This window comes from Variovorax sp. M-6 (genome assembly GCF_052114385.1).
Classification (GTDB): Bacteria; Pseudomonadota; Gammaproteobacteria; order Burkholderiales; family Burkholderiaceae_C; genus Variovorax.
The window spans coordinates 109229-221936 of record NZ_JBFREQ010000001.1; the positions used below are offsets into that span (position 1 = coordinate 109229).

Sequence of the window (112708 nt, forward strand, 5' to 3'; positions counted from 1 at the left end):
AGTTGCCCTTGAACAGCTGCTCGCTCGCGGTGAGTTCTTCCCTCAGGTGCTTGTCGGTCATGTCAGTGCGCGTGGCGGCATTTCATGCCGCAGTGCGTCGGTGCTTCAGGAGATAGCGCCAGGTGAAGCCGGGAAAGGCCAGCACGATGAACAGAGCGCCCGTGACGGCGTAGAACTCCCAGCCCTGCGACGCGATCTGGCCGACCCGGCGTTCGAACAGCAGGCCGATGCCGCCGGCCGCGAAGTAGAGCAGCACCAGTTCGGCCAGCCGGACGGCGAGCGACTTGGCGCGTGCCGGGATCGGCACCAGCCCGAACAGGCGCTCGTTGAGGAACGGCAGGTTGGCCGCCAGCAGCGCGACCCCCAGCACCATCCAGACCGACGCGCTTTGTGACACGGTCGCGCTCAGGTCGCCAGCGTGGCCACGATCGCGTTCGCGCACAGCGTCATGAGGCCACCGGGCAGGATGCCCAGAATCAGGATCAGGGCGCCGTTGAGCGTCAGCACGGTGCGCACATCGCCCGGTGCCGAGACCGTGCTGGCCGTGACCGGCGCATCGAAGTACATCACCTTGACCACGCGCAGGTAGTAGAAGGCGCCGATCAGCGACATCACGACCGCGAACACGGCCAGGCCGATGTACAGGGCCTGACCCGAAGCGATCAGCGCCTGCAGCACGGCCAGCTTGGCGTAGAAGCCGACCAGCGGCGGAATGCCGGCCAGCGAGAACATCGCGATCGCCATCACGCCGGCATAGAGCGGGCTGCGCTGGTTGAGACCGGCGAGATCGGTGATCTCCTCGCTCTCGAAACCCTCGCGCGCCAGCAGCAGGATGATGCCGAAAGCCGCCAGCGTGGTCAGCACGTAGGTCACGATGTAGAACATCGAGGCGCTGTAGGCGAACTGGGCGTTGTAGGTGTTGCCGTTGACCACGCCCGCCACCAGGCCCAGCAGCATGAAGCCCATCTGCGCGATGGTCGAGTAGGCCAGCATGCGCTTGAGATTGGTCTGCGCGATCGCGGCCAGGTTGCCGACCAGCAGCGACGCGATCGCCAGCAGCGCGAGCATCTGCTGCCAGTCGATCGCCAGCGGCAGCAGTCCCTCCACCAGCAGGCGGATGATGATCGCGAAGGCCGCCAGTTCGGGCGCGGAGCCGATCATCAGCGTGACCGCGGTCGGCGCACCCTGGTAGACGTCAGGCACCCACATGTGGAACGGCGCGGCGCCGACCTTGAACGCCAGGCCGGCGACGATGAACACCAGGCCGAACACCAGCACCTGGTGGTTCACCTTGCGGCTCGCGATCGCCTTGAACACCTCGTTGATGTCGAGCGAGCCGGTGGCGCCGTACATCATCGACAGGCCGTAGAGCAGGAAACCGCTGGCCATGGCGCCGAGCACGAAGTACTTCATGGCGGCTTCGCTCGCCACCGCGTTGTCGCGGCGCAGCGCCACCAGCGCATAGCTCGAGAGCGTCAGCAGTTCGAGGCCGAGGTAGATCAGCAGGAAGTTGCTGCCCGACATCATCACGAACATGCCCAGCAGCGCGAACAGGCTCAGCGTGAACAGCTCGCCGCCGCGCAGCATGCCGCGGTCGGCCGCATAGGGCCGGCCATAGACCAGCGTGACCATCAGGGCCAGGGTCGCGAAGCACTTGAGCCAGCTGCCCATCGGGTCGCTGACGACCATGCCGCCGAAGCCGTAGATCGTCTTGCCCTCGGCGGCGTTGAAGCCGGTCAGCACCGCGACGATCGCGAGCGTGAGCAGGGTCAGCACATAGGTGCCGGTGCGGCGCGGGCTGGTCGCGGACAGATCGACCAGCGCGATGATGCAGGCCATGATCAGCAGCACCACCTCGGGGTAGATCGTCATCCAGCTGAGTTTGTCAATCATCTTGTTCTCTTACGGCAGCTTGGAGACGGACACGTGCTGCAGCAGCCCATCCACGGAGGCATTCATCACGTCGGTGAAAGGTTTCGGATAGAGGCCCATCCACAGCACCGCGATCGCCAGCAGCGACAGCATGAGGAATTCGCGCGCATTGATGTCGCTGAGTTCCTTCACGTGGTCGTTGCCCACCGGGCCCAGGTAGACCCGCTTGTACATCCACAGCGTGTAGGCGGCGCCGAAGATCAGCGCGGTGGCTGCCCCCAGGCCGAGCCAGAAGTTGGCCTTGACCGCGCCGAGGATCACCATCCACTCGCCCACGAACCCGGCGGTGGCCGGCAGGCCGCAGTTGGCCATCGCGAACAGCAGCGCGAAAGCGGCGAACTTGGGCATGGTGTTGACCACGCCGCCGTAGTCGGCGATCTGGCGCGAATGCACGCGGTCGTAGAGCACGCCGATGCACAGGAACATCGCGCCCGAGACGAAGCCGTGGGCGATCATCTGCACGATGCCGCCGGCGACGCCGAGCTCGTTGAAGATGAAGAAGCCGAGCGTCACGAAGCCCATGTGGGCCACCGACGAATAGGCCACCAGCTTCTTCATGTCCTGCTGCACCAGCGCCACCAGGCCGACGTAGATCACCGCGATCAGCGACAGCGCGATCATGAGCCAGGCCCATTCGTGCGCGGCGTCGGGCGCGATCGGCATCGAGAAGCGCAGAAAGCCGTAGGCGCCGAGCTTCAGCATGATCGCCGCCAGCACCGCGGAGCCGCCCGTGGGGGCTTCGACGTGCACGTCGGGCAGCCACGTGTGGACCGGCCACATCGGCACCTTGACCGCAAAGGACGCGAAGAAAGCGAAGAACAGGAAGGTCTGCGCGGTGCCCGACAGCGGCAGCTTGTGCCAGCTCAGGATGTCGAAACTGCCGCCCGACTGGTTGTACAGGTAGATCAGCGCGACCAGCATCAACAGCGAGCCGAGCAGCGTGTAGATGAAGAACTTGAAAGCGGCGTAGATCTTGTTCGGTCCGCCCCAGATGCCGATGATCAGGTACATCGGGATCAGGGTGGCTTCGAAGAAGACGTAGAACAGCAGGCCGTCAAGTGCCGAAAAGGTGCCGATCATGAGACCCGACAGGATCAGGAAGGCGCCCATGTACTGGTTCACGCGCTCGGTGATCACCTCCCAGGCCGAAATCACCACGATCACGGTGATGAAGGCGGTCAGCAGCACCAGCCAGAACGAGATGCCGTCCAGGCCGATGTGGTAGCTGATATTGAAGCGATCGATCCAGGGCGACTTCTCGACGAACTGCATCGCGGCGGTGCCGTTCTGGAAACGCGACCAGAGCGGCAAGGTGACCAGGAAGCTCGCAATCGAACCGACGAGCGCCACCCAGCGCACGCCCCTCGCGTGTTCGTCCCGACCGAAGGCCAACAGCACGACGCCGAAGGCGATCGGCATCCAGATGGCAAGGCTCAACAAACCCATTTTTGTTTTTCTCCAGAGAGCCGCTTACCGCTTGAACCAGACGAAGTACGACATCAGAACGAAGATGCCGAGCAGCATCGAGAAGGCGTAGTGATAGATATAGCCCGACTGCAGCCAGCGCACCGCGCCCGCCACGCGGGCAACCAGCTTCCAGGAGCCGTTGACGATGGCACCGTCGATGATCCCCTGGTCGCCGCCCTTCCAGAGGCCGGTGCCCAGTGCGCGGGTGGCACGGGCGATGACGTTCTCGTTGAACCAGTCCATGTAGTACTTGTTCTCGAGCAGGGTGTAGATCGGGCCGAAGGCGCGCTTGATCGCGGCCGGCACGGCCGGGTTGACCAGGTACAGGTACCAGGCCACCACCACGCCGCCGAGCGCGAGCCAGAACGGCGCCGCGGTCAGGCCATGGATGGCCATCGCGACCGGGCCGTGGAAGGCCTCGGCCAGTTCCTTCATGGCGTGGTGATCTTCGCCGACGAAGATCGCGCCCTTGAAGAACTCGCCGAAGAGCATCGGCTGGATCGTCATGAAGCCGATCACGACCGACGGGATCGCCAGCGCCACCAGCGGCACCCAGACCACCCACGGCGACTCGTGCGGCTCGTGATGGTCATCGTGGCCGTGGCCGTGATCATCGTGGTGCGCGTCCGGGTTCTGGTCGAAGCGCTCCTTGCCGTGGAACACCATGAAATACATGCGGAACGAATACAGGGCGGTGACGAACACGCTCGCCAGCACCGCGAAGTAGGCGAAGCCCGAACCCCAGAGGTGGCTCTCGCGCACCGCCTCGATGATGCTGTCCTTGGAATAGAAGCCCGAGAAGAACGGCGTGCCGATCAGCGCCAGCGAACCCACCAGCGAGGTGATCCAGGTGATCGGCATGTACTTGCGCACGTTGCCCATCCAGCGCATGTCCTGGTTGTGGTGCATGCCGATGATCACGGAGCCGGCGCCGAGGAACAGCAGCGCCTTGAAGAAGGCGTGGGTCATCAGGTGGAACACGGCGACCGAGTAGGCCGAGGCGCCGAGCGCCACCGTCATGTAGCCGAGCTGGGACAGCGTGGAATAGGCCACCACGCGCTTGATGTCGTTCTGAACGACGCCCAGGAAGCCCATGAACAGCGCGGTGATGGCGCCGATCACGAGGATGAAGCTCAGCGCGGTGTCGCTGAGCTCGAACAGCGGCGACATCCGCGCCACCATGAAGATGCCGGCCGTGACCATGGTCGCGGCGTGGATCAGCGCCGAGATCGGGGTCGGGCCTTCCATCGAGTCGGGCAGCCAGACGTGCAGCGGGAACTGCGCGCTCTTGCCCATCGCGCCGATGAACAGGCAGATGCAGATCACGGTGATCAGCATCCATTCGGTGCCCGGGAAGGTGATCTTGGCCAGCGCGTCGGCCTGGGCGAAGGCATCGCCGTAGTTCAGCGTGCCGGCGTAGGCGGCGATCAGGCCGATGCCGAGGATGAAGCCGAAGTCGCCCACGCGGTTGACCACGAAGGCCTTCATGTTGGCGAAGATCGCGGTCGGCCGGTTGTACCAGAAGCCGATCAGCAGATAGGACACCAGGCCCACCGCCTCCCAGCCGAAGAACAGCTGGAGCATGTTGTTGCTCATCACGAGCATCAGCATCGAGAAGGTGAAGAGCGAGATGTAGGCGAAGAAACGGTTGTAGCCGTCGTCCTCCTGCATGTAGCCGATGGTGTAGATGTGCACCATCAGCGACACGAAGGTCACGACGCACATCATCATCGCGGTCAGGCCGTCGACCAGGAAGCCGATTTCCATCTTCAGGCCGCCGACGGTCATCCATTCGTAGATGGTGGCGTTGAAGCGCGCGCCGTCGTTCACGACGCTGTTGAGCGTCATGGCGGAGATGATGAAGGACACCAGCACGCCGAGGATGGTCAGCGAGTGCGTGACGCGGCGGCCGATGTGATTGCCGCCGAACTTCGTGCCGAACAGGCCGGCGACGACGGCGCCGACCAGCGGCGCGAGCGGAACGGCCAGGAGGGTGGATGCGGAAAGAGTAGCGCTCATGAGTAAACCTTCTTCAGCCCTTCAGCGCATTCAGTTCGTCGACGTTGATGCTCGACTTGTTGCGGAACAGCAGCACCAGCAGCGCCAGCCCGATGGCCGACTCGGCCGCCGCGACCGTCAGGATGAAGAAGACGAAGACCTGTCCGTGCATGTCGCCGAGGAAGTACGAGAAGGCGACGAAGTTCATGTTGACCGCGAGCAGCATCAGCTCCACGCACATGAGCAGCACGATCAGGTTCTTGCGATTCAGGAAGATGCCGATGACCGACAGCGCGAAGAGCATCGCGCCGAGCGARAGGAAGTGTCCGAGCGTGAGCGTCATGCCTTGGTCTCCGCAGCTGCCGCGGGTTGCTCCGCGACCGGTTCAGCCTGGCGCGTGACGGGCACCTGCACGATGCGCACGCGGTCGCGCGCCTTCACGCGGACCTGGTCGGCCGGGTTCACGTACTTGCTGTCCTTGCGCCGGCGCAGCGTCAGCGCGATGGCCGCGACGATCGCGACCAGCAGGATCACCGCGGCGATCTCCAGCGGATAGAGGTATTGGGAATAGAGCAGCTTGCCGAGCTCGAGCGTGTTCGAGGTCTCCGGGCCCTGGATCGCCGACAGCGTCTTCGGCGAGGTCAGGCGGAAGCCGCCCATCAGCACTGCGGCCATCTCGAGCGCGATCAGCGCGCCGACGCCGGCAGCCAGCGGGAAGTGCTTCCAGAAGCCCTCGCGCAGGCCTTCGACGTTGATGTCCAGCATCATGACCACGAACAGGAACAGCACCATCACCGCCCCCACGTAGACGAGCACCAGCGTGATGGCCAGGAACTCGGCGCGCAGCAGGAGCCAGATGGCCGATGCCTGGAAGAACGCCAGCACCAGGTAGAGCGCCGCATACACGGGGTTGCGCGCGGTGATGACGCGGAAAGCCGCGAACAGCAGCACCGCGGCAAACAGATAGAACAGACCGGTCTTGACGTCCATGGATCGACTTCGTTTTCTTCGAGCTTCAGGCCAGCCGCCTCAGCGGTACTTGGCGTCGGCCGCCTTGTTGGCGGCGATTTCTTTTTCGTAGCGATCGCCCACGGCGAGCAGCATGTCCTTGGTGAAATACAGGTCGCCCCGCTTCTCGCCGTGGTATTCGAAGATGTGGGTCTCGACGATCGAGTCGACCGGGCAGCTTTCTTCGCAGAAGCCGCAGAAGATGCACTTGGTCAGGTCGATGTCGTAGCGCGTGGTGCGGCGCGAGCCGTCGTCGCGCACATCGGATTCGATCGTGATCGCCAGCGCCGGGCACACGGCCTCGCAGAGCTTGCAGGCGATGCAGCGCTCTTCGCCGTTCTCGTAACGGCGCAGCGCATGCAGGCCGCGGAAGCGCGGCGACAGCGGCGTCTTCTCTTCCGGGAACTGGACGGTGATCTTGCGGCTGAAGGCGTACTTGCCGGTCAGCGCCAGGCCCTTGAACAACTCGACCAGCATGAAGCTGGACAGGAAGTCCTTGAGCGAGAACGGCGCGGACGCGGTCGTGGAGGAGCGCGCAAGCGCGCTGGCGGAGGGCGCAGTCATGGCAGTTCCAGTTATTTCCAGATGTTGAAGGGGGTCTGCATCCAGGCGCCGACCACCACCAGCCACACCAGCGTGACCGGAATGAAGATCTTCCAGCCCAGCCGCATGATCTGGTCATAGCGGAAGCGCGGGAAGGTCGAGCGGACCCAGAGGAACATCGTGACCACGCAGAAGGTCTTGAGGCCGAGCCAGATCCAGCCCGGAATGAAGGCCAGGAAGTCGAACGGGGGCAGCCAGCCGCCGAGGAACAGCACCGCGCACAGGATCGAGACCAGCCACATGTTGGCGTACTCGGCCAGGAAGAACATCGCGAAGCTCATGCCCGAGTACTCGATCATGTGGCCGGCGACGATCTCCGATTCGCCTTCGACGACGTCGAAGGGGTGGCGGTTGGTCTCGGCCAGGCCCGAGATGAAGTAGACGACGAAGATCGGCAGCAGCGAGAGCCAGTTCCACGACAGGAAACCGATGCCCATCGAGGCGAAGTGGCCCTTGCCCTGCCCCAGGACGATGTCGGTCATGTTGAGGCTGGCCGAGACCATCAGCACGACGACGAAGCAGAAGCCCATCGCGATTTCGTAGCTGACCATCTGGGCCGAGGCGCGCAGCGCGCCGAGGAAGGCGTACTTCGAGTTCGAGGCCCAGCCCGCGATGATCACGCCATAGACCTCGAGCGAGGTGATGGCCATCACGAACAGCAGGCCCGCGTTGATGTTCGCCAGCGCGACCTCGGGGCCGAACGGAATGACCGCCCAGGCGGCCAGCGCCGGCATGATGGTCATGATCGGCCCCAGCAGGAACAAGCCCTTGTTGGCGACCGTCGGCAGGATGATTTCCTTGGTCAGCAGCTTGAGCGCGTCGGCGATCGGCTGAAGAAGGCCCAGCGGGCCGATGCGGTTGGGGCCGATGCGGATCTGCGTGAAGCCGATGGCCTTGCGCTCCCACAGCGTGAGGTAGGCGACCGCGCCCATCAGCGGGATCACGACGACGATGATCTTGATCAGGGTCCAGATCACCGGCCAGAGGACACCCGTCCACCAGCCGGCGGACACCAGGCCCAGGCCGAAGCCGTGCAGCGCGTCGATCATGCCGACACCTCCTGTGCGGCCGCTGCCCGGCGGGCATCGGCGGTGAGCTGCAGCGACGGGGCGCGGCGCACGATCGAGTCGAGCTCGTAGATGCGCGCAACCACCGGAGCCGGCTGCGCCGCGTCGCTGGTGTCGATCGCTGCGCTGGTGGTGTTGAGCAGCTTGTCGGCCGTCACCTGGGCGGGCGAACCGAGGTCGGCCAGCACGTCGCCGGTCGACTCGAAGGCGAAGCCCGGGAGGCCCAGCAGGTTGGCCAGCACGCGCAGCACCTTCCAGGCCGGTCGCGCCTCGCCCTGCGGCTTGACGACGGCGTGGAAGCTCTGCACACGGCCTTCGGCGTTGACGAAAGTGCCGGGCGTTTCGGTGAAAGGCGCGATCGGCAGCAGCACGTCGCTGAATTCGAGATTCGCCTTGAACGGGCTCAGCGTGACGACCATCTGCGCATGCACGAGGCCTTCAGGCGCGCGCTCGCCGGCGGCGGAGTCGAACACCGGCTCGGTGTTGAGCAGCAGCGCGGCCTTGAGGCCGCCCGCGAGCATCTGGCCCGCGTTCAGCGCGCCCTGCCTGGGCAGCGCGCCGACCAGTTGCGCGCCCACCGTGTTGGCGGCCTCGGTGAGGTAGCCGACGCTGGCGCCGGTCTGGGCGCCGATCCAGTTGGCGAGCGCGAGCAGGCTGGTGGCGCGCGGATGGTGGGCCGCGGCGTTGCCGAGCAGGATCGCCTTGCGCTCGCCGCCGAGCAGCGAGGCGGCCAGTGTCTTCGCGGCGTCGCTGGCGGGACCGACGAGCGCCAACGGGGCGGCCGCACCCGTGCTCTCGGCGATCGCACCGGCCAGTTCCACCAGCGCATCGACCCACTGGTCGGCGGGCAGCGTGACCGCATTGGCGAGCGGAATGGCCCAGGCGTCGGCATCGGCCAACAGCTCGGGCGAGGTGATGGCGCTCAACGCGCCGCCCTTGCGCACCGACTGGCGGATGCGTTGCGCAAACAGCGGATGGTCCTTGCGCAGGTTCGAGCCGACCACCAGCACGCGCTGCAGTTGCGACAGCGAGGCGATGGAGGTACCGAGCCAGCGGATGCCTTCGGCAGCGCCGAACTCGGCATTGCGCAGGCGATAGTCGATGTTGCCGCTGCCCAGGCCGTGCGTGAGCAGCTTGGCCAGGTGCAGTTCTTCGAGCGTGCTGTGCGGACTGGCCAGCGTACCGATGCTCTGGGCGCCGTGGTCGGCCTTGATCTGCTTCAGGCCGTTGGCCACGTATTCGAGCGCGGTCTGCCAGTCGACCTGCTGCCACTGGCCGCCCTGCTTGAGCATGGGCTGCGTGAGGCGTTCGGGGCCGTTCAGCGCCTCGTACGAGAAGCGGTCGCGGTCGGCGATCCAGCACTCGTTCACGTCTTCGTTCTCGAGCGGCACCACGCGCATCACGCGGTTGTTCTTGACCTGGACGATCAGGTTGGCGCCGGTGGAGTCGTGCGGGCTGACCGACTTGCGGCGCGACAGCTCCCAGGTGCGGGCGCTGTAGCGGAAAGGCTTGCTCGTGAGCGCGCCGACCGGGCAGATGTCGATCATGTTGCCCGACAGCTCGGAGTCGACCGAGTCGCCGAGGAAGGTCTCGATCTCGGCGTGCTCGCCGCGGTGCGACATGCCGAGCTCCATCACGCCGGCCACTTCCTGGCCGAAGCGGACGCAGCGCGTGCAATGGATGCAGCGGCTCATCTCTTCCATGCTGATCAGCGGGCCGACGTCCTTGTGGAACACCACGCGCTTTTCTTCCTCGTAGCGGGAAGACGAGGCGCCGTAGCCCACGGCCAGGTCCTGCAGCTGGCATTCGCCGCCCTGGTCGCAGATCGGGCAGTCGAGCGGGTGGTTGATCAGCAGGAACTCCATCACCGACTGCTGGGCCTTGATGGCCTTGTCGCTCTTGGTGCGGACGATCATGCCCTGCGTCACGGGCGTGGCGCAGGCCGGCATCGGCTTGGGCGCCTTTTCGACGTCGACCAGGCACATGCGGCAGTTGGCCGCGATGCTGAGTTTCTTGTGATAGCAGAAGTGCGGGATGTAGGTGCCCGCCTTGTCGGCCGCATGCATGATCATGCTGCCTTCGACGATGTCGACCTTCTTGCCGTCGAGTTCGATTTCAACCATATGTTTTTCTCAGCGCCTCGTCAGGCCTTGGCCGGCGTCGGCTGGACGTCACCCGGAATCAACGCCTCGAACTCGTGGCGGAAGTGCTTGATCATGGCGCGCACCGGCATCGCGGCGGCATCGCCCAGCGCGCAGATGGTGCGGCCCTGGATGTTGTCGGCGACCGAGTTCAGCAGGTCCATGTCGGACGCCCTGCCCTTGCCATTGTGGATGCGGTCGACCACGCGCCAGAGCCAGCCCGTGCCTTCACGGCACGGCGTGCACTGGCCGCAGGATTCGTGCATGTAGAAGTACGAGAGGCGCTTGAGCGACTCGACCATCGAGCGGCTGTCGTCCATCACGATGACGGCGCCCGAGCCCAGCATCGAGCCGGCCTTGGCGATGGAGTCGTAGTCCATCGTGCATTCCATCATGATCGCGGCCGGCAGCACCGGCGACGACGATCCGCCGGGGATCACCGCCTTGAGCTGGCGCCCCTTGCGCACGCCGCCCGCGAGCTCGAGCAGCTTGGAGAACGGCGTGCCCATCGGCACTTCGTAGTTGCCGGGCAGCTCGACGTCGCCGCTGACCGAGTAGATCTTGGTGCCGCCGTTGTTCGGCTTGCCGCACTCGAGGTAGGCCACGCCGCCGTTGTTGATGATCCACGGCACCGCGGCGAAAGTTTCGGTGTTGTTGATCGTGGTCGGCTTGCCGTAGAGGCCGAAGCTGGCCGGGAACGGCGGCTTGAAGCGCGGCTGGCCCTTCTTGCCTTCGAGCGATTCGAGCAGCGCGGTTTCCTCGCCGCAGATGTAGGCGCCGAAACCGTGCGCGGCGTGCAGCTGGAAGTTGTAGCCGCTGCCCATGATGCCGTCGCCGAGGTAGCCGGCCGCACGCGCCTCCTCGAGCGCTTCCTCGAAACGATCGTAGGACTGGAAGATCTCGCCGTGGATGTAGTTGTAGCCCACGCTGATGCCCATCGCGTACGCCGCGATGGCCATGCCCTCGATCACGATGTGCGGGTTGAACTGCAGGATGTCGCGGTCCTTGCAGGTGCCCGGCTCGCCCTCGTCCGAGTTGCAGACCAGGTACTTCTGACCCGGGAACTGGCGCGGCATGAAGCTCCACTTGAGACCGGTCGGGAAACCGGCGCCGCCACGGCCGCGCAGGCCCGAGGCCTTGACTTCGGCGATCACCTGGTCGGGCGTCAGGCCCTCGCTGAGGATCTTGCGCAGCGCCTTGTAGCCGCCGCGCGCCTCGTAGTCGGCCAGGCGCCAGTTGGTGCCATTGAGGCCGGCGTAGATCTGCGGCTCGATGTGGCGGTCGTGGAAGCAGGTCTGGACCCCGGTGGCCTGGAACTGCGAGAGCACTTGCTCGGGCGACATCATTGGGCTCCCTTCGCGGTCGCGCCGCGCAAGCCGTCGATCAGCTGATCGAGCTTCTCGTTGCTCATGAAGCTGCACATGGTGCGGTCGTTGACCAGCATCACGGGCGAATCGGCGCAGGCGCCGAGGCATTCGCTCTGCTGCAGCGTGAACATGCCGTCGGGCGTGGTCTCGCCCATGCGGATGCCGAGCTTCTTCTCGAGGTGGGCCAGCGCCACGGCACCGTCGCGCAACTGGCACGGCAGGTTGGTGCAGACGTTGAGCTTGTACGCGCCCAGCGGCCGCTGGTTGTACATGTTGTAGAAGGTCGTGACCTCGTGCACCGCGATCGGCGCCATGCCGAGATAGGCGGCGATCTCGCGCTCGCGCTGTTCGCTGACGAAGCCGTCGTCCTGCTGCACGATGGCCAGGCAGGCCATCACGGCCGACTGCTTGCCCGCGGGCGGGTACTTGGCGACCTCGCGAGCGAAACGCTCCAGCGTGGCGGCCGACAGCGGCGCCTGGCTGCTGTGGGAAGAAGTGTCGGAATGCATGGGTTGGCTCATCGATCGATCTCGCCGAACACGATGTCCATGGTGCCGATCACGGCGACCGCATCGGCAATCATGTGTCCGCGCGCCATTTCGTCCAGGGCCGCCAGATGCGGGAAGCCCGGTGCGCGGATCTTCAGACGGTAGGGCTTGTTGGCGCCGTCGCTCACCAGGTAGATGCCGAACTCGCCCTTCGGGTGCTCGACGGCCGCGTAGGCCTCGCCTTCGGGCACGTGGAAGCCTTCGGTGAAGAGCTTGAAATGGTGGATCAGCTCCTCCATGTTGGCCTTCATCGATTCGCGCGCCGGCGCCGCCACCTTGTGGTTGCTGGTGATCACCGGGCCCGGGTTGGCGCGCAGCCAGGCCGAGCACTGCTGGATGATCTTGTTGGCCTGGCGCATCTCCTCGACGCGCACCAGGTAGCGGTCGTAGCAGTCGCCCGTGAGGCCGACGGGGACGTCGAATTCCATGCGGTCGTAGACGTCGTAGGGCTGCTTCTTGCGCAGGTCCCAGGCGATGCCCGAGCCGCGCAGCATCGGACCGGTGAAGCCGAGGTTCAGCGCGCGTTCGGGCGTGACCACGCCGATGCCGACCGTGCGCTGCTTCCAGATCCGGTTGTCGGTGAGCAGCGTCTCGTACTCGTCGACCATCTTCGGGAAGCGCTTGCAGAAGTCGTCGATGAAGTCGAGCAGCGAACCCTGGCGGTTCTCGTTGAGCCGCTCGATCGCCTTCGCGTTCTTGATCTTGCTGACCTTGTACTGCGGCATCGCGTCGGGCAGGTCGCGGTAGACGCCCCCCGGGCGGAAGTAGGCCGCGTGCATGCGCGCGCCCGACACCGCCTCGTACATGTCGAACAGGTCTTCACGCTCGCGGAAGCAGTAGATGAGCATGTTCATCGCACCGCAGTCGAGGCCGTGCGCGCCGAGCCACAGCAGGTGGTTCAGCAGCCGGGTGATCTCGGCGAACATGACGCGGATGTACTGCGCGCGCAGCGGCACGTCGAGACCCATGAGGCGCTCGATCGCGAGGCAGTACGCGTGCTCGTTGCTCATCATCGACACGTAGTCCAGCCGGTCCATGTAGGGCAGCGACTGGATGTACGTGCGCGATTCGGCGAGCTTTTCGGTCGCCCGGTGCAGGAGGCCGATATGCGGATCAGCGCGCTGGATGACTTCGCCGTCGAGTTCGAGCACGAGACGCAGCACACCGTGGGCCGCGGGATGCTGGGGACCGAAGTTCAGCGTGTAGTTCTTGATTTCGGCCATCAGTGCAGTCCGCCGTAGTTGTCTTCGCGGATCACTCGGGGAGTGATTTCGCGCGGCTCGATCGAGACCGGCTGGTAGATCACGCGCTTCTGCTCCGGGTCGTAGCGCATCTCGACATGACCCGACACCGGGAAGTCCTTGCGGAACGGATGGCCGATGAAGCCGTAGTCGGTCAGGATGCGGCGCAAGTCGTCATGGCCCTCGAACACGATGCCGTAGAGGTCGAAGGCTTCGCGCTCGAACCAGCCGGCGCCATTCCAGATGCCGGTCAGCGAATCGATGACGGGCAGATCCTCGTTGGGCACGAACACCTTGAGGCGTACGCGCTGATTCAGACTGACGGACAGCAGGTGGGTGACGACGCAGAAACGCTCGCCCTGCCACTCGCCTTCGCGATAGTCGGAATAGTCCAGGCCGCAGAGGTCGATCAACTGCTCGAAGCGGCAGCCGGGGGCATCACGCAGCAGGGTCGCGGCTTCGAGGTAGTCGGCGGCAGCCACCACCACCGTCACCTCGCCCAGCGCGAGCGTGATGCTCTTGGCCTTGGGTCCGAGGGATTCGGTGATCTGGGTCTGCAGCGCCTCGGGAGAAATGGCAAAGTCGGTCATGTCTCTCGCTCTTCAGGCGCGCGCGATCGTGTGGGTGCGGCGGATCTTCTGCTGGAGCTGGATGATTCCGTACAGAAGCGCCTCGGCGGTCGGCGGGCAGCCCGGCACATAGACGTCGACCGGCACGATGCGGTCGCAGCCGCGCACGACCGAATAGCTGTAGTGGTAGTAGCCGCCGCCGTTGGCGCACGAGCCCATCGAGAGCACCCAGCGCGGCTCGGGCATCTGGTCGTAGACCTTGCGCAGCGCCGGCGCCATCTTGTTGCACAGCGTGCCGGCCACGATCATCAGATCGGACTGGCGCGGACTCGGGCGGAACAGCATGCCGAAGCGGTCGATGTCGTAGCGGGCAGCGCCCGCATGCATCATCTCCACGGCACAGCAGGCCAGACCGAAGGTCATGGGCCACAGTGATCCGGTCTTGGCCCAGTTCACCACCGAGTCGTAGGTGGTGGTGACGAAGCCTTCCTTCATGACGCCTTCAATGGCCATTTTGCGGATTCCTTGTCATTCCCAATCGAGCGCGCCCTTTTTCCACTCGTAGACGAAGCCCACGACGAGGATGGCCAGGAAGATCATCATGGCCCAGAAGCCGACGGCACCGATCTCCTTGAGCGCGATGGCCCAGGGAAAGAGAAAAGCGATTTCGAGATCGAAAAGAATGAAGAGGATCGCGACCAGGTAGTACCGGACGTCGAACTTCATGCGCGCGTCTTCGAAGGCTTCGAAGCCGCATTCGTAGGGGGAATTCTTGGCCGCGTCGGGCCGGTTGGGGCCGAGGATGTAACCCAGAACCTGTGGAGCGACGCCGACACCGACACCGACCAGGATGAACAGCAGGACGGGGAGGTAGGAATCGAGGTTCATCAGGGGGTTCTATCACCGCTTGACACCGGCAGGAAGTGTCATTCCTGCCGGTGAGATTTGGTGCGGTCGGCGAGACTCGAACTCGCACAGCTTTCGCCACTACCCCCTCAAGATAGCGTGTCTACCAATTTCACCACGACCGCGGTTTTTTGCTGCCCGGATGGCATGAGGAACCTCGTAAGGTTTTGGCTTTCCGGAACAGCTTTAGAGTTTACCCTGAAAAACAGCTGATTTCACTCGACGACTGAAGAGATCGCGACTGGATTCACTTGGACGGGATCTGGCCGGCGCCTGGGGCAGGCGCAGCCGGTGCCGAAGCCGCTGCGGCGGGCGCCGCCGGCGCGCTGCCGCTCGGGATCTGCGCTGCGGAATCCGACGCCGCGGGGGCCGGTGCCGGCACGGCCGCCGGCGCACCGATCGCCGCGCGCTCCAGCAGGCTGCCGCCACCGGACGGCCGGGCGTGGCCGAAATAGGCCAGCATCAGGGTGCAGGCGAAGAACACCGCCGCCAGCACCGCCGTGGTGCGCGACAGGAAGTTCGCGCTGCCGCTGGCCCCGAACAGGCTGCCGGCACTGCCGCTGCCGAAAGCGGCGCCCATGTCGGCGCCCTTGCCGTGCTGGATCAGGATCAGCCCGATCATCGCGAGTGCGGTGAGCATCTGCACGCCCACCAGGATATTGAGGACCACGTTCATTCGTTCTAACTCCTAAGTTCTTTCTTCGGGCGCGCGTTTCAGCGGGCCGCTGCAATGATCTGCAGGAAATCCGGGGCCTTGAGGGACGCGCCGCCGATCAGGCCGCCGTCGATGTCGGCTTCGGCGAGCAACTCGGCCGCATTGGCCGCGTTCATGCTGCCGCCGTAGAGGATGCGGATGCCGGCGGCGTGTTCGCTCGCCGCGTGGTGCAGCTGGGCGCGCAGCACCGCGTGCACGGCCTGGGCCTGTGCCGGAGACGCGGTCTTGCCGGTGCCGATGGCCCAGACGGGCTCGTACGCGACCACGATCTCGCTGATGCAGTGGCCGTTGACGTGGATCACCGCGGCCAGCTGACGCTTGACGACCTCCTCGGTGTGCCCTGCCTCGCGCTCGGCCAGCGTTTCGCCGACACAGACGATCGGCGTGATGCCGTTGGCCAGCGCGGCGGCGGTCTTGGCGGCGACCAGCTCGTCGGTTTCGCCGTGGTACTGGCGCCGCTCGGAGTGCCCCACGATGGCGTAGCGCACGCCGAAGTCCTTCAGCATCGCAGCCGATTGCTCGCCCGTGAAGGCGCCCTGCGGCTGGGCCGAGAGATCCTGTGCGCCGAGCGCGACCGGCGAGCCGGCCACCAGCGACTGCACCTGCGCCAGGTACGGCGCCGGCACGCAGACCGCGATCTCGCACGCCGGGGTGCCCACGCCGGCCAGCAGGGCTTTCAGCAGCGACTCGTTGGCAGCCAGGCTGCCATTCATCTTCCAGTTGCCTGCGATCAGCTTCTTTTTGGTCGTCATGTCTGTCTAGTTCACCAGGTCAGCACGATCTTGCCGATGTGCTGGTTCGATTCCATCAGGACGTGCGCCTGCGCGGCGCCGCTGGGCTCTCCGAGCGCGGCGAAGCGGCTGTGGATGATCGGCTTGACCGCGCCGCTTTCGAGCAGCGGCCAGACCTTCTCGCGCAGCGCCTTGGCGATCGCGCCCTTGAAGGCGATCGGCCGCGGCCGCAGCGTCGAGCCGGTGACCGTGAGCCGCCGGCGCAGCACCAGGCCGGCGTTGATCTCGGCCTTGGCGCCGCCCTGCACTGCGATGATTACCAGCCGGCCGTCCTCGGCCAGGCAGTCGATCTCGCGCGCCACGTAGGCGCCGGCCACCATGTCGAGAATCACGTCGACGCCCTTGCCGCCGGTGAGACGCTTGGCCTCCTCGGCGAAATCGGTGTTCCGGTAGTTGATCGCATGGTCGGCGCCGAGCTTCAGGCAGGCCTCGCACTTGTCGTCGCTGCCCGCGGTCACGATCACGGTGGCGCCGAGCGCCTTGCCGAGCTGGATCGCGGTGACGCCGATGCCGCTCGAGCCGCCCTGGATCAGCAGGGTCTCGCCCTGCTGCAGCCGGCCGCGTTCGAACACATTGCTCCAGACGGTGAAGAAGGTCTCGGGCAAGGTGGCGGCTTCGACGTCGCTCCAGCCCTTGGGGACCGGCAGGCACTGCGCGACGGGCGCCACGCAGAGTTCGGCATAGCCGCCGCCGGCGACCAGCGCGCAAACGTGGTCGCCGAGCTTGAAGCCGGCCTCGGCCAACGCCTTGTCGTCGCCGGCGACGATCTCGCCCGCGACTTCCAGACCCGGCAGGTCCGAGGCGCCCGGAGGCACCGGATAGTTGCCGGTCCGCTGCAGCACGTCGGGCCGGTTGACGCCGCTCGCGGCAACGCGGATCAGCAGTTCGCCGGGGCCGGCGACCGGCGCCGGACGTTCCGCCACGCGCAGCACCTCGGGGGCGCCGAACGATGTGATCTCAATGGCTTTCATGGTCTCTTCCTGAATGCGGCGCGGGCCGTGCGGCGCACGCCGACCGACCCGCAAACGCGATGGCGTCGCCGCCATCGCGGCTCGTCAAGCGGAATGGTCGCCGCCGCGGCCGCTTTCCTGCAGCGGCAGTTGCTCGGCCACCTGTTCGGGCTGCTGTTCGCCGCCGCGGTCGTTGCTCTCGAAGCGGGGCGCACGTTCGGCGCGCGGCGGACGGTCGCCACGATCGCCGCGGTCCGAACGCTCGCGGCGTTCGCCGCCGCGGTCGCCGCGGTCACCACGGTCTTCACGCGGCGGACGCTCGCTGAATTCCATGCCGGCCGGACGCTCGGTCAGGGCCTTCATGGACAGCTTGACGCGGCCCTTCTCGTCGGTCTCGAGCACCTTGACCTTGACGATCTGGCCTTCGCTCAGGTAGTCGGTGACCTTCTCGACGCGCTCGTGCGCGATCTGGCTGATGTGCAGCAGGCCGTCCTTGCCGGGCAGCAGGTTGATCAGCGCGCCGAAGTCCAGGATCTTGGTGACCGGGCCTTCGTAGACCTTGCCGATCTCCACTTCCGCGGTGATCTGCTCGATGCGCTTCTTGGCGGCTTCGGCCTTTTCCGGATCGGTCGAGGCGATGGTGATGGTGCCGTCTTCGTCGATGTTGATCGTCGTGCCGGTTTCTTCCTGCAGGCCGCGGATGACCGAGCCGCCCTTGCCGATCACGTCGCGGATCTTCTCGGGGTTGATCTTGAGCGTGGTCAGGCGCGGGGCGAAGGTCGACACCTCGGCCTTGGCTTCGCCCATGGCTTCCTGCATCTTGCCGAGAATGTGCATGCGCGCTTCCTTGGCCTGGGCCAGTGCGACCTGCATGATTTCCTTGGTGATGCCCTGGATCTTGATGTCCATCTGCAGCGCGGTGATGCCGTTGGTCGTGCCGGCCACCTTGAAGTCCATGTCGCCCAGGTGATCTTCGTCGCCCAGGATGTCGGTCAGCACCGCGAAGCGGTTGTCTTCCTTGATCAGGCCCATGGCGATGCCGGCCACGTGGGCCTTCATCGGGACGCCGGCGTCCATCATCGAGAGGCAGCCGCCGCAGACCGAAGCCATCGACGAGGAGCCGTTCGACTCGGTGATTTCGGACACCACGCGGATCGTGTAGGGGAACTCTTCCTTGTTCGGCAGCACCGCGACCAGCGCGCGCTTGGCCAGGCGGCCGTGGCCGATTTCGCGGCGCTTGGTCGAGCCCATGCGGCCGACTTCGCCGGTGGCGAACGGAGGCATGTTGTAGTGGAACAGGAAGCGGTCTTCGTACTCGCCCATCAGCGCGTCGATGCGCTGCGCGTCGCGCTCGGTGCCGAGCGTGGTGATGACCAGCGCCTGCGTCTCGCCGCGGGTGAACAGGGCCGAGCCGTGGGTGCGCGGCAGCACGCCGTTGCGGATCTCGATCGGGCGCACGGTGCGCGTGTCGCGGCCGTCGATGCGGGGCTCGCCGGCCAGGATCTGGCTGCGGACGATTTTCGATTCGATCGCGAACAGCAGGTCGTTGACCTTGCCGGCGTCGAAAGGTTCGCCGCTTTCCTTCAGCGACGCCATCACGCTGGCATTGGCTTCGCGCAGGGCTTGCGTGCGAGCCTGCTTGCTGCGGATCTGGTAGACCGCGCGCAGCTTTTCCTCGGCCAGGCCCTTGACCTTGGCGACGAAGGCTTCGTCTTCGACCGGCGGCTGCCAGTCCCACACCGGCTTGCCGGCGTCGCGCACGAGTTCGTGGATCGCGTTGATCGCGATGTTGGCTTGTTCATGGCCGAACACCACGCCGCCGAGCATGATTTCTTCGCTCAGTTGCAGGGCTTCGGATTCGACCATCAGCACGGCGGCTTCGGTGCCGGCGACGACCAGGTCCATCTGCGAGTCCTTGCGCGCGGTCTGGCCGGGGTTCAGCACGTACTGGCCATTGATGTAGCCCACGCGGGCGGCACCGATCGGGCCGCTGAACGGGATGCCGGAGATCGACAGCGCGGCGCTGACGCCGATCATGGCGGCGATGTCGGCGTCGACTTCGGGGTTGAGCGACAGCGTGTGGATGACCACGTGCACTTCGTTCAGGAAGCCTTCGGGGAACAGCGGGCGGATCGGGCGGTCGATCAGGCGGCTGGTGAGCGTTTCATGCTCGCTGGGCTTGGCTTCGCGCTTGAAGAAGCTGCCGGGGATCTTGCCTGCGGCGTACGTCTTCTCGATGTAGTCGACGGTCAGCGGGAAGAAGTCCTGGCCGGGCTTGGCCGACTTCGAGGCGACCACGGTGGCCAGCACCACGGTGCCGTCGATGTCCACGGTCACGGCACCGCCGGCCTGGCGAGCGATCTCGCCGGTGGTCAGGACGACGGTCTTGTCGCCCCACTGGAAGGACTTGGTGACTTTGTTGAAGAGGCTCATGGTGTGCTCCTGTTTGGATAGCGGCTCGACCCGTGACGACCACAGGCCCCGCGGGGGCTGGAGCGCTTTTCAGAACACGATGCCATTCCAGGGAAGCTCGGGGAGAACCCCTCTGGAATGACACAGCTTCGCTCTGTTTTTGCGACTCCGAAGTAAAAAACGCCTGAGCTAGCGGACTAACCCAGGCGTTTTTGCATGCGATACGGCTTACTTGCGCAGGCCCAGCTTGGCGATCAGCGCGGTGTAGCGGTCGGCGTCCTTGGACTTCAGGTAGTCCAGCAGCTTGCGGCGGCGACTCACCATGCGAAGCAGGCCGCGGCGACCGTGGTGGTCCTTGGCGTGCGTCTTGAAGTGAGGCGTGAGCTCGTTGATGCGGGCGGTCAGCAGTGCGACTTGCACTTCCGGGCTACCGGTGTCGTTGGCGGCGCGGGCGTTGTCCTTGACGACTTCGGCCTTGATGGAGGCTGCGATCATGTGTATTTCCTTTGTTCCGGTCCCGCGATGGAACTCTCGTCGGGATGTTTGACTTGCGATAGGCGCTGGAACTGCACCCACCGTGCGCTCTGCCGAATGCAAAGCTTTGGGATTATATACCGGGCTGCGTTTGCGGGCCTATTGCGCCGCCAGCCAGCGTTTGAGGCGCTCGACGCCCTCGACCAGACGGCCGGGATCCTTCGAGGCGAAGCACCAGCGCAGCCAGCCCTGGGCTTCGGGGGCGAAGGCATTGCCGGGGGCCACGCCCAGGCCGGCCTCGACCACCAGGCGCTTGGCGACTTCGAGGGAATCGCCGAAGCCTTCGAGCTTGAAGAAGGCGTACATGCCGCCGCTCGCCGAAGCGACTTCGACGCCGGGGATGTCGGCCAGCAAGGGCACCAGCGTGTCGCGGCAGGCCTTGAGGTGGGCCACGATCTTCGGCGTGATCTCCTTGCCATGCGCCAGCGCGGCGATGCCGGCGCGCTGCGTGAACACGCTCGCGCAGGAGGTGTTGAACTCGATCAGCTTGCCCATGCCGTCCATCAGGGCCGGCGGCAACACCAGCCAGCCGAGCCGCCAGCCGGTCATCAGGAAGCTCTTGCTGAAGCTGTGGGCGACCACCAGGCGGTCGTCGGTCTTCGCCACGTCGAGAAAGCTCGGCGCGCAGCCGTTCGGGGTCGGCTCGTAGTACAGCCGCTCGTAGACCTCGTCGGCCAGGATCCAGGTGCCGGTCGCGCGGCAGTGGTCGAGGATCGCCTGCTGCTCGGCGCGCGTCAGCGTCCAGCCGGTCGGGTTGTTGGGCGCGTTGACGATCAGCAGCTTGGTCGCCGGCGTGACCGCCGCGCGCAGCGCCTCGAGGTCGAGCGTCCACTGCCCTGCCCTCGGCACCAGCGACACGCAACGCACGTGCGCGCCCAGGATCGCGGGCTGTGCCGTGAGGTTCGGCCACACCGGTGTGATCGCCACCACCTCGTCGCCGGCGTCGACCAGCGCCTGCACGGCAAGCATCAGCGCGCTGACACCCCCCGAGGTGACCGCGATGCGCGAGGCCTCGATCTTCGGGTGCAGGCCGCTCATGTACGCGGCGACGGCTTCGCGCAGCTCGGGCAGGCCCAGGTTGTGGGCGTAGAAGGTCTCGCCGCGCTGCAGCGAGTCGATGGCCGCCTGGCGGATCACTTCGGGCGTGACTTCGTCGCTCTCGCCGAACCAGAAGGCCAGCACGTCGCTGCGACCGAGGCCGGCATTGGCCACCTCTCGGATCTTGGAGGCTTCGAGGTCTTGGATCGCTTGGCGCATGGCTTGTCCTTGGGGTTCAGGGGCGCTGCATCTTGCAGCTCGAAGGCATTTCGGCACGGCTCGCGGGAATCGTCTTGATGACGCGGAAGCCATAGCCCGAGCCCTCGACGTCGAACTTGACGCCGGGCGCGCCCTGCCGGTCCATCACGCCGACCACGAGCTGCTGCTGGAACTGATGGTCCTCGGCGCGCATGTGGCCGCGCTGTCCCGCCAGCGTGACGTCGGCCTTCTCGAGGGCGCGCGCCACGGCCACCGTGTCGACGCTGCCGGCCCGCTCGATGGCCTGCGCCAGCGCCTCGATCAGCAGCTGCATGCGCATGTGGACGTAGTCGTCGGAGGCCTTCGGGAAGCGGGTGCGGAAGTCGCGGTAGAAGGCCTCGCTCTGCGGCGTCTGCACGTTCGGCAGCCAGTCGGCCACCGCCACCACGCGGCCGATGCCGGCGTCGCCGATGGCCGCCGGCGCGCCCAGGGCATTGCCGTAGAAGGTGTAGAAGCTGCCGGTGAAGCCCGCCTCGCGCGCGGCCTTCACGAGCAGCGTCAGGTCGTTGCCCCAGTTGCCGGTGATGACGCCCTGCGCGCCGCTGGCCATGATCTTGGTCGCATAGGGTGCGAAGTCCTTGACGCGGCCCATCGGGTGCAGCTCGTCGCCGACGATCTGCACGTCGGGACGCACGGCGCCGAGCTGCCGCCGCGATTCGCGCAGCACCGACTGGCCGAAGCTGTAGTCCTGGCCGATCAGGTAGACGCGCTGCAGCGACTTGTCGTCCTGCAGCACCTGCATCAGCGCCGTGACGCGCATGTCGGCGTGGGCATCGAAGCGGAAGTGCCAGAAGCTGCAGCGCTCGTTGGTCAGCACCGGGTCGACCGCCGAATAGTTGAGGAACAGCACGCGCCGGGACGGATCGCGCTCGTTGTTCTTGTCGATCGCATCGATCAGCGCCGCCGCCGTCGCCGACGAATTGCCCTGCAGCACGATGCGCGCGCCGTCGTCCATCGCGGCGCGCAGCGCGGAGAGGGCCTCTTCGTTCTGTCCCTTGCTGTCGTAGCGATCGAGCTGCAGGAAGCGATTGCCGCCCGGCAGCTTGACGCCGCCGCGCGCGTTGACCCGCTCGACCGCCCACAGCAGGTTGCGGAACACGGCCTCGCCGGTGTTGGCGAAAGGGCCGCTCATGCTTTCGATCAGGGCCAGCCGGATCGGGGGCGCCGATTGCGCCAGGGCCGCAGGGAGAACCTGCGCGCATAGCGCCAGAGCGGCCAATTTCAAGGCGCGTCGACGCCAAATAAAGTTGGAAGGCATTGTCTTGAATCCCCTGTGGCAGCGCCTAGATGCGTGGCATGCGGCACTTGTCTTGTTGAACGCCGCGCAGTGTAAGGGACACACATTCTTGTCCCGAAAGTCATCACTCAGCCCAGGAGTTTCATCATGTTTTTCGCCCCCGCAGTCCGCACCGCCCGCTTCGTTCCGCGCGCCTATGACCGCAGCCTCGAGCGCTTCGTCAATCAAGCCTTCTCGGGTGCGCAGCATTCGCTCAACATCGAGCAGGACGAGAAGACCTGGACCCTCACGCTCGACGTGCCCGGCCTGTCGCGCGACGACCTGACGATCGGCATCGAAGGCGCCGTGGTCCGCATCGAGAGCAAGGCCGAAGCCAAACGCCAGCTCAAGGCCGCCTATGAGCTGCCGCAGGACATCGACGTCGCCGCGAGCGAGGCCAAGCTCGAGAACGGGGTCCTGAGCCTCAAGCTGGGCAAGCTGGTTCCGGTCAGCAACGTCGCGCAACTTCAAATCGGCTGAGCTCCCCCCCAGGTTGGCTCACTTCGTGTAGCCGCCCACCCCCTACCGGGGGCAACACCAGCGGCCCGGCAAAGCCGGTTCCGCGGTGTTTCACCAACGGGCCTGGCTGCGCCGGCCGGTAGAAGAGAGGCAGTGATTGTTCTTCGGCCGCGCGCGGCGCGCCCGTTGGTGGGCAGTCGCGGAACCGGCTTTGCCGGGCCGCTGACTGCGCCCCCGGCAGGGGGTGGGCGCCCGGACACGAAGTGCCGGGCAACCTGGGGGCGAGCAAAAAAAGTCCTTTAGTAACTTTTTTGATGCCTGCCTGACTTGTTTCTGACTCACAATAAGTGCGAAATTCGTCACGTTCTGTGACGAATTTTTCAATGCTTTCTTCTTAATTAGCGCCCGAAATCGTCCATCTGCAGTGGCAGAAGGCGGCGGGCGCCCGATCGAAGCGCCCATGAAAACGCACTTGAAGTTTGCACAGAGCCATGCCCGGTCCGACACGCTGCTGGTGTTTCTTCCCGGGGCTTTCCTGAAGCCGGAGGAATTCGAGCGCGAAGGATTCATCAGCGCCGTCAGGGAGCGCGAACTCGCGGCCGACGCCCTGCTGGTCGATGCCGACGTCTCCTACTACTACGACCAGACCTTCATCGAGCGGCTGCAGCACGACGTGATCCAGCCCCAACGCGCGCTGGGCTATGCGTCGATCTGGCTGGTGGGCATTTCGATCGGTGGCTTCGGGGCCCTGATCCACGAGTTGGCGACGCCCGGCACGGTCGACGGCATCGTCGCCCTCGCGCCCTACCTGGGACGTCGCCCCATCGGGGCCGAGATCCACAAGGCCGGCGGCCTGCGCGCCTGGAAGGCGCCCGAAGGACCGCCGCCGGACGAGGAGGTCGACCGCAAGCTGTGGCCCTGGCTCCAGCAGTACGCGTCGCCGCGGCACGCCGAGCACCTGCCGCCGCTGTATCTCGGCTTCGGGCTCAGCGATCGCTTCGCGTCCAATCACCACCTGCTGGCCGAAGCGCTTCCGCCTGGCCGGGTGTTCACCACCGAAGGCGGCCACGACTGGCCGCAGTGGTCGCAGCTCTGGCGCAAGGTGCTCGAAGTGCTGCCGCTGCCGTCCCTGACTCAGGCCGACGCCGGGCGGCCCCCTCGGGGGGCAGCGACCACACTAAGTGAGCGCGTGTGGGGGCCCATCAAGCGGCCTGCTGCTGCCCGCTCAGCGACGCCAATGGCCATCGCGGCTTGACGTCGAAGGCATAGTGCCCGGTCGGCGCCTGCACGCCGGCCTGAAGCCGCATCGCCGCGGCCATGGCGATCATGGCGCCGTTGTCGGTGCACAGGTGCAGCTCGGGGTAGTGCACGCGCACGCCGCGCTTCGCGCAGGCCGCGTCGAGCTGCTGGCGCAGCATCCGGTTGGCGCCGACGCCGCCTGCGACCACGAAGCGGTCGAGGCCGGTCTGTTCGAGCGCGGCCAGCGATTTCTTCAGCAGCACCTCGACGATCGCGGCCTGCGTCGAGGCGGCGAGATCGGGCTTGCGGGCTTCGAGCTGGTCGCCGAGCTTCTTGGACTGCGTCAGCACCGCGGTCTTCAGTCCGGCAAAGGAAAAGTCGAGATTGCCGCTGTGCAGCAGCGGACGCGGCAGCTTGAAGGCTTCGGGGTCGCCCTGCTCCGCCAGCTTCGCGAGCCACGGGCCGCCGGGATAAGGCAGCCCCATCAGCTTGGCGCTCTTGTCGAAGGCTTCGCCGGCGGCATCGTCGATGGTCTCGCCGAGCAGCTCGTAGCGCCCCACCCCCTCGACCCGCATCAGCTGGGTGTGTCCGCCTGACACCAGCAGCGCGACGAAGGGAAACTCGGGCGGGTCGGCGCTCAGGAAAGGCGACAGCAAGTGGCCCTCGAGGTGATGGACGCCGAGCACCGGCTTGCCGAGCGCGGCGCCCAGCGCGCACGCCACGCCGGCGCCGACCAGCAAGGCCCCCGCCAGCCCCGGACCCCGCGTGTAGGCGACCACGTCGACATCGGCCAGCCGCCGGCCAGCCTCGTCGAACACCGCCTGGGTGAGCGGCAGGACGCGGCGGATGTGATCCCGGCTCGCGAGTTCGGGCACCACGCCGCCGTAGGCCTGGTGCATGGCGATCTGGCTGTGCAGCGCGTGCGCGGCCAGGCGCGGCAGCCCGCTGGCGCCGGCCTCGACCAGCGCCACGCCGGTTTCATCGCAGGAGGATTCGATTCCCAGTACATGCATGCGGCGAGTGTAGGGTTCGCACGCTTTCGGGGCATGAATGTTGCTGCATGTCCTTACGATGGCTTTGCGGCCCTGAACACTTCACGATGAAAACCGGATTGAGCTTCCTGGTCGGCGCGCTGCGTTGCGAAATCGACGCGCTGGAGCAGCTCGCGCGCACCAGCGAGCTGGTGGCGACGATCGGACGCCTGGTTCATGCGCTGCAGCGGGAGCGCGGTATCTCCAACGTCTTTCTGGCGTCGCGCGGCCAGCGCTTCGCGCTGCAGCGCGAGGCGCAGATCGCCGACTGCCTGCGGCGCGAGGAAGCCGTGCGCCTGGCCTTCGACCAGCTCGATGCCGAAGGCGGCCGGGTCGGCAACGGCGCGCGCCTCTTCAGCCGCATCGCCTGGGTGCTGCCGGGGCTGGACGCCCTGCCCGCGCTGCGACGGCGCATCGCCGCGATGGAGCTCGATGCCGGCCGTTCGACCGCGGCCTTCGTCAAGCTGGTCGCCGGCCTCATCGCAGTGGTCTTCGAGGCCGCCGACGGCGCCACCGACCCCGAGATCTCGCGCCGGCTGGTGGCGCTGTTCAATTTCATGCAGGGCAAGGAGTTCGCCGGCCAGGAGCGCGCCTGCGGCGCCGCGGCCTTCGCCTCGGGCTACAACGACAGCGCGCGCCAGCAGCAATGGCTGCACCTGATCGCGTCGCAGGAGCATTGCTTCCAGCGCTTCGCTGAATTCTCCGCACCCGGCCTGGGCGAGCTCTGGGCCTCGATCGCGGCGCCGGCGCAGCTTGCCGAACAGGAGCGCCTGCGCCGCATCGCGTGCGCCGCGCCGGCCGGCGCGTGGCTCGACACCGAGCTGAGCCAGATCTGGTTCGACTGCTGCACGCGCCGCATCGACACCATGCAGGCCGTCGAGGAGCGGTTGGCCGCCGACCTGCGGCAGCTCTGCGAACAGAAGACGGCGCAGGCTCGCGCCGAGTTGCAGGCGCACGAGGCGCTGCTGGCCAGCCTGCAGGGCCCCGGCGGCGCCGCGGCGGATTTCTTCCTCGATGCGGTGGCGACGCCGGATGCCACGGCCACGCCGGCCGCCAGTGCGCCCTACGGCAAGCAACTCGAACGCTCCATCCTCGACATGGTCCAGGAGCAGTCGCGCCGGCTGCAGGCCATGGCCGATGAGCTCGAGACCGTGCGCGCCGCGCTCAACGAGCGCAAGCTGGTCGAGCGTGCCAAGGGCGTGCTGATGGCGCACCGGCGCATCAGCGAGGAGGAGGCGCACAAGATGCTGCGTCAGACCTCGATGAACCAGGGCCGGAGGCTGGTCGAGGTCGCCGAATCGGTGCTCGCGATGGCCGAGTACCTGCCCGACGACAGGGCTTCCTGAGGGCGTCGGAGGTCCGAAATGGTGCACTGCACAAGCAGCGCGCCGCACGCAGACTGCGCTCGAGATCCGGCAGATGACAAGCCCTGATGGACCGCCGACGCTCTCCTTTTCATAGCACCGCAGGGCTGGCACGCCGCTTGCTGTCGCTCATTGCATAGACCGACGAAGGTCTTCAGGCAGGTGGCATCCAACGGCGGGTGCGGCCCACCGAACCGGACAAAGGCGTCCTTATCCCGCAGGGGCTCGACTTCGAGCAGCCCGTGCGCGGTGAGGACGCCTTTTTGTTTTTCCGAATCGACTTTTCACTTCCGGAGTTCGCCCCATGACCGATGCGCTGAAACCCAAACTGAGTCGCCGCCGTGTGCTGCAGGCCGCCGCGGCGGGCGTGGTCGGGCTCGACCCCGCGCTGCGGGCCGCCGTCTGGGCCCAGGGCTCGGACAAGCCCGAGAAGGAAGAAGTCAGGATCGGATTCATCCCGCTGACCGACTGCGCCAGCGTCGTGATGGCCTCGGTGCTCGGCATCGACAAGAAGTACGGCGTGAAGATCGTGCCGAGCAAGGAAGCCAGCTGGGCCGGCGTGCGCGACAAGCTGGTCAACGGCGAACTCGACTTCGCCCACGTGCTCTACGGCCTGGTCTACGGCGTGCACCTGGGCATCGGCGGCCCGAAGAAGGACATGGCCGTGCTGATGACGCTCAACAACAACGGCCAGGCGATCACGCTGTCGAAGAAGCTGGCCGACAAGGGCGCGGTCGACGGCGCCTCGCTGGCCAAGCTGATGGCCGGCGAGAAGGCCGAGTACACCTTCGCGCAAACCTTCCCCACCGGCACCCATGCGATGTGGCTCTACTACTGGATGGCGGCCAACGGCATCAACCCGCTGAAGGATGCCAAGGTGATCACCGTGCCGCCGCCGCAGATGGTGGCCAACATGCGGGTGGGCAACATGGACGGCTATTGCGTCGGCGAACCCTGGGGGCAGCGCGCGATCATGGACGGCATCGGCATCACGGCCATCACCACCCAGGACATCTGGAAGGACCACCCGGAGAAGGTGCTGGGCACCACCGGCGAGTTCGTCAGGAAGTACCCCAACACCGCGCGCGCCGTGACCGCCGCGATCCTCGAGGCCGGCAAGTGGATCGACGCCGGCCTGCAGAACAAGAACAAGATGGCCGAGACCATCGCCGACAAGAGCTACGTCAACACCAGCGTGGACGCGATCAACCAGCGCATCCTGGGCCGCTACACCAACGGCCTCGGCAAGAGCTGGGACGACCCCAACTACATGAAGTTCTACAACGACGGCGCGGTCAGCTTCCCGTACCTGTCGGACGGCATGTGGTTCCTCACGCAGCACAAGCGCTGGGGCCTGCTCAAGGAGCACCCGGACTACCTGCAGGTGGCGACGCAGATCAACCAGATCGACATCTACAAGCAGGCCGCCGCCGCCGCCAAGACCGCCGTGCCGAAGGAGTCGATGCGCAGCAGCAAGCTGTTCGACGGCGTCGTCTGGGACGGCAAGAACCCGAAGCAGTACGCCGATTCGTTCAAGGTCCACGCCTGAGGAGCCCGCCATGGTCAGTGCCGTCTTCCACTCCCCGCTCGACGCCCAGCCCGTGATGCCGCCGGCAGCGAAGAGCGTCGCCAGGCCGGCGGCTTCGCCACCGCCTGCCGCGGTCGAGCCCGCGCCCCGCGTGCCTCGCGATTTCCGCGCCGTCTGGCTGCGCGTGCTGCCGCCGCTGCTGGGCTTCGCGCTGCTGGTCCTGGTCTGGGAACTGGTGGCGCTCAGGAGCACCACCGGCTTCCCCTCGCCGCTCGCCACCTGGCAACAGGCGCTCACGGTCTTCAGCGATCCGTTCTACAGCAAGGGGCCGAACGACCAGGGCGTGGGCTGGAACGTGCTTTCGTCTCTGCAGCGCGTGGCGCTGGGCTTCGGGCTGGCGGCCGCGGTCGGCATCCCGGCCGGGTTCGCGATCGGGCGCTTCGAGTTCCTCTCGCGCATGTTCAATCCGCTGATCAGCCTGCTGCGCCCGGTGTCGCCGCTGGCCTGGCTGCCGATCGGGCTGCTGGTGTTCAAGGGCGCCAACCCGGCGGCCATCTGGACCATCTTCATCTGCTCGATCTGGCCGATGGTCATCAACACCGCGGTCGGCGTGCAGCGCGTGCCCAGCGACTACATGAACGTCGCCCGGGTGCTGAACCTCAGCGAGTGGAAGATCTTTACCAAGATCCTGTTCCCGGCCGTGCTGCCCTACATGCTGACCGGCGTGCGGCTGGCGGTCGGCACCGCCTGGCTGGTGATCGTCGCGGCCGAGATGCTGACCGGCGGTGTCGGCATCGGCTTCTGGGTCTGGGACGAGTGGAACAACCTCAACGTCGCCAACATCATCATCGCGATCTTCGTCATCGGCATCGTCGGCCTGGTGCTCGAGTTCGCGCTCATCAGGATCGCCACCGCGTTCACGTTCGAAGAGGTGAAGTCATGAGTCGCACGGCCGCTCCGAAGACGAACACCGCAGCGCTGCCGCGCGGAGGTTTCCAATGAATGACGATTCGAAGTACATCGAGATCCAAGGGGTCGAGCAACGCTTCAAGACCGCCAAGGGCAGCTTCCTGGCGCTGCGCGACGTCAACCTGAACGTCGCCAAGGGCGAGTTCATCACGCTGATCGGGCACTCGGGCTGCGGCAAGTCGACGCTGCTGAACCTGATCGCCGGCCTGACGGCGCCGACCCAGGGCGTGCTGCTGTGCGCCAACCGCGAGATCAAGGGCCCGGGGCCGGAGCGCGCGGTGGTGTTCCAGAACCACTCGCTGCTGCCCTGGCTCACCTGCCACGAGAACGTGTACCTGGCCGTCGAGCGCGTGTTCGCGGCGACCGAGAACAAGGCGCAGCTCAAGGCGCGGACCGAGGCGGCGCTGGCGCTGGTCGGGCTCACGCCGGCGGCACAGAAACGCCCCGGCGAGATCTCCGGCGGCATGAAGCAGCGCGTGGGCATCGCCCGGGCGCTGTCGATGGAGCCCAAAGTGCTGCTGATGGACGAGCCCTTCGGCGCCCTCGATGCGCTCACGCGCGCCAAGCTGCAGGACGAGTTGCTCGCGATCGTGCAGAAGACCCGCAGCACGGTGGTGATGGTGACGCACGACGTCGACGAAGCCGTGCTGCTGTCGGACCGCATCGTGATGCTGACCAACGGCCCTGCCGCGACCATCGGCGAGGTGCTGGCGGTCGACATTGCGCGGCCGCGCAACCGCGTGGAGCTGGCCGAGGACCCGGTCTACGTGCACGCGCGCAAGGCCGTGATCGACTTTCTCTACACGCGCCAGGCGCATGTAGAGAAGGTCGCGGCCTGAGCGGCCCCTCTCACGGCCCCTTGCACGGCCTCTCGCGCACCGGGAGTCAGGACATGATGACCTGCAGACTGTGCTCGTACGAGGCCGTGAGCTGCTCGAAGGTGTCGACCAGCGCGTCGCTCGCGCGAACCAGCGACGCGCGGCCCTCGGCACTGTCGATGCCGCGCACGCCGCGCATCAGGTGGAGCCATTCGTCGCGCGCGATCGCCAGCGCGGCACGGATCTCGGGCGAACTCAGCGGCGCGGCCTCGAGCTCCCGCAGCGCAGCTTCGAATTCGTCCATGGTCGACGCCAGCCGGTCCTGCGATCGCGCCGCCGGCAGCACCGACGCCAGCAGCGCGTCCTTGGCCAGCCGCTGCGCGCGCATGCGCTGGCGGCCGCAGAGGTTGACGATGCGCAGCGCGCGGCGCGCGCCGGAGGCTTCGAGCGCATCGGTCAGCGCTTCGGCGGCCAGGAGCAGGCCCTCGGCCCGCGCATCGATGCCGAGCAGCGCGGGCGCGGCCAGCCGCGCCGACAGCGCCGTTTCCAGGTCTTGCCAGGCGCTGCGCACCCGAGCCAGCGCCTCGGTGCCGGCCTCGCCCAGCGCCAGGGTGGCGAGATGATCCAGGTTGTGCTGCACCCGCTCGGCGGATTGCGTGCGCAGCACCCGGGCGCGCCGCGCGTCGACGCCGGCCAGCGCCTGCGCCGCCACCCGCACCAGCCGCTGCGACAGCATGCGCAGCTGGCCGGCGCGGTTGATCGCGTCGGCCCACTGCGCGGCCTCGAGCACCGAGCGCGAGACCTCGCCGAGCCGCAGGTTGGCGTGCATCGCGGCGCCGCGCAGCAGGCCGAAGGCCTCGTCCTCGCCGATGCCGCGCGCCGACATCAGCAGGCCCTTGGCGCGGTCGATCCACTTGCGCTCGTCCAGGCGGGTGCGAGAAGCATCCAGTTCGGTGCGCAGCGCGGCCTCGCGCTGCCAGCGGGCCCGGGCACGAACCAGCAGCGCGGCGAGCGACGGTGCATCGAGCCGCTCGATCGGCGCCCAGGCGTGCACGCCGAGCGCCACCAGTTGCGCGTGCACGGCGGCGTCCAGCGGCGCGCTGACGAGGCTCAGGGCGCAAGGCGGCGTGCCCGACCAGGCCTGCAGCGCCTCGAGCAGCGGTTCGGGCGCCGGCGCGGGCAGCCAGACCAGGATCTGTCGCGGCGCCAGTGCCTCGGCCTGCCGCACCAGGTCGCCGCAGGCCAGGCAGCCGACCGGCACGATGCCGCACCCGGCCAGCGCCTGCGCGAGCGCCGCGGGCAGCGCGCCATCGGCGGTTTCGGGGGGCAGGACGACAAGAAGAGGGTTCACGGCGGGTTGGGACAAGCGATGCAAAGCATAGGCCAGGCGAGCGCTCGACGCCTGGCACACCTTTTGCGTGATTCAGGGCGCGGTGTAACGAAGCACCGCTTTGGTGAAGCGGCAGGTTCCTGCCCGCAGTCCGGCAGCGCCAAGGCCGGGCACACCCGTCAGGCCGCCGGCTTTCACCGCGGCCACACCTCCCCAACCCTGTCCGACGACACGGCCCTCGCACGGCCGGGCCGCGGCATTTCGCACTGAACACGATGTCCAGCTTCAAGACCTTTCTGCATTCAGGCCACGGCCCGACGCTGTTCGCGGCCTTCCTGTACTTCTCGTTCTCGTGCTGCATCTGGGTGCTCAACGGCGCCATGGCGCCTTTCATCGGCGAGACCTTCGACCTCTCGCCGGCGCAGAAGGGGCTGATGCTGTCGGTGCCGATCATCGCGGGCGCGCTGATGCGCTTTCCGCTCGGCATCCTGTCGCAGTACATCGGCCGCAAGAACGCGACCCTGGTCGAGATGGGCCTGATCGCGGTGGCGATGCTGTTCGGCTTCTTCATGGTGAAGAGCTTCAACGACCTGCTCGCCATGGGCGTGCTGCTGGGCATCGCGGGCGCCAGTTTCGGTGTTGCGCTGTCGCTGGGTTCGGGCTGGTTCCCGCCGCAGCACAAGGGGCTCGCGATGGGCCTGGTGGGCGCCGGCAACGTCGGCACCGCGGTGTCGGTGCTGGTGGCGCCGCCGCTGGCGCAATGGCTGGGCTGGCAGAGCGTGTACGGTGTCGCGGCCGGCGCGATCCTGCTGCCGATGATCGTGATGATCGTGTTCGCCAAGGAGCCGCCCGACATCGACAGCCACGCCAGCTTCCGCGAGCACATCGCCTGCCTGTTCGAGAAGGACGGCTGGGTCTTCAGCCTGATCTACGGCGTCACCTTTGGCGGCTTCATCGGCCTCACCACCTTCCTGCCCTCCTACTACTACGACCAGTTCGGCGTGAGCAAGGTGCAGGCCGGCCAGTTGACGATGCTGGCGGCCTTCATGGGCGCCGCGGTGCGCGTGATCGGCGGCTGGATCTCCGACCGCTGGGGCGGCGTCAACACGCTGACGCTGGTGTTGGCGGTGGTGGCGGTCGGGCTGGTGCTGGTGGGCGTCTCGTCGGCGTCGCTGGTGCTCACCACGCTGCTGCTGATCGTCTGCTTCGCGGCTTTGGGCGCGGGCAACGGTGCGCTGTTCCAGCTGGTGCCGCTGCGCTGGCCGGCCAGCACCGCGGTGGCCGGCTCGATGATCGGCGAGATCGGCGCCCTCGGCGGCGGACTGGTGCCCAATGCGATGGGCCTGTCCAAGCAATACCTCGGCAGCTACACCTGGGGCTTCGTCTTCTTCGCCGTGCTGTCGCTGGTGATGCTCGGCGTGATGCGCGCGATGCAGATCCGCTGGACCCGCACCTGGGCCGAAAAGGGCGGCCGCGCCCGGGTCGTGGCGCACCCCCCGGCGGCTGCGAATGCCACGAAGTCTCCCAAGGCCCGAAACGCATGAACCGCACCATCCTGATGCCGGAGATGCCGCGGAACCGGCTTCGCCGGGCCGCTGGTATCGCCCCCGGCGAGGGGGTGGAGAGCGACACGCAGTGCGCGAGCCTGGGGGACTGCCTATTTCGGCAAGAAGAGCAGCCAGAGCACGAGCAGTGCGTTGAACAGCAGCGACACGCCCAGCCCGATCTTGAGGAGCGCAGCCGGATCGCGCCGGATCAAGGGCGTGGCGCCCGGCGCACCGATCGGGCGCGAGGCACCTCGCTCCAGCGCCAACAGCAGTTCCTCGGCAGTCTCGAAGCGCTGGCGGGGATCGCGCGCCACCGCCTTGCACACCAGGTGGTCGAGCCAGACCGGCACGTCGGGGCGGATGCGCGAGAGCGCGGCCGGGTCGCGCCGGTAGCGCGCCAGCTGGTAGGGCTCGATCTCGCCGTAGGGCAGGCGTCCCGCGAGCCACTGGTAGAGCGTGACGCCGAGCGCGAACAGGTCGCTCCCCGCATCGGCACCGGCGCCCTCCCACTGCTCCGGGTTGATGTAGCTCGGCGTGCCGGCATGCAGTTCGCGCTGCGCCGCGCCCTCGCGGCCGGACAGCGCGACACCCAGGTCCAGGATGCGCCAGCGGCCATCCTCGCCCAGGTGCAGGTTGCCCGGCTTGATATCGCGATGCACCACGCCGTGCCGGTGCAGCCGGCCCAGCGCCTTGGCGACGGCGATGGCCGCGGCGACCACCTCGGCCGCGCTGCTGCGGTGGCCGGATTTCTGCAGCTGCTCGAGCGTCCTGCCGCCGTGCCAGTCGAACACCACGTAGAGCGCGCTGGCGTCCTGGGCGCGTTCGTGCACGCGCACGAAGCCGCTGTCGGCGCGCGCGCTGACGCGCAGGCCCAGCCAGGCCTCGTGCGCCAGCATGGCGCGCTCCTGCGGGTCACTGGCGCGCGAGGGATGCAAGGTCTTGAGGGCGACCAGTTCCCGCGTGACCGGGTGGCGCGCCTGATAGAGCAGGTGCACGCCGCTATCGGCCACCCGGGCCGTGATCACGTAGCCGTCGAGCGAGTCGCCCACCTTCAATGCGGCCGGCGGCGCCAGCCGGCGGACATCGCCGAGCTCGTCGTCGAGCTGGCGCGCATCGAGGCCGATGACGCGGATCACCAGCGCGGTGGCGTTGTCGCGCGTGCCGGCCGCCAGGGCTGCGCGCACCAGCGCCTCGCTCCCCTCCAGCGCCGTGCCCTGCAGCGCGAACCGGGCCAGCTGCTGCGCCTTCAGCACGCCGTGCACGCCGTCGGAGCTCAGCACGAAGCAGTCGCCGACGCGCACGTCGCCTTGCAGGTAGTCGACCCGCACCTGGTCGTCGAGGCCGATCGCGCGCGTCAGCCGGCTGCGCAGGTCCGGGTGCTCGAAGGCGTGATCCTGGGTCAGCGCCACGGCCGGCTCGCCGCCCTCGCGCACCCGCCAGGCGCGCGTGTCGCCGACGTGCGCCAGCGTGTAGCTCTGGCCGTGCAGCACCAGCGCGGTGAGCGTGGTGAGCGCGGTGCCGCCGCCCTGCCGGCGCCTGTTGTGGTCGGCCAGCCAGGCGTTCTGGGCGCCGATCAACCGGTCCAGCGCGGCAGTCGGCTCCCAGGTGTCGGGCGTGGCGAAGTAATCGGCCAGCAGTCCCATCACCGTGGTCTGCGCAGCTTCCAGTCCACGGCCGCCGGTGGACACGCCGTCGGCGATGGCGGCGATCAGTCCACGCGCCTCTTCGCCGGGCGGCGCATGCACCGTGCCGGCGAAGTCCTCGTTGACTTCGCGCGGCCCGCGCTGGCTGTTGTAGCCGATGTCCACTTCAAAGCTCATGGCGCGATTCTCCACGCGCGCCCTGGGCACCCTGCTTGATTGAATCCAGGAAAGGTCCAGCCCCATGAAGAAGATGAAACTCGTGATGGTCGGCAACGGCATGGCCGGCGTTCGCACGCTCGAAGAGCTGCTGAAGATCGAGCCCGAGCTCTACGACATCACGGTGTTCGGCGCCGAGCCGCACCCCAACTACAACCGCATCCTGCTGTCGCCGGTGCTGGCCGGCGAGCAGACGGTCGACGAGATCGTGCTCAACAGCTGGGAGTGGTACGCCGAGAACCACATCACGCTGCACGCCGGCAAGAAGGTGGTCGAGATCGACCGCGTCAAGCGCATCGTTCGCGCCGAGGACGGCACGGAAGCGGCGTACGACCGTCTGCTGCTGTGCACCGGCTCCAACCCCTTCATGCTGCCGGTGCCCGGCCGCGACCTGAAGGGCGTGATCGCCTACCGCGACATCGCCGACACCGACTACATGATCGAGACCGCCCGCACGCACAAGCACGCGGTGGTGATCGGCGGCGGGCTGCTGGGCCTGGAGGCGGCCAACGGCCTGATGCTGCGCGGCATGACCGTGACCGTGGTGCACGTGATGCCCTGGCTGATGGAGCGCCAGCTCGACGACGTCGCGGGCAAGCTGCTGCAGAAGTCGCTGGAGGATCGCGGGCTGAAGTTCCTGATGGGCGCGCAGACGCAGGAGCTGGTCGGCGGCCCGGAAGGCCGCGTCACCGCGATCCGCTTCAAGGACGGCACCGAGGTGGCGGCCGACCTGGTCGTGATGGCGGTCGGCATCCGGCCCAACACCGAGCTGGCCGAGCGCGCCCGGCTGCATGTGAACCGCGGCATCGTGGTCAGCGACACCCTGCAGACCGTGACCGACGCGCGGATCTACTCGGTCGGCGAATGCGCGGCCCACCGCGGCATCGCCTACGGCCTGGTGGCGCCGCTGTTCGAACAGGCCAAGGTGGCGGCCAACCACCTGGCGCAGTTCGGCATCGGCCGCTACCTGGGCTCGCTGACCTCGACCAAGCTCAAGGTCACGGGCATCGACCTGTTCTCGGCCGGCGAGTTCATGGGCGGCGAAGGCACCGAGGAGATCGTGATGAGCGACCCCTTCGGCGGCGTCTACAAGAAGCTGGTGATCAAGGACGACAAGCTGGTCGGCGCCTGCCTCTACGGCGACACGGTCGACGGCAGCTGGTACTTCAAGCTCCTGCGCGACGGCCGCAGCGTGCACGACATCCGCGACAAGCTGATGTTCGGCGAATCGAACATCGGCGACACCGGCCACGAGGGCCACAGCAAGGCCGCCTCGATGCCCGACGAGGCCGAGGTCTGCGGCTGCAACGGCGTCACCAAGGGCACCATCTGCAAGGCGATCAAGGACCGCGGCCTGTTCACGCTCGAAGAGGTCAAGAAGCACACCAAGGCCAGCGCCTCGTGCGGCTCGTGCACCGGGCTGGTCGAGCAGATCCTGATGTTCACCGCCGGCGGCGACTACTCGGCGACGCCGAAGAAGAAGGCGGTGTGCGCCTGCACCGACGTCAGCCACCAGGACGTGCGCGAGGCGATCCGCAAGGAACACTACCTGACCCACGACGAGGTCTACCGCAACCTCGGCTGGCGCACGCCCGACGGCTGCGCCACCTGCCGCCCGGCGATCAACTACTACCTGATCTCGACCTGGCCCAAGGAGGCCAGGGACGATCCGCAGAGCCGCTTCATCAACGAGCGCAGCCACGCCAACATCCAGAAGGACGGCACCTATTCGGTGATCCCGCGCATGTGGGGCGGCCACACCACGCCCGACGAGCTGCGCCGCATCGCGGATGCGGCCGACAAGTACAAGATCCCGACGGTCAAGGTCACGGGCGGCCAGCGCATCGACCTCCTGGGCGTGAAGAAGGAAGACCTCGAGAACGTCTGGAAGGACATCGGCATGCCCTCCGGCTTCGCCTATGCCAAGTCGCTGCGCACCGTGAAGACCTGCGTCGGCAGCGAGTGGTGCCGCTTCGGCACCCAGGACTCGACCCAGCTGGGCAAGGACCTGGAGCGCGCGCTGTGGGCGATGTACTCGCCGCACAAGGTCAAGCTGGCGGTCTCGGGCTGCCCGCGCAACTGCGCCGAATCGGGCATCAAGGACGTCGGCGTGATCGGCGTCGACTCGGGCTGGGAGATCTATGTCGGCGGCAACGGCGGCATCAAGACCGAGGTGGCGCAGTTCCTGGTCAAGGTGAAGACCTCCGAGGAGGTGATGGAGTACGCGGGCGCCTTCCTGCAGCTGTACCGCGAGGAAGGCTGGTACCTGGAGCGCACGGTGCACTACATCGGGCGCGTCGGGCTCGACCACGTGAAGAAGAAGATCCTCGAGGACGCCGAGGGCCGCAAGACCTTGTGGGAGCGGCTGCAGTTCGCGCTCGACGGCGAGCCCGACCCGTGGTTCGAGTCGAGCCAGGCCTCGGTCGACGTCCGGCAGTTCACGCCGGTGGCGGTGGTCGACAAGCTGGCCCACACCGTTTGAAAGAAAGAGCACGACCATGAACGAATGGAAACCCATCTGCCGCGTCGACGACATCCCCGTGCTGGGTGCGCGGCGCGTGGCCCGTTCCGCGGGTGTCGACGTCGCGGTGTTCCGCAATGCCGAGAACCAGGTCTTCGCGCTGCTCGACCGCTGCCCGCACAAGGGCGGTCCGCTGAGCCAGGGCATCGTGTTCGGCACCAGCGTGGCCTGCCCGCTGCACAACTGGGCCATCGGGCTCGACGACGGCTGCGCGAAGTCGCCCGACGAAGGATGCACGCCGCGCTTCGCAGTGAAGGTGACGGACGGCGTGGTGCATCTGGACGGCGAGGAACTGGCGACCCATGCCACCGACCTCGAGCGACCGGTGGCCGGCCCGAAGCGCCCTGTCGCAGCTTGAAGGCAGCCCCATGAACGAAACACGCTCCACCTGCCCCTACTGCGATCTCGCCGCTGGCGCGGCGAATCGCTTTGCGAGCAATGAAGAACTCCGCAACAGGGGCTTGGCATCGTGAACCAGACACGCTCCACCTGCCCCTATTGCGGAGTAGGCTGCGGCGTGATCATCGAATCCGATGGCGCGCAGATCACCGGCGTGCGCGGCGACCCGGACCACCCGGCCAATTTCGGCCGGCTCTGCACCAAGGGCTCGACGCTGCACCTGACCGCGAGCGCAGCCGTCACGCGGCAGACACGGCTGCTGCAGCCGATGCGGCGGGCCGAGCGCACGGCCGCGCCCGAAGCCATCGGCTGGGAGCCGGCGCTCGACCTCGCCGCCGACAAGTTCGCGCAGGTGGTCCGCGACCATGGCCCGGACGCGGTCGGCTTCTATGTCTCGGGCCAGCTGCTGACCGAGGACTACTACGTCTTCAACAAGCTCGCCAAGGGGCTCATCGGCACCAACAACATCGACACCAACTCGCGCCTGTGCATGAGCAGCGCGGTGGCCGGCTACAAGAAGACGCTGGGCGCAGACGCACCGCCGGCCTGCTACGACGACCTCAGGTTCGCCGACTGCCTCTTCATCGTCGGCAGCAACACGGCCTGGGCACACCCGATCCTGTTCCGGCGCATCGAGGATGCGAAGGCCGCCAACCCGGCGCTCAAGATCATCGTCGCCGACCCGCGCCGCACCGACACGGCCGAGATCGCCGACCTTTTCCTGGCCATCCAGCCCGGCACCGACGTGATGCTGTTCAACGGCATGCTGCACCTGATGCTGTGGGAAGGCTGGACCGACGCCCGCTACATCGCCGAGCACACCAGCGGCTTCGACGCTCTCAAGGCCACCGTGCGCGACTGCACGCCCGATCGCGTCGCGCAGATCTGCGGCATCGGGAAGGACGACCTGCTGCAGGCCGCGCGCCTGTTCGCCACCTCGGCGGCGACGCTGAGTCTCTATTGCCAGGGGCTGAACCAGTCGTCCTCGGGCACGGCGAAGAACGCTGCGCTGATCAACCTGCACCTGGCGAGCGCGCAGATCGGCAAGCCCGGCGCGGGACCGTTCTCGCTGACCGGCCAGCCCAACGCGATGGGCGGCCGTGAAGTGGGTGGCCTGGCCAACCTGCTGTCGGCGCACCGCGACCTCGCGAACCCGCAGCACCGCGCAGAAGTCGCCGCGCTGTGGGGCGTGCCGGCCGTTCCGGCCACACCCGGCAAGACCGCGGTCGAGATGTTCCAGGCCGCCGCCGACGGCGAGATCCGCGCGCTGTGGATCGCCTGCACGAATCCCGCCCAGTCGATGCCCGACCAGGCGACCGTGCGCCGCGCGCTCCAGCGCTGCGAGTTCGTGGTGGTGCAGGAAGCCTTCTCCACCACCTCGACCTGCGACTTCGCCGACCTGCTGTTGCCGGCCACCACCTGGGGCGAGAAGGAAGGCACGGTCACCAACAGCGAGCGGCGCATCTCGCGCGTGCGCCCGGCGGTGCCGGCGCCGGGCCAGTCGCGCGGCGACTGGGCGATCGGCGTGGACTTCGCGCGCAAGCTCGAAGCACGCCTGGCGCGCCCGAACAGCCCCGGCACCCTCTTCCCCTACGCCAGCGCCGAATCGGTCTGGAACGAGCACCGCGAAAGCACCCGCGGCCGCGACCTCGACATCACCGGCATGAGCTACGCGATGCTCGAGGCCGCGCCGCAGCAGTGGCCGCTGCGGGAGGGCGAAACGACCGGCCGCGCGCGGCTCTACGAGGACGGCGTGTTCCCGACCCCCGACGGCCGCGCCCGCTTCGTCGACACGCCCTACAAGCCGGTGGCCGAAGCGCGCGAGGCGCGCTATCCCTTCTCGCTCAACACCGGCCGGCTGCGCGACCAGTGGCACGGCATGAGCCGTACCGGCACGCTGGGCCGGCTGTTCGGCCATGCGGCCGAGCCGAGCGTGCAGATGCATCCGCAGGACATGGCGCGCCGCCAGCTGGTGGAGGGCGACCTGGTGCACGTGACCTCGCGCCGCGGATCGATCGTGCTGCCGCTCGCGGCCAGTGCCGAGGTCGGCCTGTCCCAGGCCTTCATCGCGATGCACTGGGGCGGCGAGTACCTGAGCGGCAGCTCGAGCACGGGCGAGCGGCTGGCCGGCGTCAACGCGCTCACGACGCCGAGCTTCTGCCCCGACTCGAAGCAGCCCGAGCTCAAGCATGCGGCCGTCAAGATCCTGAAGGCCGAGCTGCCCTGGTCGCTGCTCGCCGCCGCCTGGCTGCCGCAGGATGCGGCGCTGGACACCGCCGGCGCGCTGCGCGGGCTGATGCGGTCCTTTCCCTTCGCGAGCTGCGTGCCCTTCGGCGCCGGCGGCGCGCTGGAAGGCGGCGCACCCGAACGCACCGGCATCCTGTTCCGCGCCGCGGCCTACGAGGCCCCGCCCGATGCGGTCCTGGCGCAGATCGAAGGCCTGCTGGCACTGGGCGGCAGCGACACCCTGCGCTACGCCGATGTCAAACGCGGCCAACGGCGCGCGGTGCGCCTGGTGCGCGACGGCGGCGACGCCCGTCTCGAAGGCTTCCTGCTCGGCGGCGACACCCGCGCCGAAACCTGGATCAAGGCGCTGCTGCAGGACCGCCTGCCGGCCCAGGCCTACGGCCGCCAGCTGCTGCGCCCCGGGGCCGCGGCACCGGCCGGCGTGGCCGCACGCGGCAAGATCATCTGCAGCTGCTTCGGCGTCACGCAGACCGCGATCGAGGCGCAGCTGGGCGCCGGGTCCGGGACCGACGACGAGCGCCTGGCGGGGCTCCAGGGGGCCTTGAAATGCGGCACCAACTGCGGCTCCTGCCTGCCCGAGCTCAAGCGCATGGTGCGCGCCACCTCCGCCGCGAGGCATAAGCCCACGGTCCAACCGGCATAAGGCATGCGGGACAATCGGGCACCCATGGGAATCAGCCACTACATCAAGGAAATCGGCCGCGGCGCGCGCGGCGCCAAGTCGCTCGACCGCGCGCAGGCCACGGACCTGTTCGGCCAGGTGCTCGACGGCAGCATCACCGACCTGGAAATGGGCGCCTTCTGCCTGGCGATGCGGATCAAGGGCGAGACGCCCGAGGAGATGGCCGGCTTCCTCGACGCCACCCATGCCCGGCTGGCGCGCTTTCCGGCCACCGGGCGGCCGCTGGTGGTGCTGCCGAGCTACAACGGCGCCCGCCGGCTGCCGGTGCTGACGCCGCTGCTGGCGCTGCTGCTGGCGCGTGAAGGGTTGCCGGTGCTGGTGCATGGCGCGGCCACCGAATCGGCCCGGGTGCTGGCGTCCAACGTGCTGGCCGCGCTCGACGTGCCGGCGCTGGCGGCGATCCGCCCGATCGCCGACGGCGAGGCGGTGTTCGCCCCCACCGAACTGCTGAGCCCCGGCCTCAAGCGCCTGCTCGACGTGCGCCGCGTGGTCGGCCTGCGCAATCCCGGCCACAGCGTGGTCAAGCTGATGCAGCCCGGCGTCGGCGACTGCGTGGTGGTCGGCAGCTACACCCATCCCGAGTACGCGCGCTCGATGGCCGCCACCTTCGAGCTGACCGGCATGACCGCCCTGCTCTCGCGCGGCCTCGAAGGCGAGAGCGCGGCCGACCCGCGCCGCACGGCGCAGGTCGACGGCTTCGTGCGCGGGCAACGCATCGCGCTGCAGGCGCAGCAGCCGGGCACCCAGGCCGAGGTGCCCGGCCTGCCCAGGGAGATCGACATCGAGACCACGGCCGGCTACACGCGACGCGTGCTGGCCGGCGAGCTGCCGGTGCCTCATGCCATCGCGCAGCAGGTTGCGCAGATCCTTCAACTGGCGCAACTGGCGCAAGAAACCGAAACCGCGGAGATCCCATGAGCCATCTTTCACTCCAAGGCAGCTGCACATTGGTCGGCGCCGGCCCCGGCGACCCCGAACTGCTGACCCTCAAGGCGGTCAAGGCGATCCAGGCCGCCACCGTGCTGCTGGTCGACGACCTGGTCAACGACGAGATCCTGGCCTATGCCCGGCCGGACGCGCGCATCGTCTACGTCGGCAAGCGCGGCGGCTGCCGCAGCACGCCGCAGGCCTTCATCGAGCGGCTCATGATCACCGCGGTGCAGGAGGGCGAGACCGTGGTGCGGTTGAAGGGTGGCGACCCCTTCATCTTCGGCCGCGGCGGCGAGGAGGTCGAGCACCTGCGCGAGGCCGGCATCGAGGTGCGGGTGGTCAACGGCATCACGGCCGGACTGGCCGCGGTCACGGCACTCGGCGTTCCGCTCACGCACCGCGACCATGCGCAGGGCGTGGTGTTCGTCACCGGCCATGCCAAGACCGGCTACGCAGCCGGCGAGCATCCGACCGACTGGCGCCAACTGGCCGCCACCGCGCGCGACGCCCGCCTCACGCTGGTGATCTACATGGGCGTCTCGGGCGTGGCCCATATCCAGGACGAACTGCTGCACGGGCTGCCGGGTGGTACGCCGGTGGCCGTGATCCAGCACGCAAGCCTGCCGCAGCAGCGCCACATCGTGACCACGCTCGCGCGGTTGCGCACGGACATCGCGAGCGCGGAAATGGCGAGCCCCTCGGTGATCGTGGTCGGCGACGTGTTGCGCGGGCTGGCCGAGGCCGGCGTCCCGTCGACACGTTTCGGCACCTGAGCGCGGCACATTGAACTCCTTCGACGTCGTCGTCATCGGCGCGGGCGCCGCCGGCCTCTTCTGCGCCAGCCTCGCGGGCCAGCGCGGCCTGAAGGTGCTGCTCGTGGACCACACCGAGCGCATCGCCGAGAAGATCCGCATCTCCGGCGGCGGCCGGGCCAACTTCACCAACCGCGACCTCGACGTGCGCGCGCCGCAGCGCCACTTCATCGGCGACAACCCCAACTTCTGCCGCTCGGCCCTGTCGCGCTACACGCCGCAGCAGTTCATCGCGTTGGTGCAGCGCCATGGCATCGCCTTCCACGAGAAGCACAAGGGCCAGCTGTTCTGCGACGGCCCCTCGCAGCAGATCATCGACATGCTGCTGGCCGAATGCGCGGCCGGCGGGGTGGCGCACTGGCAGCCCTGCAGCGTCGGCGAGATTGCCTTTTCCGACGACGGTGGCTATCGGATCGAAACCAGCCGCGGCGCGGTCCGGGCACCGCGCGTGGTGGTCGCCACCGGGGGCCTCTCGATCCCGCAGATCGGCGCCAGCGACTTCGGCTACCGGGTCGCCGCGCAGTTCGGCCTGCGGATGGTCGCGCCGCGGCCGGCGCTGGTGCCGCTGACCTTCGGCGGCGAGGCCTGGGAGCCGTATGCGGGCCTGGCCGGCCTCGCCCTGCCGGTGCAGATCGAGACCGGCAGCAAGAAGGAGCGCATGACGTTCCACGAAGACCTGCTGTTCACGCACCGCGGCCTGTCGGGGCCGGCGGTGCTGCAGATCTCGAGCTACTGGAAGCCCGGGGCGCCGCTGACCATCGATTTCGCACCCGGCACCGATGTCGCGGCCGCGCTGGGCGAGTCCAAGCAGCGCTCCCGCAAGCGGATCGGCAACGAGCTGGCGGCGCTGGTGCCCTCCCGGCTGGCGGACGCCTGGGTCGGCCAGGACGCGGCGCTGCAGCGCCCCATCAACGAAGCCGCCGACCGGGCGCTCTCGGCGCTGGCGGAGCGCATCGCGCGCTGGCAGATCACGCCCAGCGGCACCGAGGGCTACAAGAAGGCCGAGGTCACGGCCGGCGGCGTCGACACCCGCGACCTGTCGTCCCAGACCATGGAATCCAAGCAGCCCGGCCTCTATTTCATCGGCGAAGTGGTGGACGTCACGGGCTGGCTCGGCGGTTACAACTTTCAGTGGGCCTGGGCCAGCGCGCACGCCTGCGCCCAGGCACTGGCGCCGCAGACCCAAGCTGAGGCTATAATCTCGGGCTAACTTCGGCCATCCCTCAACGGCCCACCCCATTATTGAGTTGAGGAACCCCGGCCCGGGGCTTCGATCTCCCCAGGCCAAATTGAACCAACCGATTCCTAAATGACCACCATCCGCGTAAAAGAAAACGAGCCCTTCGACGTCGCACTGCGCCGTTTCAAGCGCACCATCGAAAAGCTCGGCCTGCTGACCGACCTGCGTGCCCGCGAGTTCTACGAAAAGCCGACCGCCGAGCGCAAGCGCAAGAAGGCCGCGGCCGTCAAGCGCCACTACAAGCGCGTGCGCAGCATGCAGCTCCCCAAGAAGCTGTACTAAGCACCCGCAGCGTTGGCCTCGGGCCACCGCCCGGTTCAAGCCGGATCGAGCCGCGCCAGGGAATACCTGCCGCGGCTTTTGTTTTTTCGCCCCCTCTACGAAAGCCAGCCATGAGCCTCAAGGACCAGATCACCGAAGACATGAAGACCGCGATGCGCGCCAAGGACTCCGAGCGCCTGGGCACCATCCGCCTGCTGCTCGCGGCCCTCAAGCAGAAGGAAGTCGACGAGCGGGTCGAGCTCGATGACGCGATGGTCGTTGCGATCGTCGACAAGCTGGTCAAGCAGCGCAAGGAYTCGGTCACCGCCTTCACCCAGGGCGGCCGCACCGACCTGGCCGACAAGGAAGCCGCCGAAATCAAGGTGCTCGAGGTCTATCTGCCGCAGCGCATGAGCGCCGACGAGGTCGCGGCCGAGGTCAAGGCGATCGTCGCCGAACTCGGCGCCAAGGGCCCCGGCGACATGGGCAAGGTGATGGGCGCGGTCAAGACCCGGCTGGCCGGCAAGGCCGACATGGGCCAGGTCAGTGCCGCCGTGAAGGCCGCGCTCGCGGGCGCCTGAACGTGAAGGCGCGCCCGGTCCTCAAGGCCTGCGCCTGCCTGGTCGACGGCCGGGGCCGCCTGCTGGTGTTCCGCCACCCCGAGGACCGCGGCATGCAGTTGCCCAAGGGCACGGTCGAGCCCGGCGAGGCACCCGAGGATGCGGTGCGGCGCGAACTGCTGGAGGAATCCGGCATCGCCTACGCCGGTGCACTGGAGCCGCTGGGCACCATCGACCGCTACTGCGAGGCGGGCGTCGAGGGCAACAAGCGCCGCCATCCACAGCTCTGGCATGTCTACCTGATGCGCGCCGAAGCGCCGCTGCCCGAAAGCTTCGATCACGTCGCCTCGGGCAGCCCCGAGGAAGACGGCCTGGTCTTCAGCTTCAGCTGGCTGGCGCCCGACGCCCCGCTGGACAACTTCGCCCCACCCTACGTCCGGGTCATCGACAAAGTCCGCTCCGCGTTGTCCCTCTGAACCGGCCGGCGCCAGCCTGGCCCCTTCGTGAAACACCGCGGAACCGGCTCCGCCGGGCCGCTGGTGTTGCCCCCGGCAGGGGGTGGGCGCCCGGACACGAAGTGCCGGGCAACCTGGGGGCGAGTCACCAACTCACTTCGCGCTCGGGCGTGGCGCTGATGTTGTGGATCGACAGATCCGCCCCGGCATATTCCTCTTCCTGCGACAAGCGCAACCCGAGCGTGGCCTGCAGCACGCCGTACACCGCCGCGCCCGCGACGAGCGCCCAGGCCACGCCGATCGCCACCCCGATGAGCTGCGCCCAGAGATTCACCCCGCCGATGCCACCCAGGGCCCGCGTCCCGAAAATCCCTGCCGCAATCCCGCCCCAGGTGCCGCACAGCCCGTGCAGCGGCCAGACGCCGAGCACGTCGTCGATCTTCCACTTGTTCTGCGTCAGCGTGAACATCTTGACGAAGATCGCGCCGGCCACGCCACCCACCACCAGCGCGCCGATCGGATGCATCAGGTCGGAACCCGCGCAGACGGCCACCAGACCGGCCAGCGGGCCGTTGTAGACGAAACCCGGATCGTTCTTGCCGAGCGCCAGCGCCGCCAGCGTACCGCCGACCATCGCCATCAACGAATTCACCGCCACCAGCCCCGAGATCTTGTCGATCGTCTGCGCGCTCATCACGTTGAAGCCGAACCAGCCCACGCACAACACCCAGGCGCCCAGGGCCAGGAACGGAATGCTCGACGGCGGATGGGCGCTCAGCGAACCGTCGCCGCGGTAGCGGTTGCGGCGCGCGCCCAGCAGGAGGACCGCCGGCAGCGCCAGCCAGCCGCCCATCGCATGAACCACCACCGAGCCCGCGAAATCGTGGAACTCATTGCCCGTCACCCGGGCCAGCCAGTCCTGGATGCCGAAAGCCCGATTCCAGGCGATACCCTCGTACAGCGGGTAGACGAAGCCCACGATGACCGCCGTGGCGATGAGCTGCGGCCAGAACTTGGCCCGCTCCGCGATGCCGCCCGAGATGATCGCCGGGATCGCTGCGGCGAAGGTCAGCAGGAAGAAGAAGCGCACCAGCTCGAAGCCGCTGCCGATCGCCAGCCGATCGGCGCCGACGAAGAAATGCGTGCCATAGGCAACACCGAAGCCAACGAAGAAATAGACGATGGTCGACACCGAGAAGTCGACCAGGATCTTCACCAGCGCATTGACCTGGTTCTTCTTGCGTACCGTTCCCAGTTCGAGAAAGGCGAAGCCCGCATGCATCGACAACACCAGGATGGCGCCGAGAAGAAGAAAAAGCGCGTTCGTGCCCCGAGTCAGTGCATCCATGGAGTTTGGCGTTGAGGTTTGCGTTGATGTGGTGCGCTCACGCCGGATGACCCGGCTGACGCGCCAATCGAAAGCAAATTTGGTGCCAAATCCGCTTCACTGCGGTGCCTCACGCTCCAAATCGCTGCATCCCGCACCGACATGGAAAGCGCGCTGGTTCGCGGCCGGCGCAGCCAGGCCCGCTGGTGAAACACCGCGGAACCGGCTTCGCCGGGCCGCCGGTGTTGCCCCCGGCAGGGGGTGGGCGGGCTACACGCAGTGAGCCCAACCTGGGGGCGAGCCTATGCCCCCGCGACCTTCATGCGATTGACCAGCAGCGAGCCCGTGGTCTTGGCGCCGTAGTTGTAGGCGTCGGCGCCCACGGCCTCGATCCCCAGCAGCATGTCCTTGAGGTTGCCGGCGATCGTGATCTCCTGCACCGGGAACGCGATCCGCCCCTTCTCGACCCAGAAACCGCTGGCGCCGCGCGAGTAGTCGCCGGTGACGTAGTTGACGCCCTGCCCCATCAGCTCGATCACCAGGAGGCCGGTGCCGAGCTTGGCAAGCATGGCGTCGAGGTCGTCGCCCTTCTTCGTCAGGCGCGAGGTCAAGGTGAGATTGTGCGAGCCGCCGGCGTTGCCGGTGGTCTTCATGCCCAGCTTGCGCGCCGAGTAAGTGCTGAGGAAATAGCCCTCGAGCCGCCCGGCATCGACCACCCTGCGCTTGCGGGTGACCACCCCCTCGTCGTCGAACGGCGAGCTGCCCTTGCCGCGCAGCACATGCGGGTCCTCGACCACGTCGATGTGCTTGGGCAGCACCTTCTTGCCCAGCGAGTCGAGCAGGAAAGTGCTCTTGCGGTAGAGCGCGCCGCCGCTGGTGGCCTGCACCAGGCCGCCCAGCAGCCCGGCCGCCAGCGGCGACTCAAACAGCACCGGACATTCGGTGGTCTTGATCTTGCGCGACTTGAGGCGGCTCAGCGCGCGTTCGGCCGCATAGCGCCCGACCGCCTCGGGGCTCGCGAGTTCTTCGGCCGAGCGCATCGAGCTGTACCAGGCGTCGCGCTGCATGTCGTCGCCGCGGCCGGCGATCGGCGCCACCGAGATCGAGTGGCGCGAGCTCGCATAGCCGCCGCGGAAGCCGCGCGTGTGGGCACTGAAGAAATGGCTCTGCTGCGCCGAGACGCCGGCGCCTTCGCTGTTGGTGATCCGCTTGTCGGTCGAGAGGGCGGCCGCCTCGCATTCGAGCGCCAGCCGGGCCGCCTGCTCGCTCGTGACGTCCCAGGGGTGGAACAGGTCGAGGTCGGGCTGCTCCTTGGCGATGTCAGCCTCGTCGGGCAGGCCGCTGACCGGATCCTCGGCCGTGAAGCGCGCGATGTCGTAGGCCGCCTGCACGGTCTGGGCGATCGCGGCCTCGGAGAAGTCGGAGGTGCTGGCGTTGCCGCGGCGATGACCCACGTAGACCGTGACGCCGAGCGACTTGTCGCGGTTGCGCTCGACGTTCTCGAGCTCGCCCTTGCGCACCGAGACACTCAGGCCGCAGCCCTCGGACGCCTCCGCGCCGGCATCGGTCGCCCCGAGCTTTTTGGCGTGCGCCAGGGCCGAATCGACCAGGTTTTCGAAGAAGGGACGGCTGTAGGCGAAGCCGGAATCGGCGCGCGAGGAAGATGTGGTCATGTGTTGGCTATGATACTTGCGCCCCCTGTTCCCGATGGTGCGGCCAACGATTGACTCTATGTCCCGCAAACCCAAAAAAGGCTACTTCGTCCGTGGCGAGTTCGTAGCCGAAGGCAGTGAACTCGATCTGGAGCTCAAGCGCGAGCTCAAGGGCACCGACGCAGCCAGCAAAACCGACCTCAAACGCGAAAGCGCCGAACTGCAGGCGCTGGGCGAAGCCCTGCTCGGCCTGCGCGCCGGCCTCTTCGACAAGCTCGACCTGGGCGACAAGCTCAGGGACGCGATCGAGGACGCCAAGCGCATCACCAACTTCGAGGGCAAGCGGCGCCAGATGCAGTTCATCGGCAAGCTGATGCGCGGCCTCGACGCCGAGGTCCTCGACGCGGTCCGCGCCGCCCTGGCCGAGCAGGATCGCCTGCCGGCCGAGGAAACCGCGGCGCTGCACGAGGCCGAGCGCTGGCGCGACCGGCTGATCGCCGACGACGACGCCCTCGGCGGCTGGATCGAGACCCATCCGGCGACCGATGCCCAGCAACTGCGCGCACTGGTGCGCCAGGCCCGCAAGGACATCAAGGCCGGCCCGCCGGGCGAAGCGCCGCGCCAGGGCAAGGCCTACCGCGAGGTGTTCCAGATCGTGCGCGCCCAACTGCGCGTGCATGGCACGGCCGACCTCGCCGACGAGGCCGCCGAGCAGGCGCGCGAGGACGACGCATGACGGCGTTTGATCCGGTCCGCATCGGCATCGTCTCGATCAGCGACCGCGCGTCCAGCGGCGTCTACGAGGACAAGGGCCTGCCCGCCCTGCAGGAATGGCTGCAGCGCGCGCTGCGCAATCCGATCGCCTTCGAGTCGCGCCTGATCCCCGACGAACAGGCCGGCATCAGCGCGGCGCTGATCGAGCTGGTGGACGCCGGCTGCTCGCTGGTGCTGACCACCGGCGGCACCGGCCCGGCCCCGCGCGACGTCACGCCCGAAGCCACGCTGGCCGTGGCCCACAAGGAAATGCCGGGCTTCGGCGAGCAGATGCGCCAGGTCAGCCTGCGCTTCGTGCCGACCGCGATCCTGTCGCGGCAGGTCGCGGTGATCCGCGAGCGCAGCCTGATCATCAACCTGCCGGGCCAGCCCAAGGCGATCGCCGAGACGCTCGAAGGGCTGCGCAACGCCGACGGCTCGCAGGCGGTGCCCGGCATCTTCGCCGCCGTGCCCTACTGCATCGACCTGATCGGCGGGCCGTACCTCGAAACCGACGACGCGGTCTGCAAGGCCTTCCGGCCCAAGTCCGCGATCCGAGGTCTAGTCAGTTGAGGACAGAGCAAAAACTGCTGCGCAGTTTCTTGGTCTGTCCCGCAAGACCTAGTCAGTTGAGGACAGAGCAAAAACTGCTGCGCAGTTTCTTGGTCTGTCCCGCAAGGTATCAGGATAGTGTGTAGGCCGTCTTCACGACGGTGAAGAACTCCTGCGCGTACTTGCCCTGCTCGCGCGGCCCGTAGCTCGATCCCTTGCGGCCGCCAAACGGCACGTGGTAGTCCACGCCCGCGGTCGGCAGGTTCACCATGACCATGCCGGCCTGGCTGTGGCGCTTGAAGTGGGTCGCGTACTTCAGCGAGGTCGTGGCGATGCCGGCCGACAGGCCGAACTCGGTGTCGTTGGCGGTGGCCAGCGCCTCTTCGTAGTTCTTCACCCGGATCACGCTCGCGACCGGCCCGAAGATCTCTTCCTTGTTGATGCGCATCGAGGCCACCGATTCGCTGAACAGCGCGGGCGACATGTAGAAGCCGTCGGTATCGAGCTTGAGCCGTTCGCCGCCCGCCGCCAGCGTGGCGCCTTCGCCCTTGCCGATCGCGACGTACTCCAGGTCCTGGTCGAGCTGCGAGCGCGACGAGACCGGCCCGATGTCGGTGCCTTGCGCCAGCGCATCGCCGACCTTGATCTTCGCCATCCGGGCCTTCATGGCCTCGATGAACTTCGGATAGATGCCCTCGGTCACGATCAGCCGGCTCGACGCCGTGCAGCGCTGGCCGGTGGAATAGAAGGCGCTCTGCACGCTGAGCTCGACCGCCTGGTTCAGGTCGGCATCGTCCAGCACCACCTGCGGGTTCTTGCCGCCCATCTCGAGCTGCACCTTCTTGTGATTCGTGGCGCACTGCACCGCGATGTTGCGGCCGACGCCGACCGAGCCGGTGAAGCTGATCGCATGGATGCCCGGGTGGCTCACCAGCGCATCGCCGATCACGCTGCCGCGGCCCATCACGAGGTTGAACACACCGGCCGGGATGCCCGAGCGGCTGATGATCTCGGCCAGCGCCCAGGCGCAGCCCGGCACCAGGTCGGCGGGCTTCAGGACCACGCAATTGCCGAAGGCCAGCGCCGGCGCGATCTTCCAGGCCGGAATCGCGATGGGGAAGTTCCACGGCGTGATCAGGCCGACCACGCCCACGGGCTCGCGCGTGATCTCGACGCCGATGCCGGGGCGCACCGAAGGAAGTACCTCACCCGAGAGGCGCAGGCATTCGCCGGCGAAGAACTTGAAGATCTGGCCGGCACGGGTCGCCTCGCCGATGCCTTCGGCGCGGGTCTTGCCCTCTTCGCGCGACAGCAGCGTGCCGAGTTCTTCCTTGCGTGCCAGGATCTCGTTGCCGATCTTGTCCAGCGCCTCGGAGCGCGCCTGGATGCCGCCCGTCGACCAGGCCGGGAAGGCGGCGGTGGCGGCCGCGACCGCGGCGTCGACCTGGGCGGTGTCGCCCTGCGCGTACTGGCCCAGCACGTCGCCGAGGTTGCTCGGGTTGACGTTGGCGCTGTAGCTGGCAGCCGCGCGCCATTCGCCGTTGATGAGGTTGTCGAAGTTCTGCATGGCAGGAGTCCTTGGGAATCGAGGTGGAGACAGGCAGCTTACTGCGGCCCGAGCTTCGCGATCAGCGCTTCCAGCGCCTGGTACTCGTCGGCCTTGAGCTCGGTCAGTGGCGTGCGCACCGGTCCGGCGTCGTGGCCGACGATCTTCGCGCCGGCCTTCACGATGCTGACCGCGTAGCCCTGGCCCTTGTTGCGGATCTCCAGGTAGGGCATGAAGAAGTCCTTCAGCAGGCGGTGCTGGGTCGCAGTGTCGTCCTTGGCCACCGCGGCGTAGAAATCCATCGCGGTCCTGGGGATGAAATTGAACACCGCCGATGAATACACCGGCGTGCCGAGCGCCTTGTAGGCCGCGGCATAGACCTCCGCCGTCGGCAAGCCGCCCAGATAGGCGAAGCGCTCGCCCATGCGCAGATGGATCGCGCTCATCAATTCGATGTCGCCGATGCCGTCCTTGAAGCCCACCAGGTTCGGGCAGCGCTCGGCCAGCTTCTCGAGCGTGGCGGGATAGAGCTTGCTCTGGCCGCGGTTGTAGACGATGACGCCGAACTTGACGCTCTTGCAGACCGCCTCGACATGCGCCGCCAGGCCGTCCTGGCCGGCCTCGGTGAGGTAGTGCGGCAACAGCAGCACGCCGTGCGCGCCGGCCTTCTCGGCGGCCTGGGCGCACTGGATGGCGAAGCGCGTCGGGCCGCCGGCGCCCGCGATGATCGGCACCTTGCCGCGGCAGGTGTCGACCGCGGTCTGGACGATGCCGGGGTACTCGTCACCGGTGAGCGAAAAGAACTCGCCGGTGCCGCCGGCCGCGAACAGCGCGCTCGCGCCATAGGGCGCCAGCCATTCGAGGCGCTTCTCGTAGCTCTTCTTGTCGAAGTCGCCGTTGCGGTCGAAATCGGTCAGCGGGAAGGACAGCAGGCCGGAGCCCATGATGGATTTGAGTTCTTGGGGATTCATGTGAAGAACAGAGGGGGTGGGTGGAAGTAAGCAAGGAAGGGTTGGAGGGGTCGGGACGCCCTAGTCCAGCCTGATCTGGGCGGCGGTCACGACCTTGGCCCAGCGCGCGCGTTCCTTCTCGAAGAACTGGTCCTGCTCGGTGGGCGTCATGGTCACGACCTCGGCGCCCTGGCCGGCCAGGCGCGAGCGGATGTCGGGCGAGCGGATGATCGCGATCAGCTCCTTGTTGAGGCGCTGCACCAGCGCCTCGGGCGTGCCGCGCGGTGCCAGCACGCCCTGCCAGGTGCCGGACTCGAAGCCGGGCACGCCCTGCTCCGCGATGGTCGGCACCTCGCCGATCAGCGGCATGCGCGTGCCCTTGGACACCCCCAGCACCTTGAGCTTGCCGCTCTGCACATGCGGCAGCGTCGCCAGCATGCCGTTCATCAGCACCTGGGTCTGGCCGGCCACCGTGTCCTGCACCGCCTGCACGCCGCCCTTGTAGGGCACGTATTGCCAGCGCGCGCCGCTCGCGCGTTCCAGCGCGACCCCGGCCAGGTGCGGCGCACTGCCGGTGGCGGTGACCGCGAAATTGAGGTCCGACTTCTTCGACAGCGCGATCAGTTCCTTCAGGTTGCTGGCCGGCACCGAGGGATGCACCACCAGCAGATGCGGCGAGTAGGCCAGCATGGTCACGCCGCGCAGATCCCTGGCGGGGTCGAAGGGCAGCTTGGTATAGACCGACGGGCTGATCGCCAGCGCGCCGACGTCGCACAGCAGCAGCGTGTAGCCGTCCGGCTGGGCCTTGGACACCAGGTCGGCGCCGAGGTTGCCGTTGGCGCCGGCCCGGTTCTCGACGATCACCGACTGCTTCAGCGCCTCCGACAAGGGCTGGCTGATGGAGCGCGCAATGATGTCGGACGACCCGCCGGGCGGATACGGTACGACGATGCGGATCGGCTTCGAAGGCCAGGCGTCGGCGGCTCGGGCCGCGCCGGCCGCCAGCAGGCTGCCGCCGAGAGCGCCGAGCACGAGATGGCGTCGATTCAAGGTCATGGGTGGGTCTCCGGATCGTTGAGGAATGAGCGTCGCATGGCAGCGATGTCATCAGTCATCGTACAACTAGTTCGAAGCGATGTCCAGCAATGGCCCGTTCGCCCCTCAGGCCGCCGGCGCCTGGCTGGCCGCAGCCGCCTTGTCGGCGTCGAGCCGGGCCGCCTCCTGGGCGATCCGCAGGCGTTCACGGCTGTTGGTCAGGTGGATGCGCATGGCCGCGCGCGCCGATTCGGCATCGCGCCGCGCGATCGCCGCGTAGATCTCCTCGTGCTCGCGATTCACCCGGCTCAGGTATTCGCCGCGCGGGTCGTGGTTGCGGATCGCGGTGATGCGCGTGCGCGGGATGATCGTGGTGCCGAGATGGCTCATGATGTCCGCGAAATAGGGATTGCCGGTGGCCTGCGCGATCTGCAGGTGGAAGCGGAAATCGGGCGCCACGGTATCGCCGGCCACGGTCACGTTGTGCTCGAAATCGTCGAGCGCCTGCCGCATGGCGGCGAGCTGCTCCTCGGTGCGGCGGGTCGCGGCCAGCCCTGCCGATTCGGTCTCCAGGCTGATGCGCAGCTCGAGCACCGCCAGCACGTCGACCGAGGTGGCGATGTCGGAGGCCTCGAGCCGGAACATGCCTGCCGCCCGCGGCTGGAGCACGAAGGTGCCGATGCCGTGGTGCGTTTCCACCAGCCCGCCGGCCTGCAGCTTGGAGAGCGCCTCCCGCACCACGGTGCGGCTCACGCCATAGGCCTGCATGATGGCCGACTCGGTCGGCAGCTTGTCGCCCGGGCGCAGCTGCTGGCTGCGGATCTTCTCGCCCAGGTCGTCGACCAGGCCATGCGCGAGGCCCCGCACCCGGCGGCGCGGCGTGGCGCCGAGGGCGGCGGCTTCGGTGGTTGCGGTTGACCCCGTTGACAGGTTCGACATCCGATGATGATAATCGCCTCCACGTTGTACGACAACCGATAACTTACGACTTCAGCAGAGACATCATGAGCGCCCCTTCTTCCACGCCCTCCTCCTCGCCGCAAGTCGCACGCCTGCTCCTGACCGGCGCCGCGGGCGGCCTCGGCAAGGTCCTGCGCGAGCGCCTGCGCCCGTATGCGGCGGTGCTGCGGGTGTCCGACATCGCGGCGATGGCGCCGGCCGAGGGGCCGCACGAAGAGGTCGTGCCCTGCGACCTCGCCGACAAGAAAGCGGTCGATGCGCTGGTGGCCGGCTGCGACGCGATCGTGCACCTGGGCGGCGTCTCGGTGGAGCGGCCGTTCGAGGAGATCCTCGAGGCCAACATCAAGGGCGTGTTCCACATCTACGAAGCGGCGCGCCGGCACGGCGTCAAGCGGGTGGTGTTCGCCAGCTCCAACCACGTGATCGGCTTCTACAAGCAGACCGAGCCCCTGGACGCCCATGTCGCGCGCCGGCCCGACGGCTACTACGGCCTGTCGAAGTCCTTCGGCGAGGACGTCGCCCAGTTCTACTTCGACCGCTGGGGCATCGAGACCGTGAGCATCCGCATCGGCTCCTCGTTCCCCGAGCCCCTCAACCGCCGGATGATGAGCACCTGGCTCAGCTACCGCGACCTGACCACGCTGATCGAGAAGTCGCTCTTCACGCCCGCGGTCAGGCACACGGTGGTCTACGGCATGTCGGCCAACCGCGACGTCTGGTGGGACAACGCGGCGGCCGCGCACCTGGGCTTCGTGCCGCAGGACAGCTCGGAGGTGTTCCGCGCCAAGGTCGAGGCGCAGCCGCCGGTGGCGCCCGGCGATCCGAATGCGATCTACCAGGGCGGCGCCTTCACCGCCCAAGGCCCCTTCGGAGACTGAGCACCATGGCGAGCCAGGCCGAACTCGTGGTCGACGCGCGCTGCGGCACGGGCGAGAGCCCCGTGTGGTCCATGGCCGAAGAGGCCTTGTACTGGGTCGACATTCCGGGACGGGCGCTGCACCGCTGGTCCGCCGCCGGCCACACGCAATGGACCAGCGAGGAAATGCCCGCCTGCATCGCGCCGCGCGCCGATCTGCCCGGCGCCTGGATCGCCGGGATGGAAAGCGGCCTGTTCTCGATCGCGCCGCGCGATGACGGACAACTCGCCGCCACCCGGCTCGCCGAGGTGGCGCACGCCGCGCCCGGCATGCGCTTCAACGACGGCCGCTGCGACCGCCAGGGCCGCTTCTGGGCCGGCACGATGCGGATCGACATGGCGGCCGGCGCGCGCGTCGGCCGGCTCTACCGGCATGACAAGGACAGCACCGCGCCTTCGCTGCAGCTCGAAGACCTGATCGTTCCCAACGGCCTCGCCTTCAGCCCCGACGGCCGCACGATGTACCTGTCCGACTCGCACCCGAGCGTGCAGACCGTCTGGGCCTTCGACTACGACACCGCCACCGGCACCCCCTCGCGGCGGCGCGTCTTCGTCGACATGAATCCCCTGCCCGGTCGACCCGACGGCGCAGCGGTCGATGCCGACGGCTGCTACTGGATCTGCGGCAACGACGCCGGCCTGGTGCACCGCTTCACGCCCGAAGGCCGGCTCGACCGCTCGCTCGAGCTGCCGGTGAAGAAGCCGGCGATGTGCGCCTTCGGCGGGCCGAAGCTCGACACGCTGTTCGTCACCTCGATCCGCCCGGGTGGCGACCTCGCGGACCAGCCGCTGGCCGGCGGCGTGTTCGCGCTGCGGCCCGGCACCCAGGGCATTCCGGAGCCGGCCTTCGGCGCCTGAACCCGAATATTCAAAGCATCACGACAACCACCAGCAGAGGAAGACAAATGAAGTTCAACAAGCACGCACTCATCGTCGCCATCGCGGCCTGCATGACCGCGATGGCCGCCCAGGCCACCGAGTTCCGGTCGGCCGACATCCACCCCGACGACTACCCGACCGTGACCGCGGTCAAGTTCATGAGCGACCGCCTGAAGCAGCTCTCCGGCGGCAAGGACAGCATCAAGGTGTTCAACAACAGCGCCCTGGGCAGCGAGAAGGACACGATCGAGCAGGCCAAGATCGGCGCGCTGCAGATGGTGCGCGTCAACATCGCGCCGATGAACAACATCTGCGCCGAGACGCAGGTGCCGACCATGCCCTTCCTGTTCCGCTCGGTCGACCACCTGCACAAGGTGCTCGACGGCCCGATCGGCGAGGAAATCCTCAAGTCCTGCGAGAAGCAGGGCTTCATCGGCCTGGCCTACTACGACAGCGGCGCGCGCTCGATGTTCACCGCCAAGAAGCCGGTGCGCAGCTTCGCCGACATGAAGGGGCTCAAGGTTCGCGTGCAGCAGTCCGACCTGTGGGTCTCGATGCTCGAGGCGATGGGCGCCAACGCCACGCCGATGCCGATGGGCGAGGTCTACACCGGCCTCAAGACCGGCCTGATCGACGCCGCCGAGAACAACTACCCGACCTACGAAAGCGCGCGCGCCTTCGAGGTCGCCAAGTACTACACCAAGACCGAGCACTCGATGGCCCCCGAAATGCTGCTGTTCTCCAAGCGCGCCTGGGACAAGCTCACGCCCGAGCAGCAGGGCTGGCTGCGCCAGGCCGCCAAGGAATCGGTGCCCTACATGCGCAAGCAGTGGGAAGAGCGCGAAGTGAAGTCGCTCGCGACCGTGAAGGCCGGCGGCGCCGAGATCATCGAGATCGACAAGGCCCCGTTCCAGGCCGCGATGAAGCCGGTCTACGACAAGTTCATCGTCGACGCGAGGCTCAAGGACCTCGTCAAGCGCGTGCAGGAAACCAAGTAGGTCCGGTCGTTCCCACCCTGCCCCTCTCCCGCACGCGAGAGGGGCCAAGGCAAACCATGTACACGAAACTCTGCCGCACGCTGGCTCGCGCCTGCATGTGGCTGGGCATCTTCGGCCTCGTCGCGGTGATCTGCGCCGTGAGCTGGCAGGTGTTCGGCCGCTATGTCCTCAACAACACCCCCACCTGGGCCGAGAGCCTGGCGCTGCTGCTGGTGCTCTACGTGACCATGCTCGGCGTCGCCGTCGGCGTGCGCGACGCGGGTCACATCGGCCTCGAATCCTTCCTGGTGCTGGCGCCCGACTGGCTTCGCCTGAAGATGGAGTTCCTGATCCATTTCCTGATCCTGCTGTTCGGCGCCGCGATGGCCTGGAACTGCGCCTCGCTGGCCGAGTCGGTCTGGGACTACCGGCTGCCCACGCTGTGGATCTCGGAAGGATGGAAGTACGTGCCGGCCGCCGTGTCCGGCGTCCTCATCGTGATGTTCTCGATCGAACACATCATCGCGCTCGCCAAAGGCCGCGAAGTCGAACCCGCCTGGGGCTGAGCATGACCATTCCTCTCCTGATCCTGTGCGTGAGCTTCACGCTGTTCCTGCTGCTCGGCGTGCCGGTGGCGTTCTCGATCGGCCTGTCGGCCCTGTCCACGCTGCTCTACGAAGGGCTGCCGCTCGAAGTCGGCTTCCAGCAGATGACTTCGGGCATGGGCATCTTCTCGTTCCTCGCGATCCCGTTCTTCATCTTCGCCGGCGAGCTGATGCTCTACGGCGGCATCGCCGACCGCATCGTCAACCTGGCGCGCGACCTGGTGGGCCACGTGCGCGGCGGCCTGGGCATGTCGAACGTGGTCGCCTGCACGCTGTTCGGCGGCGTCTCGGGCTCGCCCGTGGCCGACGTCTCGGCGATGGGCGCGGTGATGATCCCGATGATGAAGAAGGAGGGCTATCACGCCGACTACGCGGTCAACGTGACGACCCACGCGGCACTGGTCGGCGCCCTGATGCCGACCAGCCACAACCTGATCATCTATTCGCTCGCGGCCGGCGGCAAGGTCTCGATCGCGGCGCTGATCCTGGCGGCGCTGCTGCCGGCGGCGGTGCTCACGCTCAGCAACCTGGCGGCGGCCTACCTGGTGGCGGTGAAGCGCGGCTACCCGGCCGGCAGCTTCCCGGGCTGGCAGATCGTCGGCCGCTCGTTCGCGGCCGCCCTGCCCGGCCTGTTCATCGTCGTGCTGATCCTCGGCGGCATCCTGTCGGGCGTGTTCACCGCGACCGAGTCGGCCGCGGTGGCGGTGCTGTATGCGCTGGCGCTGACGATCTTCGTCTACCGCACGCTGAAGTGGGAGCACTTCATCAAGGCGGCCTCGAAGGCGGTGCGCACCACCGGCGTGATCCTGCTGCTGATCGGCATCTCGAGCACCTTCGGCTATCTCATCAGCCTCTACGGCGTCGCCGAGCTCACGGGGCAGATGCTGTCGGAGGTCACGAGCACGCCCTGGGTGATCTTCCTGCTGATCAACATCATCCTGTTCGTGCTGGGCACCTTCCTCGACATGGCGGCGACCATCCTGCTGTGCACGCCGATCTTCCTGCCGATCGCCCAGCACTACGGCATGAGCTCGGTGCAGTTCGGCATCGTGATGCTGATCAACTGCGCGCTGGGCCTCAATACGCCGCCGGTGGGCACGACGCAATTCGTCGGCTGCGCGATCGGCGGCGTCTCGGTGGGCACGGTGATGAAGACCATCTGGCCCTTCTACGGCGCGCTGATCTTCGCGCTCGGCGTCGTCACCTTCGTGCCAGCCTTCTCGACCTGGCTCCCCAGCCTCTTCATGGTCGTCAAGTAAAGGAGCACCGCCATGTCCGAAGCCGTCAAGCCGCCGCTCTACATCCGCATGCACGCCAACGACAACGTCGCGATCGTGGCCAACGACGGCGGGCTGGCGGCCGGCACGGTGTTCCCCTCGGGCCTGACCCTGCGCGAGAAGGTGCCGCAGGCCCACAAGGTGGCGCTGGCCGACATTCCCGAGGGCGGCGTGGTCCGGCGCTACGACGTCGCGATCGGCTATGCGCTGAAGGACATTCCGGCCGGCAGCTGGGTGCACGAGCGGCTGCTGAAGATGCCCGCTGCCCGCGAGCTCGCAGGCCTGCCGATCGCCACCGTGAAGCCGCCCGCGATGCCGCCGCTCGAGGGCTACACCTTCGAGGGCTATCGCAATCCGGACGGCTCGGTGGGCTCGCGCAACATCCTCGCCATCACCCAGACCGTGCAGTGCGTCGCCGGCGTCACCGAGTTCGCGGTGCAGCGCATCAAGGCCGAACTGCTGCCCAAGTACCCGAACGTCGACGACGTCGTGGCCCTCGAGCACAGCTATGGCTGCGGCGTCGCGATCGATGCGCCCGACGCCATCATCCCGATCCGCACGCTGCGCAACATCAGCCTGAATCCGAACTTCGGCGGCGAGGTGATGGTGGTGAGCCTGGGCTGCGAGAAGCTGCAGCCCGAGCGCCTGATGCCGCCGGGCACCATTCCGCTGATCGACGAACGCAACGTGGCCGACGTGGGAGACAGCGCCGAGGCCAAGCTCGACGTCGTCTGCCTGCAGGACGACGCCCATGTCGGCTTCATGTCGATGGTCGACTCGATCCTGCGGCAGGCCGAGGAGCACCTCGAGCGCCTCGACGCCCGCCGGCGCGAGACCGTACCGGCCAGCGAGCTGGTCGTCGGCGTGCAATGCGGCGGCAGCGATGCCTTCTCGGGCGTCACGGCCAACCCGGCGGTGGGCTTCTGCACCGACTTGCTGGTGCGCGCCGGCGCCACCGTGATGTTCTCGGAAGTCACCGAGGTGCGCGACGGCATCGACCAGCTCACCGCGCGCGCCACCACGCCCGAGGTGGCCGAGGCGATGATCCGCGAGATGGCCTGGTACGACGCCTACCTCGACAAGGGGCGCGTGGACCGCAGCGCCAACACCACGCCGGGCAACAAGAAGGGCGGCCTCTCGAACATCGTCGAAAAGGCGATGGGCTCGATCGTCAAGAGCGGCAGCGCGCCGATCTCGGGCGTGGTCGCGCCGGGCGAGAAGGCCCGGCAGAAGGGGCTGCTCTATGCCGCCACGCCGGCCAGCGATTTCATCTGCGGCACGCTGCAACTGGCCGCCGGGATCAACCTGCATGTCTTCACCACCGGCCGCGGCACGCCCTACGGCCTGGCCGAGGTGCCGGTGATCAAGGTCGCGACCCGCAGCGACCTGGCGCGCCGCTGGCACGACCTGATGGACGTCAACGCCGGGCGCATCGCGGACGGCGACGCCACCATCGAGGACGTGGGCTGGGAGCTGTTCCGCCTGATGCTCGATGTCGCCAGCGGCCGCAGGAAGACCTGGGCCGAGCAGTGGAAGCTGCACAACGCGCTGGTGCTGTTCAACCCGGCGCCGGTCACCTGAAGGCGCACGAGCGCACCCCTAGTCAACCACGGAGACAAGCATCTTGATGAAAACAACCTTCCTGCGCCGCCTGGCCGCGCTCTCGACCGCCACCGCCCTGTCGCTCGGCCTGGCGGCGCCCGCCGCGGCCGACACCGATTTCCCGAACCGCACCATCGAACTGCTGGTGCCCTACCAGCCGGGCGGCGGCACCGACGGACTGGCGCGCACCTTCGCCGACGCCAGCCGCAAGCACATGACGCAGACCATGGTGATCGTCAACCGGCCCGGCGCCGGCGGCGCGATCGGCTGGACCGAGGTCATCAACGCCAAGCCCGACGGCTACAAGCTCGCGGTGCTGACTGTGGAACTGCTCACGCTGCCGCACCTCGGCTTGGCCAAGTTCAACTACGACGACTTCCAGCCGATCGCGCAGCTCAACGCCGACCCGGCCGCGATCACGGTCAAGGCCGACGCGCCCTGGAACACGGTCGAGGAATTCCTGGCCGCCGCCAGGAAGTCCCCGGAGAGCGTGCGCGTCGGCAATTCCGGCAACGGCTCGATCTGGCACCTGGCCGCGGCCGCGCTCGAAGACAAGACCGGCGCCAGGTTCGGCCACATCCCGTTCCAGGGCGCCGCGCCCGCAGTGCTGGCGCTGCTCGGCGGCCACATCGAGGCGGTGGCGGTGAGCCCGGCCGAGGTCACGACCCACGTGCAGTCGGGCAAGCTCAGGATGCTGATGGTCATGGCCGACCAGCGCGTGAAGGGCTTCGAGAAGGTGCCGACCGCCAAGGAGCGCGGCATCGATCTCTCGATCGGCACCTGGCGCGGCCTCGGCGCGCCGAAGAACACGCCGCCCGAAGTGATGGCCAGGCTGCGCGAGATCACCGCCAAGACAGCCGCCGAGCCGATGATGCGCGAGGCCATGGACAAGCAGAACCTGGGCTACGTCTACACCGACGGCGCGGTCTTCAAGGAGACGCTGGCGCGGGACAACGCCTATTACAAGAGCCTGATCACCAAGCTCAACATCAAGCCCTGAGACCTTGCGGGACAGACCAAGCAGGAGACCACCATGCAACGCCGCACCCTGATCCACACCGCACTCGCCTCGCTGGCCGCCGGCCTGCCGGCCCTGCCCGCCCTCGCGCAGGGCCAATGGCCGACGGCCAAGCCGATCACCTACCTGGTCCCCTTCCCTGCCGGCGGCACCACCGACGTGCTGGCGCGGCTGATCAGCCAGAAGCTCGGGCCGGTGCTGGGCACCAGCGTCGTCATCGACAACAAGGGCGGCGCCGGCGGCAGCGTCGGCTCGGAGATCGCGGCGCGCGCGGCGCCCGACGGCTTCACGCTGCTGGGCGGCACCATCAGCTCGCACGCCATCAACGTCAGCCTCTATCCCAAGATCGGCTACGACCCGCTGAAGTCCTTTGCGCCGGTGACGCTGATCGGCACCAACCCGGTGGTGCTGGTGGTCAACCAGGCGAGCCCGTACAAGACGCTCAAGGACCTGCTCGAGGCCAGCCGCTCCAAGCCGGGCGGGCTGTCGTCGGCCTCGGCCGGCACCGGCACCTCGCAGCACCTGGCGCTGGAACTGCTGGCCTACAAGTCGGGCGTCAAGTTCACGCACATCCCGTACAAGGGCAGCGGCCCGGCGATCCAGGACGTCATCGGCGGCCAGGTCGACATGATGTTCGACACCACCGTGGTCGCGGGCCCGCACATCCAGAGCGGCAAGCTGCGCGCGCTGGCCGTGACCTCGGCCAGGCGCCTGGCCTCGATGCCGGAGGTGCCGACGATCGCCGAATCGGGCATCCCGGGGCTGGCGGACTTCGAAGTCGTGTCCTGGCAGGCGATCTTCGTGCCGGCCGGCACGCCGGCGCCGATCGTCGACCGCCTGCACACCGAGATCCGCAAGATCCTCGCGCAGCCCGAGATGCAGGAGAAGATGAAGGGCTTCGGCATGGAACCGGCCGACCTGAGCACGGCGCAGATCGCGGCCTTCCAGAAGGCCGAAGTGGAAAAATGGGCGCAGGTCATCAAGGCCGCCAACATCAAAGCCGAGTAGATTTCGTCCTGCGAAACGCGCGCCAGGCGGTCGATAGAATCGCCTTCCGTTTTCCTGGGAACACCTCTTGTCCGATCGCCTCCCCGTCCTGCCTCAATATCTTTTCCCCAAGCAGGCGCTGACCACTTTCGCCGGCTGGGTCGCGGGCAAGGAGCGCGGCTCGGTCACGACCTGGATCATCCGCCGCTTCGTCGCCAAGTACGGCGTCGACATGGGCGAGGCGCTCGACAGCGACATCGCGAGCTATCCCAGCTTCAATGCCTTCTTCACCCGGGCGCTCAAACCCGGAGCGCGGCCGCTGGCCCAGGCCGACCTGGTCTCGCCGGTGGACGGCGCGATCAGCCAGTTCGGCGCCATCGAGGGCGACCGGATCTTCCAGGCCAAGGGCCACCGCTATTCGACCACCGCGCTGGTGGGCGGCGACGCCGCGCTGGCCGCGCAATTCGAGCACGGCAGCTTCGCCACGCTCTACCTGAGCCCGAAGGACTACCACCGCATCCACATGCCGTGCGACGGGCGCCTGCTGCGCATGATCTATGTGCCGGGCGAGCTGTTCTCGGTCAACCCGACCACCGCGCGCGGGGTGCCCGGCCTGTTCGCGCGCAACGAGCGCGTGGTCTGCGTCTTCGAGTCGGCCCGCGGCCCCTTCGTGCTGGTGCTGGTCGGCGCGACCATCGTGGGCAGCATGGCGACGGTCTGGCACGGCGTGGTCAATCCGCCGCGCGGCGGCGAGGTGCGCGAATGGCACTACGCCGATCGTCAGATCGTGCTGGCGCAGGGCGAGGAAATGGGGCGCTTCCTGCTCGGCTCCACGGTGGTGATGCTGTTTCCGGCCCCGCCGCTGGCCTTCGCGCCGGACTGGGCGCCGGCCCGCCCGGTGCGGCTCGGCGAAGCGATGGCCAACTACCCTCGCTCAACGCCGTGATCCCACAGGCCGCAGCCTGCCTGCCGCGTCAGCTATAAAACTTGTAGCAACCTGCCTTCTGGGATATAGTCGCCGGCCGATTCCGGGTGGCCCCACACCCCCCTAAAAAAGAACACGCGGCGACCCGAGGAGATGAAGTCGATGAGCAGCAAGGAAAACGCAGCCGTCAGCCAATTGCTCGCGCTGCTGGAAGCCCGCTACGCGCTGCGCGTCCTCTGGGCCCTGCGGGACGGCCACGCGCAGACCTTCCGCCTGCTGCAGGACAGCGTCGGCAGCATCACGCCCAACACGCTGAACACCCGCATCAAGGAGCTCCGGGAGGCCGGGCTCGTGAACCACGGCAGCGAAGGCTACAGCCTGACCCTGAGCGGCCAGGACCTGCTCAAGCGCCTGTCGGACCTGCAGGCCTTCGCGGGCAGGTGGCAGCAGACCCAGGTCAAGAAGACGGCGCCTCCTCCCGCGCCGTAGCACCGGGCAGGGTCGTTAAACTGCCCGGTTTTCCACCCTTTTCCAAATCCCCAAGGAGCGCTCCATGCCCACCACTCCCTCCGGCCTGCAATACGAAGACACCACGGTCGGCGAAGGCGCCGAAGCCAAGGCCGGCCACCATGTGCATGTGCACTACACCGGCTGGCTCTTCAACGACGGCGTCCAGGGCGCCAAGTTCGATTCCAGCCGCGACCGCAACGACCCGTTCGCCTTCTCGCTGGGCGCCGGCCAGGTCATCAAGGGCTGGGACGAAGGCGTCGCCGGCATGAAGATCGGCGGCAAGCGCACCCTGATCATCCCGGCCGCCCTCGGCTATGGCGCCCGCGGCGCCGGTGGCGTGATCCCGCCCAACGCCACTCTCAAGTTCGACGTCGAGCTGCTGGACGCCCACTGAGCTGACCCTCGGCGCCGGCTTGTCCAGCGCCAATGAGGCCCCCGAATGCGCCGCTGCCGGCGCATTTTTTTGTCTTGAAAACCGCCCGCCGAGCCCCAAATGGCTGGCTATTGTTCGTTTTTCATTGATTTCCGGCGTGGCAGCCGGCATTTTGAGCATGTCAGACCCGCAAAACACCCCTCTGAACCCCGACACCCTGCAAGGTGAACCCAGCCCCGAAGAACGCGAGGCCGCCCAGGCGGCGAACGAAGCCGACGCGCTGGCTGCGGCCCAGGCCGAGATCGCCGCGCTGAAGGCCAAGAACGCCGAGCTGGCCGACCAGTTCCTGCGCGCCCAGGCCGACGTGCAGAACGCCCGCCGCCGGGCCGACGAAGAGATCACCAAGGGCCGCAAGTTCGCGATCGAGGGCTTCGCCGAGAGCCTGCTGCCCGTGCTCGACAGCCTCGAAGCCGGGCTGGCGATCCCCGAGGCGACCACCGAGCACCTGCGCGAAGGCACCGAGGCCACCCTACGCCAGCTCAAGAGCGCGCTCGAACGCAACAAGGTGATCGAGATCGCGCCGCCGGCCGGCGGCAAGTTCGACCCGCACCAGCACCAGGCGATCTCGGTGGTGCCGGTGCCGGGCCAGGAGCCCAACACGATCGCGAGCGTGCTCCAGAAGGGCTACACGATCGCCGACCGCGTGCTGCGCCCGGCCCTGGTGACCGTCAGCAGCCCGAGCTGAAAACCAACAAGAAACCCACAGGAAATCCCCGCTTCGTCCCTTGAATCGAAGCGGGTTATCCACAAGTTCACAACAACCTCATTTCAGATTCCAGGAGCAACAAACATGGCCAAAATCATCGGCATCGACCTCGGCACCACCAACTCGTGCGTGTCGATCATGGAAGGCAACACCACGCGTGTGATCGAGAACTCCGAAGGCGCCCGCACGACGCCCTCGATCGTGGCCTACCAGGAAGACGGCGAAGTGCTGGTCGGCGCCTCGGCCAAGCGTCAGGCGGTCACCAACCCGAAGAACACGATCTACGCGGTCAAGCGCCTGATCGGCCGCAAGTTCGAGGAAAAGGAAGTCCAGAAGGACATCGACCTGATGCCCTACAGCATCACCAAGGCCGACAACGGCGACGCCTGGGTGGAAGTGCGCGGCAAGAAGCTCGCGCCGCAGCAGATCAGCGCCGAAATCCTGCGCAAGATGAAGAAGACCGCCGAGGACTACCTCGGCGAGCCGGTCACCGAGGCCGTGATCACGGTGCCCGCGTACTTCAATGACAGCCAGCGCCAAGCCACCAAGGACGCCGGCCGCATCGCCGGCCTGGACGTCAAGCGCATCATCAACGAGCCGACCGCCGCTGCGCTGGCCTTCGGCCTCGACAAGCACGACAAGGCCGACCGCAAGATCGCCGTCTATGACCTCGGCGGCGGCACCTTCGACATCTCGATCATCGAGATCGCGGACGTCGACGGCGAGAAGCAGTTCGAAGTGCTGTCGACCAACGGCGACACCTTCCTGGGCGGCGAGGACTTCGACCAGCGCATCATCGACTACATCATTTCCGAGTTCAAGAAGGAACAGGGCGTCGACCTGAGCAAGGACGTGCTCGCGCTGCAGCGCCTCAAGGAAGCGGCCGAGAAGGCCAAGATCGAGCTGTCGAACGGCGCCGCCACCGACATCAACCTGCCCTACGTCACGGCCGACGCCTCGGGTCCGAAGCACCTGAACATCAAGCTCTCGCGCGCCAAGCTCGAAAGCCTGGTCGACGAGCTGATCGAACGCACCATTGCGCCTTGCCGTACCGCCATCAAGGATGCCGGCGTCAGCGTGTCCGACATCAGCGACGTGATCCTGGTCGGCGGCATGACCCGCATGCCCAAGGTGCAGGAGATGGTCAAGGAGTTCTTCGGCAAGGAGCCGCGCAAGGACGTGAACCCCGACGAGGCCGTGGCCGTCGGCGCCGCCATCCAGGGGCAGGTGCTGTCGGGCGACCGCAAGGACGTGTTGCTGCTCGACGTCACCCCGCTGTCGCTGGGCATCGAGACCATGGGTGGCGTGATGACCAAGATGATCACCAAGAACACCACGATCCCGACCAAGTTCGCGCAGACCTTCTCGACCGCCGAGGACAACCAGCCGGCCGTGACGATCAAGGTGTTCCAGGGCGAGCGTGAAGTCGCCGCCGGCAACAAGCTGCTCGGCGAATTCAACCTCGAGGGCATCCCGCCGGCCTCGCGCGGCACGCCGCAGATCGAGGTCAGTTTCGACATCGACGCCAACGGCATCCTGCACGTCGGCGCCAAGGACAAGGGCACCGGCAAGGAAAACAAGATCACCATCAAGGCCAACTCGGGCCTGTCCGAGGACGAGATCCAGAAGATGGTGAAGGACGCCGAGCTGAACGCGGCCGAGGACAAGAAAAAGGTCGAACTGGCCCAGGCCCGCAACCAGGGCGAAGCCATGGTGCACAGCGTCAAGAAGTCGCTCGGCGAGCACGGCGCCAGCCTGGACGCCGGCGAGAAGGAAAAGATCGAAGCCGCGATCAAGGACGTCGAAGAAGCCCTGAAGGGCGAGGACAAGGCCTCGATCGAGGAAAAGACCAACACGCTGATGAGCGCCAGCCAGAAGCTCGGCGAGAAGATGTACGCCGACGCCCAGGCGGCTGCAGGTGCGGCCGGCGGCCCGGGCGCTGGCCCGGAAGCTGCCAGCGCGCCGGCGGACGACAACGTCGTCGACGCCGAAGTGAAGGAAGTCAAGAAGGGCTGATCCCCTCGTCCTGACCCGAGGCTGGACCCCCTTGCGAGGCGGTCCAGCCTTTTCCGCTTCCTGACCCCGACATCCGCCACCGACCCCGACCATGGCCACCAAACGCGACTATTACGAGACCCTCGGCGTTCCCAAGAACGCGAGCGAGGAGGAAATCAAGAAGGCTTATCGCAAACTCGCGATGAAGCACCACCCCGACCGCAACCACGGTGACACCGGCAAGGAGGCCGAGGCCAAGTTCAAGGAGGTCAAGGAAGCCTACGAAATGCTGTCGGACGGCCAGAAGCGGGCCGCCTACGACCAATACGGGCATGCGGGCGTCGACCCGAACATGCGCGGCGGTCCGGGCGCGGAGGGCTTTGGCGGCTTCGCCGAGGCCTTCGGCGACATCTTCGGCGACGTCTTCGGCGGCGCCCGCGGGGGCCGCCAGGGCAGCGGCCGCCAGGTGTTCCGCGGCAGCGACCTGAGCTATGCGATGGAAGTCACGCTCGAGGAAGCAGCCGAGGGCAAGGACGCCCAGATCCGGATCCCGAGTTGGGACGACTGCGGCACCTGCAAGGGCACCGGCGCCAAGCCCGGCACCAAGCCGATCACCTGCACCACCTGCCACGGCCAGGGCGCGGTCCAGATGCGCCAGGGCTTTTTCAGCGTGCAGCAGACCTGCCCTACCTGCCACGGCTCGGGCAAGATCATTCCCGAGCCCTGCACCACCTGCCACGGCCAGGGCAAGATCAAGAACAACAAGACGCTGGAAGTGAAGATCCCCGCCGGCATCGACGACGGCATGCGCATCCGCAGCACCGGCAACGGCGAGCCCGGCACCAACGGCGGCCCTCCGGGCGATCTTTACATCGAGATCCGGCTCAAGAAGCACGAACTGTTCGAGCGCGACGGCGACGACCTGCACTGCGTGGTGCCGGTCAGCATCACGACCGCGGCGCTCGGCGGCGAGATCAACGTGCCGACGCTGAAGGGCGCGGCGGCCATCGACATCCCCGACGGCACCCAGAGCGGCAAGCAGTTCCGCCTGCGCGGCAAGGGCATCAAGGGCGTGCGTTCCAGCTACCCGGGCGACCTGTACTGCCATGTGCGGGTCGAGACGCCTGTCAAGCTCACCGAGCACCAGCGCAAGCTCATGAAGGAGCTCGACGAGTCGCTCAAGAAAGGCGGCGAAAAGCACAGTCCGACCGACAAGGGCTGGTTCGACAAGGCGAAGGAGTTTTTCAGCTGATCGCCACGTCCGTGGCGGTGGCCGGTCGTCCGGCAGCGTCGGAATCCAGGCGGCCCGCGGGCCGCTTTTTTTGTGTCCGCTGGCCTCCGCCGCTCGACCCGGTCGGCGACGGCGCCGCCTCGGGCGTTGATCCGGCACAGATCATTGAGACATATGGACAGAACCTGCGGACGACGACTGCGGACAGGACGGTCCCGTGCACGAAAGCCGGCATCCTCGTACGATGGCCTGAACGGGGAAACGGCGGGTCCGGTTTTCGCCAATTGCTGCCGCTTTCCGCTGGAACTTTTTTACGACGATGAAATTCTTATTTGAAAAGCAATTTGCTCGACGCGCTCTTTGTTCTATGCTTTGAGCAAGTTCCTGCTTGAGGGGTCATTCCAAAGCGTGCACACATCACCTGGCACCATTCCTGCGAACGATGCAACGTGTGCAGCACGGAAACCCCGGGCAGCGCCCCGCTGACTCGATGGAGGTGTCTATGGATGTCATCAGTAACTTCGCCGCTCGGTACGAGCGTACGCGCGAAGAGGTTCTGTCCCTGCAGGACTATCTCGAGATTTGCAAGCAGGAACCGATGGCCTACGCCACGGCGGCCGAGCGCATGCTCAAGGCCATCGGAGAACCCGAACTGGTCGACACGCGGAACGACCCCCGGTTGTCGCGCATCTTCGCCAACAAGGTGATCAAGATCTACCCGGCCTTCCGGGAGTTCTACGGCATGGAAGACGCCATCGAGCAGGTGGTGTCGTATTTCCGGCACGGCGCGCAGGGCCTGGAGGAAAAGAAGCAGATCCTCTACCTGCTCGGCCCGGTCGGCGGCGGCAAGAGTTCGATCGCCGAGCGACTGAAGCAGCTCATGGAGCACGTGCCCTTCTATTCGATCAAGGGTTCGCCGGTCAACGAGACCCCACTGGGCCTGTTCGACGCGGCCGAGGACGGCGAGATTCTCGAACGGGAATACGGCATCCCCCGGCGCTACCTGCAGCGCATCCTTTCGCCCTGGGCGGTGAAGCGGCTGGAGGAGTTCGGCGGCGACATCCGCAAGTTCCAGGTCGTCAAGCGCTACCCCTCCGTGCTGCGCCAGGTCGCGGTCGCCAAGACCGAGCCGGGCGACGAGAACAACCAGGACATCTCCTCGCTGGTCGGCAAGATCGACATCCGCAAGCTGGAAGACTATGCCCAGGACGACCCGGACGCCTACGCCTACTCCGGCGGCCTCTGCCTGGCGAACCAGGGCCTGCTCGAGTTCGTCGAGATGTTCAAGGCGCCGATCAAGGTGCTTCATCCGCTGCTGACCGCCACGCAGGAGGGCAACTTCAAGGGCACCGAGGGCTTCGGCGCCATCCCCTTCGACGGCATCGTGCTCGCGCACAGCAACGAGAGCGAGTGGAAGGCCTTCCGCAACAACAAGAACAACGAGGCCTTCCTCGACCGCATCTACATCGTGAAGGTGCCCTACTGCCTGCGCGTGTCCGAGGAGATCAAGATCTACGAGAAGCTGGTGCGCAACTCGTCGCTCGCGCACGCGCCCTGCGCGCCCGGCACGATGCGCATGATGGCCCAGTTCTCGGTGCTGACGCGGCTCAAGGAGCCCGAGAACTCGAGCATCTTCAGCAAGATGCAGATCTACGACGGCGACAACCTCAAGGACACCGACCCGAAGGCCAAGTCGATGCAGGAGTACCGCGACTACGCCGGCGTCGACGAAGGCATGAGCGGGGTGTCGACGCGTTTCGCGTTCAAGATCATCTCGAAGGTCTTCAACTTCGACAGCAGCGAGGTGGCCGCCAACCCGGTGCACCTGATGTACGTGCTCGAGCAGCAGATCGAGCGCGAGCAGTTCGCGCCCGAGACCGAGCAGAAGTACCTGTCCTACATCAAGGAGCTGATGGCGCCGCGCTATGCGGAGTTCATCGGCAAGGAGATCCAGACCGCCTACCTCGAGAGCTATTCGGAATACGGCCAGAACATCTTCGACCGCTACGTGACCTACGCCGACTACTGGATCCAGGACCAGGAATACCGCGACCAGGACACCGGAGAGGTGTTCGACCGCGGCTCGCTCAACGCCGAGCTCGAGAAGATCGAGAAGCCCGCGGGCATCAGCAACCCGAAGGACTTCCGCAACGAGATCGTCAACTTCGTGCTGCGCGCGCGCGCCGGCAACGCGGGCAAGAACCCGCTGTGGACCAGCTACGAGAAGCTGCGCACCGTGATCGAGAAGAAGATGTTCTCGAACACCGAGGAACTGCTGCCGGTCATCAGCTTCAATGCCAAGAGCAGCGCCGACGAGATGAAGAAGCACGAAGACTTCGTCAACCGCATGGTCCACAAGGGCTATACGGCCAAGCAGGTTCGCCTGCTGTGCGAGTGGTATTTGCGCGTTCGCAAGAGCTCATGATGAGCTGAAGGAGATCCGGCCGTGGCCATGCTGCAGCAGATCATCGACCGTCGGTTGTCGGGCAAGAACAAGTCCATTGGCAACCGCGAGCGTTTCCTGCGGCGCTATCGCGAGCAGATCGGCGAGGCCGTGCGCCGTGCGGTCAGCGGCCGCGGGATTCGCGACCTCGAACAGGGCGAGGACATCACGCTGCCCAAGCGCGACGTGTCCGAGCCCGTCTTCGGCCACGGCCAGGGCGGTGACCGCGAGTACGTACATCCGGGCAACAAGGAATACGTCAAGGGCGACCGTATCGAACGTCCGCAGGGCGGCGGCGGCTCGGGCAGCGGCTCGCAGGCCGGCGACGGCGAGGGCGGCGAGGACGACTTCGTCTTCCGCCTGACCAAGGAAGAGTTCATGCGGGTCTTCTTCGAGGACCTCGCCCTGCCCCATCTGATCCGTACCCAGCTGGCCGAAGTGCCCGAGTGGAAGAGCCACCGCGCCGGTTTCGTGAGCGACGGCAGTCCGAGCAACCTGCACGTGGTGCGCTCGATGCGCGGCGCGCTGGCCCGGCGCATCGCGCTCGGCGGCGATGAGCGGCGCGAGATCCGCGAGCTCGAGGCCCACCTGCTGCACCTGCAGCGCAACCCGCGCGCCGCGGACGCGCTGATACAGCGCGAGATCCGCGAGACCGAGACCAAGCTCGAGGAGCTGCGCGCCAAGGCCAAGCGCGTGCCTTTCCTCGACCCGATCGACCTGCGCTACCGCAACCGGGTCAAGGTGCCGATTCCGTCGGCCAAGGCCGTGATGTTCTGCCTGATGGACGTCTCGGGCTCGATGGACGAGGCGCGCAAGGACATGTCCAAGCGCTTCTTCATGCTGCTGTACATGTTCCTGACGCGGCACTACGAAAAGATCGACCTGGTCTTCATCCGCCATCACACGCAGGCCTCGGAAGTCACCGAGGAAGAGTTCTTCCACGCCACCGAAACCGGCGGCACCGTGGTCTCCAGCGCACTGACGCTGATGCTCGACATCGTGCGCGCGCGCTATCCCAGCGGCGAATGGAACATCTACGGCGCGCAGGCCAGCGACGGCGACAACTGGCATCAGGACAGCGGCCGCTGCCGCGAGCTCCTGAGCGATCACCTGCTGCCGCTGGTGCGCTACTACGCCTACGTGCAGGTGGCCGAGGCCGAGCAGAACATGTGGGAGGAATACAGCCAGCTCATCGACGCCCACAAGAACTTCGCGATGCGCAAGGTGAGCGATGCGCAGGACATCTATCCGGTGTTCCGCGACCTGTTCAAGAAAGAAAGAGGTGCGGCGTGAACGACAGGACACGGACACCCTTGCCCAGTCCCTCCGACTGGACCTTCGAGCTGATCGAGCAGTACCACACCGAGATCGCGCGGGTGGCGCGCGGCTACAAGCTCGACACCTACCCCAACCAGCTCGAGATCATCACGGCCGAGCAGATGATGGACGCCTATGCCTCGGTCGGCATGCCGGTCATCTACCGCCACTGGTCCTACGGCAAGCAGTTCATCGCCACCGAAAAGAACTACCGGCGCGGCCACATGGGCCTGGCCTACGAGATCGTGATCAACTCCGATCCCTGCATCGCCTACCTGATGGAAGAAAACACCATGGCCATGCAGGCCCTGGTGATCGCCCACGCGGCCTACGGCCACAACAGCTTCTTCAAGGGCAACTACCTGTTCAAGATGTGGACCGACGCCTCGTCCATCATCGACTACCTGGTCTACGCCCGGAACTTCATCTCCGACTGCGAGGAGCACCACGGCGTGTCGGCGGTCGAGGACCTGCTCGACTCCTGCCACGCGCTGATGAACCATGGCGTCGATCGCTACCGGAGGCCGCAGCGGCTGTCGCTGAGCCAGGAGCAGGCGCGGCGCGAGGAACGCGAGCACCACCTGCAGCAGCAGGTCAACGACCTCTGGCGCACCCTGCCGCGCAAGAGCGGCCGCAGCGCGGAAGAGGAAGAGGCGTCGAAGCGCTTTCCGTCCGAGCCGCAGGAGAACCTGCTCTACTTCATCGAGAAAAATGCACCATTGCTGGATCCCTGGCAACGCGAAGTGGTGCGCATCGTGCGCAAAATCGGGCAGTACTTCTACCCGCAGCGCCAGACGCAGGTGATGAACGAAGGCTGGGCCACGTTCTGGCACTACACCCTGCTCAACACGCTCTACGACGAAGGCCTGCTGGCCGACGGCTTCATGATGGAATGGCTGCAGTCGCACACCAACGTCGTGTTCCAGCCGCCGATCGGCCATCGCGCGTACAGCGGCATCAATCCGTATGCGCTGGGCTTCGCGATGTTCACCGACCTCCGGCGCATCTGCGAGAAGCCGACCGAGGAGGACCGGCGCTGGTTCCCCGACCTGGCGGGCTCCGACTGGGTCTCATCGCTCGACTATGCGATGCGCAATTTCAAGGACGAGAGTTTCATCGGCCAGTTCCTGTCGCCGAAGCTGATGCGCGATTTCCGCTTCTTCACCGTCCGCGACCAGGAGAGCGAGTCCGAGCTCGAGGTGTCGGCGATCCACGACGACAGCGGCTATCGGCAGGTGCGCGAATCGCTGTCCCGCCAGTACGACCTCAATCATCGCGAACCCAACATCCAGGTGTGGAGCGTGAACCTGCGCGGCGACCGCTCGTTGACGCTGCGTCACACGCAGCACAACAACCGGCCGCTGCACGACGATTCGACCGAGGTGCTCAAGCACGTGGCCCGGCTGTGGGGCTTCGACGTCCACCTCGAGAGCGTCGACAGCCAGGGGCGGATCAATCACCGCAAGGTCCCCGGACCGCAGGCGGCCTAGCGGCGCGACCGCCCCCTGGGGGTGAGCCCCATCTCGGCGCGAGCCTTCAATGCCTGCTCGCGCGCATGGCAGCCCTCCACATGGTCGTTGACCAGTCCCATCGCCTGCATGAAGGCATAGACGGTGGTCGGGCCGACGAAACTCCAGCCACGTTTTTTCAGGTCCTTGGACATCGCGACCGATTCCGGCGATGTCGTCATGGTCCTCAACGCCTCGTGCGTGATGCGCTTGGGACGCGAAGCCGGATCGGGCTCGAAGCCCCACGCATAGGCGGCCAGCGAGCCGAACTCGGCGCGCAGTTCGATGACCCGGTGGGCGTTGTTGATGGCCGACTCGATCTTGCCGCGATGGCGCACGATGCCGGCATCGGCGAGCAGCCGCTCGACGTCCTTCGGGCCGAAGCGCGCCATGCGCTCGGCATCGAACTCCGCGAAGCCGCGCCTGAAGGCCTCGCGCTTGTTGAGGATGGTGAGCCAGCTCAGGCCGGCCTGGAAGCCTTCGAGGCACAGCTTTTCGAACAGCCGACGCTCGTCGGTGACCGGGAAGCCCCATTCGCTGTCGTGGTAGGCGCGGTAGACCGGCGTCGATTCGCACCAGCGGCAGCGCCAGGCGCCATCCACGCCTTCGAACAGGCCGGCTCGCTCGGGCGTCACGCTGCGCTCACGCGCACCAGCGCCTCGATCGCGAGCGGATAGCCCTTGACGCCGAGCCCGACGATGATCCCCCGCGCGGCCGGCGAGATGTACGAGTGATGGCGGAACTCCTCGCGGGCATGCACGTTGGAGATGTGCAGCTCGATCAGCGGCACGCTGGCGCCCTTGATCGCATCGTGCAGCGCGATGGAGGTGTGGGTATAGGCCCCGGGGTTCATCACCACGCCGAGCATGCGTCCGGCCGCGACCTCGCGCCCGGCCTCGTGGATCCAGTCGATCAACTGGCCCTCGTGATTGGACTGGCGGCACTCGACTTCGACACCGAGCGCAGCCCCTGTTTCCAGGCACATGCGCTCGACGTCGGCCAGCGTCTCGTAGCCGTATTGCGCGGGCTCGCGGGTTCCGAGCAGGTTGAGATTCGGGCCGTTGAGGACAAGGACTTTCTTCATGACGTGGCGCTCCAATTGGCAGTCATCTTATAGTGCCCGGTTCCTGAACCGAATCCGCAAGACCCATGAAAACCAAAGCCGCCGTCGCCTGGAAATCCGGAGCCCCGCTGACCATCGAAACCGTCGACCTCGAGGGGCCGAAGTTCGGCGAGGTGCTGGTCGAGATCAAGGCCACGGGCATCTGCCACACCGACTACTACACGCTCTCGGGCGCCGACCCCGAAGGCATCTTCCCGGCCATCCTCGGCCACGAGGGCGCGGGCATCGTGGTGGACGTCGGCCCCGGCGTGACCACCCTCAAGAAGGGCGACCACGTCATCCCGCTCTACACGCCCGAGTGCCGCCAGTGCAAGTTCTGCCTGAGCCGCAAGACCAACCTGTGCCAGCTGATCCGCGGCACCCAGGGCAAGGGCCTGATGCCCGACGCCACCAGCCGCTTCAGCCTCGACGGCCAGCCGATCTTCCACTACATGGGCACCAGCACCTTCAGCAACTACACGGTGGCGCCCGAGATCTCGCTGGCCAAGATCCGAGAAGATGCCCCCTTCGACAAGGTCTGCTACATCGGCTGCGGCGTGACCACCGGCATCGGTGCCGTGATCTTCACGGCCAAGGTGGAAGCCGGCGCCAACGTGGTCGTCTTCGGCCTGGGCGGCATCGGCCTGAACGTGATCCAGGGCGCGAAGATGGTGGGTGCCGACAAGATCATCGGCGTCGACCTGAATCCCGAGCGCGAGGCGATGGCGCGCAAGTTCGGCATGACGCATTTCATCAACCCGAAGGACACGCCCAACGTGGTGGACGCCATCGTGCAGCTGACCGACGGCGGCGCCGACTACAGCTTCGAGTGCATCGGCAACACCCAGGTGATGCGCCAGGCGCTGGAGTGCACGCACAAGGGCTGGGGCCGCAGCATCATCATCGGCGTGGCCGAGGCGGGGGCCGAGATCAGCACGCGGCCGTTCCAGCTGGTCACCGGGCGCAAATGGGAAGGCTCGGCCTTCGGCGGCGCGCGCGGGCGCACCGACGTGCCGAAGATCGTCGACTGGTACATGGAAGGCAAGATCAACATCGACGACCTGATCACGCACACCATGCCGCTGGAGGACATCAACAAAGGCTTCGACCTGATGAAGCGCGGCGAGTCGATCCGCGGAGTCGTTCTCTACTGAGCAAAGAGCCATGATCCGCATGGAGTCGCTGCGAACGATCGAAGCCGGCGTGCTCGAGATCGCGTATTTCGAGGCCGGCCCGCCCGACGGGCCGCCCGTGCTGCTGATGCACGGCTTCCCGTACGACATCCACAGCTATGCCGAGGTCGCGCCGATGCTGGCCGAGGCGGGCTGCAGGGTCATCGTGCCGTACCTGCGCGGCTACGGCGCGACGCGCTTCCTGAACGATGCCACGCCCCGCTCGGGCGAGCAGGCGGCGCTCGGCGCCGACCTGCTTGCGCTGCTCGATGCGCTGGCGATCCCGCGTGCCGTGCTCGCGGGCTACGACTGGGGTGGGCGCGCCGCCTGCGTGGTGGCTGCGCTATGGCCCGAGCGCTGCGTCGGACTGGTCTCTTTCAACAGCTACAACATCCAGGACATCGCCAAGGCGATGCGGCCCGAGGTCGCAGAGAACGAGCACCGGCTCTGGTACCAGTACTACTTCCACAGCGAACGCGGACGCGCCGGGCTGGCAGAAGACCGGCGCGGCGTTGCGCGGCTGCTGTGGCGGCTCTGGTCGCCGACCTGGGCCTTCGACGATGCGACTTTCGAACGCAGCGCGGCCGCCTTCGACCACCCCGATTTCGTCGAGGTGGTGATCCAGTCGTACCGTCACCGCTTCGGCCTGGTGCCGGGCGATCCGGCCTATGCCGGGATCGAGGCACGGCTGGCCGCGCAACCACCGATCGGCGTGCCGTCCATCACTTTCGACGGCGCCGACGACGGCGTGCGTCCCGTGAGCGATGCGTCGGTGCATGCCCACCGCTTCACCGGCCCCCGCTCGCACCGCATCGTGCCCGGCGTCGGCCACAACATGCCGCAGGAGGCGCCGCGCGTGTTCGCCGATGCGGTGCTCGAACTCATCCCCGCATCGAAGACATGACAGACCGCCTCAAGACGCTTTCCGAACACCGCTGCTTCGGCGGCACGCAACGCTTCCTCGAACACGATTCGCGCGAGATCGGGCTGCCGATGCGCTTCTCGGTCTTCCTGCCGCCGCAGGCGGAGCGCGGGCCGGTGCCGGCCGTGCTGTACCTCGCGGGCCTGACCTGCAGCGAGGAAACCTTCATGGTCAAGGCCGGCGCGCAGCGGCTGGCGGCCGAGCTCGGCCTGGCGCTGATCGCACCCGACACCAGTCCGCGCGGGCCCGGCGCCGAGGACATCGAGGGTGCGACCGCGAGTTGGGATTTCGGCATCGGCGCCGGCTTCTACCTCGACGCCACCGAGGCGCCCTGGGCCGCGCACTGGCGCCTGGAAAGCTGGCTGATCCACGAGCTGCTGCCGCTGGTCGCGCAGGCACTGCCGGTCGACGGCGAGCGCATCGGCATCTTCGGCCATTCGATGGGCGGCCATGGCGCGCTGACGCTCGCGCTGCGTCATCCAGGCCGCTTCCAATCGCTCTCGGCGCTGGCGCCGATCTGCGCGCCGACGCAGTGCCCCTGGGGCGAGAAGGCGTTCAACGGCTACCTCGGCGCCGATCGCAGCCAGTGGCTGGCGCACGACGCCAGCGCCCTGATGCAATCGCAAACCGTGGCGCCCTTCCCCGAAGGCATCCTGGTCGACCAGGGCCTGGCCGACAAATTCCTCGCCGAACAGCTCCACCCGCATCTCTTCGAGGCCGCCTGCGCGAGCGCCGGCCAGCCGCTCACGCTGCGCCGCCACGCAGGCTACGACCACGGCTACTACTTCATCCAGAGCTTCGTCGCGGACCACCTGGCCCACCATGGCCGGAGCCTCCTGCGGGCCTGATCTCGCAATGAGCGCCGCACCCGCCTTCCTCCCGTTGCTGAGCTACGAAGTCAACAGCGCCTCGGACGCGCTGCGCCGCAGCGCCGCCCTGCGCTTTCGCAGGGAGCACGACGTGAGCCTGATGGAATGGCGAACGCTCGCGCTGATCGAGCACCTGCAGCCTGTCACCCTGCGCGCCCTGACCGACTACTCCAGCACCGACAAGGCGCAGATCAGCCGCATCGTGAGCGCGCTGGTGGAGCGCGCCATGGTCGAGCGGCGCGCGCACAGCACCGACGCCCGATCGGCCCAGCTCTCGCTCACCGCCGCGGGCCGCAAGAAGGCCAGGAGCCTGGCGCGCACTGCGCAGCTGCGCGACCGCGCCTTCCGTGACGAGCTGAGCGAGGAAGAGGCCGCCCAGCTGGTCGCCGTGCTGCGCAAGCTCAAGGCCAAGGCGCTCGCGTTGATCGAGGAAGAAGAAAAGACGCAGCCCTGAACGCAGTCCGGCAGCCCGTTCAGCCGCCTGCGTCCACGGGCCGTGGATCGTGGAAGTTGCCGGCCTCGAAGCACACCAGGTCGTCTCCGGGATCGAAGCCGACACCGACCGGATCGCCGCCTTCGGCCACCGCCTTGACCTGCTGCGCCAGCAGCCGACGCAGCAGCACGATGCCCCGATCGCTGGTGGCGAGGTTCTCGTGCGAATGCCAGGTGATGTCGCCCTGGCTCTTCTGCGCCTCGTAGTCACCCGGAAAGCGCCGGTGCTCGTCGGCACTCAGTTCGCTCCAGAGCTTGCCGCCCTGGCGTGAACGGAAACCGGTCAGCTCGCCGGGCGTGCGCACCCGCGCCACCGTGTAGATGCGGAAGTGCGTGTCGTCGATCGGCAGCACGAAGCCGAGCGACTCGACCCGCGCGTACCGGCCCACGCGCGGATTCGGCACCACGCGCCAGGTCGGCACGCAGGCCTCGGTCACGCGGCGAAAGATCGAGCCGTCGTCGAGCGTGCGCAGCGAGGTCACCTTCACGCCGCGCGGCGTGGCGTCGAAGCGGATGGTGGGCGCCCGCAGCATCGCGTCGGTGAACTGCACGCCCGAGAAGCTCCCGTGCAGCACCATCACGTGCCAGGGGTCGACCACGTTCTCGTAGTGCTGGAACCAGTTGCAGTCGACGATCACCGGGCCGCCGCCGCCGATGCTCTGGTCGTCGGCCTCGAGGAACTCGCCCGCCTCCAGGTTTTCGAAAGGCTCGAAGCGCGGCAGCACCGGTTGCCGGTCCGGCGGGCCCATGTAGGCCCACACCAGGCCGTAGCGCTCCGCCACCGGATAGGCCGGCTGCAGCATGCGGCCGACGCGAGAGCCGCCATCAGGCTCGCAGGGCTGATCCAGGCATTGCCCGCCGGGCCCGAACTTCCAGCCGTGGTAGCAGCAGCGGATGCCGTCGTCCTCGACCTTGCCGTAGAGCAGCGAAGTCCCCCGGTGCGCGCAGCGCGGATGCAGCAGGCCGACCTCGCCGTTGCCGGCTCGAAAGAGGATCAGGTCTTCGCCGAGCACCCGGATCTGGCGCGGCGTGTCCGCCGCATCGCTCGCCAGGCCGACGGGATGCCAATAGCGGCGCAGCAGTTCGCCCATGGCGGTGCCGCGCCCGGTGCGCACGAGCTCGTCGCGCACGACGGGTTCCGGCAGCTCGTAGGCGCTGCGGATCGGAATGATGCGTGGTTGGTCTTGGGGTGCGTTCATGCGCGGGATTCCTTCGTATGGATCATTCCGGCTCGACACCGGCAGCCTTCATCAGCGCCAGCCATTGCGGCGCGTCGCGCTTGTAGACCTCGGCCAGTTCCTCCGGCGTGCTCGCGATCGGATCCTGGCCCTGGTCGACCAGGCGCTGCGAGACTTCGGGCGTGCGGATCGCGGCCACGAAGGCCTTGTTCAGCCGGTCGATCACCGGCTTGGGCGTGCCGGCGGGGACGTAGACGGCCACATAGCCCGCCAGCTCGAAACCCGCGAAGCCCTGCTCGCCGAAGGTGGCCAGCTCAGGCAGTCCGCCCGAGCGGCGCGGCCCGGTCATGCCGAGGGCCTTGATGGCATTCGCCCGCACCAGCGGCCTGGCGCTGACCGGGCTGGAGAAAGTGGTGTCGAGCACGCCGCCGCGCACATCGCTGAGTGCGGCGACATCGCCCTTGTACGGCACGTGCTGCATGTCGAGGCCGTAGCGCGTGCGCAGCAGTTCGCCGAAGAGGTGCGCCGAGGAACCCTTGCCCCAGGTGCCGTAGGAGATCGGACGCTTCTGCGCCTTGGCCCATTGCGCGAACTCCTGCAGATTGTTGTAGGGCGCGCCGGCGGGCCCGGCGAACATCACGCTGCCGAGCGAGACCAGCGTGACCGGCGCGAAGCCGGCGACCGGGTCGTAAGGCAGCTTCTTGAAGGCGCCGGCATTGTTGATCGTCGTGCTGCTGGTGGTGACCAGCACGGTGTAGCCGTCGGGTGCCGCCTTGGCGGCGGCATCGGCGCCGACGATGGTCGCGGCGCCGGGCTTGGCGTCCACCACCACCGGCTGGCCGACTTCGAGCGCCACCCTGTCCGTCATCGCGCGCACCGCGACATCGATGGCGCCGCCCGGCGCGAACGGAACGATCACGCGGATCGGCTTGGCCGGAAACGGATCCTGGGCCCAGGCCGCCGGCCATGCGCCCGCCGCCATGGCCGCCGAAAGGAGGCGGATCGCATCCCTGCGCCCGCCGTCGAATGTCTCGTGCATTGCGTCTGTCTCCGTGGGGTTCTTATATTGTTGATGCTATCAACCATATACGCCGTCGTCAACGAACGACAATCGGCGGACTCAACGTCCTTTCGAATGAACGACACACTTCCCCCGCTCCCCGAACGCGAACAGATCGCCCTGCTCGAGCCTTTCGAGGGCCTGGGCCTGAGGGATATCCGCGTGGTCGCCACGGCGCAGGACGCGCAGGACGCCACGGCGGCGCTGCTGGCCAGCCGCGTGGTGGGCTTCGACACCGAGTCCAAGCCGACCTTCGCGAAGTTCGAGGTCTCGGGCGGACCGCATGTGGTCCAGTTCGCGACCCGCAACGAGGCCTGGCTGTTCCAGCTGCATCGCACCGAGTTCCACGGCGCGCTGGCCGCGTTGCTCGGCTCGGCCGATCTGGTCAAGGCCGGCTTCGGGCTCTCGACCGACCTGAGCCTGATCCGGCAGCGCTTCGGCGTCGAGCCGCAGGCCGTGCTCGACCTCGACGCCGAGTTCCGCCGCCGCGGCTACCGCAAGTCGGTCGGCGTGAAGACCGCCGTGGCGCTGGTGTTCGACCGCCGCTTCGTCAAGTCGCGCAAGGCCACGACCTCGAACTGGGCCAACCGGCAACTGACCGACGCGCAGCTGCGCTACGCGGCCAATGACGCCTATGCCGCCATCCGGGTTTTCGACGCGCTCGGGCTCCACCCCGGCGGCTGAGTCACGGCGCGCTCAGAGCCAGCCCCGCACCCGCGCCACCAGTTCGGGCATCGGCGCGGTGGCGTCCACCTCCAGCACGCCGGGTTCGCCGACCGGGGACTCCAGCGTCGCGAACTGGTTGGCGACCAGGCTGGCCGGAAACATGTGCTCGCCGGCGCGCGCCGCCACGCGACGCTCGGCCTCCTCGCGCGTCAGCGCCATGAAGACGAAGCGCAGGCCCGGAACGGCGGACCGCAGCCGCTCGCGGTAGTCGCGCTTGAGCGCCGAACAGGTCAGTACGGCGCCCTCGCGCTGCCGCGCCAGTTCATGGCCCAGCGTCGCCAGCCAGCCGGCGCGGTCGGCGTCGGTCAGCGCGATGCCGGCGCGCATCTTGCTGACACTGGCCGGCGCATGAAAATCGTCCCCTTCGATCAGCGCCAGTCCCAGTTCCCGGGCCAGCGCGGCGCCAAGACTGGACTTGCCGCAGCCTGAAACACCCATCACCACCAGCAGGACGGGCGACGCATGCGTGAAGGGAACGTAAAGCTCTTGCATCGGCTCCATTGTCTGGCCATCTCTCCTTATGATGGCGCCCTCTTCGTGAAGAAGTAACAACTCGTGTCCATGGTCCAGCTCGCTTTGCGCCGTCCGTACACCTTCATCGTGATGGCGATGCTGATCGTGCTGGCCGCGCCCTTCGTGCTGCTGCGGATGGCGACCGACATCTTCCCGGAAATCAACATTCCGGTGATCAGCATCATCTGGAACTACGGCGGCCTGCCGGCGCAGGAAATGGGCCAGCGCATCGCCGGCCAGACGGAGCGCAGCCTGACCACCACGGTGAGCGACATCGAGCACATCGAATCGCAATCGCTGGCCGGCGTGACCGTGATCAAGGTCTTCTTCCAGCCGACCGCCAACATCGAGACCGCGATCGCCCAGGTGGTGGCCTCGATGCAGACCCAGGTGCGGCAACTGCCGCCGGGCATCACGCCGCCGCTGGTGATCAAGTATTCGGCCTCCAGCATCCCGGTGATCCAGCTTGCGCTGTCGAGCCCGACCCGGCCCGAGAACGCGCTCTTCGATGCCGCCATCAACCAGCTGCGGCCGCAGCTCATCACGATCCCGGGCGTCGCGGTCCCCTTCCCCTACGGCGGCAAGAACCGGCTGATCTCGGTCGACCTCGACACCCAGGCGCTGCAGGCGCGCGGCCTGTCGCCGGTCGACGTGGTGAACGCGGTGAATGCGCAGAATCTGATCCTGCCTTCGGGCACGGCCAAGTTCGGCGCCACCGAGTACAGCGTGCGCCTGAACGGCTCGCCCGAGGCGCTGGCCGGGCTCAACGACCTGCCGGTGCGCACCGCCGCCGGCGCCACCACCTACCTGCGCGACGTCGCCAACGTGCGCGACGGCTTCTCGCCGCAAACCAACGTGGTGCGACAGGACGGGGTGCGCGGCGTGCTGCTGTCGGTGCTGAAGAACGGCGGCGCCTCGACGCTGGACATCGTCTCCAACCTGCGCGCCCTGCTGCCGGTGGCGGCCCAGGGCATGCCCGCGGACATCAAGGTCACGCCGCTGTTCGACCAGTCCGTGTTCGTCAAGGCCGCGGTGACCGGCGTGGTGGCCGAGGCGGTCATCGCGGCCGCGCTGACGGCCGCGATGGTGCTGCTGTTCCTCGGCAACTGGCGCAGCACGCTGATCATCGCGCTCACCATCCCGCTGTCGATCCTGGCCTCGATCCTGGCGCTCTACGCCTTCGGCCAGACGCTCAACCTCATGACGCTGGGCGGCCTCGCGCTCTCGGTCGGCATCCTGGTCGACCAGGCGATCGTGACGATCGAGAACATCGAGCGCCACCTGCACATGGGCACCGAACTCAACCAGGCGATCCTGATCGGCGCCGGCGAGATCGGCCCGGCCGCCTTCGTCTCGACGCTGTGCATCTGCATCGTGTTCGTGCCGATGTTCTTCCTCTCGGGCGTGGCGAAGTTCCTGTTCGTACCGCTGGCGATGGCGGTGGTGTTCGCGATGCTGGCGTCCTACCTGCTGTCGCGCACGCTGGTGCCGACGCTGGTGATGCTGCTGATGGGCGGCGTCCACGACCAGGCCGCGGCCGAGGCCCGGCCCAGTCTTCTTCAACGGGTCTACCGCGCTTTCGACCGCCGCTTCGAGCGCGTGCGGCGCGCCTACACGCTGGTGTTGTCGGCCCTGCTGGCCAGGCGCGGCCGCTTCATCGCGCTGTTCCTCGGCTTCTGCCTGCTGTCCTGCCTGCTGTACCCGGTGCTCGGGCGCGACTTCTTCCCCGGCGTGGATGCGGGCCAGATCCGCCTGCACATGCGCGCGCCCACCGGCACCCGCATCGAGGAGACCGCTCGGCTGGCCGACGAGGTCGAGGCGGCGATCCGCGAACTGGTGCCCAAGGACCAGCTCGAGACCATCCTCGACAACATCGGCGTGCCCAACAGCGGCATCAATCTGTCCTACAGCAATGCCGGCACCATCGGCACGCTCGACGGCGAAATCCTGCTGTCGCTGCGCGACGGCCACCGGCCGACCGAAGAGTTCGTCTCGCTGCTGCGGGCCGAACTGCCCAAGCGCTTCCCGGGCACCGAGTTCTTCTTCCAGCCGGCCGACATCGTCACCCAGATCCTGAACTTCGGCCTGCCGGCGGCGATCGACGTCCAGTTCAGCGGCAACGATGTCGCCGGCAACGCGGCGCGCGCGGCCGAGCTGGTGAAGTCGATCCGCAAGATCCCGGGCGCGGTCGACGCCCACGTGCACCAGCGGCTCGACGGCCCCGGGCTCAACCTGCAGATGGACCGCAGCCGGCTGCAGCAGTTCGGACTGACCGCGGCCAACGTCGGCCAGAACGTGCTGATCGCGCTGTCGGGCAGCTCGCAGACCCAGCCGGCCTTCTGGCTCAACCCGCAGAACGGCGTGGTCTACAACATCGCGGTGCAGACGCCGCAGTACGCGGTCGACTCGCTCGACGCCCTGCTCAACCTGCCGGTCGGCACGAGCGGCCCGGCCGGGGGCACGCCGCCCCAGCTGCTGGGCAACCTGGTGGAAGCGCAGCAGGGCCGCCAGCCCGCGGTGGTCTCGCGCTACAACATCCAGCCGGTGGTGGACGTCTATGTCAGCGTCCAGGGCACCGACCTCGCGAGCGTGGCCTCGAAGGTGCAGGCGCTGGTCGACGAGATGCGGCCCACGCTGCCGCGCGGCAGCCAGGTGGCGATCCGCGGCCAGGTGCAGACCATGCAGAGCTCCTTCATCGGCCTGGGCGTCGGGCTGGCGATGGCGATCGTGCTGGTCTACCTGCTGATCGTGGTCACGTTCCAATCCTGGCTCGATGCCGCGATCATCATCACGGCGCTGCCCGCGGCGCTGGCTGGCATCGCCTGGATGCTGTTCATCACCGGCACCACGCTGAGCGTGCCGGCGCTGACCGGCGCCATCATGACCATGGGCGTGGCGACCGCCAACAGCATCCTGCTGGTGTCCTTCGCGCGCGAGCGGCTCGCGGCGGGGATCCCGCCGCTGTCGGCCGCGCTGGAAGCGGGCGCCACCCGCATCCGGCCGGTGCTGATGACCGCGCTGGCGATGATCATCGGCATGATCCCGATGGCGCTGGGTCTCGGCGAAGGCGCCGAGCAGAACGCGCCGCTCGGCCGCGCGGTGATCGGCGGCCTGCTGTTCGCGACCGTGTCGACGCTGTTCTTCGTGCCGGTCGTCTACGCCGAGATCCACAGCCGCCGTGCGCACCGCCAGGCGGCGCGCGACGCCGCCGCTGCACCCCATTCGCTCGGGGCCGCGCCCCAGGAGACCTGAATCCCATGACCGAGCAACGCCATGCGGCATTGGGCATCCACCCGATCGCCGCCGATGAGGAAGGGGCCCACGACGAGCTGCCCCGCCGGCGCCAGATCGTGCGCCGCACCCGCATCGCGGTGCTGGTCGTGCTCGCGCTGCTGGGCGTCGGCGCCGCGCGCACGGTCTACGTCCGCGTCAGCAATGCGCGCGCGCTGGAAGCCGGCACCGCCGAGCGCGCCATCCAGTATGTGAAGACCGCCCTGCCCCAGACCACCGGGACCGGCCAGACACTGGCCCTGCCGGGCACGCTGCAGGGCTTCACGCAGTCGCCGATCTCGGCTCGCGCCAGCGGCTACCTCAAGCGCTGGACCAAGGACATCGGCAGCCGCGTCGAGAAGGGCGAGCTGCTGGCCGAGATCGAGACGCCCGAGATCGACCAGCAGCTGTCGCAGGCGGTCGCCGCGCGCCAGCAGGCGGCCTCGGGCCTGGAGCTCGCCAAGAGCACGGTGGCGCGCTGGGAGGGCCTGCGCAAAAAGGATGTGGTCTCGCAGCAGGACCTGGACGAGCGCCGCGGTGCTCTCGCCCAGGCCACCGCGAACCTCGCCGCGGCCGACGCCAACGTGCAGCGGCTGCGCCAGACCGAGGGCTTCAAGCGCGTACTGGCGCCCTTCGCGGGCGTGGTCACGCGGCGCAACGTCGACGTCGGCGACCTGATCGATGCCGGTGCCGGCAATGGCGGCCGAGCGCTGTTCCAGCTCGCGCAGACCGATCCGCTGCGGGTCTACGTCAACGTGCCGCAGGCCTATGCCCAGCTCGTGAAGGTCGGGCAGCCCGTGGTCGTCACCCAGTCCGAACTGCGCGGCCAGAGCTTCCGCGGCGAAGTCGCACGCACCTCGGGCGCGATCGATTCGACCACCCGCATGATGCAGATCGAGGTCGCGCTGCCGAACCGCGAGGGCACGTTGCTGCCAGGCGCCTACGTGCAGGTCTCGCTGCCGCTCACGCCGAGCCGCGCGCTCACGATTCCCGCCAACGCGCTGCTGTTCCGGGCCGAGGGCAAGCGGGTCGCGGTGGTCGATGCCGACGGCCGGGTGCGCCTGCGCGGCGTCAGCCTCGGCCGCAACTACGGCGAGACGGTGGAAGTGATCGACGGCCTCTCGGGCAGCGACCGGCTGGTGCTGAATCCCTCGGACTCGCTGGCCGAAGGCGACCCGGTCACGGTCGCCAAGGAGCCGGCGTGAGCCTGCGCGCGCTCGCGCTCGTCGGCGCCGCGGCCGTGCTGCTGGCCGGCTGCGTCGCCGGACCCGACTACCGCAAGCCGGAGGTCGACGTGCCGGTCGGCTGGCAGCTGGAGCAGCCCTGGCGCCAGGCCGCGCCCGGCGATGCCGAGCCCAAGGGCCCCTGGTGGCAGCGCTTCGGCGATCCGCAGCTCGACGCGCTGCAGGAAAAGGCGCTGGCGAACAGCCCGACCCTGGACCTCGCGAGCGCCCGGCTGGCGCAGGCGCGGGCCGCGCTGGCGGGCAGCGAGGCCGGCCGCTACCCGCAGGTGGGCGTGGGCACGCGCGCCTCGCGGTTCAAGATCTCGGCCAATCGGCCGCTCACCAACTACGCCACCAACAACTACTCGACGGTACAGAACGACTTCGCGCTCACGCTGATCGCCAGCTACGAGCTCGACCTCGCAGGCCGTGTGCAGCGATCGGTCGAGGGCGCCACCGCCACGGCCGCCCAATCGGCCGCCGACCTCGAGAACACCCGGCTGCTGCTGACCGCGGACCTGGCGTCGAACTACTTCAACCTGCGCTCGACCGACCTCGAACTCGACGTCGTCACGCGCTCGATCGCGGTGCAGCGCCGGGCCCTGCAGTTCGTGACCGACCGCCATGAGCTCGGCGCGGTGTCGGGACTCGACGTGGCGCAGCAGCAGGCGCTGCTCGACAACACGCTGACCCAGGTCGACCTGCTGAATCGGCAGCGCGCGCAGTACGAGCACGCGATCGCGACGCTGACCGGCACGCCGGCGCCCAACTTCTCGCTGGCCCCCGACATCCAGCCGCTGGTGCCGCCGCCGATTCCGCTCGGCGTGCCCTCGGACGCGCTCGAACGCCGGCCGGATGTCGCCGCCGCCGAACGCGCGATGGCCGCGGCCAATGCGCAGATCGGCGTCGCCACCGCGGCCTTCTACCCCAGCGTCACGCTGCTGCCGACCGTGGGCGTCGACAGCAACACGCTGTCCACCCTGTTCGACGCCCGGAGCGTGCTGTGGTCGCTCGGCGTCTCGGCCACGCAGACGATCTTCGACGGCGGGCGCATCCGCGCCAACGTCGACTTCACGCGTGCGGGCTACGACGCCACCGTGGCCAGCTACCGCCGGGTGGTGCTGACCGCGATGCAGGAGGCCGAGGACGGCATCACCGGGCTGACCGCGCTGGAACGCGCAGCCACGCAGTCGCAGGCCGCGGTGGCGAGCGCGCGCCGGGTACTCGAAATGTCGGCCAGCCGCTACGAAGGCGGCGCCACCACCTACCTGGACGTCATCACCGCCCAGCAGGCGCTGCTGAACATCGAGCGCCAATCCGCCCAGCTGGCCGGCCAGCGCATGCTCGGCTCGGTGTTCCTGGTGAAGGCACTGGGCGGCGACTGGTGCGGCGTCGAGCCGCGCGGCGGCAGTGGGCCTAGAACAGACTGCCCTGCCCCGCTGCGCCAGGTGGTCGGAACGCGCTGAGGTCGAGCGCGATGCGCTCGCGGTTGAAGCCGAGGCGCCGGGTCGCCTTCTCGAAACGCTGGCGGATCAGGTCGGCCCACAGCCCGCTGCCCTTCATGCGGGTCGCGAAGTCGGCGTCGTAGTCCTTGCCGCCGCGCATCTCGCGGATGCGCGCCATGATGCGGTCCGCGCGCTGCGGGTAGTGCAGTTCGAGCCATTGCTTGAACAGCGGCGCCACCTCCCACGGCAGCCGGATGACCGTATAGAAAGCGCAACGCGCACCCGCCTCCCAGGCGGCCTCGAGCACCTGTTCCATGTCTTCGGTGACGAAGGGAATCTGCGGCGCCACGCTGACGCCGACCGGCACCCCCGCGTCGGCCAGCGTGCGCAGGGTGCGCAGCCGCCGGTGCGGCGCCGCGGCGCGCGGCTCGAGCTTGCGCGCGAGCTCGCCGTCGAGCGTGGTGATCGTGACGTAAACCGCCGCCAACCGGTCGGCCGCCATCGGCGCGATCAGGTCGAGGTCGCGCTCGACCGCGCTCGACTTGGTGACCAGGCCGAAAGGATGGCGGGTTTCCTTCAGCAGCTCGATGACCGAGCGCGTGAGCCGCAGCTCGCGCTCGATCGGCTGGTAGCAGTCGGTGGCGGTGCCGATCGCGATCTGGCTGGGGCGATAGCCCTTGCGGCCGAGTTCGCCGCGCAGCACCTCGGCGATGTTGCGCTTGGCGATCAGCTTGGTTTCGAAATCGAGGCCGGGCGAGAGATTGAGGTAGCTGTGCGTGGGCCGCGCGAAGCAGTAGATGCAGCCATGTTCGCAGCCGCGGTAGGGGTTGAGCGAGCGGTCGAAGGGGATATCGGGCGAGTCGTTCTCGCTCAGCACCGACTTCACGTCCTCGAAGCGGACCTCGGTGGCCAGCGGCGGCAGGCCCACGGACTCGGCCTCGCCTTCTTCCAGCGTGCCCCAGCCGTCGTCGAAGGCATCGCGGACATCGCGCTCGAAGCGATGCGGCAGGCGCGTGGCCGCGCCGCGGCCCTTGAGGGCGTGGACGGGGATGAAGGCGTGGTCCATGGGACGGTCCATATACTGTATGAAACAACAGTATTTCACCTTTTTACCCCGGATGCGGCAACCGGTTGTTAAGTTTCCGCCGCGGTCCAGCGCTAAGCTTGCACTCTCACCGAGCCGCTCATGCCCCGCCGCCCCGAAAACCTCTACCCCCAGTACCACGCCCACATCTACTTCGGTCCCGGCACGGTCGCCCAGGCGCGCAAGATCGCCGAGGACGCGGCGCACGAACTGCTGGTCGTGGTCGGCCGGGTGCACGAGCGCCTGGTCGGCCCGCACCCCCACTGGAGCTGCCAGATCGCCTTCGACGCCGCCGAGTTCGACGAGGTCGTGGCGTGGCTGGACGCCCACCGCGGCGGCCTCGACGTGTTCGTGCACGGCGTCACCGGCAACGACTACCTGGACCACACCGCGCACGCCATGTGGCTCGGCAACGAGTCGCCGCTCGACCTGCGGATGTTCAGCCGCCCGGCCGGCTGAACCGGCAGACCTCAGAACTCGGCGTCGAGTTCGTCGATCTCGTCGGGCTCCTGCTTCGCCGCCTTGATCCATTCCTGCATCGCGGGCAACTCCAGGATGCGCTTGCAATAGCCGGCGCAGGCGGCGTCCAGCGTCACGTCGTAGGTGATGAAGCGCGTCACCACCGGCGCGTACATCGCGTCCGCCATGCAGGGCTGCTTGCCGAACAGGTAGGGTCCGCCATGGGCCTGGAGGCATTCGCGCCAGATCGCGACCACGCGGTCGATGTCGGTCTGGGCGCGCGACCAGATCTTGAAGTTCGGGAACCGGGCCTTGACGTTCATCGGCAGCGAACTGCGCATCGAACCGAAGCCCGAGTGCATCTCGCCGCAGATCGCCCGGCAGACCGCCCGGGCCTCGGCATTGGCGGGCAGCAGTCCGGCCTTGGGCTTGATCTCGTGGAGGTACTCGCCGATCGCGAGCGTGTCCCAGACCTTGATGCGACCGTGCTGCAGCGAGGGCACCAGCATCGAGGCCGACAGCAGCAGCATCTCGGCCTTCATCGCGGGATCGTCAGGCGGGATCACCTTCTCGCTGAAATCCAGCCCCGCGAGCCGGCACATCAACCAGCCGCGCAGCGACCACGCACCGTAGTTCTTGCTGCTGATGGTGAGGACGGGTTTGGCCATGGGGATGCTCCTGGGTTGCCGGATCGGCCCTGCGGGTGTGCAAGCCCTGTGCCAGAACAGTGCGCCGCGCCGGCATGGCCCGCAACTTGCCTGCAGCCGACGCATGCTGTACCGGGCCTACCAAACACACACCGATCTGCTCTCGCCGTCCCGGCTCGCAGCCCAGTACCTCGGCAGCGGCGCGTGGCAGGCCCCTTCGGACCGCGGCGCCGTTCGCCGGATCGCGGCGGCCATGGAGGTCTATGCGCACATGCGCCTGACCCACACGAGGCCGGACTACGGCATCCAGAGCGTGGCGTGCGAGGGCGAGGAAGTCCCGGTGCACGAAGAGGTGGCGCTGGTCGCGCCCTTCGGCACGCTGCTGCACTTCCGCAAGAACACCAGGGCGGTGCAGCCCAAGGTGCTGCTGGCCGCACCACTGTCGGGCCATTTCGCGACGCTGCTGCGCGAAACGGTGCGTACCCTGCTGCGCGACCACGACGTCTATCTGACCGACTGGCACAACGCGCGCGACGTGCCGCTGTGGAACGGCGGCTTCGGCCTGGACGACTACACGCTGCAGATCGTGAGCTTCCTCGAGGCGATCGGCCCCGGCGCCCACATGGTGGCGGTCTGCCAGCCTTGCGTGGCGGCCCTGGCGGCCACCGCGCTGATGGCGGAAGACGGCAACCCGGCCTCGCCGCTGAGCCTGACGCTGATGGCCGGACCGGTCGACTGCCGCATCAATCCGACGGCGGTGAACAAGCTGGCGACCGACCGCCCGATCGGCTGGTTCGAACGCAACCTGATCAGCCGCGTGCCCTGGCCGCACGCCGGCGTGATGCGGCGCGTCTATCCGGGCTTCCTGCAGCTCAGCGCCTTCATGAGCATGAATCCGGACCGCCACAAGGAACAGTTCAGGAAGCTCTACCACCACCTGGTCGAAGGCGAACTCGAGCAGGCGGCCACGATCCGCAACTTCTACGATGAATACCTGGCGGTCAACGACCTGCCGGCCGAGTTCTACTTGGAGACGGTGGAGCGCGTGTTCCAGACCTACGACCTGCCGCGCGGCGCGCTGACCGTCGGCGAGCGCAAGGTCGACCCGTCGGCCATCCGCCGCACCGCGCTGATGACGGTCGAAGGCGAACGCGACGACATCTGCGCGGTCGGCCAGACAGTGGCCGCCCAGGATCTCTGCCCCAGCATCCGCCCCTACCTCAAGACCCACCACCTGCAGGCCGGCGTCGGCCACTACGGCGTCTTCAGCGGCAGCAAGTGGAACGCCCAGATCTACCCGCGCTTGCGCGAGATGATCCATGCGGCGCAGGAGTTGCACTAGGGCGAAGCGATCAGCGCCCGCTGCAGATGCACGATCAACGCCTGCACCACCACGTTGCGCATCGGCCCGGGCAGGTACACCAACACCACGCGGCGCTCGATGGATGGCTTCACGAGCGGGATCACCACCAGTTCATCGTCGCGCAGCGACGAGGTGTAGAGCCTCGGCATCAGGCCAAGCGCCAGCCCGCCGCGCACCAGCGCGTAGAGCGTTTCCGAGTAGCTCACGCGATAGGGCTCCGAACCCTGGGCGAACTGGGCGCGGGCCGGGTCGCCGAGCGCCGGCATGCTGCCGCTCTCGAACAGCACCAGGCGCTCGCCGCCGATGGCTTCCCAGTCCGCCTCGCCGGCCTCGGCCAGCGGATGGTCGCGCCGCACCACCAGCACCAGCGGATCGCGGAACAGGTCGACGCAGTCCAGCCCGCCCGGCGGCTCGGTGATGGCCGCCACGGCGAGGTCGAGCCGGCCGCTGCGCACTTCGGCCAGCAGCGTGTTCGAAGGCGCGTCGCGCCAGGCAAACTCGATGCCGCGCGGCGCATCGCCGCCAATGAACCCGGCCACCGCCGTCGCGACGCGGGCGCTGGCCGAAGGGATCACGCCGATGCGCACGAAGGCCTGTCCACGCTGCACCGTGCTCTCGATGTCGCGCAACGCGACCTCGAAGGTGTTGACCAGGTAGTCCGTGCGCGCCAGCACCTCGGCGCCGACCGGCGTGAGTTCGAGCCGGTGCGTCGAGCGGGTCAGCAACTCGGCACCGAGGAGCTTCTCCATCTGCTTGATCGCGTTGCTCAGGGCGGGCTGGGTGATCGAGAGCCTGCGCGCGGCGCGGCCGAACTGGCCTTCCTGCACCAGCACCGAGAAGCACTGGAGCTGACGAAGCGTCAATGCACGCAGGGGCAAGGAACTCATCGGCTTCGTTATCAATTGGATGAATGAAATTATAGGAATTCAAAATTTTCCTTATTTCACCACCCTCCCTAGACTGGCGAGCATGACCACTGCCGTCGCCACGCCCAGCGCCCTGGAGCCTTTCCTGCGAGCGATCCCGAAGGTCGAGCTGCACTGCCATCTGTTCGGCACGGTCCGGCACGGCACCTTCGCGGACCTCAACCGGCGAGCCGGATCGCCGCTGGCCGACGAAGAGATCGAGGGCTTCTACACCCGCGGCGAGAAGCCGGTCGGGGTGCTGCGGGTGCTGCGCGCGCTCGATGCCCAACTGGTGCGCAGCGCCGATGACCTGCACCGTCTCACTTTCGAATACCTGCAGGACGCGGCGTCGCATCAGGTGCGCTACAGCGAGTTCTTCTGGAATCCGACGGGCACCGTGCATGCGTCGGGCATCGGCTACCGGAAAGCGCAGGATGCCATCGTCAACGCCATCCATGACGCGCAGCGAGAGTTCGGCATCACCGGCCGGCTGATCGCGGCGATCGATCGCGAAGCCAGTCCCGAGGCGGCGGTCGAGATGGTGCAATGGGTCGCGCAGAACCGGTGCGAGGAAGTGATCGGCATCGGCATCGACTACCGCGAGGTCGACCGGCCGCCCGAGCTCTTTGTCGAGGCCTACCGCGACGCCCGGCGCGCCGGCCTCAAGACCACGGCGCACGCCGGCGAGTTCGGCATGCCGTGGACCCACGTGCGCACCGCCCTCGATCTGCTGCGGGTCGACCGCATCGACCACGGCTACACCGTGGTCGACCAGCCCGAGTTCGCACGCGAATGCGCCGAGCGCGGCGTGCTGTTCACCGTGGTGCCGACCAACTCCTACTACCTGCGCACCTTGCCGCCCGAGCGCTGGGCGCTCGATCACCCGATCCGCCGCATGCCCGGCCTGGACCTGCGGATCCACCCGAACACTGACGATCCGACCCTGCACAAGGTCACGCCCACCGGCGCCTGGCTGATGATGGTGCGCGATTTCGGCTTCGGCCTGGACGACCTTCGCGGCTTCATGCACAACGGACTCGACGGCGCCTGGATCGACGACTCGCTGCGTCGCCAGTGGCGCACCCAATGGGGCGCCGAGTTCGATGCCCTGCGGGCGCGCCTCCCACAAGAACCCACCACGGTGAACCCATGAACACCCCCCTCCCCAAACCCCTGCTGCTGGCCTCGATGCTGATCGCCGCCCTGCCCGGCGCCGCACTCGCACAGCCCTCCGCCTGGCCCGGCGCCAAGCCGATCACGCTGATCGTTCCCTACTCGGCCGGCGGCAGCGTGGACTTCAGCGCCCGCCTTGTCGCGACCAAGCTCGGCGAACGCCTCAAGCAATCGGTCGTGATCGAGAACGTGACCGGCGCCGGGGGCGCCATCGGCGTCGCCAAGGCGGTCAACGCGGCGCCGGACGGCTACACCCTGGTCGCCGGGCCGGACAGCGCGATCGCGATCGGGAAGCTGATCAACCCGGCCGCCTTCAAGTTCGACCCGTTGAAAGACCTCGCGCCGGTGGGCATGCTGAACACCGCGCCGATGGTGCTGGTCGCCCGGCCCGGCCTGCCGGTGAAGGATTTCGCCGACTTCGTCAAGCTCGCGAAGGCCTCGCCCGGCAAGTACAACTACGCCACCTCGGGTGTCGGCACGGTGCTGCAGCTGACGATGGAACTGCTGAAGGAGCGCACCGGCATCTTCGTCACCCACGTGCCCTATCGCGGCGGTGCCCAGATCGCGACCGACGTGATCGGCAACCAGGTCGACCTCGCGATGCTGGTCAGCGCCAGCGCGATCCCGCACGTGAGCGGCAACCGCCTGAAGGCGCTCGGCGTCACCAGCGCCCAGCGCCTCGATGCGCTGCCACAGGTTCCGGCCTTCGGCGAGATGCCGGGCCTGAAGGGCTTCGACATGGTGAGCTGGACCGGCATCTTCGCCCCGGCCGCCACGCCGGCCCCGATCGTGAGCCGCTTGAATCAGGAACTCAACGCGGTCCTCAAGGACCCCGAGGTCCGCGCCAAGCTGCAGGAGCAAGGCGCCGTCCCCGGCAGCGGCTCGCCGGAGCAACTCGGCCAGTTCGTCAAAGCCGAATACGCCCGCAACCAGAAGATCGTGCAGGCCGCCAACATCAAAGAGTAGCGGACACTATCCCGGCCGGCGCAGCCAGGCCCGTTGGTGAAACACCGCGGAACCGGCTTTGCCGGGCCGCAGGTGTTGCCCCCGGCAGGGGGCTGAGGAGCCGCGGCTCCAAGTCTGCCTGCGCAGACTTGGACGGCTCCGAAGAGCCGCTGCCTCTGGCAGCGACTCGAGGCGCCCGACACGCAGTGCCGGGCAACCTGGGGGCGAGCTACTCCGTTTCGGGCCAGTCGCGGATGTAGGCCTTCAGCATCTTGTTCTCGAAGTTCTGGCTGTCGACCACCGCCTTGGCGACGTCGTAGAAGCTGATCACGCCCATGAGCATGCGCTTGTCCATCACCGGCATGTAGCGCGCGTGGCGCTCGAGCATGATGCGACGGATCTCGTCGAGGTCGGTTTCGAGGGTGCAGGTGACCGGGTGGTCGTCCATCGCCTTGCGCACCAGGGTGCCGCCGACCTGGCCGCCGTTGGCGACGATGGCGACGATCACTTCGCGGAAGGTGAGCATGCCGACCAGGTCGCCGTGCTCCATGACCACCAGCGAGCCGATGTCCTTGTCGGCCATGACGTCGACCGCGCTGGCCAGGGGCTCGTCGGGCGTGACCGTGAAGAGCGTATTGCCCTTCACTCGCAGGATGTCGCTGACTTTCATGTAATTGCTCCTCACTTGCTCGGCGGCGTGCCGATTTGAATATAGCCCACAATGGCCGCCCGTCCACCGACCCCGCGTTTTCGCCGTGCAGGATGCACGCGTAACGGGGCATTGCAGAAACGTTCTCGAAAGGCGCTCATGTCCGGCTACTCCGACCCCGGCTTCGACACGCTGGCATTGCATGCCGGCGCCGCACCCGACCCCGCCACCGGCGCGCGGGCGGTGCCGATCCATCTCACCACCTCCTTCGTCTTCGAGTCCAGCGACCATGCCGCGGCACTGTTCAATCTCGAGCGCGCCGGCCACGTCTACTCGCGCATCAGCAACCCGACCAACGCCGTGCTCGAACAGCGCGTGGCGGCACTCGAAGGCGGCATCGGCGCGATCGCCACCGCCAGCGGCCAGGCGGCACTGCACCTGTCGATTGCGACGCTGATGGGCGCCGGCTCGCACATCGTCGCCAGCACCGCGCTGTACGGCGGTTCGCAGAACCTGCTGCACTACACGATGCGCCGCTTCGGCATCGACACCACCTTCGTGCAGCCGGGCGACCTCGACGGCTGGCGCGCCGCGATCCGGCCCGAGACCAAGCTGCTGTTCGGCGAGACCGTGGGCAACCCGGGCCTCGACGTGCTCGACATTCCCGCGGTCAGCGAGATCGCGCACGCGGCCAAGGTGCCGCTGCTGGTCGATTCCACCCTGACCTCCCCCTACCTGATCAAGCCCTTCGACTGGGGCGCCGACCTGGTCTACCACTCGGCCACCAAGTTCCTCTCTGGCCATGGCACGGTGATCGGCGGCGTGGTGGTCGACGGCGGCAGCTTCGACTGGGAACGCTCGGGCAAGTTCGCCGAGCTGACCCAGGCCTACGACGGCTTCCACAACATGGTCTTCAGCGAAGAGAGCACGGTCGGCGCCTTCCTGCTGCGTGCGCGGCGCGAAGGCCTGCGCGACTTCGGCGCCTCGATGAGCCCGCACACGGCCTGGCTGATCCTGCAAGGCATCGAGACGCTCCCGCTGCGCATGGAACGCCACATCGACAACACGCAGAAGGTGGTGGAGTTCCTGGCTTCGCATCCCTTCGTGTCGCACGTGGGCCATCCGCTGCTCGAGGCGCATCCGAGCCACGCACTGGCCAACAAGCTGCTGCGCCATGGCGCGAAAGGCGCGGGCGCGGTGTTCAGCTTCGACCTCAAGGGCAACCGCGAGCAGGGCAAGAAGTTCATCGAGGCGCTCAAGCTGTTCAGCCACCTGGCCAACGTGGGCGATTGCCGCAGCCTGGTGATCCATCCCGCGAGCACCACGCACTTCCGCATGACCGACGAGGCGCTGGCGGGCGCCGGGATCTCGCAGGGCACCATCCGGCTGTCGATCGGGCTCGAAGATCCGGCCGACTTGATCGATGACCTGAAACGCGCCCTCAAGGCTGCGGAAAAGGCGGGTGCGTGATGCAACTCGTCGTCAACGGCCACAGCACCTACTGCTACACAGGCGGCAAGCCGCTCGACCCCGCCAAGCCGACCGTGGTCTTCATCCACGGCGTGCTCAACGACCACAGTGTCTGGATTCTGCAGAGCCGCTGGTTCGCCAATCATGGCTGGAACGTGCTCGCGGTCGACCTGCCGGGCCACTGCCGCAGCGAGGGCCCACCGCCCGCCTCGGTCGAAGACGCCGCGGCCTTCGTGGTCGCGCTGCTCGATGCCGCGGGTGTCGCGAAAGCGGCGCTGGTCGGCCACAGTTTCGGCTCGCTGATCGCGCTCGAGACCGCCGCCCGCGCGACGGAACGCGTCTCGCACCTGGCGCTGGTCGGCACCGCCTATCCGATGACCGTGTCGCCGGCGCTGCTGGACGGCGCGCTCAACGATCCGCAGCGCGCGATCGCGATGGTCAACACCTTCTCGCATTCGCTGCTGGCGCCGCCGCCCTCGACGCTCGGCCCGGGAACCTGGCTCTACGGCGGCTCGCGGGCGCTGATGCGCCGCGTGCTGGCGAGCAACCAGGACGCCAACGTGTTCCACGTCGGCTTCAAGGCCTGCAACGACTATGCGAACGGGGAACAGGCGATGGCGAAAGTGCAGTGCCCCGTGCTGTTCCTGCTCGGCGAGGCCGACCAGATGACACCGCCGCGCGCGACCCGAACGCTGGTGCAGAAGGCGACGGGCGCGAAGCTCGTCACCGTCAAGGCGGGGCACGCGCTGATGTCCGAGGCGCCCGACGAAGTGCTCTTCGCGCTGCGCGACTTCGTGAAGTAGAACACCCCCGAAGCGCCTGCGGCGCCCCGAGTCGCTGCCAGAGGCAGCGGCTCAGGCGACCGAAAAAGTCCCCGGTTCGCGCCGGAGGGCGCCGAGCAGGACCGCCACCTCGGGCGCCGATGCCTGCGCCGGCTGCAGCGCATCGAGCAAACGCGCCAGCGTCTCCGCGTGGGGCAGCAGGGGCCCGATGAAGCGCGTTCCGGCATCGCCGGCGATCAAGAGGGTCGGAAAGGTCTCGACGTCGAAATCGTCCGCGATGTCCGCGTGGTCCTCGATGTCGACCCAGGCGAAGCGGAACTGAGGATGGGCGCGCGCCACTTGTTCGAACAGCGGGCGGTACTCGCGGCAGGCACCGCACCATTCGGCGCACAGGCAGACAACCCAGAGGCGATCGTCGGCGATGGGGACGGAGAAGTCGGTCACGGCAGGGTCGGAAGATGGAGGGGTGGCGGGGAATCCGGCGCCATTATCGATTCGCCAGCAGATCCTGCAACCGCAGGCTGTCCAATGGGCCTTGGTGCCACAGGCTGCGCAGCGGCGGCGCCTGCGGCATCAGCAGTTCGCGCAGCAACGGCTCGAGCGAGGTGGCGGGGTCGGCCAGCAGCACGAAGCGCGGGTCGTCGTTGTCGCGTTCCTCGGCCAGCGGCGCGATCCAGTCGAGCGCGACCAGGGTCTCGAGCACCGGCGCCAGCTGCAGCGCGTCGACCCTCATGCGGGCCACCAGCTCGGCGGCGCCCAGGCCGCTGGCGGGCGTGGACTTCGCGGCGTGGAGGTACTGCAGCACCTCGGCCGCGAGCTGCAGCGGCCAGCCGGCCGCGCCACCGCGCCTTGCCACACCGGTCAGCAGGCTGGGCAGATAGGCCGCGATCACGGCGCCGAACAACACGATGACCCAGGCCACGTAGATCCACACCAGCAGGATCGGCACGGTCGCGAAGGCCCCGTACAACACCGAATAGGTCGGCACCAGGCTCAGGTAGTAGGCCAGCACGCGCTTCGCGACCTCGATCGCCGCGGCGACGAAAACACCCCCCGCCCAGGCGTGCGACCACTTGACGTGGGTGTTCGGCACAAATCGGTAGAGCGCCGCCATGCCGCCGGCCAGCAGCACGAATTCGAAGGTGTCGAACAGCAGCTTGACGATCGCGCCGCCCACCACCTCGCGCGAGGCCGAGAAAAACGACGCCGTGGTGCTCAGGCTCAGCGCCAGCACCGGTGGCCCGAGCGTGATCACAGCCCAGTAGATCAGCACCCGCTGGGCCAGCGGCCTCGGCTTGCGCACCCGCCAGATGTTGTTGAGCGTCTTGTCCATCGTGAGGATCAGCGCCACCGCGGTCACCAGCAGCACCACCAGGCCGGCCACGCCCAGTCCGCTGGCCTTGCTCGCGAACTGGTTCAGGTAGCCCAGCACCTGGCGCGCGATGTTGTCCGGGATCAGGCTGTCGATCAGCCAGCGCTGGACGCGGCCCTGCATCTTGCTGAACATCGGAAACACCGTGAACAGCGCCGCCGCCACGGTGAAAAAGGGCACCATCGCGATGGTGGTGGTGAAGGTCAGGCTGCTGGCGGTCAGGCCCAGGCGGTCCTCGCGAAAACGCTCGCGCAGCACGGCGGCGGTGTTGCCCCAGGGAAAGTGCGAAAGATCCCTCCAGAGTTGCCGGCGATTCATGGCCGGTATCATGCCACCGGGTCTTTCGCCGCTCCGGCGCAGCCCGCCCGAACTGACCTGCCGTGACCGCGCCCCACCTCCCACCCGCCTCTGTTTCCGCCACCCGCTGGCTCGCCGTCGGCAGCCTCGTCGGGCTGATCGTGCTCGGACTCGCCTGGGAGCTGTGGCTGGCGCCGCTGCGACCGGGGGGCTCCTGGCTGGCGCTCAAGGTGCTGCCGCTGGTGGTGCCGCTGGCCGGCCTGCTCAAGAACCGCATGTATACCTATCGCTGGGTCAGCCTGATGGTCTGGCTCTATTTCACCGAAGGCGTGGTGCGCGCCTGGAGCGACACCAACGGCGTTGGCCAGGTGCTGGCGCTGATCCAGGTCCTCTTGTGCCTGGCGCTTTTCACGGCCTGCGCGTGGCATGTGCGGCTGCGGCTGCGCAACGCGGCCCAGGCACGCAAACTTGAAGGATCGACGCCATGAGCGTTTTGTTGGACAGGCTGCGCTCGATCGTCGGCGCGGCGAATGTGCTGGCCGAAGGCGACCTCAGCGCCTGGGAACAGGACTGGCGCAAGCGCTCGCGCGGCAAGGCGCTGGCGGTGGTGCGCCCGGGCGACACCCTGCAGGTGGCCGAGGTGGTCAAGGCCTGCGCCGCGGCCGGCACCACGCTGGTGCCGCAGGGCGGCAACACCGGCCTCGCGGTCGGTTCGATTCCGGACGAGAGCGGCACCCAGGTGCTGTTGAGCCTCCAGCGCCTGAACACGATCCGCAACATCGACGCCGCCAACCTCACGATGACGGTCGAAGCCGGCTGCGTGCTGCAGACCCTGCAAGAGGCGGCGCACAACGCCGGCTTCCTGTTCCCGCTGAGCCTGGCGGCCGAAGGCAGCTGCACCATCGGCGGCAACCTGGCGACCAACGCCGGCGGCACCCAGGTCGTGCGCTACGGCAACACGCGCGACCTCTGCCTCGGGCTCGAGGTCGTGACGCCGCAAGGCGCGGTCTGGGAAGGCACCAGCGGCCTGCGCAAGGACAACACCGGCTACGACCTGCGCGACCTGATGATCGGCAGCGAGGGTACGCTGGGCATCATCACGGCCGCGACCATGAAGCTGTATCCGCTGCCGGCCGCCCAACTCACGGCCTGGGCCGCGGTGCCTTCGCTCGATCATGCGGTCAAGCTGCTCGGACTCGCGCACCAGCGGCTCGGCCCCGGCCTGACCGGCTTCGAAGTGATGGGCCGGTTCGCGCTCAGCCTGGTTGCCAAGCACTTCCCCGCCCTGCGCGTGCCTTTCATCGACGATGCGGCCGTGCCCTACTGCGTGCTGCTCGAGAACTCCGACAGCGAGTCCGAGGACCATGCCCGCGCGCGCTTCGAGGCGCTGCTCGAAACGGCGTTCGAGGACGGCTGCGTGACCGACGCGGTGGTCGCCGAGAACCTCACGCAGGCGCACCAGCTCTGGCACATCCGCGAGAGCATCCCGCTGGCGCAGGCCGAGGAGGGACTGAACATCAAGCACGACATCTCGATCGCGGTGTCGCGCATCCCGGCCTTCGTGGCCGAGACCGATGCGCTGCTGGCACGCGAAATCCCCGGGGTGCGGCTGGTGAACTTCGGCCATCTCGGCGACGGCAACCTGCACTACAACGTGCAGGCGCCGGAGGGCGGCGACAACAAGGCCTTCCTGCGCGACCACGAGGACCGGATCAACACCCTGGTCTACGACGCCGTGGAAAAATTCGACGGTTCGTTCTCGGCCGAGCACGGCGTCGGCTCGCTCAAGGTCGACAAGCTCGAGAAGCACAAGTCGCCGGTGGCGCTCGAGATGATGCGCGCGATCAAGCGCGCACTCGATCCGCAGAACATCCTGAATCCGGGTCGGGTGATCCGAGTCAGATGAACCTCCCCCGAAGCGCCTGCGGCGCCTCCCCCTCAAGGGGGCGATACCAGCGGCCCGGCAAAGCCGGTTCCGCGGTATCCCTGGGTTCGGGCGAGAGCTACAGCGCCCGCATCGAGCGAGAAGGCTTGCCGCTAGCCAAGTACCGCACTTTCTAAGCCAACACCGGCTCCTACCGACATGACCCCCCACCCCATCCGCTCCCAATACGAAGACTTCATGCGCCACGTCGACACGACGGGCGTGCAAAAGGGCGACCGCACCGGCACCGGCACCAAGAGCGTGTTCGGCTACCAGATGCGCTTCGACCTCCACGAGGGCTTCCCGCTGGTCACCACCAAGAAGGTGCACCTGAAGTCCATCATCCAGGAACTGCTGTGGTTCCTGACCGGGTCGAGCGACAACAACTGGCTCAAGGCGCGCGGCGTCACCATCTGGGACGAGTGGGCGCGCGAGGACGGCGACCTGGGTCCGGTCTACGGCGTCCAGTGGCGCAGTTGGCCGACGCCGGACGGCGGCCACGTCGACCAGATCCAGCAGGTGATCGACACGCTCAAGAGCAACCCGGATTCGCGCCGCATCATCGTCAGCGCCTGGAACGTGGCCGAGCTGTCGAAGATGGCGCTGATGCCTTGCCACGCCTTCTTCCAGTTCTACGTGGCGCCGCCGCAGGCGCCGGGCGAACGCGGCAAGCTCAGCTGCCAGCTCTACCAGCGCAGCGCCGACATCTTCCTGGGCGTGCCCTTCAACATCGCGAGCTATGCCCTGCTCACGCACATGGTGGCGCAGCAATGCGACCTGGACGTCGGCGACTTCATCTGGACCGGCGGCGACTGCCACATCTACAGCAACCATGCCGAACAGGTGGCACTGCAGCTGAGCCGCCAGCCCCTGCCTTACCCGACGTTGCACATCAAGCGCAAGCCGGCCTCGATCTTCGACTACCAGTACGAGGACTTCGAAGTGGTCGGCTACGAGCACCATCCCGCCATCAAGGCGCCCGTGGCGGTCTGAACGCGATGCGCATCAACCTGATCCTCGCGCGCGCCGCCAACGGCGTGATCGGCCTCGACGGCACGATGCCCTGGCATCTGCCCGAGGACATGGCGCACTTCAAGCGCGTGACCGCGGGCGCGCCCGTGGTCATGGGCCGCAAGACCTGGGACTCGATCCCGCCGCGCTTCCGGCCGCTCGCCGGCCGCCGCAACATCGTGGTCACGCGCAACGCCGAGTGGCGGGCCGAAGGCGCCGAGCGGGCGGGCAGCCTCGAGGAGGCGATCGCCCTTTGCGAGCGCGGGCAGGCCACCGAAGCCTGGGTGGTGGGCGGCGCGCAGATCTATGCCGAGGCCGAGCCGCTCGCCCAGCGCGTGGTGCTGACCGAGATCGACCGCGACTACGACGGCGACGCCTGGGCACCCGAATTCGGCGCCGGCTGGCAGCAGACCGCGCGCGAGTCCCACGTCGCGGCGAACGGACTTCCGTTCAGCTTCGTCACGCTCGAGCGACGCTGAAAGCGCTGCTTCGCCGACCGTTCACTCATCGCCGCATCATGAAAATCGCCACCTGGAACGTCAATTCCCTCACCGCCCGCCTGCAGCACGTGCTCGACTGGCTGATCGCCAATCCGGTCGACGTGCTGTGCCTGCAGGAGCTCAAGATGAGCGACGACAAGTTCCCGCTTGAAGTGCTCAAATCGGCCGGCTACGATGCGGCCGTGTTCGGCCAGAAAACCTACAACGGGGTCGCGATCCTGAGCCTGGCGCCGGTGCGCGACGTGCTGAAGAACATCGGCGGGTTCACCGACGAGCATTCGCGCGTCATCAGCGCGACCATCGACACGCCGGCCGGCGAGCTGCGCATCGTCAACGGCTACTTCGTCAACGGACAGGCGCCCGGCAGCGACAAGTTCGCCTACAAGATGAAGTGGCTCGATGGCCTGCACGACTGGCTCAAGCAGGAACTGGTCGCCCATCCGAATCTCGTGCTGCTCGGCGATTTCAACGTCGCGCCCGAAGACCGCGACAGCTACGACCCGGTCGGACTCGCCGAGACCATTCACCACACGACCCAGGAGCGCGACCACTTCAAGGCCCTGCTTGCGCTCGGCCTGACCGACAGCTTCCGCCTGTTCGAACAGCCGCCCAAGAGCTATTCGTGGTGGGACTACCGGATGCTCGGCTACCAGAAGAACCGCGGCCTGCGCATCGATCACATCCTCGTGAGCGAGCCGCTGGTGCCGCGCGTGACGGGCTGCGTGATCGATCGCGTGCCGCGCAAGTGGGAGAAGCCGAGCGACCACGCGCCGGTGATCCTCGAGCTCGACCCATGAGATGCGCTGCCCTTCTTGCCGCCCTGGCCGCGGCGCTCGCAATCGGCGGCTGCGGCGCGCTGAAGCCGGTCGCGAAGAGCGACTCGGCCGGCGCCGCGCCGGGCGCAGCGGCCGACGACGGCCCCTCGGCCCAGGTGCCGACCGTGCGCCTCATCACCGCCCAGACACCGGCGGTGCGCACCTACCGCAAGATCGGTGCGGCCTACATCTACAAGAAGTACCCGCAGCGCATCTACAAGGGCAAGATTCCGCCGCTGGTGTACGCCGTGGTGGTCACCGAGACCGACATCGACGCCACCGGACGCGTCACCGGCGTGTACTTCAGCCGCACGCCCAGCCACGCGCCCGAAGTCAGCGGCATGATCGCCGAACTGATCAAGGAGGCGTCGCCGCTGCCGAACCCGGGCAAGCTCGGCGCCCACACCTATGTCGACACCTGGCTGTGGGACAAGAGCGGGCAGTTCCAGCTCGACACGCTGACCCTGGGCCAGCGAAATCGTTGAGCTATTCCAGGCCGAGTTCCTGGATCTTGCGCGTGATGGTGTTGCGGCCGATGCCGAGCTTCTGAGCCGCCTCGATGCGGCGGCCGCGCGTGCTGGCCAGCGCCGTGAGGATCAGGCGCGACTCGAAGCGGCGCGACAGCGCGTCCCAGACGTCGGTGCGACCCGCGGCCAGCATGCTCTGCGCCTCGAGTTCCAGGCCGCCCTCCCACGCCAGTGCCGGCAGCGCAGCGGCCGAGGCGGCAGGCGCCGCCGCGACCGGCGATCCGGCCATCGCCACGGCGGCCTCGCGCTCGGTCGTCTCCTCCACCGGCGCGGCAGCCGCATGCGGCTCCGCGACCGCCGTCGCCATCACCTCGGGCGGCAGGTCCTTGGCCTCGATCAGCTGCGCCGGCGCCATCACGGTCAGCCAGTGGCAGATGTTTTCGAGCTGGCGCACGTTGCCGGGAAAGCCGAAGGCCGCCAACTGCACCAGCGCCGCATCGGAAATGCGCTTGGGCTCGACGCCCAGCTGCTTGGCGCTCTGCTGCAGGAAGTGCCGCGTGAGCGCCGGCACGTCCTCGCCGCGTTCGCGCAGGGCGGGCAGCCGCAGCCGGATCACGTTGAGCCGATGGAACAGGTCTTCGCGGAAGCCGCCGAGCTTCACGCGCTGCTCCAGATCCTGGTGGGTCGCCGCGATCACGCGCACGTTGGCCTTGACCGAGTTGTGGCCGCCGACGCGGTAGAAATGGCCGTCGCTCAACACGCGCAACAGGCGCGTCTGGAGGTCGAAGGGCATGTCGCCGATCTCGTCGAGGAACAGCGTGCCGCCCTCGGCCTGCTCGAAGCGGCCGCGCCGCATCGTCTGGGCGCCGGTGAAGGCGCCGCGTTCATGGCCGAACAGCTCGCTCTCGAGCAGGTCCTTCGGAATCGCCGCGGTGTTGATCGCGACGAAGGGGCCGCTCGCGCGCGGCGAATGCTTGTGCAGGGCGCGCGCCACCAGCTCCTTGCCGGAGCCCGATTCGCCGGTGATCAGCACCGTCACATTGCTTTGCGACAGCCGCCCGATCGCGCGGAACACGTCCTGCATCGCCGGCGCCTGGCCCAGCATCTCGGGCGCGGCGGCCATGCGCTCCTCGGCCACTTCCTCGCGCTGGCTTTCGTCGACCGCGCGCCGGATCAGTTCGACCGCGCGCGGCAGATCGAAGGGCTTCGGCAGGTATTCGAAGGCGCCGCCCTGGAAGGCCGAGACGGCACTGTCGAGGTCGGAGAAGGCCGTCATGATGATGACCGGCAGGCCCGGATGCCTGGCCTTGATCTTGTCGAGCAGGTCGAGACCCGAGCCGCCCGGCATGCGGATGTCGCTCACCAGGACCTGGGGACCCTGCATCTCGTCGTCGGCCGCCGCGTCGAGGGCGGCGAGCACATCGCGCGTGTTGGTGAAGCTACGGGTCGGCAGGTCCTCGCGCAGCAGCGCCTTTTCCAGCACGAAGCGGATTGATTGATCATCATCCACTATCCAGATCGGCTTCATGCAGCTCCTTGTTGCTTGGCTGCTAGGGCAGCGGTATCAGTATCTTGAAATCGGTCCGTCCCGGGACGCTGTCGCACTCGATCACGCCATGATGCTGCTGTACGAAAGTCTGCGCCAGCGTCAATCCCAAGCCTGTCCCGCCTTCCCTGCCCGACACCAGCGGATAGAAAATGCGGTCCTTGATCGCGTCCGGCACGCCCGGTCCGTTGTCGATGACATGCAATTCCAGTGCCAGTCGATACCACTGCTTGTTGAAGATGACCTGGCGCGCGATGCGGGTCTTGAAAGTGATCTGCGCATCGCCCGCGGCGCGCCGCTCGGCGAGCGCCTGGGCGGCGTTGTGGACGATGTTGAGCGTGGCCTGGATCAGCTGCTCGCGGTCGCCGCGGAATTCCGGGATCGACACGTCGAAGTCGCGCTCGATGTGCAGGTCGCGCGGAAACTCCGCCAGGATCACCGAACGCACGCGCTCGCAGACCTCGTGGATGTTGACGTCGCCCACCACGTGCGGGCGCCGGTGCGGCGCCAGCAGCCGGTCGACCAGCGTCTGCAGCCGGTCGGCCTCGTGGATGATGACCTGCGTGTACTCGATCAGGTCGCGCGACTCGACCTCCATCTGCAGCAGCTGCGCCGCGCCGCGGATACCGCCGAGCGGGTTCTTGATCTCGTGCGCGAGGTTGCGGATCAGTTCCTTGTTGGCCTGCGCCTGGTCGAGCAGCCGCTCCTCGCGATCTTGCCGCACCTGCTGCTCGAGCGGCGTCATCTCGATGATCAGTTCGCCGGCCTTGTCGCTCTGCGCCAGCGTCACCAGCACCGGCATCAGGTCGTGGTTGACGCGCCGGAGCAGGGCCTCGTAGCGCAGCGTGGCGAAGTCGTTGCTGCGGGCGCCGTCGATCGCGGTGCGCAGCACCTGGGGCTCCTGGAAGCAGGCGCCGAACTGCGAGCCCTCGAGCGTGCGGCGCGAGGTGCCCAGCGCATCCTCGAGGCCCGAGTTGGCGAACAGCACCGAGCCGTCCGCCCGGACCACCGCGATGAGCGTCGACAGCAGGTCGAAGGCCTGGAAGCGCTTGCCGGGTCCCGCCGATTTGCCAAAGGCCATTCGGTCAGCGATTCACCGGCGGCAGACGGCCGATCTCGCGCTGCAGGCCTGCGATGTCGCTCTCGTTGCGGGCGATCTCGGCCTTCATGTCGGACACCCGATCGAGATACTTCTGGTAATTCTTGCTTTCGCTGCCCTGCTTCTCGGGCTCGCCGTTGTTGTATTCCCTGAGCAGTTGGGTCTGCCGCTCCTGCGCCTTGCGAAGTTCGGCCTCGAGCACCGAGCGGGCCTCGCCGTCGCGCGCGCGCTGGTCGACGCCGTCGACCCGAGGGCTGCCCGCCGGCGCCCGCGCCGCCGCGCCGGGAGCCGCCGGCGCGGCCGAGGCGACCGGCCGCGTGCCCTGCACGATGGTCAGGTTGCCGCCCTCCATCACCTTGCAGCCGCGCTGCTGGGCAATGGCCGCGTTGTTGGTGTATTCGTTGCCGCAGCGCCAGACGCGCTCTTGCTGCGCCTGGGCCTGCAAGGGCACGCCGGCCGCCGCCAGGGCGGTCAGCAGGAAAACAGAGAGAGTCTTCATGGTCTTGGGTGTAGTGCGCCGCAAAACGGCATTTTCATGCAATTCGAAACCGATTCGGCGCAGATGTTCCCGCCCAATGGAAAAGGACGGCCGAGGCCGTCCTTTTTAACGCTCCGGACGCGAGCCCGGATTCCATTCAGCTTACAAGGAGTAGTACATGTCGAACTCGACCGGATGGGTGGCCATCCGGAAGCGCGTGACTTCCTGCATCTTGAGGTCGATGTAGGCATCGATGTACGAATCGGTGAACACGCCGCCCTTGGTCAGGAAGGCGCGGTCCTTGTCGAGGTACTCGAGCGCCTGGTCGAGGCTGTGGCAGACGGTCGGGATCAGCGCGTCTTCTTCCGGCGGCAGGTGGTACAGGTCCTTGCTGGCGGCTTCGCCCGGATGGATCTTGTTTTCCACGCCGTCGAGGCCGGCCATCAGCAGCGCCGCGAAGCCGAGGTACGGGTTCATCAGCGGATCCGGGAAGCGCGCTTCGACGCGGCGGCCCTTCGGGTTCGCCACGAACGGGATGCGGATCGAGGCCGAGCGGTTCTTGGCCGAATAGGCCAGCTTCACCGGGGCTTCGAAGCCGGGCACCAGGCGCTTGTAGCTGTTGGTGCCGGGGTTCGTGATGGCGTTCAGCGCGCGGGCGTGCTTGATGATGCCGCCGATGTAGTGCAGCGCGAAGTCGCTCAGGCCGGCGTAGCCGTCGCCGGCGAACAGGTTCTTGCCGTCCTTCCAGACCGACTGGTGGACGTGCATGCCGGAGCCGTTGTCGCCCACGATCGGCTTGGGCATGAACGTGGCGGTCTTGCCGTAGGCGTGGGCCACGTTGTGGATCACGTACTTCTGCAGCTGGACCCAGTCGGCGCGCTGGATCAGCGTGCTGAACTTGGTGCCGATTTCCATCTGGCCGGCGTTGGCCACTTCATGGTGATGCACTTCGACTGGGATGCCGAGCGATTCGAGCACCAGGCACATCTCGGAGCGCATGTCCTGGAAGCTGTCGACCGGCGGCACCGGGAAGTAACCGCCCTTGACCGCCGGACGGTGGCCGGTGTTGCCGTGCTCGAATTCCTTGCCGGTGTTCCAGGCCGCTTCCTCGGACTCGATCTTGACCGAGCAGCCCGACATGTCGTTCTGCCAGCGCACACCGTCGAACACGAAGAACTCGGGTTCCGGTCCGAAGAAGGCGGTGTCGCCGAGGCCCGAGGCCTTCATGTAGGCTTCGGCGCGCTTGGCCAGCGAGCGCGGGTCGCGTTCGTAGGGCTTGCCGTCCGTAGGATCGACCACGTCGCAGGTCAGGATCAGCGTCGTTTCTTCGAAGAAAGGATCGATATTGGCCGTATTGGGATCGGGCATGAGTTGCATGTCCGACGCTTCGATGCCCTTCCAACCGGCGATCGAGGAGCCATCGAAGGCATGGCCCGACGTGAACTTGTCTTCATCGAAATGCGAGACAGGCACGGTCACGTGCTGCTCCTTGCCGCGGGTATCGGTGAAGCGGAAATCGACGAACTTGACCTCGTTTTCCTTCACGAGTTTGAGTACGTCGGCGACGGTCTTGGCCATCAGGTTCTCCTTGGTATGGACAGGGGGTTGGAAGTACGGGATTCGGAATGCAGTTTCTATGCCATTGTCACTGCCGCGAGCGAGGCCTTGGCGCCCTCGCGGGCACCCAAAACAAGGCAATTTGTAACCACTTTGGTGCGCTTCGTCTCAACGCACCATTTCGGGGCCTAGTCGCACCCCAAAGGCGTGCAGGCCCGCGATCAGCTGCGCGTAGGCGGCTTCGATCCGGCTCGCATCGCCCTTGACGCCGAGTTCGATATGGCGCCCGTGCTGCGGATGGTCGACGCTCGGCAGGCTGAACACCTTGATGCCTGCGTGCTCCCGCTCGATGGTTTCCATGAGCGGGGTCAGCGTCGCCTCCATGGCGCCATAGACGATCACCGATTTCTCGGCGGCACGGCCGCGCGCGAACAGTTCGGCGTAGCGGCCGTCCAGCACCGACTCGATCATCGGCCAGGCCATCACCGGGAAGCCCGGCACGAAGTGAACGTCGCCGATGCTGAAGCCCGGGATCTTGTTGTAGGTGTTGGGGATGATGCGGGCGCCGAGCGGGAACACACCCATGTTGAGGCGATGGATGTTGTCCGGACGGTCGGGCTCGTAGACCGTGCCCTGCTCGCGCGCCGTGTCCTGCATGCGCTCGCGGATCAGCGCCTCGGCCTCGGGGTGCAGCGCCAGCGGCACGCCCAGCGCCGCCGCCGCGCACTGGCGCGTGTGGTCGTCGGGCGTGGCACCGATGCCGCCGGTGGAAAACACGATGTCGCCGGATGCGAAGGCGCGGCCCAGCGCCGCGGTGATGCGAACCGGCACGTCGCCCACGTACTCCGCCCAGTCCAGCTCGAGCCCGCGCTCGGCGAGCAGCTCGATCACCTTGGGCATGTGCTTGTCGACGCGCTTGCCTGAAAGTATCTCGTCGCCGACGACGACCAATCCGAAAGAACGACTCATTGTGAAACCTCCGCGCTGCGCGCTGCGGTATTCGCCTTGGGAACGGCCCTGCGGCTCATGGCGCACTCCATTGGCTCGCGGCCGCGCCGGCATCCGCCAGCTCGGCCGTGGAAGTTGATATGGCGGCCGCCGCCCGCTGCGCGCGCAACTGGGCCAGTGCATCGAGGCAGTAATGCGCGAACCACAGCGCCGAAAAGGCGAACACCAGCGTATAGATCCAGATCGCCAGCGGCGCCAGCACGAAGAAGGCGGCGGCGAACAGCAGGCCCGAGGCCCAGACGATGCTCGGCGCCGCGCCGAGGTAGCCGCACAGCACACCGATGCCGAGCAGCGGCAGCCGGTGCGTGCGCAGCAGCGTGTCGCGCTCCTCCGGGCTCGCATGCTCGGCCAGGGCATCGAAGCTCATCACGCGGTAGGTCAGCCAGCCCCAGATCAGCGGCGGAAGAATGAGCACCAGCGGCGGGATCAGCCAGAGCGGCATCGACACCACCAGCGCCAGCAGCGCCAGCGCCGTCAACCCGAGCGAGCGGGCCACGCTGCCGAAGAAGGAAGCCCCCTTCTTCTGTTCCAGGTTCGCGAAGCGCCGCTCGGCCACCAGGCGCGTCAGCGCCGGCGCCATGACGCCCGCCACGACCAGCAGCGACACCACCACGATCAGCGGTGTGGCGGCGAAGACGACCACCAGCGGCGCCAGCATGGCCGTGACGTCGCCCGAGAAGAAGTGTCCGATCCAGGCCCAGAAGCCGGCCAGCAAGGGCCAGGCATCGAGCGCCGCACGGGTCCAGGCGACTGCGGGATCCCAGTAGAAATAGCCGAGCACGGCCGCCAGCGCGACCATGAGGCCGAGCGGCAGCAGCGACAGCAGGATCACCCGCGGGTGCAGGCAGTAGGCGACCGATCGCCAGAAGGAATCGAGGAGAAGACGCATCGGGTGCCGAGGATACCCTCAGCCCTTGCCGACCAGGCGGCGCATGCCGAGCCATTGCTGGGCCCAGAAGCCGCGCCCGTAGTCGCGCACCTGGCCGCGCTCGTCCGGCTCGACCTGGTCGCGGATGCCGGTGGCGTCGTAGCGATCCTCGAAATTGACGGTCCGGAAGAGCATGTCCCACCACGGCAACAGCACGCCGAAGTTGTGGCCGCCCAGCGTCTTCGGCCCCCCGGACTCGTGGCCGATGCCGATGCTGTGGTGCAGGCGATGAAAGCGCGGGCTGATCCACAGGCGTTCGCCTATGGCACCGAAGCTCACGCGCAGATTGGCGTGCTGCAGGCTCTCGCTGAGCTGCGTGAAGGCGACGATCGCAATGAACTGTCCCGGCGCCACGCCGATCAGCTGCGCGACGACGACGATGATCGTGTCGTGGATCAGGTCGTCGAGCAGATGGTTGCGGTTGTCGCTCCACATCGTCATCTGGCGCTGGGAGTGGTGCAGCGAATGCAGCGCCCACCACCAGCGGAAGCGGTGCTGGCCGCGGTGGATCAGGTACTCGACCCCGTCCAGCACCACCAGGTAGATCAGGAACGCGATCCACGGCACGTCGGTCACGCCGGGCCAGAGTTCGTCCAGGTGGGCCGAGCCCCAGCCGGCCGTGCGAACCATGCCCAGCAGGTCGTCGAACAGCGGCTCCACGGCGAAGAACATCGCCAGCCGGAACAGTCCGAGCCGGTGGATCAGCGTGTAGAGGATGTCGGTGCGGACCGCGCGCCGGTCGACCAGCGGCTCGGCCGGCCGCCAGCGCTGCAGCGGCCCGATCACCGCGACCAGCACGGCGATCTGGATCACGCCGACCAGCAGCCAGCCGGTGGCATCGAAGGCGTCCTCGACCCAGCCGCCGAGCCCGACGGCGTAGACCAGCGGCTGCACCGCCGTTTCGAACAGCCACTGCTGCAGGGTCGCGAATTGATCGGTGAGCCAGTCCATTGGCGTGCGATTCCGGTCGAGGACCGAAGGTTCAGGAATGGGCCGCGATCCAGCCACGATAGGCCGGATGCTGCCGCAGCGTCTCGAAACAATAGCCCTTGGCCTTGAGCCCGACGATCAGCGGCTCCAGGTCGGCCGGCGCCCACGGGTCCTTGCGCGACCAGATGCCCAGGTGGGCGAGCAGGATGTCGCCGGGCCGGATCTTGTCGAGCGCCTGCGCCAGCAGCAGCTCATTGCTGAATTTCTCGCTCGGCAGCTCGTCGCCCAGGAAACCCGCCGGCGCCCAGGCCACATGTTCGTAGCCGCAGCCCTTGGCCGCTGCGAGCAGCCGCGGCGAGGTCTTCCCGCCCGGCGCGCGGAACAGCGGCAGCGGCTTCTTGCCCGTGATGAGCTGCAGCCGCTCGGAGGACTTGGCGATGTTGGCGCAGTACTGCGCCGCATCCCAGGTGAACTCGCGGCCGGCAAAGGCGCCGGCTGTTGGACGGATGCGGAAACGCGGCTCGACGCCCTTGACGTCGCCCCGCCAATAGGCGTGGTCGTAGGTGTGGGAGGCGAATTCGTGGCCCTCGGCCGCCCTCGCCTTCCACCACGGCGCCCAATGGTTGTCCAGGCTGTCGCCGTCGGTCTGCGTGCGCTCCGCGGCGGCGAAGAAGGTCGCGCGCACGTCCTGGCGCTTGAGCACTTCGGCCACCAGCGGGGCGACGCCCATGTGGCCGGTATCGAAGGTGAGGTAGACCGGCTTGGCGCAGCCCTGGGCCCACACCGCGCCGGACGCCGCGCCGGCCGCGACCAGCAGCCAGGCCGAGGCGACCCTACGACTTCGCATGGTCGAGCGTCCAGACGCCGTGCGGCGAACGCCCGACGTTGACCTGCCGCACCACCTTGCGGCTCGCCAGGTCGACCACGCTGAGCTTCTTGGCCCAGCGCGACGTCACGTAGAGCGTCTTGCCGTCGGCCGAGACGTCCATGCAGTCGGGTCCGCCCGGCACCGGGTAGGTGTCGGTGACCTGCAGCGTCTGCAGGTCGATCCGGCTGATCGTGTTGGCCACGCGGTTGCTGACGAAGACGCTGCGGCCGTCGCCGGCCGAACGGAAGGCGTGCGCGCCCTTGCCGGTGGGAATCTTGCCGACCAGCTTCGGCTGGGTGCCGGCGACGTCGAACACCTGCACGCCGTCGCTCCCGGTCAGGCCGACCAGCAGCGTCTTGCCGTCGTGGAGGCCGAAGATGTCGGCCGGCATCGGGCCGGTGGCCGTGCGCCAGCGGATGGTCTGCGTGGCCAGGTCGACCGCGATCAGCTCGTCGCTGTCCTGCATCGAGACATAGGCCGTGGTGCTCTTGCCGTCGATCCAGATGTGACTGGGGGTCTTGCCGGTCGGAATGCGCTTGACCAGCTTGGGCTCCTTGCCGTCCCAGCGGTAGAGGTCGACGTGGTTCAGGCGGTTGCCCGCGGTGACGAACCACTTCATGTCCGGAGAGAAGCGCAGGTGGTAGGGATCGATGATTCCGTAGACCACGCGCTGGACGTCGGCCGTGCGCGGATTCAGGAAGGTCAGCGAGTCGCCGGCCGAGTTGGCGACGATCAGCGATTGCTCGTCGGGCGTCAGGTAGAGGTGATGCGGCTCCTTGCCGGTCGGAATACGCAGCTTTTCGGTCCAGCCCTTCGGCTCGATCACGCTCACGGTGGCGTCGAGGGAGTTGAGCACGAAGACCGGCGGCGGTTCGGCGGCCTGCGAAGAAAGCGACGCGCAGACAAGCAAAAAGGCCGCGAAACGGCCTGTGAGAGAGGATGTGGAGCGCAAGGGGGAGATTCCGGAGGAGGATTTGCGATCTTAACGATCGACACCGACTGTTGGCTGACCGGCACGCGCAGTTCGCAGCGCTTCCACCTCTTCGGCCCGCAGCCAGCGCCACTGGCCCGGCAGCAGGTCCTCGGACAGCGCCAGCTGGCCGATGCGCGAGCGATGCAGCGCCTCGACCCGGTTGCCCACGGCCGCCAGCATGCGCTTGACCTGGTGGTACTTGCCTTCGGTGAGCGTCAGGCTCAGGTGCAGCGGTCCGGTGAGTTCGCAGGCCGCGGCCCGCACCGGTTTCGGGTCGTCGTCCAGCACCACGCCGGCGAGCAGACGCGCG

General features: G+C 67.6%; 108 protein-coding genes and 1 tRNA gene (2 of these 109 cut by a window edge). 55 read left to right on the forward strand and 54 right to left on the reverse strand.

The features are described from left to right. The 24 genes from AB4Z46_RS00545 to AB4Z46_RS00660 form a co-directional block, all read right to left on the reverse strand. Positions 1-61 carry the 5' end (the start) of an NUDIX domain-containing protein gene (locus tag AB4Z46_RS00545; RefSeq protein ID WP_442281521.1) on the reverse strand. Its footprint begins 530 nt before the window's first position, so the window shows 61 of its 591 coding nt (coding positions 1-61); its start codon is at positions 59-61; its stop codon lies off the left edge, out of view. 21 nt (positions 62-82) lie between these two features. Further along, positions 83-397 (reverse strand): DUF2818 family protein, encoded by a 315-nt coding sequence (locus AB4Z46_RS00550; RefSeq protein WP_442281522.1) that lies wholly within the window; start codon positions 395-397, stop codon positions 83-85. Between the two features lie 8 nt (positions 398-405). Next, complete coding sequence (nuoN, locus tag AB4Z46_RS00555; protein WP_442281523.1) at positions 406-1893, reverse strand: NADH-quinone oxidoreductase subunit NuoN; 1488 nt, start codon at positions 1891-1893, stop codon at positions 406-408. Positions 1894-1902: 9 nt separating this feature from the next. Then, positions 1903-3378 (reverse strand): NADH-quinone oxidoreductase subunit M, encoded by a 1476-nt coding sequence (locus tag AB4Z46_RS00560; protein ID WP_442281524.1) that lies wholly within the window; start codon positions 3376-3378, stop codon positions 1903-1905. A gap of 24 nt (positions 3379-3402) precedes the next feature. After that, positions 3403-5418, reverse strand: a complete 2016-nt coding sequence (gene nuoL / locus AB4Z46_RS00565) for an NADH-quinone oxidoreductase subunit L (protein ID WP_442281525.1) — start codon at positions 5416-5418, stop codon at positions 3403-3405. 13 nt (positions 5419-5431) lie between these two features. Then, positions 5432-5740 carry an NADH-quinone oxidoreductase subunit NuoK gene (nuoK, locus tag AB4Z46_RS00570; RefSeq protein ID WP_442281526.1) on the reverse strand — a complete coding sequence of 103 codons (309 nt, stop codon included), beginning with the start codon at positions 5738-5740 and terminating at the stop codon, positions 5432-5434. Beyond that, complete coding sequence (locus AB4Z46_RS00575) at positions 5737-6387, reverse strand: NADH-quinone oxidoreductase subunit J (RefSeq protein WP_442281527.1); 651 nt, start codon at positions 6385-6387, stop codon at positions 5737-5739. The genes nuoK and AB4Z46_RS00575 overlap by 4 nt, the downstream gene beginning before the upstream one ends. 39 nt (positions 6388-6426) lie before the next feature. Then, positions 6427-6969 (reverse strand): NADH-quinone oxidoreductase subunit NuoI, encoded by a 543-nt coding sequence (gene nuoI, locus AB4Z46_RS00580; protein ID WP_286371383.1) that lies wholly within the window; start codon positions 6967-6969, stop codon positions 6427-6429. Positions 6970-6980: 11 nt separating this feature from the next. Next, on the reverse strand, positions 6981-8057 hold the full coding sequence (gene nuoH / locus AB4Z46_RS00585) for an NADH-quinone oxidoreductase subunit NuoH (protein WP_442281528.1): 1077 nt from the start codon (positions 8055-8057) through the stop codon (positions 6981-6983). Beyond that, positions 8054-10198: an NADH-quinone oxidoreductase subunit NuoG gene (nuoG, locus tag AB4Z46_RS00590; protein WP_442281529.1), complete on the reverse strand. Its 2145-nt coding sequence runs from the start codon at positions 10196-10198 to the stop codon at positions 8054-8056. Before nuoG ends, nuoH begins: the two co-directional genes overlap by 4 nt. Positions 10199-10218: 20 nt before the next feature. Next, on the reverse strand, positions 10219-11559 hold the full coding sequence (gene nuoF / locus AB4Z46_RS00595) for an NADH-quinone oxidoreductase subunit NuoF (RefSeq protein ID WP_442281530.1): 1341 nt from the start codon (positions 11557-11559) through the stop codon (positions 10219-10221). Beyond that, entirely contained in the window at positions 11559-12092 is a 534-nt protein-coding gene (locus AB4Z46_RS00600; protein WP_442281531.1) for an NADH-quinone oxidoreductase subunit NuoE family protein, read from the reverse strand. The genes nuoF and AB4Z46_RS00600 overlap by 1 nt, the downstream gene beginning before the upstream one ends. A gap of 8 nt (positions 12093-12100) precedes the next feature. After that, the gene (locus AB4Z46_RS00605) at positions 12101-13354 is read right to left on the reverse strand and encodes an NADH-quinone oxidoreductase subunit D (protein WP_442281532.1); all 1254 of its coding nucleotides are present in this window, start codon (positions 13352-13354) and stop codon (positions 12101-12103) included. Beyond that, on the reverse strand, positions 13354-13962 hold the full coding sequence (locus AB4Z46_RS00610; protein WP_442281533.1) for an NADH-quinone oxidoreductase subunit C: 609 nt from the start codon (positions 13960-13962) through the stop codon (positions 13354-13356). Before AB4Z46_RS00610 ends, AB4Z46_RS00605 begins: the two co-directional genes overlap by 1 nt. Positions 13963-13974: 12 nt before the next feature. Further along, entirely contained in the window at positions 13975-14454 is a 480-nt protein-coding gene (locus AB4Z46_RS00615; protein ID WP_442281534.1) for a NuoB/complex I 20 kDa subunit family protein, read from the reverse strand. Positions 14455-14469: 15 nt separating this feature from the next. Next, on the reverse strand, positions 14470-14829 hold the full coding sequence (locus AB4Z46_RS00620; protein ID WP_442281535.1) for an NADH-quinone oxidoreductase subunit A: 360 nt from the start codon (positions 14827-14829) through the stop codon (positions 14470-14472). 58 nt (positions 14830-14887) lie between these two features. Next, positions 14888-14972, reverse strand: a tRNA-Leu gene (locus AB4Z46_RS00625). A 122-nt stretch (positions 14973-15094) separates the two neighbouring features. After that, on the reverse strand, positions 15095-15523 hold the full coding sequence (gene secG / locus AB4Z46_RS00630; RefSeq protein WP_442281536.1) for a preprotein translocase subunit SecG: 429 nt from the start codon (positions 15521-15523) through the stop codon (positions 15095-15097). Positions 15524-15561: 38 nt separating this feature from the next. Beyond that, on the reverse strand, positions 15562-16314 hold the full coding sequence (gene tpiA / locus AB4Z46_RS00635; RefSeq protein ID WP_442281537.1) for a triose-phosphate isomerase: 753 nt from the start codon (positions 16312-16314) through the stop codon (positions 15562-15564). 11 nt (positions 16315-16325) lie between these two features. Beyond that, positions 16326-17324, reverse strand: coding sequence for an NAD(P)H-quinone oxidoreductase (locus AB4Z46_RS00640; protein ID WP_442281538.1), 999 nt, complete (start codon positions 17322-17324; stop codon positions 16326-16328). A gap of 84 nt (positions 17325-17408) precedes the next feature. After that, a complete protein-coding gene (pnp, locus tag AB4Z46_RS00645) occupies positions 17409-19736 on the reverse strand; it encodes a polyribonucleotide nucleotidyltransferase (protein ID WP_442281539.1) in 2328 nt (775 codons plus the stop codon). A 207-nt stretch (positions 19737-19943) separates the two neighbouring features. Then, positions 19944-20210, reverse strand: coding sequence for a 30S ribosomal protein S15 (rpsO, locus tag AB4Z46_RS00650; protein WP_007837783.1), 267 nt, complete (start codon positions 20208-20210; stop codon positions 19944-19946). Between the two features lie 138 nt (positions 20211-20348). Then, entirely contained in the window at positions 20349-21599 is a 1251-nt protein-coding gene (locus AB4Z46_RS00655; protein ID WP_442281540.1) for a pyridoxal phosphate-dependent aminotransferase, read from the reverse strand. Then, positions 21523-22803 carry a branched-chain amino acid ABC transporter substrate-binding protein gene (locus AB4Z46_RS00660; RefSeq protein WP_442281541.1) on the reverse strand — a complete coding sequence of 427 codons (1281 nt, stop codon included), beginning with the start codon at positions 22801-22803 and terminating at the stop codon, positions 21523-21525. Before AB4Z46_RS00660 ends, AB4Z46_RS00655 begins: the two co-directional genes overlap by 77 nt. Positions 22804-22929: 126 nt before the next feature. On the opposite strand from AB4Z46_RS00660, the gene AB4Z46_RS00665 reads away from it, so the two are divergent. Beyond that, a complete protein-coding gene (locus AB4Z46_RS00665; RefSeq protein ID WP_442281542.1) occupies positions 22930-23301 on the forward strand; it encodes an Hsp20/alpha crystallin family protein in 372 nt (123 codons plus the stop codon). A 439-nt stretch (positions 23302-23740) separates the two neighbouring features. Further along, the gene (locus AB4Z46_RS00670; protein ID WP_442281543.1) at positions 23741-24535 is read left to right on the forward strand and encodes an alpha/beta hydrolase; all 795 of its coding nucleotides are present in this window, start codon (positions 23741-23743) and stop codon (positions 24533-24535) included. On the opposite strand, the gene tsaD is transcribed toward AB4Z46_RS00670, so the two are convergent. Further along, positions 24483-25532, reverse strand: coding sequence for a tRNA (adenosine(37)-N6)-threonylcarbamoyltransferase complex transferase subunit TsaD (gene tsaD, locus AB4Z46_RS00675; protein ID WP_442281544.1), 1050 nt, complete (start codon positions 25530-25532; stop codon positions 24483-24485). The genes AB4Z46_RS00670 and tsaD overlap by 53 nt on opposite strands. An 86-nt stretch (positions 25533-25618) precedes the next feature. On the opposite strand from tsaD, the gene AB4Z46_RS00680 reads away from it, so the two are divergent. From AB4Z46_RS00680 to AB4Z46_RS00695, 4 genes are all read left to right on the forward strand, one after another. Continuing rightward, positions 25619-26896 (forward strand): nitrate- and nitrite sensing domain-containing protein, encoded by a 1278-nt coding sequence (locus tag AB4Z46_RS00680; RefSeq protein WP_442281545.1) that lies wholly within the window; start codon positions 25619-25621, stop codon positions 26894-26896. 322 nt (positions 26897-27218) lie between these two features. Further along, complete coding sequence (locus AB4Z46_RS00685) at positions 27219-28463, forward strand: CmpA/NrtA family ABC transporter substrate-binding protein (RefSeq protein WP_442281546.1); 1245 nt, start codon at positions 27219-27221, stop codon at positions 28461-28463. Between the two features lie 10 nt (positions 28464-28473). After that, on the forward strand, positions 28474-29385 hold the full coding sequence (gene ntrB / locus AB4Z46_RS00690) for a nitrate ABC transporter permease (RefSeq protein WP_442281547.1): 912 nt from the start codon (positions 28474-28476) through the stop codon (positions 29383-29385). A 55-nt stretch (positions 29386-29440) separates the two neighbouring features. After that, positions 29441-30250, forward strand: a complete 810-nt coding sequence (locus AB4Z46_RS00695; RefSeq protein ID WP_442281548.1) for an ABC transporter ATP-binding protein — start codon at positions 29441-29443, stop codon at positions 30248-30250. 46 nt (positions 30251-30296) lie between these two features. Here the strand turns inward: AB4Z46_RS00695 and AB4Z46_RS00700 are convergent, their stop codons facing one another. Then, positions 30297-31580, reverse strand: coding sequence for a type IV pili methyl-accepting chemotaxis transducer N-terminal domain-containing protein (locus tag AB4Z46_RS00700; RefSeq protein WP_442281549.1), 1284 nt, complete (start codon positions 31578-31580; stop codon positions 30297-30299). A 254-nt stretch (positions 31581-31834) separates the two neighbouring features. Between AB4Z46_RS00700 and AB4Z46_RS00705 the strand changes: the two genes are divergently transcribed. Continuing rightward, positions 31835-33103 carry an MFS transporter gene (locus AB4Z46_RS00705; RefSeq protein WP_442281550.1) on the forward strand — a complete coding sequence of 423 codons (1269 nt, stop codon included), beginning with the start codon at positions 31835-31837 and terminating at the stop codon, positions 33101-33103. Between the two features lie 113 nt (positions 33104-33216). Here AB4Z46_RS00705 and AB4Z46_RS00710 read toward each other — a convergent pair whose 3' ends face one another. Next, positions 33217-34926 (reverse strand): protein kinase domain-containing protein, encoded by a 1710-nt coding sequence (locus AB4Z46_RS00710; protein WP_442281551.1) that lies wholly within the window; start codon positions 34924-34926, stop codon positions 33217-33219. A 64-nt stretch (positions 34927-34990) separates the two neighbouring features. Here AB4Z46_RS00710 and nirB point away from each other — a divergent pair, with 64 nt between their 5' ends. The 9 genes from nirB to AB4Z46_RS00755 all read left to right on the forward strand — a co-directional run bounded on the left by nirB (position 34991) and on the right by AB4Z46_RS00755 (position 45093). Next, on the forward strand, positions 34991-37447 hold the full coding sequence (nirB, locus tag AB4Z46_RS00715; protein WP_442281552.1) for a nitrite reductase large subunit NirB: 2457 nt from the start codon (positions 34991-34993) through the stop codon (positions 37445-37447). Between the two features lie 16 nt (positions 37448-37463). Then, positions 37464-37844, forward strand: coding sequence for a nitrite reductase small subunit NirD (gene nirD, locus AB4Z46_RS00720; RefSeq protein WP_442281553.1), 381 nt, complete (start codon positions 37464-37466; stop codon positions 37842-37844). A 111-nt stretch (positions 37845-37955) separates the two neighbouring features. Next, the gene (locus tag AB4Z46_RS00725) at positions 37956-40775 is read left to right on the forward strand and encodes a nitrate reductase (protein WP_442281554.1); all 2820 of its coding nucleotides are present in this window, start codon (positions 37956-37958) and stop codon (positions 40773-40775) included. Positions 40776-40799: 24 nt separating this feature from the next. Continuing rightward, positions 40800-41732, forward strand: a complete 933-nt coding sequence (gene ybiB, locus AB4Z46_RS00730; protein ID WP_442281555.1) for a DNA-binding protein YbiB — start codon at positions 40800-40802, stop codon at positions 41730-41732. Further along, positions 41729-42517: a uroporphyrinogen-III C-methyltransferase gene (gene cobA / locus AB4Z46_RS00735; protein WP_442281556.1), complete on the forward strand. Its 789-nt coding sequence runs from the start codon at positions 41729-41731 to the stop codon at positions 42515-42517. The genes ybiB and cobA overlap by 4 nt, the downstream gene beginning before the upstream one ends. A 10-nt stretch (positions 42518-42527) precedes the next feature. Beyond that, positions 42528-43766, forward strand: a complete 1239-nt coding sequence (locus tag AB4Z46_RS00740; protein ID WP_442281557.1) for an NAD(P)/FAD-dependent oxidoreductase — start codon at positions 42528-42530, stop codon at positions 43764-43766. A 99-nt stretch (positions 43767-43865) separates the two neighbouring features. Beyond that, positions 43866-44078: a 30S ribosomal protein S21 gene (rpsU, locus tag AB4Z46_RS00745; protein ID WP_007833691.1), complete on the forward strand. Its 213-nt coding sequence runs from the start codon at positions 43866-43868 to the stop codon at positions 44076-44078. A 110-nt stretch (positions 44079-44188) separates the two neighbouring features. Next, positions 44189-44638 carry a GatB/YqeY domain-containing protein gene (locus AB4Z46_RS00750; RefSeq protein WP_442281558.1) on the forward strand — a complete coding sequence of 150 codons (450 nt, stop codon included), beginning with the start codon at positions 44189-44191 and terminating at the stop codon, positions 44636-44638. Between the two features lie 2 nt (positions 44639-44640). Further along, entirely contained in the window at positions 44641-45093 is a 453-nt protein-coding gene (locus AB4Z46_RS00755) for an NUDIX domain-containing protein (RefSeq protein ID WP_442281559.1), read from the forward strand. Positions 45094-45217: 124 nt separating this feature from the next. On the opposite strand, the gene AB4Z46_RS00760 is transcribed toward AB4Z46_RS00755, so the two are convergent. Further along, positions 45218-46420: an ammonium transporter gene (locus AB4Z46_RS00760; protein WP_442281560.1), complete on the reverse strand. Its 1203-nt coding sequence runs from the start codon at positions 46418-46420 to the stop codon at positions 45218-45220. 281 nt (positions 46421-46701) lie between these two features. Beyond that, on the reverse strand, positions 46702-48072 hold the full coding sequence (gene pmbA, locus AB4Z46_RS00765) for a metalloprotease PmbA (RefSeq protein ID WP_442281561.1): 1371 nt from the start codon (positions 48070-48072) through the stop codon (positions 46702-46704). A 58-nt stretch (positions 48073-48130) separates the two neighbouring features. Here pmbA and yjgA point away from each other — a divergent pair, with 58 nt between their 5' ends. Continuing rightward, positions 48131-48787 (forward strand): ribosome biogenesis factor YjgA, encoded by a 657-nt coding sequence (gene yjgA / locus AB4Z46_RS00770; protein ID WP_442281562.1) that lies wholly within the window; start codon positions 48131-48133, stop codon positions 48785-48787. A gap of 35 nt (positions 48788-48822) precedes the next feature. After that, the gene (mog, locus tag AB4Z46_RS00775) at positions 48823-49377 is read left to right on the forward strand and encodes a molybdopterin adenylyltransferase (RefSeq protein WP_442281874.1); all 555 of its coding nucleotides are present in this window, start codon (positions 48823-48825) and stop codon (positions 49375-49377) included. Between the two features lie 109 nt (positions 49378-49486). Here mog and AB4Z46_RS00780 read toward each other — a convergent pair whose 3' ends face one another. The 4 genes from AB4Z46_RS00780 to AB4Z46_RS00795 form a co-directional block, all read right to left on the reverse strand. Beyond that, a complete protein-coding gene (locus tag AB4Z46_RS00780) occupies positions 49487-50923 on the reverse strand; it encodes an aldehyde dehydrogenase family protein (RefSeq protein WP_442281563.1) in 1437 nt (478 codons plus the stop codon). Between the two features lie 38 nt (positions 50924-50961). Continuing rightward, positions 50962-51873, reverse strand: a complete 912-nt coding sequence (gene kdgD, locus AB4Z46_RS00785; protein WP_442281564.1) for a 5-dehydro-4-deoxyglucarate dehydratase — start codon at positions 51871-51873, stop codon at positions 50962-50964. A gap of 60 nt (positions 51874-51933) precedes the next feature. After that, on the reverse strand, positions 51934-52908 hold the full coding sequence (locus tag AB4Z46_RS00790) for a Bug family tripartite tricarboxylate transporter substrate binding protein (RefSeq protein WP_442281565.1): 975 nt from the start codon (positions 52906-52908) through the stop codon (positions 51934-51936). A 105-nt stretch (positions 52909-53013) separates the two neighbouring features. After that, positions 53014-53826 (reverse strand): FadR/GntR family transcriptional regulator, encoded by an 813-nt coding sequence (locus AB4Z46_RS00795; RefSeq protein ID WP_442281566.1) that lies wholly within the window; start codon positions 53824-53826, stop codon positions 53014-53016. Between the two features lie 65 nt (positions 53827-53891). Here AB4Z46_RS00795 and AB4Z46_RS00800 point away from each other — a divergent pair, with 65 nt between their 5' ends. The 17 genes from AB4Z46_RS00800 (at position 53892) to AB4Z46_RS00880 (ending at position 73158) form a co-directional block, all read left to right on the forward strand. After that, entirely contained in the window at positions 53892-54725 is an 834-nt protein-coding gene (locus tag AB4Z46_RS00800) for an NAD-dependent epimerase/dehydratase family protein (RefSeq protein ID WP_442281567.1), read from the forward strand. A gap of 5 nt (positions 54726-54730) precedes the next feature. Further along, positions 54731-55621 (forward strand): SMP-30/gluconolactonase/LRE family protein, encoded by an 891-nt coding sequence (locus AB4Z46_RS00805; RefSeq protein WP_442281568.1) that lies wholly within the window; start codon positions 54731-54733, stop codon positions 55619-55621. Positions 55622-55668: 47 nt separating this feature from the next. After that, entirely contained in the window at positions 55669-56640 is a 972-nt protein-coding gene (locus AB4Z46_RS00810) for a TRAP transporter substrate-binding protein (protein ID WP_442281569.1), read from the forward strand. A 56-nt stretch (positions 56641-56696) separates the two neighbouring features. Continuing rightward, entirely contained in the window at positions 56697-57185 is a 489-nt protein-coding gene (locus AB4Z46_RS00815) for a TRAP transporter small permease (protein ID WP_442281570.1), read from the forward strand. A gap of 2 nt (positions 57186-57187) precedes the next feature. Beyond that, the gene (locus AB4Z46_RS00820; protein WP_442281571.1) at positions 57188-58483 is read left to right on the forward strand and encodes a TRAP transporter large permease; all 1296 of its coding nucleotides are present in this window, start codon (positions 57188-57190) and stop codon (positions 58481-58483) included. A gap of 12 nt (positions 58484-58495) precedes the next feature. Continuing rightward, entirely contained in the window at positions 58496-60082 is a 1587-nt protein-coding gene (gene garD, locus AB4Z46_RS00825; protein ID WP_442281572.1) for a galactarate dehydratase, read from the forward strand. A 46-nt stretch (positions 60083-60128) separates the two neighbouring features. Further along, entirely contained in the window at positions 60129-61103 is a 975-nt protein-coding gene (locus AB4Z46_RS00830; protein ID WP_442281573.1) for a Bug family tripartite tricarboxylate transporter substrate binding protein, read from the forward strand. Positions 61104-61136: 33 nt separating this feature from the next. After that, entirely contained in the window at positions 61137-62129 is a 993-nt protein-coding gene (locus AB4Z46_RS00835) for a Bug family tripartite tricarboxylate transporter substrate binding protein (protein WP_442281574.1), read from the forward strand. A 67-nt stretch (positions 62130-62196) separates the two neighbouring features. Further along, positions 62197-63054 (forward strand): archaetidylserine decarboxylase, encoded by an 858-nt coding sequence (gene asd / locus AB4Z46_RS00840; protein ID WP_442281575.1) that lies wholly within the window; start codon positions 62197-62199, stop codon positions 63052-63054. Between the two features lie 141 nt (positions 63055-63195). After that, positions 63196-63522, forward strand: coding sequence for a winged helix-turn-helix transcriptional regulator (locus tag AB4Z46_RS00845; RefSeq protein ID WP_442281576.1), 327 nt, complete (start codon positions 63196-63198; stop codon positions 63520-63522). 64 nt (positions 63523-63586) lie between these two features. Then, on the forward strand, positions 63587-63937 hold the full coding sequence (locus AB4Z46_RS00850) for an FKBP-type peptidyl-prolyl cis-trans isomerase (protein WP_442281577.1): 351 nt from the start codon (positions 63587-63589) through the stop codon (positions 63935-63937). 157 nt (positions 63938-64094) lie between these two features. Beyond that, positions 64095-64661 carry a nucleotide exchange factor GrpE gene (gene grpE, locus AB4Z46_RS00855; RefSeq protein WP_442281578.1) on the forward strand — a complete coding sequence of 189 codons (567 nt, stop codon included), beginning with the start codon at positions 64095-64097 and terminating at the stop codon, positions 64659-64661. Between the two features lie 105 nt (positions 64662-64766). Beyond that, positions 64767-66698, forward strand: a complete 1932-nt coding sequence (gene dnaK, locus AB4Z46_RS00860) for a molecular chaperone DnaK (protein WP_442281579.1) — start codon at positions 64767-64769, stop codon at positions 66696-66698. A gap of 91 nt (positions 66699-66789) precedes the next feature. Continuing rightward, positions 66790-67929, forward strand: coding sequence for a molecular chaperone DnaJ (gene dnaJ, locus AB4Z46_RS00865; protein WP_442281580.1), 1140 nt, complete (start codon positions 66790-66792; stop codon positions 67927-67929). Positions 67930-68410: 481 nt separating this feature from the next. Next, positions 68411-70333, forward strand: coding sequence for a PrkA family serine protein kinase (locus AB4Z46_RS00870; protein ID WP_442281581.1), 1923 nt, complete (start codon positions 68411-68413; stop codon positions 70331-70333). A gap of 27 nt (positions 70334-70360) precedes the next feature. Beyond that, complete coding sequence (locus AB4Z46_RS00875; protein ID WP_442281875.1) at positions 70361-71644, forward strand: YeaH/YhbH family protein; 1284 nt, start codon at positions 70361-70363, stop codon at positions 71642-71644. Further along, the gene (locus AB4Z46_RS00880) at positions 71530-73158 is read left to right on the forward strand and encodes a SpoVR family protein (RefSeq protein WP_442281876.1); all 1629 of its coding nucleotides are present in this window, start codon (positions 71530-71532) and stop codon (positions 73156-73158) included. Before AB4Z46_RS00875 ends, AB4Z46_RS00880 begins: the two co-directional genes overlap by 115 nt. Here the strand turns inward: AB4Z46_RS00880 and AB4Z46_RS00885 are convergent. Together AB4Z46_RS00885 and aroQ are read right to left on the reverse strand one after the other, a co-directional pair. After that, the gene (locus tag AB4Z46_RS00885) at positions 73155-73811 is read right to left on the reverse strand and encodes a DNA-3-methyladenine glycosylase I (RefSeq protein WP_442281582.1); all 657 of its coding nucleotides are present in this window, start codon (positions 73809-73811) and stop codon (positions 73155-73157) included. The two genes, AB4Z46_RS00880 and AB4Z46_RS00885, sit on opposite strands and share 4 nt — an antisense overlap. Next, positions 73808-74260, reverse strand: coding sequence for a type II 3-dehydroquinate dehydratase (aroQ, locus tag AB4Z46_RS00890; RefSeq protein WP_442281583.1), 453 nt, complete (start codon positions 74258-74260; stop codon positions 73808-73810). The genes AB4Z46_RS00885 and aroQ overlap by 4 nt, the downstream gene beginning before the upstream one ends. A 65-nt stretch (positions 74261-74325) precedes the next feature. Between aroQ and AB4Z46_RS00895 the strand changes: the two genes are divergently transcribed. From AB4Z46_RS00895 to AB4Z46_RS00910, 4 genes are read left to right on the forward strand one after another with little or no spacing between them, the layout of a single operon-like run. Next, positions 74326-75432, forward strand: coding sequence for an S-(hydroxymethyl)glutathione dehydrogenase/class III alcohol dehydrogenase (locus AB4Z46_RS00895; protein ID WP_442281584.1), 1107 nt, complete (start codon positions 74326-74328; stop codon positions 75430-75432). Positions 75433-75442: 10 nt separating this feature from the next. After that, positions 75443-76354 (forward strand): alpha/beta fold hydrolase, encoded by a 912-nt coding sequence (locus tag AB4Z46_RS00900; protein ID WP_442281585.1) that lies wholly within the window; start codon positions 75443-75445, stop codon positions 76352-76354. Beyond that, entirely contained in the window at positions 76351-77220 is an 870-nt protein-coding gene (gene fghA, locus AB4Z46_RS00905; protein ID WP_442281586.1) for an S-formylglutathione hydrolase, read from the forward strand. The genes AB4Z46_RS00900 and fghA overlap by 4 nt, the downstream gene beginning before the upstream one ends. Positions 77221-77227: 7 nt before the next feature. Then, entirely contained in the window at positions 77228-77695 is a 468-nt protein-coding gene (locus tag AB4Z46_RS00910; RefSeq protein ID WP_442281587.1) for a MarR family winged helix-turn-helix transcriptional regulator, read from the forward strand. Positions 77696-77714: 19 nt separating this feature from the next. Here AB4Z46_RS00910 and AB4Z46_RS00915 read toward each other — a convergent pair whose 3' ends face one another. Together AB4Z46_RS00915 and AB4Z46_RS00920 are read right to left on the reverse strand one after the other, a co-directional pair. After that, entirely contained in the window at positions 77715-78932 is a 1218-nt protein-coding gene (locus AB4Z46_RS00915; RefSeq protein ID WP_442281588.1) for a Rieske 2Fe-2S domain-containing protein, read from the reverse strand. Positions 78933-78954: 22 nt separating this feature from the next. Beyond that, complete coding sequence (locus AB4Z46_RS00920) at positions 78955-79950, reverse strand: Bug family tripartite tricarboxylate transporter substrate binding protein (protein WP_442281589.1); 996 nt, start codon at positions 79948-79950, stop codon at positions 78955-78957. A 96-nt stretch (positions 79951-80046) separates the two neighbouring features. Between AB4Z46_RS00920 and AB4Z46_RS00925 the strand changes: the two genes are divergently transcribed. Then, entirely contained in the window at positions 80047-80655 is a 609-nt protein-coding gene (locus AB4Z46_RS00925; protein ID WP_442281590.1) for a 3'-5' exonuclease, read from the forward strand. 12 nt (positions 80656-80667) lie between these two features. Here AB4Z46_RS00925 and AB4Z46_RS00930 read toward each other — a convergent pair whose 3' ends face one another. After that, positions 80668-81189, reverse strand: a complete 522-nt coding sequence (locus AB4Z46_RS00930) for a gluconokinase (protein WP_442281591.1) — start codon at positions 81187-81189, stop codon at positions 80668-80670. A gap of 63 nt (positions 81190-81252) precedes the next feature. Here AB4Z46_RS00930 and AB4Z46_RS00935 point away from each other — a divergent pair, with 63 nt between their 5' ends. The 3 genes from AB4Z46_RS00935 to AB4Z46_RS00945 are packed head-to-tail and all read left to right on the forward strand — an operon-like array spanning position 81253 to position 87169. After that, positions 81253-84462 carry an efflux RND transporter permease subunit gene (locus tag AB4Z46_RS00935; RefSeq protein ID WP_442281592.1) on the forward strand — a complete coding sequence of 1070 codons (3210 nt, stop codon included), beginning with the start codon at positions 81253-81255 and terminating at the stop codon, positions 84460-84462. Between the two features lie 5 nt (positions 84463-84467). Continuing rightward, the gene (locus AB4Z46_RS00940; RefSeq protein ID WP_442281593.1) at positions 84468-85685 is read left to right on the forward strand and encodes an efflux RND transporter periplasmic adaptor subunit; all 1218 of its coding nucleotides are present in this window, start codon (positions 84468-84470) and stop codon (positions 85683-85685) included. Positions 85686-85687: 2 nt separating this feature from the next. After that, positions 85688-87169, forward strand: a complete 1482-nt coding sequence (locus tag AB4Z46_RS00945) for an efflux transporter outer membrane subunit (RefSeq protein WP_442281877.1) — start codon at positions 85688-85690, stop codon at positions 87167-87169. Here AB4Z46_RS00945 and AB4Z46_RS00950 read toward each other — a convergent pair. Then, positions 87120-88214 (reverse strand): PA0069 family radical SAM protein, encoded by a 1095-nt coding sequence (locus tag AB4Z46_RS00950; RefSeq protein ID WP_442281594.1) that lies wholly within the window; start codon positions 88212-88214, stop codon positions 87120-87122. The genes AB4Z46_RS00945 and AB4Z46_RS00950 overlap by 50 nt on opposite strands. Before the next feature lie 120 nt (positions 88215-88334). Between AB4Z46_RS00950 and AB4Z46_RS00955 the strand changes: the two genes are divergently transcribed. Further along, positions 88335-88691: a DOPA 4,5-dioxygenase family protein gene (locus tag AB4Z46_RS00955; protein WP_442281595.1), complete on the forward strand. Its 357-nt coding sequence runs from the start codon at positions 88335-88337 to the stop codon at positions 88689-88691. A gap of 11 nt (positions 88692-88702) precedes the next feature. On the opposite strand, the gene AB4Z46_RS00960 is transcribed toward AB4Z46_RS00955, so the two are convergent. Continuing rightward, entirely contained in the window at positions 88703-89359 is a 657-nt protein-coding gene (locus AB4Z46_RS00960; RefSeq protein WP_442281596.1) for a glutathione S-transferase, read from the reverse strand. A gap of 103 nt (positions 89360-89462) precedes the next feature. Here AB4Z46_RS00960 and AB4Z46_RS00965 point away from each other — a divergent pair, with 103 nt between their 5' ends. Next, positions 89463-90680, forward strand: coding sequence for a polyhydroxyalkanoate depolymerase (locus tag AB4Z46_RS00965; RefSeq protein WP_442281597.1), 1218 nt, complete (start codon positions 89463-89465; stop codon positions 90678-90680). Here the strand turns inward: AB4Z46_RS00965 and AB4Z46_RS00970 are convergent. Beyond that, a complete protein-coding gene (locus tag AB4Z46_RS00970) occupies positions 90677-91588 on the reverse strand; it encodes a LysR family transcriptional regulator (protein WP_442281598.1) in 912 nt (303 codons plus the stop codon). The genes AB4Z46_RS00965 and AB4Z46_RS00970 overlap by 4 nt on opposite strands. An 82-nt stretch (positions 91589-91670) precedes the next feature. Here AB4Z46_RS00970 and AB4Z46_RS00975 point away from each other — a divergent pair, with 82 nt between their 5' ends. Together AB4Z46_RS00975 and AB4Z46_RS00980 are read left to right on the forward strand one after the other, a co-directional pair. Continuing rightward, positions 91671-92759, forward strand: coding sequence for an adenosine deaminase family protein (locus tag AB4Z46_RS00975; protein WP_442281599.1), 1089 nt, complete (start codon positions 91671-91673; stop codon positions 92757-92759). Continuing rightward, positions 92756-93745 (forward strand): Bug family tripartite tricarboxylate transporter substrate binding protein, encoded by a 990-nt coding sequence (locus AB4Z46_RS00980; protein WP_442281600.1) that lies wholly within the window; start codon positions 92756-92758, stop codon positions 93743-93745. Before AB4Z46_RS00975 ends, AB4Z46_RS00980 begins: the two co-directional genes overlap by 4 nt. A 208-nt stretch (positions 93746-93953) precedes the next feature. On the opposite strand, the gene AB4Z46_RS00985 is transcribed toward AB4Z46_RS00980, so the two are convergent. Continuing rightward, positions 93954-94394: a CBS domain-containing protein gene (locus AB4Z46_RS00985; RefSeq protein ID WP_442281601.1), complete on the reverse strand. Its 441-nt coding sequence runs from the start codon at positions 94392-94394 to the stop codon at positions 93954-93956. Positions 94395-94532: 138 nt separating this feature from the next. Here AB4Z46_RS00985 and AB4Z46_RS00990 point away from each other — a divergent pair, with 138 nt between their 5' ends. Both AB4Z46_RS00990 and AB4Z46_RS00995 read left to right on the forward strand, forming a co-directional pair. Continuing rightward, positions 94533-95843 (forward strand): O-acetylhomoserine aminocarboxypropyltransferase, encoded by a 1311-nt coding sequence (locus AB4Z46_RS00990; RefSeq protein WP_442281602.1) that lies wholly within the window; start codon positions 94533-94535, stop codon positions 95841-95843. Continuing rightward, a complete protein-coding gene (locus AB4Z46_RS00995) occupies positions 95843-96646 on the forward strand; it encodes an alpha/beta fold hydrolase (RefSeq protein ID WP_442281603.1) in 804 nt (267 codons plus the stop codon). Before AB4Z46_RS00990 ends, AB4Z46_RS00995 begins: the two co-directional genes overlap by 1 nt. Before the next feature lie 51 nt (positions 96647-96697). Here AB4Z46_RS00995 and AB4Z46_RS01000 read toward each other — a convergent pair whose 3' ends face one another. Next, positions 96698-97069, reverse strand: coding sequence for a thioredoxin family protein (locus AB4Z46_RS01000; protein WP_442281604.1), 372 nt, complete (start codon positions 97067-97069; stop codon positions 96698-96700). Positions 97070-97112: 43 nt separating this feature from the next. Beyond that, positions 97113-98327 (reverse strand): YihY family inner membrane protein, encoded by a 1215-nt coding sequence (locus AB4Z46_RS01005; RefSeq protein ID WP_442281605.1) that lies wholly within the window; start codon positions 98325-98327, stop codon positions 97113-97115. Positions 98328-98377: 50 nt separating this feature from the next. On the opposite strand from AB4Z46_RS01005, the gene AB4Z46_RS01010 reads away from it, so the two are divergent. From AB4Z46_RS01010 to AB4Z46_RS01035, 6 genes are all read left to right on the forward strand, one after another. Continuing rightward, positions 98378-98782 (forward strand): DUF2069 domain-containing protein, encoded by a 405-nt coding sequence (locus AB4Z46_RS01010; protein WP_442281606.1) that lies wholly within the window; start codon positions 98378-98380, stop codon positions 98780-98782. Beyond that, a complete protein-coding gene (locus tag AB4Z46_RS01015; protein WP_442281607.1) occupies positions 98779-100200 on the forward strand; it encodes an FAD-binding oxidoreductase in 1422 nt (473 codons plus the stop codon). The genes AB4Z46_RS01010 and AB4Z46_RS01015 overlap by 4 nt, the downstream gene beginning before the upstream one ends. A 177-nt stretch (positions 100201-100377) precedes the next feature. Beyond that, a complete protein-coding gene (locus AB4Z46_RS01020; RefSeq protein WP_442281608.1) occupies positions 100378-101211 on the forward strand; it encodes a thymidylate synthase in 834 nt (277 codons plus the stop codon). A 5-nt stretch (positions 101212-101216) separates the two neighbouring features. Further along, a complete protein-coding gene (locus AB4Z46_RS01025; RefSeq protein ID WP_442281609.1) occupies positions 101217-101708 on the forward strand; it encodes a dihydrofolate reductase in 492 nt (163 codons plus the stop codon). A 38-nt stretch (positions 101709-101746) separates the two neighbouring features. Beyond that, a complete protein-coding gene (xth, locus tag AB4Z46_RS01030; protein WP_442281610.1) occupies positions 101747-102526 on the forward strand; it encodes an exodeoxyribonuclease III in 780 nt (259 codons plus the stop codon). Next, positions 102523-103029, forward strand: coding sequence for a hypothetical protein (locus tag AB4Z46_RS01035; protein WP_442281611.1), 507 nt, complete (start codon positions 102523-102525; stop codon positions 103027-103029). The genes xth and AB4Z46_RS01035 overlap by 4 nt, the downstream gene beginning before the upstream one ends. 1 nt (position 103030) lies before the next feature. On the opposite strand, the gene ntrC is transcribed toward AB4Z46_RS01035, so the two are convergent. The 10 genes from ntrC to AB4Z46_RS01085 all read right to left on the reverse strand — a co-directional run. After that, positions 103031-104539, reverse strand: a complete 1509-nt coding sequence (gene ntrC / locus AB4Z46_RS01040) for a nitrogen regulation protein NR(I) (protein ID WP_442281612.1) — start codon at positions 104537-104539, stop codon at positions 103031-103033. A gap of 22 nt (positions 104540-104561) precedes the next feature. Beyond that, positions 104562-105638 (reverse strand): nitrogen regulation protein NR(II), encoded by a 1077-nt coding sequence (gene glnL, locus AB4Z46_RS01045; protein WP_442281613.1) that lies wholly within the window; start codon positions 105636-105638, stop codon positions 104562-104564. A 4-nt stretch (positions 105639-105642) separates the two neighbouring features. Further along, the gene (locus tag AB4Z46_RS01050) at positions 105643-106155 is read right to left on the reverse strand and encodes a hypothetical protein (RefSeq protein ID WP_442281614.1); all 513 of its coding nucleotides are present in this window, start codon (positions 106153-106155) and stop codon (positions 105643-105645) included. Between the two features lie 141 nt (positions 106156-106296). Further along, positions 106297-107712: a type I glutamate--ammonia ligase gene (glnA, locus tag AB4Z46_RS01055; protein WP_442281615.1), complete on the reverse strand. Its 1416-nt coding sequence runs from the start codon at positions 107710-107712 to the stop codon at positions 106297-106299. Between the two features lie 147 nt (positions 107713-107859). After that, the gene (locus AB4Z46_RS01060; protein ID WP_442281616.1) at positions 107860-108660 is read right to left on the reverse strand and encodes a competence/damage-inducible protein A; all 801 of its coding nucleotides are present in this window, start codon (positions 108658-108660) and stop codon (positions 107860-107862) included. 55 nt (positions 108661-108715) lie between these two features. Then, on the reverse strand, positions 108716-109588 hold the full coding sequence (locus AB4Z46_RS01065) for an EI24 domain-containing protein (protein WP_442281617.1): 873 nt from the start codon (positions 109586-109588) through the stop codon (positions 108716-108718). 18 nt (positions 109589-109606) lie between these two features. After that, positions 109607-110578: a sterol desaturase family protein gene (locus tag AB4Z46_RS01070; protein ID WP_442281618.1), complete on the reverse strand. Its 972-nt coding sequence runs from the start codon at positions 110576-110578 to the stop codon at positions 109607-109609. Between the two features lie 31 nt (positions 110579-110609). Then, positions 110610-111404 (reverse strand): polysaccharide deacetylase family protein, encoded by a 795-nt coding sequence (locus tag AB4Z46_RS01075; protein WP_442281619.1) that lies wholly within the window; start codon positions 111402-111404, stop codon positions 110610-110612. Continuing rightward, positions 111391-112335 carry a YVTN family beta-propeller repeat protein gene (locus AB4Z46_RS01080; RefSeq protein ID WP_442281878.1) on the reverse strand — a complete coding sequence of 315 codons (945 nt, stop codon included), beginning with the start codon at positions 112333-112335 and terminating at the stop codon, positions 111391-111393. Before AB4Z46_RS01080 ends, AB4Z46_RS01075 begins: the two co-directional genes overlap by 14 nt. Positions 112336-112407: 72 nt before the next feature. Next, positions 112408-112708: the end of a 16S rRNA pseudouridine(516) synthase gene (locus AB4Z46_RS01085; RefSeq protein WP_442281620.1), read on the reverse strand. The gene runs 458 nt beyond the window's last position; 301 of the gene's 759 nt are visible here — the last part of the coding sequence; its start codon lies beyond the right edge, outside the window; its stop codon occupies positions 112408-112410.

Coding starts and splice junctions, on each gene's coding strand:
- nuoF (WP_442281530.1), bottom strand. CDS start 11,559: ATGTCGCCCGAGCAAGTGCTCTCGCAGTTCCAGGCCACCGGGGTCCAG.
- AB4Z46_RS00915 (WP_442281588.1), bottom strand. CDS start 78,932: ATGAACGCACCCCAAGACCAACCACGCATCATTCCGATCCGCAGCGCC.
- ntrC (WP_442281612.1), bottom strand. CDS start 104,539: ATGAAGCCGATCTGGATAGTGGATGATGATCAATCAATCCGCTTCGTG.
- AB4Z46_RS01065 (WP_442281617.1), bottom strand. CDS start 109,588: ATGCGTCTTCTCCTCGATTCCTTCTGGCGATCGGTCGCCTACTGCCTG.
- pmbA (WP_442281561.1), bottom strand. CDS start 48,072: ATGACCACATCTTCCTCGCGCGCCGATTCCGGCTTCGCCTACAGCCGT.
- tpiA (WP_442281537.1), bottom strand. CDS start 16,314: ATGACGACCAAAAAGAAGCTGATCGCAGGCAACTGGAAGATGAATGGC.
- AB4Z46_RS00900 (WP_442281585.1), top strand. CDS start 75,443: ATGATCCGCATGGAGTCGCTGCGAACGATCGAAGCCGGCGTGCTCGAG.
- glnL (WP_442281613.1), bottom strand. CDS start 105,638: ATGGCCTTTGGCAAATCGGCGGGACCCGGCAAGCGCTTCCAGGCCTTC.
- AB4Z46_RS00985 (WP_442281601.1), bottom strand. CDS start 94,394: ATGAAAGTCAGCGACATCCTGCGAGTGAAGGGCAATACGCTCTTCACG.
- AB4Z46_RS00960 (WP_442281596.1), bottom strand. CDS start 89,359: ATGGCCAAACCCGTCCTCACCATCAGCAGCAAGAACTACGGTGCGTGG.
- AB4Z46_RS00875 (WP_442281875.1), top strand. CDS start 70,361: ATGCTGCAGCAGATCATCGACCGTCGGTTGTCGGGCAAGAACAAGTCC.
- nirD (WP_442281553.1), top strand. CDS start 37,464: ATGAACGAATGGAAACCCATCTGCCGCGTCGACGACATCCCCGTGCTG.
- AB4Z46_RS01050 (WP_442281614.1), bottom strand. CDS start 106,155: ATGAAGACTCTCTCTGTTTTCCTGCTGACCGCCCTGGCGGCGGCCGGC.
- AB4Z46_RS01015 (WP_442281607.1), top strand. CDS start 98,779: ATGAGCGTTTTGTTGGACAGGCTGCGCTCGATCGTCGGCGCGGCGAAT.
- dnaK (WP_442281579.1), top strand. CDS start 64,767: ATGGCCAAAATCATCGGCATCGACCTCGGCACCACCAACTCGTGCGTG.
- cobA (WP_442281556.1), top strand. CDS start 41,729: ATGAGCCATCTTTCACTCCAAGGCAGCTGCACATTGGTCGGCGCCGGC.
- garD (WP_442281572.1), top strand. CDS start 58,496: ATGTCCGAAGCCGTCAAGCCGCCGCTCTACATCCGCATGCACGCCAAC.
- AB4Z46_RS00695 (WP_442281548.1), top strand. CDS start 29,441: ATGAATGACGATTCGAAGTACATCGAGATCCAAGGGGTCGAGCAACGC.
- nirB (WP_442281552.1), top strand. CDS start 34,991: ATGAAGAAGATGAAACTCGTGATGGTCGGCAACGGCATGGCCGGCGTT.
- AB4Z46_RS00780 (WP_442281563.1), bottom strand. CDS start 50,923: ATGCAGAACTTCGACAACCTCATCAACGGCGAATGGCGCGCGGCTGCC.
- AB4Z46_RS01020 (WP_442281608.1), top strand. CDS start 100,378: ATGACCCCCCACCCCATCCGCTCCCAATACGAAGACTTCATGCGCCAC.
- AB4Z46_RS00940 (WP_442281593.1), top strand. CDS start 84,468: ATGACCGAGCAACGCCATGCGGCATTGGGCATCCACCCGATCGCCGCC.
- tsaD (WP_442281544.1), bottom strand. CDS start 25,532: ATGCATGTACTGGGAATCGAATCCTCCTGCGATGAAACCGGCGTGGCG.
- AB4Z46_RS00760 (WP_442281560.1), bottom strand. CDS start 46,420: ATGGATGCACTGACTCGGGGCACGAACGCGCTTTTTCTTCTTCTCGGC.
- AB4Z46_RS00660 (WP_442281541.1), bottom strand. CDS start 22,803: ATGCCTTCCAACTTTATTTGGCGTCGACGCGCCTTGAAATTGGCCGCT.
- AB4Z46_RS00685 (WP_442281546.1), top strand. CDS start 27,219: ATGACCGATGCGCTGAAACCCAAACTGAGTCGCCGCCGTGTGCTGCAG.
- ybiB (WP_442281555.1), top strand. CDS start 40,800: ATGGGAATCAGCCACTACATCAAGGAAATCGGCCGCGGCGCGCGCGGC.
- AB4Z46_RS00815 (WP_442281570.1), top strand. CDS start 56,697: ATGTACACGAAACTCTGCCGCACGCTGGCTCGCGCCTGCATGTGGCTG.
- ntrB (WP_442281547.1), top strand. CDS start 28,474: ATGGTCAGTGCCGTCTTCCACTCCCCGCTCGACGCCCAGCCCGTGATG.
- AB4Z46_RS00640 (WP_442281538.1), bottom strand. CDS start 17,324: ATGAAAGCCATTGAGATCACATCGTTCGGCGCCCCCGAGGTGCTGCGC.
- AB4Z46_RS00600 (WP_442281531.1), bottom strand. CDS start 12,092: ATGCATTCCGACACTTCTTCCCACAGCAGCCAGGCGCCGCTGTCGGCC.
- AB4Z46_RS00575 (WP_442281527.1), bottom strand. CDS start 6,387: ATGGACGTCAAGACCGGTCTGTTCTATCTGTTTGCCGCGGTGCTGCTG.
- AB4Z46_RS00990 (WP_442281602.1), top strand. CDS start 94,533: ATGTCCGGCTACTCCGACCCCGGCTTCGACACGCTGGCATTGCATGCC.
- AB4Z46_RS00800 (WP_442281567.1), top strand. CDS start 53,892: ATGAGCGCCCCTTCTTCCACGCCCTCCTCCTCGCCGCAAGTCGCACGC.
- AB4Z46_RS01075 (WP_442281619.1), bottom strand. CDS start 111,404: ATGCGAAGTCGTAGGGTCGCCTCGGCCTGGCTGCTGGTCGCGGCCGGC.
- AB4Z46_RS00975 (WP_442281599.1), top strand. CDS start 91,671: ATGACCACTGCCGTCGCCACGCCCAGCGCCCTGGAGCCTTTCCTGCGA.
- AB4Z46_RS00705 (WP_442281550.1), top strand. CDS start 31,835: ATGTCCAGCTTCAAGACCTTTCTGCATTCAGGCCACGGCCCGACGCTG.
- AB4Z46_RS00830 (WP_442281573.1), top strand. CDS start 60,129: ATGAAAACAACCTTCCTGCGCCGCCTGGCCGCGCTCTCGACCGCCACC.
- AB4Z46_RS00980 (WP_442281600.1), top strand. CDS start 92,756: ATGAACACCCCCCTCCCCAAACCCCTGCTGCTGGCCTCGATGCTGATC.
- AB4Z46_RS01070 (WP_442281618.1), bottom strand. CDS start 110,578: ATGGACTGGCTCACCGATCAATTCGCGACCCTGCAGCAGTGGCTGTTC.
- AB4Z46_RS00925 (WP_442281590.1), top strand. CDS start 80,047: ATGAACGACACACTTCCCCCGCTCCCCGAACGCGAACAGATCGCCCTG.
- glnA (WP_442281615.1), bottom strand. CDS start 107,712: ATGGCCAAGACCGTCGCCGACGTACTCAAACTCGTGAAGGAAAACGAG.
- secG (WP_442281536.1), bottom strand. CDS start 15,523: ATGAACGTGGTCCTCAATATCCTGGTGGGCGTGCAGATGCTCACCGCA.
- AB4Z46_RS00820 (WP_442281571.1), top strand. CDS start 57,188: ATGACCATTCCTCTCCTGATCCTGTGCGTGAGCTTCACGCTGTTCCTG.
- AB4Z46_RS01025 (WP_442281609.1), top strand. CDS start 101,217: ATGCGCATCAACCTGATCCTCGCGCGCGCCGCCAACGGCGTGATCGGC.
- AB4Z46_RS00790 (WP_442281565.1), bottom strand. CDS start 52,908: ATGACCTTGAATCGACGCCATCTCGTGCTCGGCGCTCTCGGCGGCAGC.
- AB4Z46_RS00895 (WP_442281584.1), top strand. CDS start 74,326: ATGAAAACCAAAGCCGCCGTCGCCTGGAAATCCGGAGCCCCGCTGACC.
- AB4Z46_RS00795 (WP_442281566.1), bottom strand. CDS start 53,826: ATGTCGAACCTGTCAACGGGGTCAACCGCAACCACCGAAGCCGCCGCC.
- AB4Z46_RS00665 (WP_442281542.1), top strand. CDS start 22,930: ATGTTTTTCGCCCCCGCAGTCCGCACCGCCCGCTTCGTTCCGCGCGCC.
- AB4Z46_RS01060 (WP_442281616.1), bottom strand. CDS start 108,660: ATGAGTCGTTCTTTCGGATTGGTCGTCGTCGGCGACGAGATACTTTCA.
- AB4Z46_RS00680 (WP_442281545.1), top strand. CDS start 25,619: ATGAAAACCGGATTGAGCTTCCTGGTCGGCGCGCTGCGTTGCGAAATC.
- AB4Z46_RS00850 (WP_442281577.1), top strand. CDS start 63,587: ATGCCCACCACTCCCTCCGGCCTGCAATACGAAGACACCACGGTCGGC.
- rpsO (WP_007837783.1), bottom strand. CDS start 20,210: ATGATCGCAGCCTCCATCAAGGCCGAAGTCGTCAAGGACAACGCCCGC.
- aroQ (WP_442281583.1), bottom strand. CDS start 74,260: ATGAAGAAAGTCCTTGTCCTCAACGGCCCGAATCTCAACCTGCTCGGA.
- AB4Z46_RS00995 (WP_442281603.1), top strand. CDS start 95,843: ATGCAACTCGTCGTCAACGGCCACAGCACCTACTGCTACACAGGCGGC.
- AB4Z46_RS00805 (WP_442281568.1), top strand. CDS start 54,731: ATGGCGAGCCAGGCCGAACTCGTGGTCGACGCGCGCTGCGGCACGGGC.
- nuoH (WP_442281528.1), bottom strand. CDS start 8,057: ATGATCGACGCGCTGCACGGCTTCGGCCTGGGCCTGGTGTCCGCCGGC.
- AB4Z46_RS00615 (WP_442281534.1), bottom strand. CDS start 14,454: ATGGCCATTGAAGGCGTCATGAAGGAAGGCTTCGTCACCACCACCTAC.
- nuoI (WP_286371383.1), bottom strand. CDS start 6,969: ATGACTGCGCCCTCCGCCAGCGCGCTTGCGCGCTCCTCCACGACCGCG.
- rpsU (WP_007833691.1), top strand. CDS start 43,866: ATGACCACCATCCGCGTAAAAGAAAACGAGCCCTTCGACGTCGCACTG.
- AB4Z46_RS00920 (WP_442281589.1), bottom strand. CDS start 79,950: ATGCACGAGACATTCGACGGCGGGCGCAGGGATGCGATCCGCCTCCTT.
- pnp (WP_442281539.1), bottom strand. CDS start 19,736: ATGAGCCTCTTCAACAAAGTCACCAAGTCCTTCCAGTGGGGCGACAAG.
- kdgD (WP_442281564.1), bottom strand. CDS start 51,873: ATGAATCCCCAAGAACTCAAATCCATCATGGGCTCCGGCCTGCTGTCC.
- AB4Z46_RS00670 (WP_442281543.1), top strand. CDS start 23,741: ATGAAAACGCACTTGAAGTTTGCACAGAGCCATGCCCGGTCCGACACG.
- AB4Z46_RS00965 (WP_442281597.1), top strand. CDS start 89,463: ATGCTGTACCGGGCCTACCAAACACACACCGATCTGCTCTCGCCGTCC.
- xth (WP_442281610.1), top strand. CDS start 101,747: ATGAAAATCGCCACCTGGAACGTCAATTCCCTCACCGCCCGCCTGCAG.
- fghA (WP_442281586.1), top strand. CDS start 76,351: ATGACAGACCGCCTCAAGACGCTTTCCGAACACCGCTGCTTCGGCGGC.
- AB4Z46_RS00620 (WP_442281535.1), bottom strand. CDS start 14,829: ATGAACCTCGATTCCTACCTCCCCGTCCTGCTGTTCATCCTGGTCGGT.
- AB4Z46_RS00605 (WP_442281532.1), bottom strand. CDS start 13,354: ATGGCCGAAATCAAGAACTACACGCTGAACTTCGGTCCCCAGCATCCC.
- grpE (WP_442281578.1), top strand. CDS start 64,095: ATGTCAGACCCGCAAAACACCCCTCTGAACCCCGACACCCTGCAAGGT.
- yjgA (WP_442281562.1), top strand. CDS start 48,131: ATGTCCCGCAAACCCAAAAAAGGCTACTTCGTCCGTGGCGAGTTCGTA.
- AB4Z46_RS00610 (WP_442281533.1), bottom strand. CDS start 13,962: ATGACCGACTTTGCCATTTCTCCCGAGGCGCTGCAGACCCAGATCACC.
- AB4Z46_RS00950 (WP_442281594.1), bottom strand. CDS start 88,214: ATGGACCACGCCTTCATCCCCGTCCACGCCCTCAAGGGCCGCGGCGCG.
- nuoN (WP_442281523.1), bottom strand. CDS start 1,893: ATGATTGACAAACTCAGCTGGATGACGATCTACCCCGAGGTGGTGCTG.
- nuoL (WP_442281525.1), bottom strand. CDS start 5,418: ATGAGCGCTACTCTTTCCGCATCCACCCTCCTGGCCGTTCCGCTCGCG.
- AB4Z46_RS00560 (WP_442281524.1), bottom strand. CDS start 3,378: ATGGGTTTGTTGAGCCTTGCCATCTGGATGCCGATCGCCTTCGGCGTC.
- dnaJ (WP_442281580.1), top strand. CDS start 66,790: ATGGCCACCAAACGCGACTATTACGAGACCCTCGGCGTTCCCAAGAAC.
- AB4Z46_RS00870 (WP_442281581.1), top strand. CDS start 68,411: ATGGATGTCATCAGTAACTTCGCCGCTCGGTACGAGCGTACGCGCGAA.
- AB4Z46_RS00810 (WP_442281569.1), top strand. CDS start 55,669: ATGAAGTTCAACAAGCACGCACTCATCGTCGCCATCGCGGCCTGCATG.
- AB4Z46_RS00955 (WP_442281595.1), top strand. CDS start 88,335: ATGCCCCGCCGCCCCGAAAACCTCTACCCCCAGTACCACGCCCACATC.
- AB4Z46_RS00710 (WP_442281551.1), bottom strand. CDS start 34,926: ATGAGCTTTGAAGTGGACATCGGCTACAACAGCCAGCGCGGGCCGCGC.
- AB4Z46_RS00930 (WP_442281591.1), bottom strand. CDS start 81,189: ATGCAAGAGCTTTACGTTCCCTTCACGCATGCGTCGCCCGTCCTGCTG.
- AB4Z46_RS00655 (WP_442281540.1), bottom strand. CDS start 21,599: ATGGCTTCCGCGTCATCAAGACGATTCCCGCGAGCCGTGCCGAAATGC.
- AB4Z46_RS00910 (WP_442281587.1), top strand. CDS start 77,228: ATGAGCGCCGCACCCGCCTTCCTCCCGTTGCTGAGCTACGAAGTCAAC.
- nuoG (WP_442281529.1), bottom strand. CDS start 10,198: ATGGTTGAAATCGAACTCGACGGCAAGAAGGTCGACATCGTCGAAGGC.
- AB4Z46_RS00845 (WP_442281576.1), top strand. CDS start 63,196: ATGAGCAGCAAGGAAAACGCAGCCGTCAGCCAATTGCTCGCGCTGCTG.
- AB4Z46_RS01035 (WP_442281611.1), top strand. CDS start 102,523: ATGAGATGCGCTGCCCTTCTTGCCGCCCTGGCCGCGGCGCTCGCAATC.
- AB4Z46_RS00835 (WP_442281574.1), top strand. CDS start 61,137: ATGCAACGCCGCACCCTGATCCACACCGCACTCGCCTCGCTGGCCGCC.
- AB4Z46_RS00970 (WP_442281598.1), bottom strand. CDS start 91,588: ATGAGTTCCTTGCCCCTGCGTGCATTGACGCTTCGTCAGCTCCAGTGC.
- AB4Z46_RS01005 (WP_442281605.1), bottom strand. CDS start 98,327: ATGATACCGGCCATGAATCGCCGGCAACTCTGGAGGGATCTTTCGCAC.